This window comes from Rhodococcus sp. SB1D (assembly GCF_048573875.1).
Lineage (GTDB): Bacteria > Actinomycetota > Actinomycetes > Mycobacteriales > Mycobacteriaceae > Rhodococcus_F > Rhodococcus_F qingshengii.
Window position 1 is genome coordinate 115,344 of the sequence record NZ_JBMAIQ010000013.1, and the last position, 109,348, is coordinate 224,691.

General features: G+C 63.0%; 105 protein-coding genes and 2 tRNA genes (1 of these 107 running past the window's edge). 66 read left to right on the forward strand and 41 right to left on the reverse strand.

Annotated elements, in window-relative coordinates:
• The 3 genes from ACN50D_RS25615 to ACN50D_RS25625 form a co-directional block, all read left to right on the forward strand.
• Window positions 1–494: the 3' portion of a DUF501 domain-containing protein gene (locus tag ACN50D_RS25615; RefSeq protein ID WP_003946286.1), read on the forward strand. Its footprint begins 52 nt before the window's first position; the window shows 494 of its 546 coding nt (coding positions 53–546); the start codon falls outside the window, past its left edge; the stop codon is at window positions 492–494.
• Entirely contained in the window at window positions 491–1,456 is a 966-nt protein-coding gene (locus ACN50D_RS25620; protein ID WP_211920648.1) for a Ppx/GppA phosphatase family protein, read from the forward strand. The genes ACN50D_RS25615 and ACN50D_RS25620 overlap by 4 nt, the downstream gene beginning before the upstream one ends.
• Window positions 1,457–1,490: 34 nt before the next feature.
• A tRNA-Leu gene (locus ACN50D_RS25625) sits at window positions 1,491–1,567 on the forward strand.
• Window positions 1,568–1,660: 93 nt separating this feature from the next.
• On the opposite strand, the gene ACN50D_RS25630 is transcribed toward ACN50D_RS25625, so the two are convergent.
• The 3 genes from ACN50D_RS25630 to ACN50D_RS25640 form a co-directional block, all read right to left on the reverse strand.
• Window positions 1,661–2,347: a hypothetical protein gene (locus ACN50D_RS25630; RefSeq protein ID WP_007728826.1), complete on the reverse strand. Its 687-nt coding sequence runs from the start codon at window positions 2,345–2,347 to the stop codon at window positions 1,661–1,663.
• Between the two features lie 962 nt (window positions 2,348–3,309).
• Window positions 3,310–3,504, reverse strand: coding sequence for a hypothetical protein (locus ACN50D_RS25635; RefSeq protein ID WP_007728824.1), 195 nt, complete (start codon window positions 3,502–3,504; stop codon window positions 3,310–3,312).
• Between the two features lie 289 nt (window positions 3,505–3,793).
• A complete protein-coding gene (locus ACN50D_RS25640) occupies window positions 3,794–4,471 on the reverse strand; it encodes a TerD family protein (protein WP_073512633.1) in 678 nt (225 codons plus the stop codon).
• Between the two features lie 296 nt (window positions 4,472–4,767).
• Here ACN50D_RS25640 and ACN50D_RS25645 point away from each other — a divergent pair, with 296 nt between their 5' ends.
• From ACN50D_RS25645 to ACN50D_RS25680, 8 genes are all read left to right on the forward strand, one after another.
• Window positions 4,768–7,071: a putative bifunctional diguanylate cyclase/phosphodiesterase gene (locus tag ACN50D_RS25645; protein ID WP_249342782.1), complete on the forward strand. Its 2,304-nt coding sequence runs from the start codon at window positions 4,768–4,770 to the stop codon at window positions 7,069–7,071.
• A complete protein-coding gene (locus ACN50D_RS25650) occupies window positions 7,064–9,454 on the forward strand; it encodes a putative bifunctional diguanylate cyclase/phosphodiesterase (RefSeq protein ID WP_007728817.1) in 2,391 nt (796 codons plus the stop codon). Before ACN50D_RS25645 ends, ACN50D_RS25650 begins: the two co-directional genes overlap by 8 nt.
• Before the next feature lie 46 nt (window positions 9,455–9,500).
• Entirely contained in the window at window positions 9,501–10,352 is an 852-nt protein-coding gene (locus tag ACN50D_RS25655; RefSeq protein WP_047270312.1) for an SDR family NAD(P)-dependent oxidoreductase, read from the forward strand.
• A gap of 3 nt (window positions 10,353–10,355) precedes the next feature.
• On the forward strand, window positions 10,356–11,261 hold the full coding sequence (locus ACN50D_RS25660) for a TIGR03619 family F420-dependent LLM class oxidoreductase (RefSeq protein ID WP_158170853.1): 906 nt from the start codon (window positions 10,356–10,358) through the stop codon (window positions 11,259–11,261).
• 68 nt (window positions 11,262–11,329) lie between these two features.
• The gene (locus tag ACN50D_RS25665; protein ID WP_042920892.1) at window positions 11,330–12,016 is read left to right on the forward strand and encodes a nitroreductase; all 687 of its coding nucleotides are present in this window, start codon (window positions 11,330–11,332) and stop codon (window positions 12,014–12,016) included.
• Window positions 12,017–12,089: 73 nt separating this feature from the next.
• A complete protein-coding gene (locus tag ACN50D_RS25670) occupies window positions 12,090–13,226 on the forward strand; it encodes a class I SAM-dependent methyltransferase (RefSeq protein ID WP_208690399.1) in 1,137 nt (378 codons plus the stop codon).
• Between the two features lie 194 nt (window positions 13,227–13,420).
• On the forward strand, window positions 13,421–14,269 hold the full coding sequence (locus ACN50D_RS25675) for a Bax inhibitor-1/YccA family membrane protein (protein ID WP_020970268.1): 849 nt from the start codon (window positions 13,421–13,423) through the stop codon (window positions 14,267–14,269).
• 120 nt (window positions 14,270–14,389) lie between these two features.
• Window positions 14,390–15,145 carry an enoyl-CoA hydratase/isomerase family protein gene (locus ACN50D_RS25680; protein ID WP_058037251.1) on the forward strand — a complete coding sequence of 252 codons (756 nt, stop codon included), beginning with the start codon at window positions 14,390–14,392 and terminating at the stop codon, window positions 15,143–15,145.
• A 66-nt stretch (window positions 15,146–15,211) separates the two neighbouring features.
• On the opposite strand, the gene ACN50D_RS25685 is transcribed toward ACN50D_RS25680, so the two are convergent.
• Complete coding sequence (locus ACN50D_RS25685; RefSeq protein WP_019744600.1) at window positions 15,212–16,429, reverse strand: acetyl-CoA C-acetyltransferase; 1,218 nt, start codon at window positions 16,427–16,429, stop codon at window positions 15,212–15,214.
• 122 nt (window positions 16,430–16,551) lie between these two features.
• Window positions 16,552–17,523: an SGNH/GDSL hydrolase family protein gene (locus ACN50D_RS25690; RefSeq protein WP_042448870.1), complete on the reverse strand. Its 972-nt coding sequence runs from the start codon at window positions 17,521–17,523 to the stop codon at window positions 16,552–16,554.
• Window positions 17,524–17,594: 71 nt separating this feature from the next.
• Here ACN50D_RS25690 and ACN50D_RS25695 point away from each other — a divergent pair, with 71 nt between their 5' ends.
• The 3 genes from ACN50D_RS25695 to ilvA all read left to right on the forward strand — a co-directional run bounded on the left by ACN50D_RS25695 (window position 17,595) and on the right by ilvA (window position 21,496).
• Entirely contained in the window at window positions 17,595–18,980 is a 1,386-nt protein-coding gene (locus tag ACN50D_RS25695) for a cystathionine beta-synthase (protein ID WP_003943292.1), read from the forward strand.
• 44 nt (window positions 18,981–19,024) lie between these two features.
• Entirely contained in the window at window positions 19,025–20,197 is a 1,173-nt protein-coding gene (locus ACN50D_RS25700) for a cystathionine gamma-synthase (protein ID WP_007728802.1), read from the forward strand.
• A gap of 135 nt (window positions 20,198–20,332) precedes the next feature.
• A complete protein-coding gene (ilvA, locus tag ACN50D_RS25705) occupies window positions 20,333–21,496 on the forward strand; it encodes a threonine ammonia-lyase (protein WP_228402296.1) in 1,164 nt (387 codons plus the stop codon).
• 6 nt (window positions 21,497–21,502) lie between these two features.
• Here the strand turns inward: ilvA and ACN50D_RS25710 are convergent, their stop codons facing one another.
• Window positions 21,503–22,297: an FAD:protein FMN transferase gene (locus ACN50D_RS25710; RefSeq protein ID WP_003943281.1), complete on the reverse strand. Its 795-nt coding sequence runs from the start codon at window positions 22,295–22,297 to the stop codon at window positions 21,503–21,505.
• Window positions 22,294–22,539: a hypothetical protein gene (locus ACN50D_RS25715; protein WP_153211881.1), complete on the reverse strand. Its 246-nt coding sequence runs from the start codon at window positions 22,537–22,539 to the stop codon at window positions 22,294–22,296. The genes ACN50D_RS25710 and ACN50D_RS25715 overlap by 4 nt, the downstream gene beginning before the upstream one ends.
• Before the next feature lie 205 nt (window positions 22,540–22,744).
• Here ACN50D_RS25715 and ACN50D_RS25720 point away from each other — a divergent pair, with 205 nt between their 5' ends.
• Window positions 22,745–23,845 (forward strand): NlpC/P60 family protein, encoded by a 1,101-nt coding sequence (locus ACN50D_RS25720; protein WP_003943296.1) that lies wholly within the window; start codon window positions 22,745–22,747, stop codon window positions 23,843–23,845.
• Window positions 23,846–23,933: 88 nt separating this feature from the next.
• Here the strand turns inward: ACN50D_RS25720 and greA are convergent, their stop codons facing one another.
• Both greA and ACN50D_RS25730 read right to left on the reverse strand, forming a co-directional pair.
• Window positions 23,934–24,428, reverse strand: coding sequence for a transcription elongation factor GreA (gene greA, locus ACN50D_RS25725; protein ID WP_007726385.1), 495 nt, complete (start codon window positions 24,426–24,428; stop codon window positions 23,934–23,936).
• 227 nt (window positions 24,429–24,655) lie between these two features.
• Window positions 24,656–25,081 carry a DUF4307 domain-containing protein gene (locus ACN50D_RS25730; RefSeq protein ID WP_007726384.1) on the reverse strand — a complete coding sequence of 142 codons (426 nt, stop codon included), beginning with the start codon at window positions 25,079–25,081 and terminating at the stop codon, window positions 24,656–24,658.
• A gap of 303 nt (window positions 25,082–25,384) precedes the next feature.
• Between ACN50D_RS25730 and mca the strand changes: the two genes are divergently transcribed.
• The 3 genes from mca to ACN50D_RS25745 are packed head-to-tail and all read left to right on the forward strand — an operon-like array spanning window position 25,385 to window position 28,621.
• A complete protein-coding gene (gene mca / locus ACN50D_RS25735; protein WP_007726383.1) occupies window positions 25,385–26,263 on the forward strand; it encodes a mycothiol conjugate amidase Mca in 879 nt (292 codons plus the stop codon).
• Window positions 26,260–26,574, forward strand: coding sequence for a hypothetical protein (locus ACN50D_RS25740; protein ID WP_007726381.1), 315 nt, complete (start codon window positions 26,260–26,262; stop codon window positions 26,572–26,574). Before mca ends, ACN50D_RS25740 begins: the two co-directional genes overlap by 4 nt.
• Before the next feature lie 19 nt (window positions 26,575–26,593).
• Entirely contained in the window at window positions 26,594–28,621 is a 2,028-nt protein-coding gene (locus ACN50D_RS25745) for a thioredoxin domain-containing protein (RefSeq protein ID WP_211920646.1), read from the forward strand.
• On the opposite strand, the gene trhA is transcribed toward ACN50D_RS25745, so the two are convergent.
• A complete protein-coding gene (gene trhA / locus ACN50D_RS25750) occupies window positions 28,588–29,256 on the reverse strand; it encodes a PAQR family membrane homeostasis protein TrhA (protein WP_003945269.1) in 669 nt (222 codons plus the stop codon). The two genes, ACN50D_RS25745 and trhA, sit on opposite strands and share 34 nt — an antisense overlap.
• Window positions 29,257–29,428: 172 nt before the next feature.
• Here trhA and ACN50D_RS25755 point away from each other — a divergent pair, with 172 nt between their 5' ends.
• Complete coding sequence (locus ACN50D_RS25755) at window positions 29,429–30,196, forward strand: isoprenyl transferase (RefSeq protein WP_003945211.1); 768 nt, start codon at window positions 29,429–29,431, stop codon at window positions 30,194–30,196.
• 6 nt (window positions 30,197–30,202) lie between these two features.
• On the opposite strand, the gene coaA is transcribed toward ACN50D_RS25755, so the two are convergent.
• Window positions 30,203–31,135, reverse strand: coding sequence for a type I pantothenate kinase (gene coaA / locus ACN50D_RS25760; protein WP_003945270.1), 933 nt, complete (start codon window positions 31,133–31,135; stop codon window positions 30,203–30,205).
• Window positions 31,136–31,307: 172 nt separating this feature from the next.
• Here coaA and ACN50D_RS25765 point away from each other — a divergent pair, with 172 nt between their 5' ends.
• The 5 genes from ACN50D_RS25765 to ACN50D_RS25785 all read left to right on the forward strand — a co-directional run bounded on the left by ACN50D_RS25765 (window position 31,308) and on the right by ACN50D_RS25785 (window position 37,860).
• A complete protein-coding gene (locus ACN50D_RS25765; RefSeq protein ID WP_007726370.1) occupies window positions 31,308–32,504 on the forward strand; it encodes a hypothetical protein in 1,197 nt (398 codons plus the stop codon).
• A gap of 76 nt (window positions 32,505–32,580) precedes the next feature.
• Complete coding sequence (gene glyA, locus ACN50D_RS25770) at window positions 32,581–33,888, forward strand: serine hydroxymethyltransferase (protein WP_211920644.1); 1,308 nt, start codon at window positions 32,581–32,583, stop codon at window positions 33,886–33,888.
• Window positions 33,889–34,040: 152 nt separating this feature from the next.
• Window positions 34,041–35,474: an amidase gene (locus ACN50D_RS25775; protein WP_211920642.1), complete on the forward strand. Its 1,434-nt coding sequence runs from the start codon at window positions 34,041–34,043 to the stop codon at window positions 35,472–35,474.
• A gap of 26 nt (window positions 35,475–35,500) precedes the next feature.
• Entirely contained in the window at window positions 35,501–36,217 is a 717-nt protein-coding gene (locus tag ACN50D_RS25780; protein ID WP_081558179.1) for a helix-turn-helix transcriptional regulator, read from the forward strand.
• A 275-nt stretch (window positions 36,218–36,492) separates the two neighbouring features.
• The gene (locus ACN50D_RS25785) at window positions 36,493–37,860 is read left to right on the forward strand and encodes a PhoH family protein (protein WP_099698614.1); all 1,368 of its coding nucleotides are present in this window, start codon (window positions 36,493–36,495) and stop codon (window positions 37,858–37,860) included.
• Window positions 37,861–37,920: 60 nt separating this feature from the next.
• Here the strand turns inward: ACN50D_RS25785 and ACN50D_RS25790 are convergent, their stop codons facing one another.
• The 5 genes from ACN50D_RS25790 to ACN50D_RS25810 form a co-directional block, all read right to left on the reverse strand.
• A complete protein-coding gene (locus tag ACN50D_RS25790) occupies window positions 37,921–38,325 on the reverse strand; it encodes a carboxymuconolactone decarboxylase family protein (protein ID WP_003945227.1) in 405 nt (134 codons plus the stop codon).
• Between the two features lie 30 nt (window positions 38,326–38,355).
• Complete coding sequence (locus ACN50D_RS25795; protein WP_007726363.1) at window positions 38,356–38,781, reverse strand: limonene-1,2-epoxide hydrolase family protein; 426 nt, start codon at window positions 38,779–38,781, stop codon at window positions 38,356–38,358.
• A gap of 17 nt (window positions 38,782–38,798) precedes the next feature.
• Complete coding sequence (locus ACN50D_RS25800; RefSeq protein ID WP_065455432.1) at window positions 38,799–40,412, reverse strand: serine hydrolase; 1,614 nt, start codon at window positions 40,410–40,412, stop codon at window positions 38,799–38,801.
• A gap of 97 nt (window positions 40,413–40,509) precedes the next feature.
• On the reverse strand, window positions 40,510–42,081 hold the full coding sequence (locus tag ACN50D_RS25805; protein WP_211921057.1) for an MFS transporter: 1,572 nt from the start codon (window positions 42,079–42,081) through the stop codon (window positions 40,510–40,512).
• Between the two features lie 97 nt (window positions 42,082–42,178).
• Window positions 42,179–42,745 carry a TetR/AcrR family transcriptional regulator gene (locus ACN50D_RS25810; protein ID WP_003945239.1) on the reverse strand — a complete coding sequence of 189 codons (567 nt, stop codon included), beginning with the start codon at window positions 42,743–42,745 and terminating at the stop codon, window positions 42,179–42,181.
• Window positions 42,746–43,085: 340 nt separating this feature from the next.
• Between ACN50D_RS25810 and ACN50D_RS25815 the strand changes: the two genes are divergently transcribed.
• A complete protein-coding gene (locus tag ACN50D_RS25815; RefSeq protein WP_211920641.1) occupies window positions 43,086–43,541 on the forward strand; it encodes a nitroreductase family deazaflavin-dependent oxidoreductase in 456 nt (151 codons plus the stop codon).
• Window positions 43,542–43,600: 59 nt separating this feature from the next.
• The gene (locus ACN50D_RS25820) at window positions 43,601–44,320 is read left to right on the forward strand and encodes an NADPH-dependent F420 reductase (protein ID WP_128637866.1); all 720 of its coding nucleotides are present in this window, start codon (window positions 43,601–43,603) and stop codon (window positions 44,318–44,320) included.
• A 49-nt stretch (window positions 44,321–44,369) separates the two neighbouring features.
• Here the strand turns inward: ACN50D_RS25820 and ACN50D_RS25825 are convergent, their stop codons facing one another.
• Window positions 44,370–45,773 (reverse strand): class II fumarate hydratase, encoded by a 1,404-nt coding sequence (locus ACN50D_RS25825; protein ID WP_042920861.1) that lies wholly within the window; start codon window positions 45,771–45,773, stop codon window positions 44,370–44,372.
• A 101-nt stretch (window positions 45,774–45,874) separates the two neighbouring features.
• Window positions 45,875–46,909: a class II fructose-bisphosphatase gene (glpX, locus tag ACN50D_RS25830; protein ID WP_003945202.1), complete on the reverse strand. Its 1,035-nt coding sequence runs from the start codon at window positions 46,907–46,909 to the stop codon at window positions 45,875–45,877.
• A 180-nt stretch (window positions 46,910–47,089) separates the two neighbouring features.
• Here glpX and ACN50D_RS25835 point away from each other — a divergent pair, with 180 nt between their 5' ends.
• Window positions 47,090–47,659, forward strand: a complete 570-nt coding sequence (locus ACN50D_RS25835) for a DUF4245 domain-containing protein (protein WP_003945206.1) — start codon at window positions 47,090–47,092, stop codon at window positions 47,657–47,659.
• Between the two features lie 21 nt (window positions 47,660–47,680).
• On the opposite strand, the gene ACN50D_RS25840 is transcribed toward ACN50D_RS25835, so the two are convergent.
• Genes ACN50D_RS25840 through ACN50D_RS25850 form a run of 3 tightly spaced genes read right to left on the reverse strand, consistent with a single transcriptional unit; the run spans window position 47,681 to window position 49,757 of the window.
• Window positions 47,681–47,899 (reverse strand): exodeoxyribonuclease VII small subunit, encoded by a 219-nt coding sequence (locus tag ACN50D_RS25840; protein ID WP_003945276.1) that lies wholly within the window; start codon window positions 47,897–47,899, stop codon window positions 47,681–47,683.
• The gene (gene xseA, locus ACN50D_RS25845; RefSeq protein ID WP_075833940.1) at window positions 47,896–49,161 is read right to left on the reverse strand and encodes an exodeoxyribonuclease VII large subunit; all 1,266 of its coding nucleotides are present in this window, start codon (window positions 49,159–49,161) and stop codon (window positions 47,896–47,898) included. Before xseA ends, ACN50D_RS25840 begins: the two co-directional genes overlap by 4 nt.
• Entirely contained in the window at window positions 49,158–49,757 is a 600-nt protein-coding gene (locus ACN50D_RS25850; RefSeq protein ID WP_211920639.1) for a lipid droplet-associated protein, read from the reverse strand. The genes xseA and ACN50D_RS25850 overlap by 4 nt, the downstream gene beginning before the upstream one ends.
• Before the next feature lie 153 nt (window positions 49,758–49,910).
• Here ACN50D_RS25850 and ACN50D_RS25855 point away from each other — a divergent pair, with 153 nt between their 5' ends.
• Complete coding sequence (locus ACN50D_RS25855; RefSeq protein WP_003945273.1) at window positions 49,911–50,924, forward strand: 4-hydroxy-3-methylbut-2-enyl diphosphate reductase; 1,014 nt, start codon at window positions 49,911–49,913, stop codon at window positions 50,922–50,924.
• 69 nt (window positions 50,925–50,993) lie between these two features.
• Here the strand turns inward: ACN50D_RS25855 and ACN50D_RS25860 are convergent, their stop codons facing one another.
• Entirely contained in the window at window positions 50,994–51,950 is a 957-nt protein-coding gene (locus ACN50D_RS25860) for a DUF6542 domain-containing protein (protein ID WP_211920637.1), read from the reverse strand.
• 217 nt (window positions 51,951–52,167) lie between these two features.
• Between ACN50D_RS25860 and ACN50D_RS25865 the strand changes: the two genes are divergently transcribed.
• Window positions 52,168–53,343 carry an exonuclease SbcCD subunit D gene (locus tag ACN50D_RS25865; protein WP_211920635.1) on the forward strand — a complete coding sequence of 392 codons (1,176 nt, stop codon included), beginning with the start codon at window positions 52,168–52,170 and terminating at the stop codon, window positions 53,341–53,343.
• The gene (locus ACN50D_RS25870; RefSeq protein WP_211920633.1) at window positions 53,340–56,318 is read left to right on the forward strand and encodes an AAA family ATPase; all 2,979 of its coding nucleotides are present in this window, start codon (window positions 53,340–53,342) and stop codon (window positions 56,316–56,318) included. Before ACN50D_RS25865 ends, ACN50D_RS25870 begins: the two co-directional genes overlap by 4 nt.
• Here the strand turns inward: ACN50D_RS25870 and ACN50D_RS25875 are convergent, their stop codons facing one another.
• Window positions 56,319–57,512 (reverse strand): AI-2E family transporter, encoded by a 1,194-nt coding sequence (locus ACN50D_RS25875; protein WP_003945249.1) that lies wholly within the window; start codon window positions 57,510–57,512, stop codon window positions 56,319–56,321.
• A 152-nt stretch (window positions 57,513–57,664) separates the two neighbouring features.
• Here ACN50D_RS25875 and ACN50D_RS25880 point away from each other — a divergent pair, with 152 nt between their 5' ends.
• The gene (locus tag ACN50D_RS25880; protein WP_003945253.1) at window positions 57,665–58,069 is read left to right on the forward strand and encodes a hypothetical protein; all 405 of its coding nucleotides are present in this window, start codon (window positions 57,665–57,667) and stop codon (window positions 58,067–58,069) included.
• A gap of 6 nt (window positions 58,070–58,075) precedes the next feature.
• Here ACN50D_RS25880 and ACN50D_RS25885 read toward each other — a convergent pair whose 3' ends face one another.
• The 3 genes from ACN50D_RS25885 to ACN50D_RS25895 all read right to left on the reverse strand — a co-directional run bounded on the left by ACN50D_RS25885 (window position 58,076) and on the right by ACN50D_RS25895 (window position 62,260).
• Window positions 58,076–58,285 (reverse strand): YbdD/YjiX family protein, encoded by a 210-nt coding sequence (locus ACN50D_RS25885; protein WP_003945213.1) that lies wholly within the window; start codon window positions 58,283–58,285, stop codon window positions 58,076–58,078.
• 2 nt (window positions 58,286–58,287) lie between these two features.
• On the reverse strand, window positions 58,288–60,570 hold the full coding sequence (locus tag ACN50D_RS25890) for a carbon starvation CstA family protein (RefSeq protein ID WP_007726338.1): 2,283 nt from the start codon (window positions 60,568–60,570) through the stop codon (window positions 58,288–58,290).
• A 112-nt stretch (window positions 60,571–60,682) separates the two neighbouring features.
• Entirely contained in the window at window positions 60,683–62,260 is a 1,578-nt protein-coding gene (locus ACN50D_RS25895) for an FMN-binding glutamate synthase family protein (protein ID WP_118603687.1), read from the reverse strand.
• Window positions 62,261–62,352: 92 nt separating this feature from the next.
• Here ACN50D_RS25895 and ACN50D_RS25900 point away from each other — a divergent pair, with 92 nt between their 5' ends.
• Together ACN50D_RS25900 and ychF are read left to right on the forward strand one after the other, a co-directional pair.
• Window positions 62,353–62,871: a CD225/dispanin family protein gene (locus ACN50D_RS25900; RefSeq protein ID WP_371683539.1), complete on the forward strand. Its 519-nt coding sequence runs from the start codon at window positions 62,353–62,355 to the stop codon at window positions 62,869–62,871.
• 70 nt (window positions 62,872–62,941) lie between these two features.
• The gene (ychF, locus tag ACN50D_RS25905) at window positions 62,942–64,021 is read left to right on the forward strand and encodes a redox-regulated ATPase YchF (protein WP_030536245.1); all 1,080 of its coding nucleotides are present in this window, start codon (window positions 62,942–62,944) and stop codon (window positions 64,019–64,021) included.
• 18 nt (window positions 64,022–64,039) lie between these two features.
• On the opposite strand, the gene ACN50D_RS25910 is transcribed toward ychF, so the two are convergent.
• On the reverse strand, window positions 64,040–65,002 hold the full coding sequence (locus ACN50D_RS25910; protein WP_211920631.1) for a pseudouridine synthase: 963 nt from the start codon (window positions 65,000–65,002) through the stop codon (window positions 64,040–64,042).
• A gap of 188 nt (window positions 65,003–65,190) precedes the next feature.
• On the opposite strand from ACN50D_RS25910, the gene ACN50D_RS25915 reads away from it, so the two are divergent.
• Window positions 65,191–65,266, forward strand: a tRNA-His gene (locus ACN50D_RS25915).
• A 296-nt stretch (window positions 65,267–65,562) separates the two neighbouring features.
• On the opposite strand, the gene ACN50D_RS25920 is transcribed toward ACN50D_RS25915, so the two are convergent.
• Together ACN50D_RS25920 and ACN50D_RS25925 are read right to left on the reverse strand one after the other, a co-directional pair.
• A complete protein-coding gene (locus ACN50D_RS25920) occupies window positions 65,563–66,660 on the reverse strand; it encodes a glycerophosphodiester phosphodiesterase family protein (protein ID WP_172827019.1) in 1,098 nt (365 codons plus the stop codon).
• A 62-nt stretch (window positions 66,661–66,722) separates the two neighbouring features.
• Window positions 66,723–67,565, reverse strand: a complete 843-nt coding sequence (locus tag ACN50D_RS25925) for a PE-PPE domain-containing protein (protein ID WP_039972676.1) — start codon at window positions 67,563–67,565, stop codon at window positions 66,723–66,725.
• Window positions 67,566–67,672: 107 nt separating this feature from the next.
• Between ACN50D_RS25925 and ACN50D_RS25930 the strand changes: the two genes are divergently transcribed.
• From ACN50D_RS25930 to ACN50D_RS25960, 7 genes are all read left to right on the forward strand, one after another.
• Window positions 67,673–68,638: an L-lactate dehydrogenase gene (locus ACN50D_RS25930; protein WP_039972672.1), complete on the forward strand. Its 966-nt coding sequence runs from the start codon at window positions 67,673–67,675 to the stop codon at window positions 68,636–68,638.
• A gap of 40 nt (window positions 68,639–68,678) precedes the next feature.
• Entirely contained in the window at window positions 68,679–69,065 is a 387-nt protein-coding gene (locus ACN50D_RS25935) for a phage holin family protein (RefSeq protein ID WP_003945275.1), read from the forward strand.
• Entirely contained in the window at window positions 69,062–69,427 is a 366-nt protein-coding gene (locus ACN50D_RS25940; protein WP_007726323.1) for a VOC family protein, read from the forward strand. The genes ACN50D_RS25935 and ACN50D_RS25940 overlap by 4 nt, the downstream gene beginning before the upstream one ends.
• Before the next feature lie 75 nt (window positions 69,428–69,502).
• Window positions 69,503–69,979: an SRPBCC family protein gene (locus ACN50D_RS25945; RefSeq protein ID WP_211920629.1), complete on the forward strand. Its 477-nt coding sequence runs from the start codon at window positions 69,503–69,505 to the stop codon at window positions 69,977–69,979.
• 32 nt (window positions 69,980–70,011) lie between these two features.
• A complete protein-coding gene (locus ACN50D_RS25950) occupies window positions 70,012–71,340 on the forward strand; it encodes a WS/DGAT domain-containing protein (protein WP_204855534.1) in 1,329 nt (442 codons plus the stop codon).
• A gap of 20 nt (window positions 71,341–71,360) precedes the next feature.
• Window positions 71,361–71,924 carry a mismatch-specific DNA-glycosylase gene (locus tag ACN50D_RS25955; protein ID WP_211920627.1) on the forward strand — a complete coding sequence of 188 codons (564 nt, stop codon included), beginning with the start codon at window positions 71,361–71,363 and terminating at the stop codon, window positions 71,922–71,924.
• A 52-nt stretch (window positions 71,925–71,976) separates the two neighbouring features.
• On the forward strand, window positions 71,977–72,327 hold the full coding sequence (locus ACN50D_RS25960; RefSeq protein ID WP_003945214.1) for a hypothetical protein: 351 nt from the start codon (window positions 71,977–71,979) through the stop codon (window positions 72,325–72,327).
• Window positions 72,328–72,387: 60 nt separating this feature from the next.
• On the opposite strand, the gene ACN50D_RS25965 is transcribed toward ACN50D_RS25960, so the two are convergent.
• Window positions 72,388–74,085, reverse strand: a complete 1,698-nt coding sequence (locus ACN50D_RS25965) for a fumarate hydratase (protein ID WP_007726313.1) — start codon at window positions 74,083–74,085, stop codon at window positions 72,388–72,390.
• A gap of 114 nt (window positions 74,086–74,199) precedes the next feature.
• A complete protein-coding gene (locus ACN50D_RS25970) occupies window positions 74,200–75,321 on the reverse strand; it encodes a winged helix DNA-binding domain-containing protein (protein ID WP_007726312.1) in 1,122 nt (373 codons plus the stop codon).
• A 271-nt stretch (window positions 75,322–75,592) separates the two neighbouring features.
• Here ACN50D_RS25970 and ACN50D_RS25975 point away from each other — a divergent pair, with 271 nt between their 5' ends.
• The 8 genes from ACN50D_RS25975 (at window position 75,593) to ACN50D_RS26010 (ending at window position 82,923) form a co-directional block, all read left to right on the forward strand.
• The gene (locus ACN50D_RS25975) at window positions 75,593–75,718 is read left to right on the forward strand and encodes a hypothetical protein (protein WP_019744544.1); all 126 of its coding nucleotides are present in this window, start codon (window positions 75,593–75,595) and stop codon (window positions 75,716–75,718) included.
• Window positions 75,719–76,033: 315 nt separating this feature from the next.
• Complete coding sequence (locus ACN50D_RS25980; protein WP_030536238.1) at window positions 76,034–77,038, forward strand: alpha/beta hydrolase; 1,005 nt, start codon at window positions 76,034–76,036, stop codon at window positions 77,036–77,038.
• Window positions 77,035–78,021, forward strand: a complete 987-nt coding sequence (locus tag ACN50D_RS25985) for an alpha/beta hydrolase (protein WP_231915858.1) — start codon at window positions 77,035–77,037, stop codon at window positions 78,019–78,021. The genes ACN50D_RS25980 and ACN50D_RS25985 overlap by 4 nt, the downstream gene beginning before the upstream one ends.
• Window positions 78,022–78,106: 85 nt before the next feature.
• On the forward strand, window positions 78,107–78,586 hold the full coding sequence (locus ACN50D_RS25990) for a VOC family protein (RefSeq protein WP_050656019.1): 480 nt from the start codon (window positions 78,107–78,109) through the stop codon (window positions 78,584–78,586).
• A gap of 109 nt (window positions 78,587–78,695) precedes the next feature.
• A complete protein-coding gene (locus ACN50D_RS25995) occupies window positions 78,696–79,658 on the forward strand; it encodes an ABC transporter substrate-binding protein (RefSeq protein ID WP_249342780.1) in 963 nt (320 codons plus the stop codon).
• Between the two features lie 153 nt (window positions 79,659–79,811).
• Complete coding sequence (locus ACN50D_RS26000; protein ID WP_020908494.1) at window positions 79,812–80,510, forward strand: CPBP family intramembrane glutamic endopeptidase; 699 nt, start codon at window positions 79,812–79,814, stop codon at window positions 80,508–80,510.
• A 69-nt stretch (window positions 80,511–80,579) separates the two neighbouring features.
• Window positions 80,580–81,980, forward strand: a complete 1,401-nt coding sequence (locus ACN50D_RS26005) for an amidohydrolase family protein (RefSeq protein WP_211920623.1) — start codon at window positions 80,580–80,582, stop codon at window positions 81,978–81,980.
• A 1-nt stretch (window position 81,981) separates the two neighbouring features.
• A complete protein-coding gene (locus ACN50D_RS26010; RefSeq protein WP_030536233.1) occupies window positions 81,982–82,923 on the forward strand; it encodes an antibiotic biosynthesis monooxygenase in 942 nt (313 codons plus the stop codon).
• Here the strand turns inward: ACN50D_RS26010 and ACN50D_RS26015 are convergent.
• Window positions 82,911–83,141, reverse strand: a complete 231-nt coding sequence (locus tag ACN50D_RS26015) for a PLDc N-terminal domain-containing protein (RefSeq protein ID WP_030536232.1) — start codon at window positions 83,139–83,141, stop codon at window positions 82,911–82,913. The two genes, ACN50D_RS26010 and ACN50D_RS26015, sit on opposite strands and share 13 nt — an antisense overlap.
• A gap of 888 nt (window positions 83,142–84,029) precedes the next feature.
• Between ACN50D_RS26015 and ACN50D_RS26020 the strand changes: the two genes are divergently transcribed.
• On the forward strand, window positions 84,030–84,812 hold the full coding sequence (locus tag ACN50D_RS26020; protein WP_042920828.1) for a DUF1906 domain-containing protein: 783 nt from the start codon (window positions 84,030–84,032) through the stop codon (window positions 84,810–84,812).
• Here ACN50D_RS26020 and ACN50D_RS26025 read toward each other — a convergent pair.
• Window positions 84,799–85,299, reverse strand: a complete 501-nt coding sequence (locus ACN50D_RS26025; RefSeq protein ID WP_007726289.1) for a nuclear transport factor 2 family protein — start codon at window positions 85,297–85,299, stop codon at window positions 84,799–84,801. The genes ACN50D_RS26020 and ACN50D_RS26025 overlap by 14 nt on opposite strands.
• A gap of 235 nt (window positions 85,300–85,534) precedes the next feature.
• The gene (locus tag ACN50D_RS26030; RefSeq protein ID WP_054188751.1) at window positions 85,535–86,965 is read right to left on the reverse strand and encodes an MFS transporter; all 1,431 of its coding nucleotides are present in this window, start codon (window positions 86,963–86,965) and stop codon (window positions 85,535–85,537) included.
• An 85-nt stretch (window positions 86,966–87,050) separates the two neighbouring features.
• Here ACN50D_RS26030 and ACN50D_RS26035 point away from each other — a divergent pair, with 85 nt between their 5' ends.
• Window positions 87,051–87,509 carry a MarR family winged helix-turn-helix transcriptional regulator gene (locus ACN50D_RS26035; RefSeq protein ID WP_003945257.1) on the forward strand — a complete coding sequence of 153 codons (459 nt, stop codon included), beginning with the start codon at window positions 87,051–87,053 and terminating at the stop codon, window positions 87,507–87,509.
• Here ACN50D_RS26035 and ACN50D_RS26040 read toward each other — a convergent pair.
• From ACN50D_RS26040 to ACN50D_RS26050, 3 genes are all read right to left on the reverse strand, one after another.
• Window positions 87,500–87,898 carry a hypothetical protein gene (locus tag ACN50D_RS26040; protein WP_042448789.1) on the reverse strand — a complete coding sequence of 133 codons (399 nt, stop codon included), beginning with the start codon at window positions 87,896–87,898 and terminating at the stop codon, window positions 87,500–87,502. The two genes, ACN50D_RS26035 and ACN50D_RS26040, sit on opposite strands and share 10 nt — an antisense overlap.
• A gap of 78 nt (window positions 87,899–87,976) precedes the next feature.
• Window positions 87,977–88,720: a hypothetical protein gene (locus tag ACN50D_RS26045; protein ID WP_003945233.1), complete on the reverse strand. Its 744-nt coding sequence runs from the start codon at window positions 88,718–88,720 to the stop codon at window positions 87,977–87,979.
• A 271-nt stretch (window positions 88,721–88,991) separates the two neighbouring features.
• Window positions 88,992–89,294 carry a 4a-hydroxytetrahydrobiopterin dehydratase gene (locus tag ACN50D_RS26050; RefSeq protein WP_003945236.1) on the reverse strand — a complete coding sequence of 101 codons (303 nt, stop codon included), beginning with the start codon at window positions 89,292–89,294 and terminating at the stop codon, window positions 88,992–88,994.
• Between the two features lie 16 nt (window positions 89,295–89,310).
• Here ACN50D_RS26050 and ACN50D_RS26055 point away from each other — a divergent pair, with 16 nt between their 5' ends.
• Window positions 89,311–89,736 (forward strand): (deoxy)nucleoside triphosphate pyrophosphohydrolase, encoded by a 426-nt coding sequence (locus tag ACN50D_RS26055; RefSeq protein WP_007726279.1) that lies wholly within the window; start codon window positions 89,311–89,313, stop codon window positions 89,734–89,736.
• On the opposite strand, the gene ACN50D_RS26060 is transcribed toward ACN50D_RS26055, so the two are convergent.
• Window positions 89,714–89,890: a hypothetical protein gene (locus ACN50D_RS26060; protein ID WP_003945207.1), complete on the reverse strand. Its 177-nt coding sequence runs from the start codon at window positions 89,888–89,890 to the stop codon at window positions 89,714–89,716. The genes ACN50D_RS26055 and ACN50D_RS26060 overlap by 23 nt on opposite strands.
• Before the next feature lie 324 nt (window positions 89,891–90,214).
• Between ACN50D_RS26060 and typA the strand changes: the two genes are divergently transcribed.
• The 6 genes from typA (at window position 90,215) to ACN50D_RS26090 (ending at window position 96,611) form a co-directional block, all read left to right on the forward strand.
• Window positions 90,215–92,122: a translational GTPase TypA gene (gene typA / locus ACN50D_RS26065; RefSeq protein ID WP_007726276.1), complete on the forward strand. Its 1,908-nt coding sequence runs from the start codon at window positions 90,215–90,217 to the stop codon at window positions 92,120–92,122.
• A gap of 151 nt (window positions 92,123–92,273) precedes the next feature.
• Complete coding sequence (locus tag ACN50D_RS26070) at window positions 92,274–94,058, forward strand: ABC transporter family substrate-binding protein (RefSeq protein ID WP_030536226.1); 1,785 nt, start codon at window positions 92,274–92,276, stop codon at window positions 94,056–94,058.
• On the forward strand, window positions 94,055–94,939 hold the full coding sequence (gene mshB, locus ACN50D_RS26075) for an N-acetyl-1-D-myo-inositol-2-amino-2-deoxy-alpha-D-glucopyranoside deacetylase (protein WP_030536225.1): 885 nt from the start codon (window positions 94,055–94,057) through the stop codon (window positions 94,937–94,939). The genes ACN50D_RS26070 and mshB overlap by 4 nt, the downstream gene beginning before the upstream one ends.
• 107 nt (window positions 94,940–95,046) lie before the next feature.
• A complete protein-coding gene (locus tag ACN50D_RS26080) occupies window positions 95,047–95,205 on the forward strand; it encodes a hypothetical protein (protein ID WP_003945210.1) in 159 nt (52 codons plus the stop codon).
• 92 nt (window positions 95,206–95,297) lie between these two features.
• Window positions 95,298–95,714, forward strand: coding sequence for a hypothetical protein (locus tag ACN50D_RS26085; protein WP_030536224.1), 417 nt, complete (start codon window positions 95,298–95,300; stop codon window positions 95,712–95,714).
• A gap of 51 nt (window positions 95,715–95,765) precedes the next feature.
• The gene (locus tag ACN50D_RS26090) at window positions 95,766–96,611 is read left to right on the forward strand and encodes a uroporphyrinogen-III synthase (RefSeq protein WP_211920621.1); all 846 of its coding nucleotides are present in this window, start codon (window positions 95,766–95,768) and stop codon (window positions 96,609–96,611) included.
• On the opposite strand, the gene ACN50D_RS26095 is transcribed toward ACN50D_RS26090, so the two are convergent.
• Together ACN50D_RS26095 and ACN50D_RS26100 are read right to left on the reverse strand one after the other, a co-directional pair.
• On the reverse strand, window positions 96,571–98,142 hold the full coding sequence (locus ACN50D_RS26095) for a PH domain-containing protein (protein WP_081305368.1): 1,572 nt from the start codon (window positions 98,140–98,142) through the stop codon (window positions 96,571–96,573). The two genes, ACN50D_RS26090 and ACN50D_RS26095, sit on opposite strands and share 41 nt — an antisense overlap.
• Window positions 98,139–98,642, reverse strand: a complete 504-nt coding sequence (locus ACN50D_RS26100) for a PH domain-containing protein (protein WP_042926352.1) — start codon at window positions 98,640–98,642, stop codon at window positions 98,139–98,141. The genes ACN50D_RS26095 and ACN50D_RS26100 overlap by 4 nt, the downstream gene beginning before the upstream one ends.
• 82 nt (window positions 98,643–98,724) lie before the next feature.
• On the opposite strand from ACN50D_RS26100, the gene ACN50D_RS26105 reads away from it, so the two are divergent.
• From ACN50D_RS26105 to ACN50D_RS26140, 8 genes are all read left to right on the forward strand, one after another.
• A complete protein-coding gene (locus ACN50D_RS26105) occupies window positions 98,725–98,913 on the forward strand; it encodes a hypothetical protein (RefSeq protein ID WP_003945217.1) in 189 nt (62 codons plus the stop codon).
• Window positions 98,914–99,031: 118 nt separating this feature from the next.
• Window positions 99,032–101,590, forward strand: coding sequence for a bifunctional FO biosynthesis protein CofGH (locus ACN50D_RS26110; protein ID WP_003945208.1), 2,559 nt, complete (start codon window positions 99,032–99,034; stop codon window positions 101,588–101,590).
• A complete protein-coding gene (locus ACN50D_RS26115) occupies window positions 101,590–102,348 on the forward strand; it encodes a hypothetical protein (RefSeq protein ID WP_042926350.1) in 759 nt (252 codons plus the stop codon). Before ACN50D_RS26110 ends, ACN50D_RS26115 begins: the two co-directional genes overlap by 1 nt.
• Window positions 102,349–102,494: 146 nt before the next feature.
• Entirely contained in the window at window positions 102,495–102,818 is a 324-nt protein-coding gene (gene fdxA / locus ACN50D_RS26120) for a ferredoxin (protein ID WP_003945248.1), read from the forward strand.
• Window positions 102,819–102,823: 5 nt separating this feature from the next.
• Window positions 102,824–103,927 (forward strand): succinyldiaminopimelate transaminase, encoded by a 1,104-nt coding sequence (gene dapC / locus ACN50D_RS26125; RefSeq protein ID WP_030536219.1) that lies wholly within the window; start codon window positions 102,824–102,826, stop codon window positions 103,925–103,927.
• 64 nt (window positions 103,928–103,991) lie between these two features.
• Window positions 103,992–104,672 (forward strand): rhomboid family intramembrane serine protease, encoded by a 681-nt coding sequence (locus ACN50D_RS26130; RefSeq protein WP_064113470.1) that lies wholly within the window; start codon window positions 103,992–103,994, stop codon window positions 104,670–104,672.
• 12 nt (window positions 104,673–104,684) lie between these two features.
• Window positions 104,685–106,097: an acyl-CoA synthetase gene (locus tag ACN50D_RS26135; protein WP_007726254.1), complete on the forward strand. Its 1,413-nt coding sequence runs from the start codon at window positions 104,685–104,687 to the stop codon at window positions 106,095–106,097.
• A gap of 212 nt (window positions 106,098–106,309) precedes the next feature.
• Complete coding sequence (locus ACN50D_RS26140; RefSeq protein WP_007726253.1) at window positions 106,310–107,911, forward strand: substrate-binding and VWA domain-containing protein; 1,602 nt, start codon at window positions 106,310–106,312, stop codon at window positions 107,909–107,911.
• Here the strand turns inward: ACN50D_RS26140 and ACN50D_RS26145 are convergent.
• Window positions 107,908–109,128 carry an HNH endonuclease gene (locus ACN50D_RS26145; RefSeq protein ID WP_230691683.1) on the reverse strand — a complete coding sequence of 407 codons (1,221 nt, stop codon included), beginning with the start codon at window positions 109,126–109,128 and terminating at the stop codon, window positions 107,908–107,910. The genes ACN50D_RS26140 and ACN50D_RS26145 overlap by 4 nt on opposite strands.
• Window positions 109,129–109,348 lie beyond the last annotated feature (220 nt).

Here is a 109,348-nt window from a genome sequence, read left to right on the forward strand (position 1 = left end):
CCGTTGCCGCTCAATTGGGCCGTGAGCCACGCGGAGTGATCGAGATCGCGTACCGCAGCCCGGACGGTCAGCCGGGCGTGGTCAAGACCGCCCCCAAACTTCCGGACGGAACACCGTTCCCGACGTTGTACTACCTCACGGACCCGCGACTGACTGCCGAAGCGAGCCGTCAGGAATCCGCCGGCGTCATGCGTGAAATGACCGAACGCCTGACCCAGGATCCGGAACTTGCCGCGGCCTACCGACGGGCATACGAGTCGTACCTTGCCGAGCGGGACGCGATCGAATCTCTGGGAACCGACTTTGCCGGCGGTGGGATGCCGGATCGTGTCAAGTGCCTGCACGTGCTGATGGCACATTCGCTTGCCAAGGGACCCGGCGTCAATCCGCTCGGTGACGAGTCCGTCGCGTTGGCCGGTCACGGAAAGCTGCGCGGCACTGCAATTCCCGCGGACTGGCCTGGCATCGACGATGCCGACAACACCGACCGGTGACTCGCCGTGTCGCCGCAGTCGATTGCGGTACCAACTCCATTCGACTGCTGATCGCGGACGTCGGCGCCGACGGTCGTCTGGTGGATGTCCGGCGCGAGATGCGCGTCGTGCGACTCGGTCAAGGTGTTGATGCGACAGGGACATTCGCGCCCGAGGCCATCGAACGCACCCGGGTCGCGCTGGTCGAGTACGCGTCGATGATCGCCGATGCCGGAGCAACCGCCGTTCGCATGGTCGCCACCTCGGCTACTCGCGACGCTGCGAATCGGGAAGAATTCTTCACGATGACGCGGGACGTGCTCGGCGCGGTGATTCCCGGATCCGGAGCAGAGGTCATCTCCGGCGACGAAGAGGCGCGCCTCTCGTTCAGCGGTGCTGTGGGAGAACTCGATCCGTCGGAGGGCCCCTTCGTGGTGGTCGATCTCGGCGGCGGATCCACCGAAGTTGTCCTCGGCGACACGTCGGGCGTCCAAGCTGCGTACTCCACCGACATCGGCTGTGTGCGCGTCACGGAGCGGTGCTTACCGTCGGATCCGCCTACAGCAGAGCAGGTTTCCGAGGCGACGGCTTTCGCGACCGCGAAACTTGCCGAGGCGTTCGAGGCCGTACCCGTCGAGAAGGCGCACACGTGGGTGGGTGTCGCTGGAACCATGACGACGCTGGCCGCGATCGCGCAGGAACTTCCGGAGTACGACGCCGAGAAGGTGCACCTGTCGAGGATTTCGTTCAATCAACTGTTCGACGTGTGCGAGCGTCTCATTGCTATGCCTCGGGTTGATCGTGCTGCCTTCGGCCCGATGCATCCGGGGCGGGTGGACGTCATCGGCGGCGGAGCGATCATCACCACGGTGCTGGCTCAAGCGTTCGAAGCCAAAGCCGGGATCGCCGAACTGGTTGTCAGCGAACACGACATACTCGACGGCATCGCGATGTCGGTAGCTCAGACCGACCCGATAGTCTGATCCCTGCCGCACCCGACCCGTCGGGTGCGGCAAGGCCCCCATAGCCCAATTGGCAGAGGCAACGGACTTAAAATCCGTCAAGTGTCGGTTCGAGTCCGACTGGGGGCACCACGTAGATCCTCCTGCACATTGAATCGAAAAACCCCGCTCGTCCTCTTCGGGCGGGCGGGGCTTTCCGTGGAGCAGCGACTGACCACCAAGTGGCTACTGAGCCCAGACGGTCGTCCCTGCAGGAGCATTCAGCGTGTTGACGAGATCGATGCCGGCTACGACAGCCGCGCCGCCGCCGCCGAGGATCGTTCCGGCGACACCGCCGATTCCGGCGCCTGTTGCGAGGCCACCCAGGCACAGTGCCGCGGCGACGGGGAGTCCGACGATGGTCAAGCCCAGCGGAGCGCCGACAGCGCAACCGATTCCGGCGCCGACGATGGTGCCGAGCAGGCTGCCGACCTGAGTGCCGAGTCCGAGTTGGCTCTGGAAGTGCGCAATCGCCCGATCATTCTCCTCGGGCGAGGCGACGGGCGTCCATTCCTTTGCCGCAGGCGCACTCTCGGGTCGAGGTGTTGCCTTCGCCGAATCGGTGATCGGTGTCAGCGTGAGGGTCTTACCGTCTTCACTGATCGTGCGATCGAAGGGGAACTGTAGATCCCCGAGGTTGTATGCGAGAGGCAGGGAAACAAGGTCGGCTCCCTTGCTGTCCTGCAAGACGACGGACTTGCCGTCGCCGGATACCTTGAACAGCCCGGCATCGATGGTGGTGACGATCGACTTGTCGACGACCTTCGCTTCGTAATTCACGTCGGTCGACGGATCAGCTGATGCGATCCCTGTTGATGCTCCGACTGCAGCGACCGCTAGAGCAGTCACTGCCGCCTTCTTGAAGAAACCCATAGTTCAACCCCGTGTTCGCCTGCGTGTGCTCGCAGAAACTCGACAACTTCGGACATTGGTAAACCCCCGACAAAGCCTTCGTATTAAAGCAGACCGAAGTGACGGAAGGGATAGTTGCGCTCGGGCCGACCGGAAGCGGCCGGTGCAATCGAATGTGCAGCGTGCAGTATCAAGTTGTCGAACATGTGTGCGAAAATGTGGAGATGCGGTTGACCGAGCAATCCCCGGACTGCTGCCCCAACGGACACCGGCTCACGGCGAACACATGCCTTGTCGGTTGGGAGGTCTGCGGGTGTGCCTCGACGGAGAATGGCGGACACAGGACCCATTACTGCAGGCGATGTGGTGAAACTGTCCGGACGCCGGAGTGTGTCGGCGTGGATCCGCAGAAAAGTCGGTGGAGTTGAAGTGCTGTTACGTTGTGTTTCAAAGAGATTCGCGAGAGCCTCACCCGGCGGATCGGTGCCGGGTGAGGCTTGTGGATCAGGTAGGCGGGGCGACGGGTGCGTCGCTGCTTCCTCCCGAGCTCCCGCTCGACGAGCCGGTGCCGAACAGTAGGCCGAAGAAGCCGGAGATTGCGCCGAAGAAATCGAACATGGGCGAGCCTTTCGCGAGGACGAATGCGGTCACGACAAGTGGCCGACTTGTGGTGGTGTTCAGAGAAGTTCCGTCGACATTGACGGTAAAGGCGTCGGACGAAGGCCGACTGCCGGATGAAATGTACGATTCGTCCCCGTTTGATACAAGTCTTTCCCGAGTAACAGTTACTTGAGGCTTAAATTATCGGGGGTGCCTGCCTGATCTGGGGTGCCTGCCTGATCTGGGGTGCCCTGCCTGCTTGGGTGGGGCAACCAGGCAGGGCAGTGGTTGGCCGTCCCTCTCAATACCGACCTACGGCGAACCATCGGCGTTGAAACTACCCACAGTTCGTGACGTGCGCCACTTACGTACCGGTACCTTCGTTAGCCGAGGTCGGACGTTGCGGCGAAGGCGGTCGTCGACGTCCCCGCGGGGACGTGGTTCATCGAGAAATCGCGGTCCCGATCAGGGTTGACGACGCTTGCCAACAGGAGCATGGCGGCGACAAAGAGAACTCCTGCGGCGAGGTAGGCGATTCTCACGGGCAGGCGCGGGCGTCGATCTGAATTCGTGGACATTCACGTTCTCCATCGGTGCATGTTGGACGAACGCCTAGTTTAACGATCAACTAATGAAAGGGTGTGAACAGTGACGCAAGATACGAAAAGGCCCTCGATCTCGGGGGAAATCGAGGGCCTTTCCGGTCGAACGTCGGCGCCGCCAAGCACATAGCGTCACCGACCCACTATCGGTGTCGAGCGTGACCCCTCATGTCCGACCCCACTTCTCGACACTATCCAGTAACTTGCGACATTGTGGATGATTCGGACATTGTCATTCGGATGGGGGAGATCCCGTCCGCAGCCCCTACTTTCGTCCGGCAGCCCATTTCATTCCCCAGTTGTAGGCCCGATCGAGATCTGACTGACTGCCGTTGATGTACTGAACTTCACGGGTCACCGTCACGCCCTGACCTGAACTCTGGATGAGAGCGATTGCGCACAGTCGCTCCTGGTTGCTGGCGGAGTTGAGTCGCACTTCCACTTCCGGCCCGTTGGTGGGATACAAGGTGACGACGCCGTCCACCGCCGCCCAGTTGGGAGCGCCGTCGTAGATCATCGCGAAGATCAGGATTCGCCGGAAAGCGCTTGGGTCACCAAGATTGACGTGCATGTTCTCGCCGCCGGTGTTCGCACCACTGCGGTCGTCGCCGTCGAGGGAGATGTAGGGCGGAGAAGTCAGTGAACCGAAACTGTTACCCAAGGCCTGAACTACTCCCTTGGACCCGTCGGCAAGTTCGTAGAGGCATCCGAGGTCCAGGTCGACCGCACCAGAGCCTGCGCCGGCGAGCTTGGCGAGAAAACCGGTCTTCTTCGGTGGTGCCCCCTGTGACCAGTTGAGGTTCACGCGCATATTGCCTTGTCGTTCACCCGCCTTCGCGAGGTTGACCGTCGGCGCCGATTTTGTGAGCGTGATCTTGCTCAGGCTGACCGGTGCTTGCGACGGAGTGGACTCGCCGGAACGTCGGGTGTAGTCGATTGCCATCGTGATAGTCCTTGTCTGAACTCGAATGAGTCCGATCGTGTTACCCGTCGAGGAATCTCCACCGACGTGATCGGCGATCTCCGGCCATTGTCCCTCATGTCTGATTTCAACCCATAGGCATCAAACTTGCGGCGCCAACTTGCGGCAGACCAGCAGTTTGCTGATTACTGTGTCTGTGGGCAGACGCGACTCCGAAATAGGGTGGACGCACTGGTTGACACGGCAACGTCCAATTACGGAAGAATTGCTGAGTCGGACGTCCGATTCAATTGCGTCGTGGGAGCGGGAGGTAAGTGATGCCAGTCCTGTCGCTTCTGCAACCCCGCCAGAGAGAAAGACTGACGCCCGCCCAACGTGATGACGTAACTCGTGAGCAGATAGCCGTTACCTTCGGCGTGCTGCCATGGGCCGCTGCCGTCCACCTCGTCGTCACACTCGGGCTGACGTTGTATGTGATTCCCCCGGACGGCGGACCGCTGCCGCGTGTGTGGCCATTGCTGTCCGGCGTGATCGGGTTGGTGGGGATGTGCGTGGGTCTCGCCATTCATTTCAACCTGATCACACCCACGTACCGGATGTCCTACGCGTTTCTCATCGTCGAATTTGCTGTAGTCGGGATCCTGTATTCCTCGCTCGCCCTGGTCCTGTACCCGATCCTGGACGATTCCGGCGATCTGATCCTGATAGCGGTCACCACATCGATCACCGGTGCCGGAGCCGTGGCCACCGCGATGTTGCGAGTGGTGGGGGTCACCTGGGTCCTGTCCAATCTGATAATCCTCGGGGTGGCATTCTGGCTTCAGCCGGGACCCGAGTTCGAACGAATTCTCATTGGAATGATCGCCTATGGCGCGGCTCTGATCGGCGGCACGATAGTGGTCTCGGGCAACCTGGAATCTCGCTATCGAGCTGAATTGAGCGCCGCGTCGGAACGATCGGTCGTGCAGATGCTTCTCGACGACTTCGAAGGCAACGCCGGGGACTTCGTGTGGGAGACGGACCAGAAAGGCAAGTTCAACCGAATCCCGACGCGGCTCGCGGTCGAAGCGGGGCTGGACTCCACCGAGTTGCAGGGAACGGCGTGGCAGGACCTGTTCATGGAGTTGGGCACCCTACGGATCCCCGGCGGGATCGATGCGCTCATGGAGTTGCAGCAGGCCCGCCACACGAAGACCGCATTCGTCGACGTGCTCGTTCCGGTCCGAGTTCACGGTGAAATTCGGTGGTGGCAGATCTCCGGACGCCCGCGCCCCGGCCGTACACCCGACGAGTTCGTCTGGCGAGGAGTCGGTTCCGACGTCACGGAAGTAAAACTGCAGAGTGACGAGATCGTGCGGATGGGTCGTGTGGACGCACTCACCGGTATGCCGAACCGGCACAGCTTCTGGACCGAGCTCGAGCGACTGCTGCGCGAGCCGTACACAAGCGAAAGTGGTCTCGCGTTGGCCATGCTCGACCTCGACAACTTCAAGTCGGTCAACGACACACTGGGACACACCGTTGGCGACGCGGTTCTGCGAGAGGTCGCGGATCGCCTGTCCGAAGCCGGCGGGGTGTCACAGTTGTTCGCACGTCTGGGGGGAGACGAGTTCGCGGTTCTTTTCACCGATGTGGGTGACAGCTCACAAGTTCGTACTCTGCTCGGCCGCTACATCGAAACTCTGCACGAGCCGATCACAGTGGCCGGTACGCGGTTGGAGATCGGATGCAGCATCGGGTACTACCTCCCCGACGAGCTGCCGTCCTCCGCCGACGAGATGATGGGCGCTGCGGACCTGGCCTTGTTCGCGGCAAAGGAATCCGGGCGCGGTGCCGTACGTGAATATCGAGACTCGATGAAGTCCGTGGCCGATCGGCGGGCCCGCCTGATCGAAGATCTGGGAAACACTGTCGCGGAGAAGGACCTCGAACTCGAGCTGTTGCCCAGGATCGACGTGGTTTCCCGCGAGATCGTGGCCGTGGAAGTCCGCGTGATCTGGCACAACGCCCGCCTCGGTGCCGTTACGTCCGCCGAATTCATGAGCGTCGCAGACGACACCGGTTTGGCGTACTCACTGGGGACTACCGTCTTCGAGTTGGCCTGCGAGGCGGCGTCCCGCCTTCCTGATCACCTGCGGGTAGCCGTCGCGGTATCGACGCGTCAGCTCGAATCGGATTCCTTTGTCGTCGCGATAGGGGATTCGCTTCGACGATCAGGTGTCAGTGCACATCAGCTCGAGCTCCAACTCAACGAATCATCGGCGATCACCGACGAGTCCAAGTTTGCGTTGCACGCCATCGCGGACATGGGAATCGCGCTGACCGTGGACGAGTTCGGCGCCGGATTCTCCTCGCTCGCATCACTGTCCGGCCTTCCGTTCACCCGAGTCCGGATAGAGCGCTCCATTTCGGGTGCAGTGCCTGGTGGACGGTCGATCCTCGAAGCTGTCGTGGATCTGGTCGACGCGTTGGGAATGGAGGTCGTCGTCTCGGGAGTCGACGGCGAGGAAGACTTGAAGTCCGTGGCCGCTGCAAGGGTGAGGACTGTTCAGGGATACATCGCCGGCGGAGCCATGTCGGTCGACGCGGTCGCAGCGGCGGTAGCAGGCCGACGTGGGTGACCCGGCAGTACTCCGTAGGCGTCGCGTCGGGACGTCGGTGCGCAAACTCGGTCGCAGCGGCACGGAACAACACCTCTCGGATTACGATCGCCGTCGCCTACTCGATCGACGACTGCGGTTCACCGCGCGCGTACTGCCGTGGTCGTTTCTGACCGCGGCGGTTGCCTTGTCAGCGATCGTGGTGCTTCTGCCGGTGGATGCCGGATGGTTCACCTTCGCCTGGTCGAGCGTCATGCTGTTGTCGAGCGCTGGATTCAGTGTGTATTGGCTCCGGCGCTCGCGTCTCGGCGTCTCCGAGTCCCAGACCACCGAACTGGTGGTACTCACAGTCGAAATCATTGTCTGGGGAGTGCTCCTGGCGTGCTTGGCTCTCGTTCTCTTCCCGATGCTCGATCCTCGTGACGAGTTGGTACTGAGCTCGACCTTGATCGGTGGGATCGCGGTCGGCGTGTTTCCCACCATGATGTTTCGCGGAATCACTGTGGTCTGGATCAGCCTGGTGGGAGTCGGGTTGGCCGGGGCGTTCTGGACGGAACCGGGCACATCGCGTTTCGTGCTGATCGGGGTGCTGGTCGTCTTTGTAGGTTCGCTCTACAGCGGAACTTTGCTGTTGGCCAAACTTTTCGAGAGACGGCTACGCGCCGAACTCATAGCCGAGGACGAACGAGATCTCGTCGAGTTGTTGCTCAACGATCTCGAAGACGGAGCACAGGATTGGCTCTGGGAGACCGATTCGCGCGGTATCGCCAGTACCGTGTCGTATCGATTCGCCGAGCAGGTCGGTTTGCCGGCAGCACAGATTCGGGGCCGCACAATGCACGAGATCCTGATCGGGATCGGCGCGTCCCGAACAGATGTGGGCAGGAAGTCCCTTGATCTCCTCGCCGCGAATTTTCAAGCCGGGACGGCGTTTCGGGACCTCACCATGCAGGTCGTCGTTCGGGGCGATACTCGCTGGTGGTCGATGTCAGGTCACCCGGGCAGTGGCGATGGGGCGACCTACGGGTGGCGCGGTGTCGGATCCGATATCACGCACTCGTATCACCAGCGCCAGAACATCTTGCGATTGGCAGAGATCGATTCGTTGACCGGTCTCAGAAATCGGTACAGCTTCAACGCTCAACTGTCTTCGCGGATTCGGGACGGACACAGGGTGTGGCTGGCAATTCTGGATCTGGACAACTTCAAGTCGATCAACGACCGGTTGGGACACCACATCGGAGACGACGTGCTTCGCGATGTTGCCGGCAGACTGCACAGCGTTCTGCGATCGAACGAGATCTGTGGCCGACTGGGGGGTGACGAGTTCGCCATCGCCTTCGACGACCTAGCCTTCGACGACATCGGGAGTGCAGATGAGGTGGAGAAGAGATTCCAAACGATTCTCGACTCATTCGAACGACCATTTTCACTGGTCGGCAACCAGATTCGCATTCGTGCCAGTCTGGGGTACGGCTCGATGCCCGACGACGCCGACAGCCTCGAAGACCTGGTGATTGTCGCGGACCTCGCGCTTTACCACGCAAAGGAGAGCGGTCGGAACCAGATTCGCGCCTTCGATGCGACTTTGCGGGATCGTGCGACAGGTAGGGCCAGGGCATTGTTGGATCTTCGTCGTGCGTTGATCGACGAAGAGTTCGAGTTGGTTTATCAGCCACAGGTCTCGGCCGCGACGGGAGTTGTCGTCGGGTTCGAGGCTCTGCTGCGGTGGAACCATCCGACTTCAGGTCTCGTCTCGCCGGGAGACTTCATTTCGGTCGCCGAGGAAACCGGCTTGATCGTGCCGATCGGTGCAGGTGTTCTGAGGGCTGCCTGCACGGCGGCGACAACGTGGCCGGAGGACATTCGGGTTGCCGTCAATGTTTCTCAGGTGCAACTGCGTTCGAGTCGATACGTCGACTCGGTACGCCGGACACTGATCGAGGTGAACCTCCACCCCAGCCGACTCGAGATCGAGGTGACCGAATCGTTGGTCATCGACGACGCCGACCGAGATGTGTTGGTACAGCTCTCGGCGCTCGGCATCGCCATTGCGATGGACGACTTCGGCACCGGGTTCTCCTCGGTTGCCAGCTTGGCCCGGCTGCCGCTCGATCGGTTGAAGATCGATCGGGCGTTCGTCGCACCGCTGGACGCGGATCCCTCGAATTCGAGGTTCGCTGTCTTGCGAGCCGTCATCGCGATTGCCAAGTCTCTGGGGCTGGACACCGTCGCCGAGGGCGTGGAGACGGAGAGGCAGCGCGCGATAGTGACCGAGTGCGGATGTGACGTGATCCAGGGGTACCTCGAGGGAATGCCGATACGGGCAGCCGAGATTCCGCACTATTTGAATGGGCGACTCGGCGGTTCGAGCAGGTGGGGTGTCGCGGCTACCACTGAGTGAGAACTTTGCGCCCGTTTTGCCGTTCGATGTGTGACGGTACGCCGAAGTGCTTCACATCGAACTGCAGAAGGGTGTCTTCGTGGTGGTCGGATCGGCGTACTCCCCAGGGCCGATGTTGGTGGGTAAGAAGGCAGTGGTCACAGGCGGTTCCCAGGGAATCGGCGCAGCGATTGTTCGAGCATTTGCATCGCATGGCGCGTCAGTTCTGGTTGTCGACGTGGCTCCTCTTGGCGACGTCGAATTCGACTTGGCTGCAGGTGGTTCGATCAACTATCTCGAGTACGACGTGCGGACGCGGGAAGTCCCCGTCGCGTTGACCGAGTTCGCCCCGGACGTCCTTGTGAACAATGTGGGTCATTTCCTGAACCCGCCGACAGAGTTCACCGGTACGGATCCCGGTTTCTGGTCCGAGGCCGGCAGCATCAATTTCGATCACGTCGTGCGTCTGACCCATGCCCTGCTTCCCGGCTTGATCGACCGCGGTGTGGGTGGATCGATCGTGAACCTGACGACGGTGGAGGCGCATCGAGCGATCCCGGGCCACACGATGTACTCGGCATACAAGGCCGCGCTGACACAGTTCACCAGGAGCCTTGGTGTGGAGATCGGTCGAACCGGAGTGCGCGTCAACGCCATTGCCCCGGATCTGATCGAGTCGGTACAGGTGCCGTATCGCACGATCGTTCCTGCCGACGACTGGGACAAGTGGCCGGGGTGGGCACCGTTGGGCGGACCGGGCCAGCCGGTCGACATTGCCGGCCCCGCACTGTTCCTGGCTTCCGACCTGGCGAGATACATCACCGGAACCGTGATCCACGTCGACGGCGGATCGCACGCTGCCGGAGGCTGGTTCCCCACAGAAGAGGGTGGCTGGACCAACCGGCCCCGAAAGGCTTGACACATGACAACTTTCAGTCTGAACGTTCCCAACTTCGGCACCACTCTCGCGGAGGACTCCTACGCGAAACTCGTGCAGGTCTGTCAGAGCGCGGAAGCTGCGGGCTTCGACCGGGTCCTCGTCACCGATCACGTGGTGATGGGCTCGGACAACTCGGCGTACACGTGGTCGGCGTTCCCCACCGAGCCCGACGCCAACTGGCTCGAGCCGCTGACCGTCCTGGCTTTTGTTGCCGGACAGACGAAGACAATTCGCTTGGGGACCGGAATCGTCATCGCGGCGCTGCGCGGGGGAGCGGTACTGGCCAAGACGGCCGCGACACTCGATCTGCTCTCCGGGGGCCGACTCGACCTGGGCGTCGGAACCGGTTGGCAGGAACGTGAATACGAGGCGGCAGGTATGGACTTCGGTAAAAGGGGACCACTGCTCGACGACGCTCTCGCAGTGTGCCGGGCCCTGTGGAGTTCGGCGCCAGCGAGCATCGACACCCCTCGTCTGAAGTTCGACGACGTGTACTGCGCGCCCCGTCCGGCCGCTGGAATCCCGATCTGGGTGTCCGGTTCGCTCTCCAAGGCCGTTGTACGACGCGTCGCAACCTGGGGTGACGGGTGGATTCCGATCATGGGTGCCGCGGACGAGGACCTACGTGAAGGGATCGACGTCATCGGCAAAGCGATGGCGGATCTCGGACGCGATCCAGCGGAATTGCAGGTCCGTGGGCGACTGACCGTCGTACGCGGGTCCGACGGTTCGATCGACCTCCCGGCGACGATGATCGGCGCCGAGCAGCTGCTCGAATCCGGTGCCACCGATGTGCTGGTTGCGCTGGCGGCAGTAGATCCGGATCCGGATGCGGCGATGGCAGAGTTCGGCGAGCTGGTGGCGGCCTTCGCAAAGGTGACCCGCTGACGATTGCGTCGAGGCGGTAGTTCTATCGTGCGAAGTGTTGTAGTGCAGCCTGATCGAGGAGAGAACACATGACCGAGAGCATCGTCGTGGATACGAGCCTGGAAGCGTTGCTCGACGCCCGGATCAGCTGCCGCGCCTACGAGGACCGTCAGGTGCCACGTGAGGTGATCGAGGAGATCCTTCGGTTGGCGCAGAAGACGCCGTCGTGGTGCAACACGCAACCGTGGCAGGTCGCGATCACCGAAGGGGAGGGCACCGAGCGATTCCGCGCCGGCCTCGGTGAGTACGTGATGGCCAACGCCCAGGAGTCGGACTTCGAGTTCCCGCGCGCGTACCAGGGCATCTACAAGTCGCGTCGGTTCGACTGCGCGATGGCGCTGTATTCGAGCGTCGGAATCGAGCACGGTGACCGCGCCGGATCCGCGGCACAGACGATGAAGAATTTCGAGCTCTTCGGCGCTCCCCACGTCGCGATCATCACCACCGACGAGGCATTGGGCACCTACGGCGCAGTCGACTGCGGGTTGTACGTGAACAGCTTCCTGCTCGCGGCCCAGAGTCTGGGGGTCGCCACCATTCCGCAGGCGGCGCTCGCGGGCAGCTCCAAGTTCATTCACGAGCATTTCGGTATCGACGACACTCGCAAGGTTGTCTGCGCGATCTCGTTCGGATACCCCGACGCCGACCACCCGGTGAACGGATTCCGCACCGAACGCGAAATCGTCGACAACGTCGTGCAGTGGATGTCGAACTGACAGGGATGTCGAACTGATCACCTGCTGGTCGGGGGATTGAGTGTTGCGTAGTTCCACCTGAAAGACTGGTGGCATGTCCGACACACCCGAACTGTTCGATCGTCTGCGCCGATTCCCCGATGTCGAGGCACCCAATCTCTTTGCCGTCGATGCGGCTGATCGTCTGATCCTCGACGAGGCCGCCGACGCTCTTGCCGCGGCACCGGCGGGCACCGACGTCGTGATCGGCGATCATTACGGTGCGCTGACTGCCGGTGTTGCGCTCGTGCACGGAATCGCCGCCGTGCGCGTTCACCAGGATCCGCTCACCGGAGAGCTGGCCCTCGCGAACAATGCGCGCGAACTCGGATTCAGTGACGCCTTCACCTCGCACGGACTGGACGAGGAGTTGCTCAGCGGCGCCCGCGTCGTGCTTATGCAATTGCCGCGTAGCCTCGCCGAACTTGCCGAGATCGCCCAGCTGATCGCGCTTCACGCCGACCCGGCGGTTCGTGTCTTCGCCGGTGGGCGTGACAAGCACATCACCCCGGCGATGAACAAGGTTCTCGGCGAATCGTTTTCCGACGTCAGCGCCTCGCGTGGGCGTCAGAAGTCCCGCGTACTCAAGGCTTCGGAACCGAAGCCCGATGTTGCTATCACGTTCCCGGTGACCGAACGCCTCGACGAATTCGACCTCGACGTCGTTGCTCACGGCGCAGTGTTTGCCGGTGCGAGCCTGGACATCGGCACCCGGTTGCTCCTGGAGAACCTCGGAAAGATTGCGGTCGATCCGCTGAGTGACGTGATCGATCTGGGTTGTGGCAGCGGCATTCTCGCGGCGGCGATTGCGCGGAAGTTCCCGGACGTGCACGTGATCGCAACGGATCAGTCCTCGGCAGCCGTCGCTTCGGCTCTGGCGACCGCGTCCGCAAATGGCGTCGGCGATCGAGTGAGCGGCCTGCGCGACGACGCCGTGAGTTCGTTGCCCAGTGCGAGCGCGGATCTGGTTCTGTTGAACCCGCCGTTCCACGTCGGCGCGGCGGTCCACACCGGCGGAGCACTCAAGATGTTCGAAGCTGCCGGCCGTGTCCTGCGTCCCGGTGGCGAGTTGTGGACTGTTCACAACGCGCATCTGGGGTATCGCGAACCGTTGAAAGCCGCGGTGGGTCCGAGCGAGGCGATGGCGAAGAACGCGAAGTTCATCGTGATGAAGTCGGTCAAACCGTCCTAGTATCGAAAAGGGACGAGTGTCGAAGAGTGTTGATCTTCCGGAAATGCGCCGGGAACTACAACCGAAGCTTCGACGTTGTAAATTACGAGTGCTTTACTTTTAGTCAGGTACACGGACCGTGTCGGAAACTCGGATCCGTCCGGCGAACCCGCGACGCACCCGTCGTAGGCCACCACGATGAAGGGATGATCACGGTGCGCACCACCAGCAACCCGGTGTTCCGCAATCTGCCCAAGCAAGAGGGCAACGGATACGCCTCGTTCGGATCTGCGACGGCGGGCGCCTCGCAGGCAACCCAGCAGTTCGGTCAGCCGCAGTACGCTCCGGCCGAGCCGTACCAGACCGGTCCCACCTCGCGGGCCATGACGATCGACGACGTCGTCACCAAGACGGGCATCACGCTCGGTGTGCTGACGATCTCGGCACTGGTGTCGTACTTCCTGGTCAACAACAACGCCGACCTCGCAGCCCCGCTGGTCATCGGCGGCGGTCTCGTCGGCCTCGTTCTGGTTCTGGTCGCGACGTTCGGTCGCAAAATGGACAACCCGGCAATCGTGTTGGCGTACGCCGCGGCCGAGGGTCTGTTCCTCGGTGCGCTGTCGTTCATGTTCACCTTCCAACTCCAAGGCGCTGACGCGTCGATGCTGATTGCGCAGGCGGTCCTCGGAACCTTCGGCGTGTTCTTCGGCATGTTGGTCGTCTACAAGACCGGTGCGATCCGGGTGACACCTCGTCTGACGCGAATGATCATCGGTGCGTTGATCGGTGTTGTCGTTCTGGCGCTCGGTAACCTCGTCGCGAGCTTCTTCACCGAGGGCGGACTGGGCCTGCGTGACGGTGGAACCGTCGCCATCATCTTCAGCCTCGTCTGCATCGGCATCGCAGCCTTCAGCTTCCTGCTCGACTTCGACGCCGCTGATCAGCTGATCCGCGCACAGGCGCCCGAGAAGGCAGCCTGGGGCGTCGCATTCGGCCTCACCGTCACCTTGGTCTGGCTGTACGTCGAGATCCTGCGTCTGCTGAGCTACTTCAACAACGACTAGTTCTCGAGTCGCTCCGGAACACGAAGAAGGGCCCCGCGAGGGGCCCTTCTTTTGTCGTCTGTGGACGGTTACGGTGCTTGGATAACTAGCAACTGCTTGGTTTGGAAGGAAGGGGAGCGAATGTCGACAAACACCTCTGAACCCATCCTGGTCGCGGATGCCGGAGCAGTGCGAACGCTGACCTTCAATAATCCGAGTCGCCTGAACGCATTTGATGCAGCCGGTTTTCGAGCGTTCACCAAAGCGCTCGACGACGCGGCGTCGGACGAAGCCGTGGCCGTGGTGATCGTCGAGGGCGCAGGCAAGGCATTTTCCAGTGGCGTCGACCTACGCGCACTCGCCGAACCAGGCGCAGACAACGCCGACTTCGGCCACGCATTCGCGCCGCTGATCGTCGCGCTGGTGGAGTTCCCGAAGCCATTGATCGCCGCGGTACACGGCGCTGCCGTCGGCATCGGCCTGACCATGCTGCTTTACTGCGACGTCGTCTACGTTGCCGAGGACGCACGTCTGCGTGCACCGTTCACCTCGCTGGGTACCGCTCCCGAAGCTGCCAGTAGTTGGTTGCTGCCCAAGGTGATCGGAACACAGCGCGCCGCCGAGCTGATCCTGTCGGCGCGGTGGCTCAGCGGCGTCGAAGCGGCCGACTACGGACTGGCGAACGTGGCCGTACCGGCCGAAGAGGTTCACAGCCGTGCTCGGGAGAGCGCCGAGCAGATTGCCGCCAACGTCGGACCGGCAGTCCTTGCCGCCAAACGACTGCTCCGTCACGGATGGGCGGACGAAGCTCGCGCTGCCGTGCAGCGTGAGGACGACGCTGCGCGAGAGTTGATTCGCGAGTTGGGGAGTTTTGCTCGGAAGTTCACGACTACCTGAAACCCGACCACACGAAAGCGGCCGCCCGGCAGAAGCCGGGCGGCCGCTTTCGACGTGCTCAGGGGATCAGCTGAGGCGCTCGATCACCATTGCCATGCCCTGTCCGCCGCCGACACACATGGTCTCGACGCCGAAGGTCTTGTCCTGCTCCTGCAGGTTGTTGATCAGGGTGTTGGTGATACGGGCACCGGTCATACCGAAGGGGTGACCCAGCGCGATCGCGCCACCGGAGATGTTGAGCTTGTCCTCTTCGATGCCCAGTTCGCGAGCGGATCCGAGGACCTGCACTGCGAATGCCTCGTTGATCTCGAACAGGTCGATGTCGGAGATCGACTTGCCGGCGATCTTCAGGGCGTTCTTGACGGCCTGGATCGGGCCGAGGCCCATGATCTCGGGGGACAGGCCCGAGACGCCGGTGGAGACGATGCGAGCGAGCGGGGTCAGGCCGAGTGCCTTTGCCTTGGTGTCGGACATGATCACCAGTGCGGCTGCGCCGTCGTTGAGCGGGCAGGCATTGCCGGCGGTGACGGTGCCGTCGGGGCGGAAGACGGGCTTGAGGCCGCTGATGCCCTCGTAGGTGGTGCCGGCGCGGGGGCCGTCGTCCTTGGAGACGACGGTGCCGTCGGCGAGCGTGACGGGCGTGATCTCACGCTCGAAGAAGCCGCGAGCGATGGCTTCCTCGGCGCGGTTCTGACTGCGAACTGCCCAGCGGTCCTGGTCTTCGCGGGTGATTCCGGTGGCGGAAGCGACGTTCTCCGCGGTCTGGCCCATGCCCAGGTACACGTCGGGGATCAGGCCCTCTTCGCGAGGATCGGTCCAGGCGACTCCACCTTCGGCGAGCTTGGCGCTACGGGCCTGCGCTGCGTCGAAGAGCGGATTCTTGGTGTTGGGGAGGCCGTCGGCGTTGCCGGTGATGAAGCTGGAGACGGACTCGACGCCTGCGGAGATGAAGACGTCGCCCTCGCCTGCGCGGATGGCGTGCAGCGCCATGCGGGTGGTCTGCAGCGAGGAGGAACAGTAACGGTTGACCGTGACACCGGGGAGGAAGTCGTAGCCGAGCTGAACGGCGACGACTCGGGCGATGTTGAAGCCCGACTGGCCGGCGGGCTGGCCGCAACCGAGCATGAGGTCGTCGATCTCGGTGGGGTCGAGCTCGGGGATCTTTGCCAACGCGGCGGCAACCATCTGAGTTGCGAGGTCATCCGGGCGGATGTCCTTGAGCGAACCCTTCATTGCGCGGCCGATGGGCGACCGTACTGCTGAGACGATTACTGCCTCGGGCATGAAAACTCCTTTTGTGTACTGCTCGTGGGGCGGCTTGAAACGCCGTCGAGCAGGGCAAGTTGAATGCAGCTTCGACTTACAATTTACGTTGCCGCTCCCAGATGGTGGTCACGCAGTCTCACTCAGTTGACGTCGGGGCGCTGACCTGCAGGTTTTGTGCGTCTCGCGAAGGCTTTCCACTGGGTTGCCGCCGCCGTCAGTCGGGCCGCGACGGTGCGGGCTTGCGCCGCCTCCGAAACGTGGGGGAGCTCGGGTAGCGGGCCACCCTGCCATTCACCCAGAGCCGACGCGAGAACCGGGACGATCTGCTTCGCCGCGAGTTCGTATCCGGCCGCGGACGGATGGAAACGGTCGGCCGAGAACATCGTGTCGGGCGAGGCCAGGAATTCCTTGGCCAGCAGGTCGGCCAGTGGAACGGGATGACCCCCGGCGTTTCTGGTCGCGGCCGCCTGGGCGAGTGCGAGGCGATGGCCCCATTCGCGCACCACGGAGCGCAGAGGTTGCGGGATCGCCGTGACCACCCCCAGATCCGGGCAGGTGCCGACAACAACGACGGCGCCGCTCTCGCGTAAGCGTCGAACCGCGTCGCCGAGGCGTTTAGCCGACGCGTGAATCGCGTTCTTGGCGGTGACGTCGTTGGCGCCGATCAGGATCACCGCAGCGTCCGGGGGAGGACCGGCGACGAACATGGCGTCGACCTGCCCACTCAACCCGCGGGAGGTGGCGCCCCCGATGGCCTTGGTGCTCAAACGGATTCGCTTCCCGGTTTCACTCGCAAGCAGCTTCGCGACCTGAACACCCGGTACTTCCGAGGCCGTCAGCGCGCCGACGCCGGCCGCAGACGAATCGCCGAAGATCATCAAGTGGAGATCGAAGGGCACGGCCCGCCACCAGAGTTCCGGGTTGTCGGCGCCGGGTGCGTACACCCCGTCCGCCTCGGGTGGCTTGGCGATATTGCGACCGATCACCCCGCGGGCCGCCCCCGCCTGCGACATCAGATAGTTGTAGCCCAACCAGGAGAGCGTGCCTGCACTCGATCCGGCCACCACCGTGGCCACCGACGCTTTCAGTCCGGTTCGACTCACACTTGCCAATCTAGCCGGATTGCACCACCTTCGCCCGACGTCCGCGCGCACCGTTTTCTTTCATCTGGGAACATGGACGAATGCGCATCGCGGAACACGTCGTCGACCTCATCGGCAACACCCCACTCGTCAAGCTCACGTCCGTCACGGGCGAAAACTTCGGCACGGTGGCAGCCAAGGTCGAATACCTCAACCCTGGCGGTAGCTCCAAGGACCGCATCGCCGTCAAGATGATCGACGCAGCCGAGGCTTCGGGTGAACTGAAGCCGGGCGGCACCATCGTCGAGCCGACTTCGGGCAACACCGGAATCGGCTTGGCGCTCGTGGCGCAAAAGCGTGGATACAAGTGCGTTTTCGTCTGCCCAGACAAGGTCAGCGAAGACAAGCGCAACGTCCTGCGCGCCTACGGCGCCGAGGTGGTCGTGTGCCCCACGGCCGTCGCGCCGGACAACCCGAACAGCTACTACAGCGTCTCCGACCGCCTCACCCGTGAGATCCCCGGCGCCTGGAAGCCCAACCAGTACTCCAACCCGGGCGGACCGGAGAGCCACTACGAGACCACCGGCCCCGAGATCTGGGCCGACACCGACGGCAAGATCACGCACTTCGTCGCGGGCGTCGGCACCGGCGGCACCATCACCGGCACCGGCCGCTACCTCAAGGAAGTTTCGGGCGGCAAGGTCAAGGTCATCGGCGCAGACCCCGAGGGCTCCGTCTACTCCGGCGGCACCGGTCGTCCGTATCTGGTCGAAGGCGTCGGCGAAGACTTCTGGCCGTCGGCATACGACCCGTCCATCCCGGACGAGATCATCGCCGTCTCGGATGCCGATTCCTTCGAGATGACGCGTCGCCTCGCCCGCGAGGAGGGACTGCTGGTCGGCGGTTCCTGCGGTATGGCCGTCGTCGCTGCCCTCGAAGTAGCCAAGCGTGAGGGTCCCGACGCCCTGATCGTCGTCCTCCTCCCGGACGGTGGCCGCGGCTACCTGTCCAAGATCTTCAACGATCAGTGGATGGCGTCGTACGGATTCCTGCGCACCCCACTCGACGGCAAGACCAACGTCCCCACCGTCGGCGACGTTCTGCGTGGCAAGTCGGGCGAGCTGCCGGACCTCGTTCACACCCACCCGTCGGAGACCCTGCGCGACGCGATCGAGATCCTGCGCGAGTACGGCGTGTCCCAGATGCCCGTCGTCGGTGCTGAGCCGCCGGTCATGGCAGGCGAGGTCGCCGGAAGTGTGTCCGAGCGAGATCTGCTGAGCGCGGTCTTCGAAGGCCGTGCGCACCTTGCGGATTCCGTCGAGAAGCACATGAGCAAGCCGTTCCCGCTCATCGGTTCCGGCGAGCCGGTCTCGGCTGCCACGAAGGCGCTCGGGGACACCGACGCACTCATGGTCGTCGACGACGGCAAGCCGGTCGGTGTCATCACGCGCCACGATCTCCTGGGTTTCCTGAGTTCGGATTCCTGAGTTCGGATTCCTGCGCCGGCACCGGCGCCATTAGGCTGGGGACCATGAGTGAGCAACGCAGCAAGGCCGACAACATCAGCTGGCAGGGTTTCTCCACGAAAGCGGTGCATGCGGGTTACGAACCCGATCCGCTGACCGGTGCGGTCAACGTGCCGATCTACGCGAGTTCCACCTTCGCCCAGGACGGCGTCGGTGGAATGCGCAGTGGCTTCGAGTACGCGCGAACGGGTAACCCCACCCGTCGCCCACTCGAGGCGAACCTCGCCGCGCTCGAATCCGGAACCTACGGCCGAGCGTTCAGTTCGGGAATGGCGGCCACCGACTGCCTGCTCCGTTCGGTACTTCGACCCGGCGATCACCTGGTCATCCCCGACGACGCGTACGGCGGAACCTTCCGTCTCATCGACAAGGTGTTCACGCAGTGGGGGATCGAGTACACCCCGGCTCCGGTGTCCGACGTCGATGCGGTGCGCGCGGCGATGAAGTCCAACACCAAGCTGGTCTGGGTCGAGACGCCCACGAACCCGCTGCTCAATATCGGTGACATCGAGCTCCTTGCCGAGGTCGCCCACGAGGGCAACGCAAAGATCGTGGTGGACAACACCTTCGCCTCGCCGTACCTGCAGCAGCCGCTGCAGCTCGGTGCCGACATCGCGCTGCACTCCACGACCAAGTACATCGGCGGACACTCCGACGTGGTCGGTGGCGCTCTCGTCTGCAACGACGAAGAACTGGACACCGCGTTTGCCTTCCTGCAGAACGGATCCGGCGGCGTTCCCGGCCCGTTCGACGCGTTCCTGACGTTGCGCGGAATCAAGACACTGGCGCTGCGCATGGAGCGTCACAGTGACAACGCGGAGAAGGTCGTCGAATTGCTCGACGGCCACCCCGCGGTTGCCAGCGTCATCTATCCGGGACTGGCTTCGCATCCGTCGCACAAGGTCGCGGCCAAGCAGATGCGACGCTTCGGCGGCATGATCTCCGTCCGTCTCAAGGGCGGCAAGGCGGCAGCTCTCGACCTGTGCTCGCGCACCGAGATCTTCACGCTGGCAGAATCTCTCGGCGGAGTCGAATCCCTCATCGAATTCCCCGGTGCGATGACCCACGCCTCGACGGCCGGTTCCGCTCTCGAGGTTCCCGACGATCTGGTTCGCCTGTCGGTCGGCATCGAAGACGCCTCCGATCTGGTCGGCGACATCGAGCAAGCGCTGTCCTGATCTTCGCTCTACAGTAATTCGACTTCGAATCTGCAGTGCGCCTTCACACCTCACGAGGGTGTGGAGGCGCACTTTCTGGAGGCATGCGTGAATCTCGAACAGATAAAGGCTGCACAGCAACTGCTCGCCCCGGTCATGCGACGCACCCCGGTCGTGGCCTCGCGAGTGTTGTCCGAAACCACCGGCTTCGCCGTGAGTTTGAAATGTGAAAATCTGCAGCGCACCGGCTCTTTCAAACCGCGCGGTGCGTACAACCGCATTGCCAATCTTTCCGCAGAGGAACGGGCAGCGGGCGTGGTGGCGGCCAGTGCCGGTAACCATGCGCAGGGAGTTGCCTGGTCTGCAACAGAATTGGGAATCAAGTCGACCGTCTTCATGCCGACGGGTGCGCCGCTGCCGAAGTTGGTGGCCACCAAGGCATATGGAGCTCAGGTCCACCTGCACGGTTCGACTGTCGACGAAGCGCTCGTGGCCGCTCGCGAATTCGCGGACCGAACCGGAGCAGTTCTGGTCCACCCGTTCGACCACGAGGACGTCGTGGCGGGGCAGGGGACTGTGGGGCTCGAAATCCTCGAGCAACTGCCTGAGGTCGGCACGATCCTCGTTCCCACCGGCGGCGGCGGTTTGATCGCCGGAGTGGCTGCAGCCGTCAAAGCTGTGCGCCCGCAGGTCCGAATCGTCGGAGTGCAAGCCGAGACCGCGGCTGCCTGGCCGGCGTCGTTGGCAGCCGGGAAGCCGACCGCCTTGGCGTCGATGTCCACGATGGCAGACGGTATCGCCGTTGGCTGCCCGGGCGAGGTTCCGTTCGCCGAAGTTGCCGCCCATGTCGACGCCGTGGTGACGGTCAGCGAGGAAGCGCTGTCCAAAGCGCTCCTGCTGTGCCTCGAACGCGCCAAGCTCATCGTCGAACCGGCCGGCGTCGCGGCCGTCGCGGCCTTGATGACCTGTACTCCGGAGGAGCTGGGACTGACAGGGCCGGTGTGCGCCGTGCTTTCCGGCGGCAACATCGATCCGCTACTTCTCACGCACGTCATCTCGCACGGTCTGCGAGCGGCCGGACGGTTCCTCGGAGTTCACATCACCATCGACGATCGGCCGGGCGCACTGGTCTCGTTGCTCGAAGTGGTTCGAGCGAACGGCGCCAGCGTGGTCGATGTCATCCATTCCCGTACCGGTGGCGAACTTGCACTCGACGAAGTGGAAGTCTTCCTCACCGTCGAGACGCGTGGTCCGGACAACAAGGCGGAACTTCTGACGGCCTTCGACGGCGCCGGTTACGCAGTACGACTGCAGAACTGAGGCGAGTTACTCGTCAGGCCAGCCGCCCAGAACCGTCACGCGGTACTCCTGGTCGACCAGCCTGGCGGGTACGTCGAGTTGATGTAGCCAGTCGATGGCCGAACCGCCCATGCCGACCGCAACCCGACTGAATGCGGCGGCCTGAGCGCAGGAGGATGCAATCACCGACACCGTGCGCCACATCGGCGTCGCCGTCGATTCGCGGTGCAGTGGCTTGACGGTGCTGGCCGTGGCGATCCCGCAGTCGGACGGAAGTGCTACCTGGCAGGTCGGGTCGCCGGGCAGGTCTTGCACCTGAATCTGCCAGCCGTCTTCCGGCGCCGGGCCGGCAACCGCGATGTCCCCGCCGAGGCCGACCAGCACGCCACACCCGAGAAGAGTCGCAGTGGACGCGGCACAGTGGTCCGCTGAACTGGCGCGGGCCGTCGCGGACAGATCGAGAACGACGTCGTCCGGGCTGTACACGCGGTTGTTCTCGACGCGAATCTTCCACCAGGAGTGAGGGTCTGCCGACCCGGCCGTCGGCGTGAGTTTGCCGTCGGTCAGTCGTGCGACAGCCAACGCGTCTTCGAGGAAGTGCGCGAACATCGGGGTCACGGCGACGCCGTCGACGTTGCTCGCGGCGCTGACATAGGTACGAATCTCGGAGTCGGCACGATCTCGATTGGTGGCGGCGTCGGCAGCGGTGAGGTACCCGCGAACCAGGCTGGCCGCGGAGGGAAGGACTTCAGGGTCGGTGACGACGACCCGGGCCTGAACCCCCCACGTGAGCCACTCGGAGGCCGAGCGCGGAGTACTCACGAACCGTTGGAGACGGCGTCCGGGGTTCCGAATCCGGCGACCACGACGGGCCGCTTCGCTACGGGATTCTTGGTGTGAGAAGCCGACGTGTCCGGTGCGAGTGCCGTGGCAGTGGGAGAAGAAACGAGTGAAAGTCCGCCGCTTGCGAGTGCTCCCGCCACAGCCGTGGCTGCGAGGGCGAGGCGAACGGGTCGATACACCGTAGTGCGTCCCCGGGCGGGTCGTGGCCGATCGTCGCTCATGGACTCAGCTTGCACGCCGAACCTGAGAAAAGCCTTGGCGTCTGTAGTCATTTGCGTAACGCCCGCCGAGATAAATGAGACATTGGTTACAGGAGTCGCGAGACTGAGCCGTGTCGAATGCATGTTCGAAAGAGTAGATGTTCGCACCGACAAGTTTCGGGTACGACCACGTACGTGGATTTTCAGAGGTTTATCGGAGGTTCGGATGGCAGTCGGTGTCCTGGCGATCGCTGTGTCGATCGGCACCGCACTGGGCGTGATGAGTGGAACTCTCGGAGCGCCCGCACAAGTCGAGAAGAACGAGTCTTCGAATGCTGCAGTCTCACTTGCAGCCTGGAACGGACCGGCACGAACTCAGGACACACCTGAGGGAATCGTGCCTTCCGTACCCTCCAACTTTCCGGGAGCGACATTGGCGCCCGTGGGAGCGGTGGCAGTGTTCGCGCCGTGGATCAAAAAGGCCGGTGCTCTGTGCTCGGAGATCACGCCCGCGGTGATCGCCTCGCTGTACTCGGTCGAGAACGGATTCAAGTACGGACCCGATACCGACATCTCACCGGAAGGTGGGCGCGGGCCTGGCCGCTTCACCACCGCAGCGTGGACGGCATACGGCAAGGACGGTGACGGCGACGGAAAGATGGACATCCTGGGCGTTGCCGATCCGGTGATGACAACCGGATACCGGTTGTGCGATCTCGTGAAGCAAGCGCAGTCCTGGCAGAAGTCCGGTGAGGTCGAGGGCGATACCGTCGACCTCGCGCTCGCTGCCTACGACGTCGGGCCGGACGCAGTTCGCGAAGCGGGCGGCGTTCCGGCAGACAAGTCGGGCGAGGTTCCTGCGGAGCAGGCGGTCGCCGCTCCGTTCGTCGCCCAGATCAAATCGTTGCAGGACTCGTTCGCCCTGATGCTTGCGCCCTTCGACTACAACAACCTCGCCGCAGCGGTGGGCGGCGTCGTCGAGGCCGGTCTGAAGTTTCTCGGATTGCCGTACGTGTGGGGTGGCGGAAACATCAACGGGCCGTCGATGGGCGGGTTCGACTGCTCGGGGCTGACGTCGTACGCGATCCACGCGGCCACCGGGGTGACTCTGCCCCGGACCTCGGAGACGCAGTGGGGTGTCGGCGTCGAGATCCCGCTGGATCAGGCGCAGCCCGGTGACCTGTTGTTCGGCAACTGGCAGGCAGGCGGCCCCGGCCACGTGGCGATCTACGTCGGCAACGGTCAGATGCTTCACGCACCCACGTTCGGCGACGTGGTGAAGGTCGGCCCGATCTTCGCCGGCATGAAGGCTCGCCGCGTGGTGTGAGTGGGCAGGAAACAGCGAGCGCCGACAGAGCAAGAAACGCCACCCGACCGAGTCGGGTGGCGCTTCTTTTCAGAGCTGGTACAGCCGATCAGCTGTGGTAAGGCTCCGCGCTCAGCAGCGTGACCTTCATGGTGCTGCCGTTGGGCAGGTTGTACTCACGCGTGTCGCCGACCTTGGCTTCGAGTAGCGCGCCGCCCAGCGGTGAGTTCGGCGAGTAGACCTCGAGCTTGGCGTCACGTGCGCCTTCTTCGCGGGTAGCGATCAGGAACGTCTCGGTGTCACTCTCGTCGCCGTCGTAGTAGACCTTGACTACGGATCCGGGCAGTGCGACACCGGACTGAGTGGGGGCCTCGCCGACCTTTGCGCTGTTCAGCAGCTCCTGGAGCTGGCGAATGCGGGCTTCCTGCTGACCCTGCTCTTCGCGGGCAGCGTGGTAGCCGCCGTTCTCCTTCAGGTCGCCCTCTTCGCGACGCTCGTTGATCTCGGCGGCGATGACCGGGCGATTGGCGATGAGCTGGTCGAGTTCGTTCTTGAGCCTGTCATGTGATTCCTGGGTAAGCCAGGTCACCTGGGTCTCGGTCATCTCGATCACTCCCTAGTAGTCGGAGCCGGGGGCTCCCTCGACGATCGCTGCAACAGCAGCGAACAACGACACAGAAGCACCACCAGGGATGCAACCTTGCCGTCAAACCTTGCGTCAATGCAGCAATACACGGTTCCACCCGGAACCGTGTATCGGGCAATTCTATCACGCATGACTACCCGCCCTGTCCGGCGTCAAACGTCCGGCAGGGTGGGTGCGTTCCGAGGTCAGCTCTTGGTCAGGTACTCCGGAACGTCGAAGCTGCAGCCGTAGACGTCGGCCATGCCTGGCGGCTGGGACGTCTTGACCTCGGTGTTGAACTCGAGGGTCTGATGTTCCGACGACGGGACGTAGACCTCACGTCGACCGGTTTCGGAGCCGTCCTTCGAGCGTGCGCGCACGATGCACATCGCTTCACGCGACGAGTCGTCGCGTGTGACGGTGAAACGGATCTTCACCGTGGAGTCGTTGGCGATGTCGAACGAGATGGTCTCGGTCTCGATTTCCTTGACCGCAAATTTTCCGTACGCGTAGTACGCGATTCCGCCGCCTACGACGATGACGAGAGCGGTCAGAGCCCACACCATCCACTTGCGGGGACTGCCCGTGCGAGTTGTGCTCGGGTACCGATCTTGGGGAAGCGGTTTGCTCATCACTCTGCTCTCGAAGACTCGAGTTCGCGTGTCGTGCAGCAACTGACTGTGTCCCGCCGGATTACCGAAGGGGTCACGGCTGCGCCAGGAACTCTCGGGTGGAACTATAGAGGACGTATCCCGTCGCGCCGTCGGTAGGTTTGTCGGCAGTCGGTACGTTTGACGGCAACGGCCCGGAGTAATCCGAGCGGTGCACAGCGTGTGATTCGAAGACTGCCGGTGACGGCTACAGGTGAACTGCCGGTGACGGCTACAGGTGAACTGCCGGCAACGGCTACAGGTGAAGTTGAGGTGAACGAACACGTGAGCGGATTCCGGCTCATGGCCGTCCATGCCCATCCCGACGACGAGTCGAGCAAGGGTGCGGCCACCACCGCCCGTTATGCAGCCGAAGGCCACGAAGTGATGGTCCTGACGCTCACCGGGGGTGAGCGTGGCGACATTCTCAACCCGGCCATGGACGTTCCCGGTGTCCGCGATCGAATCAGCGAAGTTCGCCAGGAGGAGATGGCCGAGGCCGCTCGCATCCTGGGCGTGAAGCAGCGCTGGCTCGGTTTCGTCGATTCCGGGCTTCCCGAGGGCGACCCTCTTCCGCCGCTGCCCGAAGGGTGCTTCGCCCTCGTTCCGCTCGAAGAGTCGACGCGCGCTCTGGTCAAGGTGATTCGCGAGTTCCGTCCCCACGTCGTCACGACGTACGACGAGAACGGCGGATACCCGCACCCGGATCACATCCGGTGCCACGAGGTGACGATGGCAGCCTACGAAGCCGCCGCCGATCCCGAGTACTTCCCCGAGGACGGTCAGCCGTGGGAAATCAAGAAGGTCTACTACTCGCACGGATTCATCCGTAAGCGCCTCGAACTCTTCCAGGAGGAGTACGAGCGTCGCGGAGAGCCGTTCCCGATGGCGGACTGGCTCAAGAAGTGGAAGACCGAACGCGGCGACATGATGGTCCGGGTGACCACTCAGGTCACGTGCGGCGACTACTTTCCCCAGCGTGACGATGCTCTGCGCGCACACGCGACGCAGATCGATCCCAACGGTTCGTTCTTCGCTGTGCCGCTCGACATTCAGCAGAAGATCTGGCCCACCGAGGAATTCGAGCTCGCCAAGACGCGGGTCACCACGTCCATTCCGGAAACCGACCTGTTCGCAGGTCTCGAAGAGGACGCTCAGAAGTGAATGCTCTGTCCGCCGAGGTAGTTCTCGGCACCACACAATTTCTTGCTCAGACCCCGAGTAACCCATCCGGCCCGGAGTTCGGAAAGTCGTCTCCAGTCGGCCTGCTGGTGATTCTTGCGCTGCTCATCGGTGTGATCCTCCTGGTTCGGTCGATGAACCGCCAGCTCAAGAAGCTGCCGGAGACGTTCGAACCGGATCATCCCGAACTCGATCAGCAGGCAGACGAAGGCACCGACCGGGGAGCTATCACTGCTCCGAGCCCGGCGGAACCCAACGTCTCTACCGAGAAGAAGCCCAAGCAAGAATCCTGAGACGAACGAGGTAGCGGCGATGGACCCACGGATGCGGAACAACCTGGGTGGGTCCTCGAGCCCTTACCTGCGTCAGCACGCCGACAATCCGGTCCACTGGCAACAGTGGGGCGAAGAAGCGATGGAGTGGGCGCGCGAGCGCAACGTGCCGATTCTCCTCTCGATCGGATACTCGGCGTGCCACTGGTGCCACGTCATGGCGCACGAGTCGTTCGAGAACGACGAGATCGCGGCCGTCATGAACGCGAACTTCGTCTGTGTGAAGGTGGACCGAGAAGAACGTCCCGACATCGACGCCGTCTACATGAATGCGACGGTTGCGATGACCGGCCAGGGCGGCTGGCCCATGACCTGTTTCCTGACTCCCGACGGTTCACCGTTCTACTGCGGCACGTACTACCCGCCGACGCCTCGCGGCGGAATGCCTTCGTTCACACAGCTTCTCGAAGCGATAGTCGACACCTTCACGAATCGGCGCGACGAGGTCGACAACGCGGCGCAGTCGATCGTCACGGAACTTCAGCGCGCGTCGGGCGGGATTCCGTACGGCGGAGCACCCATCGACGCCGAGCTGCTGAACGCGGCGGGCCGGTCGATCCTCGGCGACGAGGACGTCCCGCGCGGGGGATTCGGTGGGGCACCGAAGTTTCCACCGTCGGCACTACTGGAGGGGCTGCTCCGACAGTACGAGCGAACGGGTTCGGGCGAGATCCTCGGCGGCATCGAGCGCACCGCCGAAGCAATGGCACGTGGCGGGATCTACGACCAGTTGGGTGGCGGTTTCTCGCGGTACTCGGTCGATGCCGAGTGGGTGGTTCCGCACTTCGAGAAGATGCTCTACGACAATGCGCTGCTCCTGCGGTTCTACGCGCACTGGGCGCGGCGCACCGGATCGGACCTCGCCACTCGCGTCACCGAGGAGACCGCAAGGTTCCTGCTCTCCGATCTGCTGACCGAGAACGGTTGCTTCGCTTCGGCTCTCGATGCCGACACCGACGGCGTCGAAGGCCTCACGTACGTATGGACGCCGACGCAGCTGGTCGAGGTACTCGGCGCGGAGGACGGGCAGTGGGCGTCGGAGTTGTTCCGGGTCACCGATACCGGAACCTTCGAAGAGGGTGCGTCGGTACTGCAGTTGCTCCGTGACCCCGACGACTGGTCGCGCTGGCAGACGGTCTCCGACGCTCTACGCGCCGTCCGGGCTCAGCGTCCACAGCCCGGCCGCGACGACAAGGTGGTGACGGCCTGGAACGGGCTGACCGTCACGGCCTTGACGGAAGCCGGACTTGCCCTGGACCGACCCGACTGGATCACCGCGGCGGCCGAGTGCGCAGGCGCTCTTCTCGACCTTCACCTGGTGGACGGTCACTTGCGTCGCGCTTCCCTCGGCGGGGCTGTCGGCGCCCCGACGGGCGTGCTCGAGGATTACGCAATGTTGGCCACCGGCCTCCTGGCTCTATACCAGGCAACGGGATTGGCGCGGTGGCTCGATGCGGCGCAGCAGTTGCTCGACGTCACTGTCGACCACTTCGCTGATCCGGCCGAGCCGGGAAGCTGGTTCGACACGGCCGATTTCGCGGAGTCGCTCGTGACTCGGCCCCGAGACCCGTTGGACGGCGCGACGCCGTCCGGTGCGTCGAGCGTCGCGGAGGCTCTGTTGACCGCAGCGGCGTTGACCGATGCCGAGCGCTCTTCTCGTTACGCCCAGGCCGCGGCGGACGCGCTGGCGAGGGCCACGCTGCCGCTCGAGCGTGCGCCTCGGTCGGCGGGGCACTGGCTCGCGGTGGCGGAAGCGTCGTTGCGTGGTCCGATACAGGTGGCCGTCGTCGGGGAAGGTTCGCTGTTGGCCGATGCCCGCCGGCTTGCCCCGGGTGGTGCAGTGGTTGTCGGCGGAGCGCCGGATTCTTCACCGCTGCTTGCAGATCGACCCCTCGTCGACGGAGGTGAAGCCGCGTACATCTGTCGGGGATTCGTGTGTGATCGGCCGGTGACGACGGTGGTGGAACTGGCGAGTCAGTTGAACACGACGAGCCATACCGCGATGTAGTGGCAGATCGCTGCGACGACCGTCGCGGCGTGGAAGAACTCGTGATGCCCGAACGTCGTGGGCCACGGGTTTGGCCATTTCGTCGCGTACAGAATTGCGCCGACGCTGTAGAAGATTCCGCCGACGAGCAGCAGCACCATCGGCGCCACACCGACCTGGTGCGTCAGTTCACCGACCACGGGAACGATCGCCCAACCGAGGAGCAGGTAGAGCGGGACTCCCACCCATTTCGGGGCGGTGGGCCAGAGCATCTTGAGTGCGACGCCGGCGAGCGCGCCTGCCCACACGATCGCGAGGATGATCTTGCCGGTGTGAGTCGGGAGGCCGAGCATGGCGAACGGTGTGTAGCTGCCGGCGATGAAGAGAAAGATCATCGAATGGTCCGCACGCTTCATCCACGTACGGCCCTTGACCGTCTGCCACTGGATGCGGTGATACGTCGCGCTGATGCCGAAGAGGCCGCAGATCGTGACGCTGTAGATCGCGGTTGCCCAAGCCGCTTTGGCGCCGACCTGAGCGCCGGCTACGGAGACGAGAACGATGCCCGCGACGACGGAGACACCGAGCGCCCACAGATGGATCCAACCGCGCATGCGTGGTTTGACCGGAAGCTCGTCGAGCCCGAATGCCGTCATGTGCAACCCCTCTCGTTCCGTACTGTTGCAAACCGCGTAACCTACGGTACCGTAGGTTACGCATCAGTAGCATAACCCACCTGCGGGTTTTCGACGCGTACAAAAAGCGTGACGGCGCTCGCATGTGGCTGTCACTGCCGGGCGTAGTCTTTGACACCATGGTGATGTCACGGTGAATCTGCGCGGACTGCTGTACAGCATCTACGAGCGACGACTCCTCAGTCATCTCGACGGTCTCGCGCACCCACGGCACGTAGCCGTGATGTGTGACGGAAATCGGCGATGGGCTCGCGAGAACGGCTTCACCGATGTCAGTCACGGGCACCGCATGGGCGCGCTCAAAATTGCCGAATTGCTCGAGTGGTGCGACGCCGCCGGAATCGAGATGGCAACCATCTACCTGCTCTCGACCGAGAACCTGCGCCGCGAGCCGGAAGAGCTCGACACCCTCCTCGAAATCATCACCGACGTCGTCGAAGAGATCTCCGGGCCCGGCAAGAACTGGAGTGTGCAGATCGTCGGTGCTCTCGATCTTCTGCCTCCCGAGCAGTCCAGGCGCTTGCGGGAAGCGGCGGCGGGGACGAGCGGCCGAACCGGGACACATGTCAACGTCGCGATCGGATACGGCGGGCGTCAGGAGATCGCCGACGCCGTCCAATCGCTCCTGCGCGACAAGATCGGTGCGGGCCTGAGCGGAGACGAACTGATCCAGGCCGTCACGGTCGACGGCATCGACGGGCATCTGTACACGTCGGGACAGCCCGATCCGGATCTGGTGATCCGCACCTCCGGCGAGCAGCGGCTCTCCGGATTCCTGTTGTGGCAGAGCGCCTATTCGGAGATCTGGTTCACCGAGGCGTACTGGCCCGAGTTCCGTCGAGTCGACTTTCTTCGAGCCTTGCGCGATTACGCGGCGCGCCACCGCCGGTTCGGCGCCTGAGCCGTCTCAGAGCTTGCGCAGCCGCAGCCGGTTGATCGTGTGATCGGCGTCCTTGCGCAGCACCAGGGTTGCGCGGGGGCGGGTGGGGAGAATGTTCTCCACCAGGTTCGGGTGATTGATCGAGTTCCAGATCTCCTTCGCCGCGATGGTCGCGTCACGGTCGGAGAGGCCGGAGTAGTGGTGAAAGTGAGCGTTCGGATCGGCGAACGACGTGTTGCGTAGCGCGAGGAACCGCTGGATGTACCAGGCTTCGATGTCCTCGATGCGGGCGTCGACGTAGATCGAGAAGTCGAACAGATCGGAGACCATCAGACGCGGGCCGGTCTGCAGGACGTTGAGGCCCTCGATGATGAGGATGTCGGGCTGGCGGATCAGGTGGTACTGGCCCGGGATGATGTCGTACGACGTGTGCGAATAGACCGGTGCCGCTACCTCTTCCGCCCCGGACTTGACTTCGGTGACGAAGCGCAACAGCTTGCGGCGATCGTAGCTTTCGGGAAAACCCTTGCGGTGCATGATGCCCCGACGCTGGAGTTCCCTGGTCGGATAGAGGAATCCGTCCGTGGTGACGAGGTCGACGCGCGGATGGTGATCCCAGCGGGCCAGGAGAGCTTGCAGCACACGAGCAGTCGTGGATTTTCCGACCGCGACCGAACCGGCGACGCCGATGACGAAGGGCACCTGACGGTCGGGATGCTTCTCGCCGAGGAAGGTCGCGGTGGCCGCGAACAGTCGTTGGCGTGCCGCTACCTGTAGGTGGATCAGACGTGCGAGGGGGAGATAAACCTCGGCAACTTCTTCGAGATCGATCTGCTCGCCGAGACCACGCAGGCCGTACAACTCGTCCTCGGTCAACACCAGTGGCGTCGACTTACGCAGTGTCCGCCACTGCTTGCGGTCGAACTCGACGTAGGGACTCGATTCGTTGGTGCGCGCCATCAGCCCAGCTCACCGGCACGTAGTGAACCCGGGGCCCGGCGGACGAAACAGCTATGCGAGCAAGCCAGGCGCGTGTGCGCACGATCCGAGTGCATAGTCGGATTGTGCTCGGTGCCACGTCCGGGACTTTCGCCGGGTGGCATTCCGGAGCGAGCGACTAGGCTCGGTCGTTATGGATCCAGACACACTTGTTCGCCAATACCTGCTGCTCGGACTGGGTTTCGACCGTCTCGAAGACGGGTTCGTCGACGCGTTCACCGGTGACCCGGCGCTGCGTAAGCAGATCGAGAGCGCCCCGAAGCCCGATCCGCGTGAACTTGCCCGCACGGCACGTGAATTGCGGGGCGAGTTGGCCGGAAGTGGTCTGAATGCCGAACGCTCCCACTTTGTCGACGTACACCTTCGCGCCCTGGAATGCTCCGGGCGCAAGTTCGCGGGTGAGGACATCGGCTTCGTGGACGAGGTCGAGGCGTACTTCGACGTCCGAATCGAGAAGGGAAACGAGGACGCCTACAGCGACGCTCACCGGTTGATGGGTGAAGTTCTGCCCGGTCCGGGACCGTTGGCCGAGCGGGTGCAGGCGCATCGCAAGGCCGACGAGATCCCCGCGGCGAAACTGAACGAGTGCGTCGAGGCAATGTCGAGTGCGCTGCGCGATCTGGTCCGCGGCACGTTCGGGCTTCCCGCGTCGGAAACCGTCGAATACGAAGTGGTGGGGGACAAGCCGTGGTCCGGCTTCAACTACTACCTCGGTGACTACCGCTCCAAGGTTGCGATCAATTCGGATCTGCCGCAGTTCATGGCCAACCTGCCGCGGCTGATCGCGCACGAGTCCTACCCCGGCCATCACACCGAGCATTGCCGTAAGGAAGCCGGTCTGGTCGGTTCGGGCCAGCTCGAGCAGACACTGTTCCTGGTCAACACGCCGCAGTGCATCATGGCCGAAGGCCTCGCGGATTTGGCGCTGGAAGCGATTGTCGGCCCGGACTGGGGTTTGTGGGCGCAGGACATCTACGCCGACCTCGGCTTGTCTTTCGACGGGGAAAAGGCGCAACGGCTCTCCGCCGCGTCGGGGCAACTGCTGAGTGTCCGGCAGGATGCGGCGCTGATGTTGCACGACGAGGGGCGCAGCCTCGACGACGTGGCGCTGTTCCTCGAACGGTGGTCGCTGTCGACGCCGGAACGCGCTCGCCAATCGCTCAAGTTCCTGTCTTCGCCGCTGTGGCGGGCATACACCAGCACGTATGTCGAGGGATACCGGCTGCTCGGGGGCTGGCTGGACGAGGTGCCGGTGGGCGCGGAGCGCACCGAACGCTTCCGCAGGCTGCTCGACGAGCCGCTGGTCCCCAGCTCTCTGCGTGCTGCCTAGTGCCGGGTGGAGACGGCGGGAGCGAACTTCGTAGACTGGACGCATTCGTTTCCGCATCCAGCTTGGAGATTCCTCGATGACCGCTGTGCCCGGCTCCGACGTCAACTCTGCATCACTCGCCGAACTCGACCCCGAAGTCGCCGAGGCGATGGCTGGTGAATTGGCTCGTCAGCGCGACACGCTCGAGATGATCGCGTCGGAGAACTTTGTTCCCCGCTCGGTTCTGCAGGCTCAGGGCAGCGTCCTGACCAACAAGTACGCCGAGGGCTACCCGGGACGTCGTTACTACGGCGGTTGCGAGCACGTCGACGTCATCGAGGATCTGGCGCGCAACCGTGCGAAGGAACTCTTCGGTGCAGAGTTCGCGAACGTTCAGCCGCACTCGGGCGCACAGGCCAACGCTGCTGTTCTGATGGCACTGATGAACCCGGGTGAGAAGCTGCTCGGCCTCGACCTTGCACACGGCGGTCACCTCACGCACGGCATGAAGCTCAACTTCTCCGGCAAGTTGTACGACGTCGCGTCCTACGGCGTCAGCAAGGAAGATCACCGCATCGACATGGACGAGGTGCGCTCGATCGCCCTCGCCGAGAAGCCGAAGGTCATCGTTGCCGGTTGGTCCGCATACCCGCGTCAGCAGGACTTCGCGGCGTTCCGTGCGATCGCCGACGAGGTCGGCGCGTACCTGTGGGTGGACATGGCTCACTTCGCCGGACTGGTTGCGGCAGGACTGCACCCGTCGCCCGTCCCGTACGCAGACGTCGTCTCCTCGACCGTCCACAAGACCCTCGGTGGTCCGCGTTCGGGCCTGATCCTGGCGAAGAAAGAGTGGGCCAAGAAGCTCAACTCTGCTGTCTTCCCCGGTCAGCAGGGTGGACCGCTCATGCACGCCATCGCGGCCAAGGCAGTCACCTTCAAGATCGCTGCCGGTGAAGAGTTCAAGGATCGTCAGGCACGCACCCTTTCCGGTGCGCGCATCCTTGCCGAGCGTCTGGGCAACAAGGACGTCGCAGACCAGGGCATCAGCGTCCTGACCGGCGGCACTGACGTCCACCTCGTGCTCGTGGACCTGCGTAACTCGCAGCTCGACGGCCAGCAGGGTGAGGACCTTCTGCACGAAATCGGCATCACGGTCAACCGCAACGCTGTTCCGTTCGATCCCCGCCCGCCGATGACCACCTCCGGTCTGCGTATCGGTACCGCAGCGTTGGCCACTCGCGGATTCGGCGATGCCGAGTTCACCGAGGTCGCCGACATCATCGGTACCGCTCTGGCCGGCAACGCGGATCTGCCGGCGGTGCGTGCGCGCGTCGCCAAGCTCGCTCTCGACCTTCCGCTGTACGACGGTCTCGAGAACTGGGGCCTGCTCAGCAAGAACGTCTAGGAATTCCTTCACCGACGGCCCGGTCCCTTTTTAGGGGCCGGGCCGCTGGTTTTTTGCCAGTCGCGGATTGTGGCATCGGTCACATGACCGATGGTGGCTGAGTTCGGTGCTTCCTAGCCTGAGAGCATCACCCCTCCGGCGAAGGAAACCCCATGACCGAACAGAATCTGCATTGGCTCTCCGCTACCGAGATGGCGGCGTCGGTCGCGTCGAACAGTCTCTCGCCCAACGAGATTGCCGAAGCGATGATCCAGCGCGTCGACGCCGTCAATCCGTCGATCAACGCGATAGTGCAGTTCGATCGCGAGCAGGTGACGCGCGATGCGGCCGAACTCTCACGGCAACAGGAAGCGGGCGAGAAGCTCGGCCCGCTGCACGGCGTTCCGTTCACGATCAAAGATCTGACGGCAGTCGACGGGCTGCCGACCACGTTCGGGATGAAGCCGATGGCCGACAACATCGCGACGGGAAATGCCGTCGTCGTGGACAGGCTGCGAGGCGCCGGCGGACTGTTCCTGGGAAAGACGAACACTCCCGAAAGTGGTTACTACGGTGGCACGGACAACCACCTGTACGGGCCGACGCACAACCCGTGGAAGCTCGGCAACAGCGCGGGCGGGTCCAGTGGCGGTGCGTCGGCTGCCGTGGCTGCAGGCCTCGGGCCACTCGCCGAGGGCAGTGACGGCGCGGGATCGGTGCGTATCCCGTCGGCGCTCTGCGGGGTCGTCGGGTTGAAGCCGACCACCGGCGTCATCCCGCAGACCATCCTGGCCGGGCGCTTCTACAACTGGGCGTATCACGGTCCGATCACCCGGACTGTTGCCGACAACGCGCTGATGCTCGACATCATGGCCGGGCCGGACAATGCGGACCCGCTCTCGATCGAGCGTGCCGAGACCTCGTACGTCGAAGCCTCGAAGGGTGACGTGAAGGGCCTTCGCGTGGCGTGGTCGCCGAATCTCGGTCTCGGCCATGTTGATCCGGAGGTGCTGGCGGTGTGTCTCGACGCGTTGTCGGCATTCGAGGAATTGGGTGCCCGGATCACCGAGGCGACCCCGCAGTGGGGAAATCCGTCGGAGTCGATGTGGAACGGCATCTGGGTTCCCGGTTTCGCTTCCGAATACGACTTGCTCGACTGGGAGAACCAGCGCGGCGAGGTCGACGACAACCTGATCGAGATCATGCACGAGGCCGAGCGGCTCACCGGTGTCGACGTCGGGCGGGCCGACGCATTCCGCGGCGTCATGTGGGACACGTGGACCGCGTTCATGAACGACTACGACGTGTTGGTCTCGCCGACCCTGGCTTCGGCCACGTTCCCGCTCAGTCAGTTCGCGCCGTCGTGGCTCGAAGGTGCGTCGCTGCGTGAGCAGTTGCTCGATTGGCTCTTCACCTACCCGTACAACATGCTCAACAATCCGGCGATCACCGTGCCCGCTGGATTCACCGCCGACGGTCGACCGGTGGGGCTGCAGATCGCCGCACGTCACCGCCAGGACGCAGTGGTCCTGCGGGCTGCCGCGAACTTCGAAGCGGTGCGTCCGTGGGCGGACAAGAAGCCGGCCGATTCACTGGTCGTGGCCTAGCTCACACGATTGGCTAGATTGGTGTGATGACGTCTGTACTGCCTGATCGCGGCGCTGGACCTGACATGTTCGCGCCGCGATCGCCGGCGGCCGGGGCGTACGGCATTCTCGGCCTGTGCGCCGAAGAACTCCGCGCACGTGGACTCGCGTACTCGGCTGCGGCTGTCACGTACCGAGACCCGTCGAGCGGAAGGCATCGGGCTCTGGCGAGTTCCGGATACGACGACAGGGTGCTCGAGTTCCTGCTCGACGACTTCGTCGCCGATCGCAATCTCTTCGGCATCATTCGCGAGGCTTCGGGCGTGCCCGTGTTCTGGCAGGACGTGCCACGATTCGAGCAGGTCGAGATGGTCACCGATGTTCTGCGGCCGTCCGGGTACGCCGAGGGTGCCTCGGTCGCATTGGGGTTCTCCGGCCGTGAGGTGACCGGATTGCTGCACATGAGCTTCGCGGATTCCGGCGTCGTCGATCGCGTACGGGAGGTGGTGGCGGCGTCCAGCGCAGCCTGCTCGCGCGTCGTGGGGGACCAGGTGGCGCTCGATCGTGTCCATCTGAGCCCACGGGAGATTCAAGTACTGCAATTGGTGGCCAGGGGCGCGGGCAATGTCGAGATCGCCGAGGAGTTGTTCGTCAGCCGTCGCACCGTCGCCACCCATCTCGAGAACATCTTCGTCAAGACCGGAACCAATTCGCGGGTTCAGGCAGCGGTGCGCGCCGCCAAGTGGGGTCTGATCGAGTCCTGAGTGACGCCGAATCACACGAGTGGCATTTTGTTACCTGGCGTTCACCAGATGTGCGGCTCGTTCCGTGGCGCGAGTGTCCGATCCGCAGTACCGTCGGCAGTAACGAGTAACCAGAAGTTACTTGTGCGGGAGGTTCTGATCGTGACTGAAACACTCAGTACGAGAGGGCCGGCGCCCGGCCCTTGTTTCAGCTGACACAGCGTCACCTGACACCAGAGCCGTCCGGCCCAGCGAGCTGAGTTTGCGCGGGTGCCGCGCAGACCTAGGAGCCCAACGTGACTGCATCACGCTCCGTCTCTGCCCACTCGGCCCGGGCTGATCAATCAGCCGGGAATCATTCGGGAGATGCACTTCGCACGTACGTCTTGGATACCTCGGTACTACTGTCCGATCCATGGGCTGTCACTCGATTCGCCGAACACCACGTGGTACTGCCACTCGTCGTGATCAGCGAACTCGAAGGCAAGCGGCACCACCACGAACTGGGATGGTTCGCCCGAGAATCGCTCCGCATGCTCGACGATCTCCGGATCGAATACAGCCGCCTCGACCGTCCGGTACCGATCGGCACCGAGAACGGGACACTGCAGGTCGAACTCAATCACACCGACCCTGCGGTCTTACCCGTCGGATTCCGCACGGACAGTAACGATTCGAGGATTCTGGCGTGCGCGCTGAACCTTGCGGCGGAGGGCAAGGACGTAGTCCTCGTCAGTAAGGACATTCCGCTTCGTGTGAAGGCAGGCGCGGTGGGACTACCTGCCGACGAGTACCACGCTCACGACGTCGTGCCATCCGGATGGACGGGCATGACCGAGCTGGACGTCGCCTCGACGGACATCGACGAGCTGTTCAACGAGGGTTACCTGGACCTCGACGAAGCGCGAGATCTGCCGTGTCACACGGGTCTTCGCCTGCTCGGTGGTTCGTCGAGCGCCCTCGGTCGGGTGACTCCCGACAAGCGCATCCAGTTGGTGCGCGGTGAGCGCGAGGCGTTCGGGTTGCATGGCCGCTCCGCCGAGCAGCGCATTGCGCTCGATCTCCTCATGGACGAGAGCATCGGCATCATCTCTCTCGGTGGTAAGGCGGGCACCGGTAAGTCGGCCTTGGCTCTGACAGCAGGTTTGGAAGCCGTTCTCGAGCGCCGCACTCAGCGCAAGGTTGTCGTCTTCCGTCCGTTGTATGCCGTTGGCGGACAAGAACTCGGCTACCTTCCCGGTAGTGAGAGCGAGAAGATGGGCCCGTGGGCTCAGGCCGTTTTCGACACTCTCGACGGGTTGGCCTCGCCAGAGGTTCTCGAAGAGGTTCTCGCCCGCGGAATGCTGGAAGTGTTGCCGCTGACGCACATTCGCGGTCGGTCGCTGCACGATTCGTTCGTGATCGTCGACGAAGCGCAGTCGCTCGAACGAAATGTTCTGCTGACAGTGCTTTCTCGTCTGGGAACCGGCTCGCGAGTGGTCCTCACGCACGACGTCGCGCAGCGTGACAACCTGCGAGTGGGCAGGCACGACGGAGTTGCGGCCGTCATCGAAAAGCTCAAGGGGCACCCGCTTTTTGCGCACATCACACTCACGCGCAGTGAGCGTTCGCCGATCGCCGAGTTGGTGACCGACATGCTCGAGGAGTTCGGCCCCACTTCCTGAGAAGTGATCTCCCCGTGCGGACTTCGGTCTGCACGGGGAGATGCCTGGGTTTGAAGTTGTTCAGTTTTGCAGCGGTCCCAGTTCGTTGTCGAGAACTTCCTGCACGACACGCATCGCCGCCAGCCCCGCCGGAGCGCCGCAATACGCGCTCGCGTGGATCACGGTTTCGACGATCTCGGTGCGCGTCAAGCCGTTTCGCAATGCCCCACGTACGTGGCCTTTGAGTTCGTTCTCGGCGCGCAGCGCGATCAGCATCCCCAGATTGATCAGACTGCGACTGCGGCGATCGAGGCCGGGACGCGTCCATACCGAACCCCAGACGTTGGCCGTCACGAAGTTCTGCAGTTCTTCGCTGTCCGTTCCCCGGGTGCGCTCGAAGGCGGCGTCGACGAAATCGGCCCCCATGACTTCGGTGCGCACAGCCAATCCGGCGTCGAAGGAGTCAGGCGTGGTGTTTTCGGACATGGCAGGTTCGCTCGCTTTCGGCAGGTGATTTCAGGCCGGAGCAAGCCTACTTCGTGTCCCGGTCCCGACGACTGCGCGGCCGACCGCGGTCACCACGCCCCACGCGACGTCTCGCAGACTGAAGTAGTCCCGCCAGACGCAGACCTTGCCGTCGCGCAGTTCGAAAGTTCCGCATACCCAGAACTCGATGCGCAGCGGTCCGACGGTGAGGATGTCGGTGCGTTCGGTGAGCACCGTGGACTCGTCGCCGACGATGTGGTGCATCTCCGCCTCGAATTTCAGTGAAGGCTTGGTGACCAGACGTAGCGCTCGCACGACGGTCTTCTTGCCTCGCAGGGTGGGGAGCGAGACGTTCTGCCAGACGATGTCGTCTGTCATCAATTCGGCTGCGGCGTCCACGTCGAAATCGGTGAGGGCCGCGAACATTGCGTTCACCGTGGCTGTCGAACTACTCATGGGGTGTCCTTGGCTGATTATTCGGCCGGTGTTGCCCGGATGAAGGTACCGAGATGATCGTGATCGAAGTACTCCAAGGTTAGCGAGTTTCCGTCGAAGGTGGCCTTCGAGACCGTCCCGGCCGGTGCGTTCTCGCCGCTGAGCGGGAACGTGAAGGTGTTTCCGTCCCAGTGGGTCAGAGGGTACGTCGCGGCCGCGGGACCCATCGTCAAGGTCAGCGCACCGTTCTGCTGCGTCACGAGCGCGGGACCCCAGTACGGATTGCCGTAGTCGCCGGTCAATTGGTCTGTCGGTGGCGCGGGAGCGGGGGAGGCCGGCGGCGTCTTCCCGGCAAGTTCGCCCTCAGGGTCGGCTTGTGAGGCAAAGGACGCTTCGTACAGCGGGCGCCACTCGCGGGTGATCTTCCCGAACTGCACCAAATCGGCGAATTCGGCGGTCAAGGTCTCTGCGACGCCGGTGGGCGTGCCGTTGGTCAGAACGACTATGCCGACATCAGCGGAGGGAATCGTCACGAAATTGGTCCCGGCACCGAGCAGGAAGGCGCCGGAGTGGCTGGCGGTCACACGGCCTGCCGCGCTGTCGGAAACGTTGAACCCGTAGCCGTAGAAGCCGGAGCGTTCCCCGATTTCCTGCGCATGGCGCGAGACGATTTCCGGGTTGACTGCGGGCACGAGCGCCTCCGTCTGAACGACCTGCTGCCCCTGATACCGACCGCCCGACAGCACCATGTCCAACCACTTGGCCATGTCGTTCACCGAGGAGCTGACTCCACCGGCGGGGGATTGGGCGTCGGCGTCCCGAACCGGCCCTACCTTGTACTTTCCGTCTTCGAGGATGTGGCCGACTGTTCGATTTTCTCGGGCTTGGTAATCGGCGAACCGCGAAGACGTCGATGTCATACCGAGCGGACCGTAGATCGTGTTCTGCGACAGCGTTTCCCAATCGGTGCCCGCCGCGGCTGCAACGGCCTCCGCACCGGCAGTGACGCCGAAGTTCGTGTACTCGTATGTGATTCGGAAGGGATTGAGCGGTAGTTGGCGAAGTTTTTCGAGCACCTGGGCCCGGTTGTAGCCCAGGTCCTCCAGCCCGTCGCCGGCGTGGTCCGGTAACCCCGACCGATGCGTGTAGAGATCGGAGATCGTGAGGTGGTCGGTCACCCACGGATCGGCAAGCGCAAACCCCGGCAGTTTCGAGATCACCGGAGTGTCCCAGTCGACGGTCCCGATTCCGACTTCGTGGGCGACCACCGTGGCCCCGACCGATTTCGACACCGATGCCAGTTGGAACACGGTGTCGGCATCGACGGTGGCGCTCTTACCCGACTCGCGAACCCCGAATCCCTTTGCGTACACAGTCTTACCTCCGTGCACCACGGCCACCGCCATGCCGGGAACACCGGAACTTGCCATGAGGTCGTTCGCGAGGTCGTCGAGCTTCCCGACCGCGTCGTCGATTTGCCCGTCCGGGATCGGCACCCCGGCGTCGAGACCCGGGCTGGCGTCGCTGACGACCGGCCCGGGCGCCGAGGTGGTGTCTGAATCGGACGAGCATCCGGCGAGCAGGGCGACCGTCAGTACTACCGGAACCGCCGCTGCCGACAGTCGCGAGCTGTTTCTACTGGTGATGGACACGAGATTCTCCCTAGCAGGGTTGTCGTCGGTACCACTCGGTCAACCCAGTATCGGGGAACGGCGGGCTGATATTGGGACAAATCGGGAAACCTTGTAGCTACTTCGGGGTCTTGGTTGTCAGACTGCCGAGAATGGAGCCTTCCGTGACCGGCTTCCAAGGGAGCAACAACGCGACCAGCAGAGCGGTGATCAATGCTGCTCCGACTGTGAAGTACGACGCGATGGCGAAACCTTCCAGGCATGCGGTCTTCATCGTGTAGATCAGACTGTCCTTCTGCTGCTCGAAGAGCGGACTGATGTCGCGGGAGCGGATCTCGATGACGCTGAGCACGGACTCACGAGCGAAGCCTTTCTCCTGCGCCGACATCACGGCGTCGGGAATGGCGTCGACGATCGGAGCCACCTTGGACGTGTAGTACGAGGCGACGATCGAACCGATGACGGCGACGCCCAGGGTCCCGCCGAGCTCACGCGTCGTGTCGTTGACTGCCGAACCTGCGCCCGCTTCGTCGAGGGGCACCGAGGACATGATGGAGTCGGTCGCCGGTCCCTGGACAATTGCGAGGCCCAGACCCATGAGGACCATCGAGATCACGACGGGTCCGAGGTAGGGCGTCTCGACGGTCGTCCGACCCGCCAGGAACATCCCGCCGCTGAGTACCAGGAGGCCGAACACCATCACTGCAGTCGTGCCGAGTTTCTGTGCCGCCAAGGTGGCGACTGGGGCGCCCACGGCGACAGCTGCAGCGAAAGGCAAAGAGTGGATGCCGAATTCGAGCGGCGAGTACTCCCGAACGCCCTGGAAGTACTGCGTGATCAGGAACAAGAATCCGAACATGCTGAAGTAGCTGACAGCAATAGCCAAGGCGGGGAAAGAAAACCGCCGGATTCGGAAGAGATTCATGTTCAGGATCGGCGCGTCGGTGCGCAGTTCCCACGCTACGAATGCGGCCAACAACACTGTCGCAGAGAGGTATCCCGTGATGCTGAATGTCGAGACCCATCCGCGATGTGGTGCGTCGATGATGGTCCACACCAGAATGACGATGCCCAGTAGCGACAAGATTGTTCCGACGAAATCGAATCGGCCGACGTGGTGCGCCTTCGATTCCGGAACAACCAGCAGCACACCCACGATGACCAACAATGCTGCCGGAACGTTCATCCAGAACACCGAGTGCCAGGAGAAGTGCTCGAGAAGCCAGCCGCCCGCAGTCGGGCCGATGGCAATCGCGAAGCCGGCCATTGCGGTCCAGGCCGCGATGGCGATGGCTCGTTCTCTGGCGTCGGTGAAGATGTTGGTGATCATGGCCAACGTAGCCGGAAAGACAGCTGCGGCAAAGACACCCATGGCGGCTCGCGCCATGATCACCTGTTCGAGGTTGGAAGCCAAGGCGCCGACAAGCGACATCGCACCGACGCCGATCAAGCCGATGATCATCACTCGGCGGCGTCCGAAGCGGTCACCCAGGTGGCCGAAAGTGAGTAGGAACCCGGCGAAGGTCAACGTGTACGCGTCGACGATCCATTGCAGGTCGCTGACGCTGGCGAACAAGTCGACGCTCATCGTCGGCAATGCGACGTTGACCACTGTGTTGTCCAGCACGACAAGGAGTTCGGCGAGGCAGATGAAGATCAGCGCAGTGAATCGACGGGACTTGGTCATCATGGGCGCCGAGGGCGCCGGTGCAAGTGTGTGAGACATGTTTGTACGCCATCTCTGCTCCTGCGCGGACGGCAGCAGCGGTTGGAAGAAAGAGGGTTGGTCAGCTCGGGGCCGAGACCAGAGCCTTGAGGTGAGCGCCGATGCGATCGAGAGGCGCCGTGGTGTGCTGAGCTTTTGCCATCAGCGTCGCGCCTTCGATTGACGCGATCACGACGGTTGCCCACTGTGCTGCAGTCTCGGACGGCTGTCCCTGCTGCCAGAAGAACGATGTGAGAAGCGATTCCCACGAGGTGAAGGATTCGCCCGCAGCAGTTAATGCCGCCGGCGTCGACGCGCCCTCCACTGCCGCGGCTGCGACCGGACAGGAGGAGGTGAAATCGCTCTCTACCAAGCTGTTTCGAAATATCGTGACAACCGCGTCGATGATCTCCGGTGGGGAAGACTGAGCGATCATCGAACTGATGGCGGCACTGACGCCCCGGCCGAAGTAGGCAACTGCTTCGCCGGCCAGCTGTCCTTTGCCCTCGGGAAAGTAGTGGTACACCGACCCGCGGGGAGCTCCCGAGCGTTCGACGATCTCGGTGAGCGAGGTCGTCGCGATCCCGTGTTCCCGGAAGGCATTGATGGCGCCGACCAGCATCAGAGTGCGGGAATCGGAGTCGGCCATCCCGCCATCGTATGCAATCGCAGTGCTGTTCGAATCATCTGGTGCCGCTGATTCTCTTGGTGCTCCCCACTTGCGACGCGCTGCGGCGATCGGACAACGCGCCTGCGGGCCGGTCATGGCAACGAGGCGTCTCGAGGTGTGTTCATCACTGCCTCCCAGTATGTCGATCGGTATAGGAACGAATCTGAGACTAGATGTAACCGACAGACACAGTCAAGTGTTGTGTGCAGGTGGTGGGTATTGATGGAGATTCTTAGTGGCAAAACTGCCCGAACAGTGGTTATATCGTGCGGTATAGAGCTGTTGCTTCGAGCACCAGCTTCGGAGGAGAGGAAACGGCATGCCGGTACCGACGTCAGTTGCACGAAAACGAAGAATCGAAGTCGCAGTCGGGAAGTATTTCGCCAATCCGCTGGTCACCGGATTGAATCGGATCGGTTTGATGCCGTCGTTGATGAGCGAGATCGAGACGGTTGGACGCCGAACCGGTCTGACCCGCCGAGTGCCCGTTGCGATCACCTACGACGGTGACGAGGCGTGGGTCATTGCGCAGCATGGCACCGGCACGGGGTGGGGTGCCAATATCTCTGCGACGCCGAAGGTTCGGATCCGTCGCCGCGGCGAGTGGGTGGACGGACAGGCCCAGATCATGCCGGACGACGACGTGCCGGCGCGGGTGAAGACATTTGCGTCGGGGAAGATCAGATCGGCGCTGACGGCCTCTGCCTTTCGCGGATTGCAGACCGACCCGGTCAGTGTTCGCATCAAACTCGCACTCGATTCGTCAACCGATTGAATCAACGGGAGTTGAAATGGCCGGTGCGGAATGACCCGGTGCGTTCTCGTCGTTGACGAATGCAGCGGTGGCGCGATCGCCACCGCACACGACGAAGGAGCAGGGTCATGCGCATCGGAATCATCGGAGCCGGTCAGATCGGTGGCACGCTCACACGTAGGCTCGCTGCGCTCGGTCACGACGTGCGCGTCTCGAACTCGCGGACACCGGACACGCTTGCAGAACTGGAAGCCGAGACGGGTGCGAAGGCAGTCCGCAGCACCGAGGCCGCCGAGGGTGCCGAGCTGGTCATCGTGAGCATTCCGCAGAAGAACGTGGTTGATCTACCGGCGGGGATTCTCAGCGGTGCGGTCGCCGGTGCCCCGGTCATCGAGACCAACAACTACTACCCGCAACAGCGTGACGGTCTGATCGCCGCCATCGAGGACGGACAGACCGAAAGCGGATGGGTGCAGGAACACCTGGGTGTACCGGTGTTCAAGGCGTTCAACGGAATCTGGTGGAAGCATCTCCTCGAGAAGGGGCTTCCCGAAGGTGCAGAGGGGCGCATTGCGCTACCCATCGCCGGCGACGACGACGCGAACAAGCAGGTCGTCTTCGATCTGATCAATCAGTTGGGCTTCGATCCCGTCGATGCGGGAACGATCGACGATTCCTGGCGTCAGCAGCCGGGAACTCCCGTGTACGGCAAGGACTTCGATCGAGAAGCGACGTTGAAGGCATTGGCCGAGGCGAGCCCCGATCGCACCGACGAGTGGCGGGCAACCGCTGCGGTGTGAGTGCAAGGGTGGCGGTTTCCGAAGTGGAAACCGCCACTCTGTTGTTTGTTCAGTCCTTGACCTTCGCCATCGCCAGAACGTCGAGACGCTTGTCGAGTTCTTCCTCGCTCAGCTTGTCCGGGACGAGTCCGCGCTCGATGACGACCTGACGGATCGTCTTCTTCTCTTTGAGCGCCTGCTTCGCGACGGCTGCGGCTTCCTCGTAACCGATTGCCGAGTTGAGGGGCGTCACGATCGACGGCGAAGATTCGGCGAGTGTCTTGAGGTGCTCCTCGTGCGCGACCAGTCCGCTGACGCACTTGTCGGCGAACAGTCGAGAGACGTTGGCCAGCAAGGTGAACGACTCCAGCAGGTTGCGGGCCATGACCGGGATGTAGACGTTGAGTTCGAAAGCTCCGGCGGCGCCACCCCACGCGATGGCGGCGTCGTTTCCGATCACCTGAGCCGCAACCTGAGTGGTTGCCTCGGGCAGGACCGGGTTCACCTTTCCGGGCATGATCGAGCTTCCCGGCTGCAGATCGGGGAGTGCGATCTCGCCGAGTCCGGTCAGCGGACCCGATCCCATCCACCGAATGTCGTTGGCAATCTTCGTCAGTGAGACGGCGATGGTCCGCAGCGCGCCCGATGCCTCGACCAGTCCGTCACGCGCGGCCTGCGCTTCGAAGCTGTTCTTCGCCGGAGTCAGCGCGTCGACACCGGTCGACTTGACCAGTTCGGCAACAACTTTGGGGCCGAATCCATCCGGAGCATTGAGACCGGTGCCGACTGCTGTTCCGCCGATCGGCAGCTCGCCGAGGCGGGGGAGTGTTGCGTTGACGCGCTCGATGCCGGCCTCGATCTGACGTGCGTAGCCGCCGAACTCCTGACCGAGCGTGACCGGCACAGCGTCCATCAGATGGGTGCGTCCGGATTTGACGACGGTCTTCCACTCGGTCGCCTTCGTGGCAAGCGCAGCATGCAGATGTTCCAGTGCCGGAACAAGATCGGTGACCGCTGCTTCGGTAGCTGCGACATGCGTGGCGGTGGGGAAGGTGTCGTTGGAGGACTGCGACATGTTGACGTGATCATTGGGATGTACGTCCACACCGGCGGCCTTCGCGATGGATGCGATGACCTCGTTGGCGTTCATGTTCGAACTGGTTCCCGAGCCGGTCTGGAAGACGTCGATGGGGAACTGATCGTCGTGCTTGCCTTCGGCGATCTCGTTCGCGGCGGCGATGATTGCGTCGGCCTTGCCCGCGTCGAGGAGTCCGAGGTCCTTGTTGACCTGCGCACACGCTGCTTTCAGCAGGCCCATTGCGCGGATCTGGGTGCGCTCGAGCGGGCGCCCGCTGATCGGGAAGTTCTCGACTGCACGCTGGGTCTGTGCTCGCCACAGTGCGTCGATGGGCACCCGAACTTCGCCCATGGTGTCGTGTTCGATTCGGAACTGTTGATCGTTGCTCTCCGTCATGGCTCCACATTGCCACTTTTCGAGAGCGGGTAGGGGACTACGTCCCCCGTGAGCGGTTGAGGAGTGCAGGGACTCCCTAACCACTCACGGGGCGGAGCCCATCAGAACGTCGGGGGAACCGCGCCCTCTTCGCCGTCGAAGTCGACGGAGCTGTACTCGCGCAGCTTCTCGAGACGGTGGTACGCGTCGATCATGCGAACGGTGCCGGACTTGCTACGCATCACGATGGACTGCGTGCTGGCGCCGCCGCCGTAGTAGCGGACGCCGCGCAGGAGGTCACCGTCGGTGACGCCGGTGGCGCAGAAGAAGACGTTCTCGCCCGAGACGAGATCTTCGGTGGACAGGATCCGATCGAGATCGTGACCGGCGTCGATGGCCTTCTGACGCTCTTCGTCGTCGGTGGGGGCCAGCTTGCCCTGCAACGATCCACCCATGCAGCGCATGGCTGCTGCGGCGATGATGCCCTCTGGCGTTCCGCCGATGCCCACGAGCATGTCGGTGCCGGACTCCGGACGCGCTGCGGCGATCGCGCCGGCAACGTCACCGTCGGAGATCAGACGGATACGAGCGCCGGTGTCGCGAACGTCCTGGATCAGCTGGTTGTGACGCGGGCGGTCCAGGATGCAGATCGTGATGTCGGAGACCGACGCCTTCTTGACCTTGGCCACGCGCTTGATGTTCTCGGCGATCGGTGCGCTGATGTCGATGACATCTGCGGCATCCGGCCCGACAGCGATCTTCTCCATGTAGAACACGGCCGACGGATCGAACATCGCGCCGCGCTCGGCAACAGCCAGAACAGAGATCGCGTTGGGCATGCCCTTGGACATCAAGGTGGTGCCGTCGACCGGGTCGACGGCGAAGTCACAGTCGGGGCCGTCGCCGTTTCCGACCTCTTCGCCGTTGAACAGCATCGGCGCTTCGTCCTTCTCGCCTTCACCGATGACGACGATGCCGCGCATCGAGACTGAGGAGACGAGCTGACGCATGGCGTCGACGGCTGCTCCGTCGCCGCCTTCCTTGTCGCCGCGGCCTACCCAGCGGCCGGCAGCCATAGCACCGGCTTCGGTGACTCGGACCAATTCGAGTGCGAGGTTACGGTCCGGGGTCTCACGATGAGTGCTGCTGGCCGTCATGTGCGGTGCCTCCTGGCGCGGTCGCGGTCGACGGGGTGTGTCGACGCAGTGGTTTCTTCAGGCGTCATTGTCCCAGATGGGAGCGGCTACGTGCGCTGTCGGGTCGCCGCAGAGACGTTTTGTCTCGCTCGAGGGGGACCGGGAATCGTATCTACTGCGGAGTACCTGGATACTGGGGGTGTGGCATCGAAGAAACCCCGCATTCTCGAAGACAACAAAGACATGGTCTGGTCTCTCGTACCGTTGGTGCTGTTCTGCATCATCATTGCGGGCATCGCCAGCCAGTGCACGTTCAGTCCTGGCGGCCCGACACAGGGGCCTATCCCGAGCGTCGACGTGGACGCAGCTCTGAACTACGACGCGAAGGAACTCGGATTTCCCATCCGTAATCCCGGTGTTCCGGACGGGTGGACTCCGAACTCCGGCAGTCGCAAGATCATCTCCGGCGACGGCGGCGGAGATTCGAGCACTGTGGGATTCATCACGACCAGTGGTCGCTACATCCAGCTGACACAGAGCAACGCCGAGGAATTCCCGTTGGTGTCACATGTTGCCGGTGGACAGCGATTCGCGACCGGAGTCGAGACCGTCGGTGCCGATACGTGGAACGTCTTCGGCGGCGAAGGTGTCGAGTCGATCTGGGTCACCGACGTCGGGGATGTTCGCCTGTTGCTCACGGGCGCGGCGACGCCGGAAGAGTTCCGGATTCTTGCCGAGAAGGTCGGCGCAGCGCAGCCGATCACGCCCTAGGATTTGCGGTCGAAGCGGACGCTACTCGTCCGCTTCGGCCAGAGCCTTTTCGACGCGGGCCCTCGCGCCGGCCAAGTGCTCTTCACAGCGCTTGGCCAACGCTTCGCCTCGCTCCCACAGTGAGAGTGACGCGTCGAGGTCCAGACCCCCCTGTTCGAGAATCTTCACGACGCTCACCAGTTCGTCCCGGGCTGCTTCGTAGCCGAGTTCGTTGATGTCGGTGTCGGTGGCGTTGCTCATTTTTCTCTTCCCATCACTGCGGCGCGAACGGCGCCGTCTGCAAGTCGAACTCGAATCTGGGTACCGGGTGGCGCGTCCTCGACCGAGCGCAGAACCTCCGGATCGCCATCGGCGACAACACGTTGCACGACTGCGTACCCGCGGGCCAGCGTCGCGGCGGGGCCCAGCGTGGTGAGTCGGGCGCGCAGATGCTCGATCGTTCGGGACTCGGTGTCGATCAACCGAGTCACATCGCGTCGCCCGTCGGCTTGGAGCCTTTCGACCTCCTCGGCGCGACGGTCCACCGCGAGCAGCGGCGATGCCATGACCGGTCGAGTGCGCAACTGTTCGATCAGATGAGACTCACGCTTGACCCAGCTGCGCAGTGCCGCAGCGCTGCGGTCACGCAGATCCGCAACCAGGGCAGCTTCCGCAACCGCGTCGGGTACGACGCGCTTGGCCGCGTCCGTGGGTGTGGCTGCGCGCAGGTCGGCGACGTGGTCACTGAGCGGGCTGTCCGGCTCGTGTCCGATGGCACTGACGATCGGCGTCGTGCAGGCCACGATGGCGCGGCACAGCGCTTCGTCGGAGAACGGCAGGAGATCCTCGACGCTACCGCCGCCGCGAGCGAGGATGATGACGTCGACTACCGGGTTGGCGTCGAGTTCCTTCAGCGCTTCGATGATCTGGGGAACAGCAGTCGGGCCCTGAACCGCGGTGTTACGCACCGCGATGGCAACTGCTGGCCAACGACGATGGGCGACTGAGACGACATCCTTCTCGGCCGCACTGGCTCGGCCCGTGATCAGGCCGATCGTGCCGGGCAGAAACGGAAGCGGCCGTTTGAGCCGCGGATCGAACAAGCCCTCGGCGGCGAGCAAGGCGCGCAGTCTCTCGATGCGGGCAAGCAGCTCACCGATACCCACGGCGCGAATCTCGGTAACACGCAACGACACCGTTCCGCGTCCGGTGTAGAACGAGAGCTTGCCGAACATCACGACACGCGAGCCCTCGGTCAACGGCACCGGGGAGTTGTGCAACAACTGCGGTGAGCACGTGATCGACAGCGACATGTCTGCCGACGGATCACGCAGGACGAGAAAGGCCGTTCGGGTGCCGGGGCGTGCATTGATCTGGGTGATCTGACCTTCGACCCAGATACTGCCGAGCCGATCGATCCAGCCGGCGACCTTGGCGGAAACCGTGCGGACCGGCCACGGCTGCTCAGCGCTACTGGCGCCGGACGATCGCTGCGATGAAGCGGGGGGCGTTGCGGAAGTCACTTTGCCTTGGCTGTGGTGATGCGGTTAGTGAGCATGGTCTGGAACGGTGCGCGAGCGAGCGTCGCATTCTCGTAGTCCAGGACTGCGGTCAGCTCGTCGATGCTGAGCGTCCGGATGCGCGCACGGAGCTGTGCGAGTGTGAGGTTGGGGTAGTCGAGTTCGGTGACGATCTCGGGCTCTTCGGCAGGTCCGTCCGGCGTAGCTGCCGTGGATTCGGACTCGGCGACGGGTGCGGGTTCCTCGATGGGGGCAGTCGGCTCGAGCGAGTAGAGCGCGAAGCGACCGGCGTTGGTCGGGGTGTCAGCGGTGGTCGATCCGGTGGAAGGCGTCGGGTCAGCAGGCGCATCGACGTCTTCGTCGAAGACCGCCCACTCGGGCTGTTCGTCCTCGGAAGACCAGTTGATCAGTGCAAATGCCTGATCGCCCTTGATGGCCAGCGAGGTGATCGACTGCTGCACGCGCATGCTTGTCTGCAGCATCTGGCTCACGGCGGTCATCGGCAGGGCGACGGCGGTGGTGGGCAACTTCTTTGCCTCTTCCATCGCGGTGACGGCGAGTCCCGCGGCAACGCGCGCCACGAACGGTGGTCGGATCATTCCCACAGCTTGCCGCAAAGCTCCGACAATCGGTAGCCGACTTGCCTGTGACGGCTGTACTCGTTTACTTCGGAACCTTCGATCGGAGCCCGAAACCGAGGTGTTCACGTTTGCCGGAGTGTCTCACGTTCGAGGTGCCAGTAGGCTGGTCACATGTCTTCGGCTGTTCCTCTCAATCTCGGTATCGCGCACTCGGCTGATTCGCCGTCCACCCGCAAGGGCAGCGCCAAGCGCGTGCTCCTCGCCGAGCCTCGCGGCTACTGCGCCGGCGTCGACCGCGCGGTCGAGACCGTCGAGAAGGCCCTCGAGAAGCACGGCGCACCCATCTACGTGCGTAAGGAGATCGTCCACAATCGCCACGTCGTCGAGACGCTCGAAGATCAGGGCGTGATCTTCGTCGACGAAACCGACGAGGTTCCCGAGGGATCGTTGCTCGTGTTCTCGGCGCACGGTGTGTCGCCGGCCGTCCACGACTCGGCTGCCGAGCGGAACCTGCGCACGATCGACGCGACGTGCCCCCTGGTCACGAAGGTGCACCAGGAAGCGAAGCGATTCGCCCGCGACGATTACGACATTCTGCTCATCGGCCACGAAGGCCACGAGGAGGTCGAGGGCACCGCAGGTGAGGCTCCCGATCACGTCACCATCGTCGACGGCCCGGATTCGGTCGACGCGGTCACGGTTCGTGACGAGTCGAAGGTCATCTGGCTTTCCCAGACCACGCTGAGCGTCGACGAGACGATGCAGACCGTCGCGCGCCTGCGTGAGCGCTTCCCCAATCTGCAGGACCCGCCGTCCGACGACATCTGCTACGCCACGCAGAACCGTCAGGTCGCGGTCAAGGCGATGGCTCCCGAGTGCGATCTCGTGATCGTGGTGGGTTCGCGGAACTCGTCCAACTCGGTTCGCCTGGTCGAGGTCGCGCTCGGGGCGGGCGCTGCCGCGTCGTACCTGGTCGACTACGCCCGTGAGGTCGATCTCGCGTGGCTCGAGGGTGTCCAGACAGTCGGCATCACGTCAGGCGCATCGGTACCCGAGGTGCTCGTGCGCGGCGTGATCGAACTTCTTGCCGAGCACGGATACAACGACGTTCAACCCGTCACCACTGCCAACGAGACTCTGGTGTTCGCCCTTCCCCGTGAATTGCGAGCAGCGCGCACGTCCTGAAACAAGAAAATGCGGGGCACCTTCCATCTGGAAGGTGCCCCGCATTTTTGTGCTACCGGGCGCGTCTGTTCAGGGCTCTTCGCGATCGCGGTACCGAACTCGCGGCGGCGGATACGCGGGAAGATCGACTCCGGGTGGGCGGCGGCGAGGGGGCAGCGGCGGCGATACGTCGTCACCCGAAGCGAAGAAGGGCTCCATCCGCTCCTCACGTCTGGGCGACGGAGTGGGCTCGGGCGCCCGGCGGCGACCGTACGACGGGTAGTCGTCGTCTGCCACGGGCCGACTGTCGGGCTGGGGGCGACGCGTAGGCGGTTGGTGCGTGCGATCGACCCTGGGTGGCTGAGGGCTTCTCCGAGGCGGCAGCGGACGCTCGTCCTGGATCGGCTCGCGCCTGGGGGTGCTTCGGTAGGCGGGCTGCTCGTCCACCTCGGGGGCGCGGCGACGCGGGGGCCCGGGGACGGGCGCGTCCGAGACTCTGCGTCGACGCCCGGTCTCGGGTGCGGGTTGTTCTCGCGTGGCAGCTGCAGAGGAGTCACGAGTGGTGGCCGTCGAGCGGCGGGAGCGGGTCGAGCGCGCGGGCCCGGTGGGGCGCTGATTGAGCAGGAAGTACCGGAAGCCACCGATGATCAGCACGACCACGGTTGCGGCCAACATGATCGGAAAGCGGTTGACCAACGGGTACGCGATGTTGATCGCGATATCGCGCAGCGCGGTGCTGTTGTCCTTGCCGATGAGCGTGTGCCCGATCGGCACCGCAGCGAAGAGCAGCAACGGCGGTTGGGCCATCGCGGTGAAGAGGGCCTTGTTCGAAGCGGCAACCACAGCGAAGAGACAGCCCAGGAAGTAGAACGTCGAGAACACCGCGGTGAGCTCTCCGCCGCCTCCGGTGGCATCGATCAGTACGCCGACGGCGGTCACACCGGCAGCAAGCAGGATCACTCCCCACCAGGGCAGGCCGGGGACGGTCACGATGAGCGATCGCTTGTCCAGCGGTACCCCGGAGCGAGCACGTTGGGTTGCAGACACATAACGACATTAGCGGTTCTTGCGTTGTCGGCCGTGTTTGTGCGGGTCGTGGCTGGCGCATTTATCGACGCGATGGCGCGATGGTTTCGGGTTCTTCGCCAAACGAACCGGACGGATTGTGTGCAGGGTCACCGGACGCTCGTGGGTTGGGGCACACCGACGAAGCCGTCAGCGTGGGAGATCGGCGGTGTCGGTGGGCTGCTCTACCGTCGGATTCATGAAGATTCTGCACACCTCCGATTGGCATATAGGTCGCACCTTTCACGGCGTCGATCTGTTGGCCGATCAGGCGAGTGTGCTCGGTTCCATCGCAGATTCCGTCCGCGAACACGGAGTCGACGTCGTGGTCGTGCCGGGCGACATCTACGACCGCTCGATTCCCAGTTCCGACGCGGTCGCCGTGTGCAATCGAGGCTTCGAGGCAATCCGGGCGGCGGGGGCGGTCATCGTCGCGACGTCCGGCAATCACGATTCCGCGGTGCGGCTCGGAGCCGGGGCATCCTTTTCCGCTGCCGGCGGCTTGCACTTGATCACCCGAGTCGGCCAGATCGGTACTCCGGTGATGCTGAGCGATCAGTTCGGGCCCGTCGCCTTTTACGGGATTCCGTATCTCGAGCCGGAGATCACGCGCGTCGAGTTGGACGTGCCCCGGGCTCGTACTCATTCCGACATCCTCGGAGCGGCCATGTCGCGTGTTCGGCGAGATCTCGCCGAACGAACGGCTGCCGACCCCGCGACTCGATCGGTATTGCTCGCCCATGCCTTCGTCGTGGGCGGTGAGGCCTCTGAATCGGAACGCTCCATCTCGGTCGGCGGAGTGGAGACCGTCGCAGTGGGCGAGTTCGACGGCGTCGACTATGTCGCCCTCGGACACCTGCATTCTCCGCAGATGCTCTCGGAGAGTGTGCGGTACTCAGGTTCACCGTTGCCGTATTCGTTCGGTGAACGCAGCCACCGCAAGGCTGCGCTTTTGATCGAACTCGACGCAGCCGGTCTGTCGTCGGTGCAGCGCCTCGATCTTCCGGTGATTCGAGGGCTGAGCCAGGTGACGGGAACTCTCGAGGAACTTCTCACCGAGTCGAAGTACGCCGATTCCGAGCAGTGCTACGTCTCCGCTTTGCTCACCGACCCGGTTCGTCCCGTCGATGCCATGAGGCAGCTCCAGGCACGTTTCCCCTTTGCCGTTCACCTCGAATGGCAAAGGCCGGAAGGACAATCGGATCTCAAGTATCGCGACGCGGTACGGGGTCGAACCGACATGGAGATCGCCCGTGGCTTTGTCTCGGCCGTGCGTAGTGACCCGTCCGAGCGGGAGGTCACGTTGATGGCCGAAGCGCTCAGCGCTGCCGCGCGCGCCGAGGAGTCCACGGTAGAACTGAGTGAAACCGCGTGAGGCTGCACAAACTCGAAGTCAGCTCTTTCGGGCCCTTCGCCGACACGGTCGAAGTCGACTTCGACCGTTTGGGTGCAGACGGGCTGTTCCTTCTGCACGGTGACACCGGGGCAGGCAAGACCACGATCCTCGACGCGGTTGCGTTTGCCCTGTACGGGCGGGTGCCGGGTGCGCGCAACGAGGGCAAACGGCTACTGTCCGATCACGCGCCCGCCGGTTCGGTGCCGCGCGTGGAACTCGAAGCGACCATCAGTGGTCGCAGAATCAAACTTGTTCGCAGTCCAGAGTATTCGCGCCCGAAGAAGCGTGGCACCGGTTCGATCACAGAGAACGCAAAGGCCACACTGACGTGGTTGGACGGCCGCGGCGAAAACCTTTCGCGCATCCCTGACATCGGTGACGAGATCAACCGCCTCATGGGCATGAGCGCTGATCAGTTCTTCCAGGTGGTGCTCTTGCCGCAGGGTGAGTTCGCCAAATTCCTGCGTGCCGAGAGCGACGAGCGAGGCAAACTGCTCGAGCGTCTGTTCGACACCAAGCGTTTTGTCTCCGTCGAGGCATGGTTCGACGCCAAGCGAAAGGCAAGTGCGACCGCGCTCGCGGCCAGGGAGCAATCCGTGCGGCTGCTGCTCGCGAAGGTCGAGACAGCTGCGGGACTCGAGGTAGGCGCCGAGGCACACCCACTGGAATGGTCGCGCAAACTCCTCGCCGAGGCTCAGGACACCCGCGATACAAGTCTTGCGGAGCTGGTGACCGCGAAAGATGCAGCAGCCGAGGCTAATCGGGTTCTATCGGCGGCGCAGCGAACCGCAGATCTGGTCGCTCGCCGTAATCGTGCGACCGCTGAACTCGCAGCATTCAATACGGGCGCCGCCCAAAGAGCTGTGATCGGCGCTGAACTCGAGACCGCCAAGCGCGCACTGCCGGTGGCCGCTGTCGCCGGCGATGTGGACGCTGCCGGCTTGCACCTCGCTGCCGCACTCGAATCGATGACCGCAGCGATGTCGACCTACTCCGCAACGGGCGGTCCGGAGATTTTTGTGCCGGAGGTGTGGCCACCCACCGACGACGAGCGTCAACGCGTCGTAGCTCGGATCCGGACCTGGCGTGACGAGATCGTTCGCCTGGACGCAATGGCGGAGGATGCTCGCAGAGCCGATGCGGCAGAAGCCGAGATCGAGAAACTCGGAGTTCGGCGAGACGCTCTGTCCGAGCGCATCGATGCCATCGCGGTTGAACGCACTCAACTGCCAGAAATGGTGCGCTCGGCCGGCCAACGACTGGAGGATGCGCAACGCGCGCACGCGGCTCTGCCCGGCCTCGAAGCTGCACTGGCCAAAGCATCGGATGCTGCGGCAGCGGCTCATGAATTCGTCTCTCTGCGTGCGCAAGCCGAGAAGATTCGTGTGCAGGTGTTGGATGCGCGCGACGCCCATCAGAGTGCTCGCGGGCGCTGGCTCGACCTCGTGCAGAAGCGTATCGAGGGCATGGCTGCGGAGTTGGCGAGTTCACTCGCGCCCGGTGACCCATGCCAGGTGTGTGGTTCGCGTGAACACCCTGCGCCGGCGCAGTCTGATGTCGTCACGGTCACCGAGCCCGATCTGGAAGCCGCGTCCGCAGCCGAGCGTGCGGCCGAGAAAGCCCTGAGCAAGGTAGTCGACCACCAGGTAGCCGTCGACCGTGACATCGACCGGGTGATCGCCCGCGGCGGGGACGGCGACGTCGCAGAACTCGACAGGCTCCGCGCCGCGGATCGGAACGCCGTTGACGAGGCGACCCACTCTGCCGGTCAGGTTGGAGGGTTGGCCGACAAGCTCGGGCATCTCAACGAGCGTGACGGCGAGCTGCAACAGGAATCCGCTTCTCTGACGGCCGAATTGGCGGCACTGACCGAGCGTACGACGACTCTGTCGGCCACGGTCGAGCAGATTCGAGCGGCGATCGTCGCTGCGGTGGGAGAAGATTCGACCATCGCTGCTCGGCGCTCGTGGTTCGAAAGGATTGCCTCCGCTGCCTCGGCGGCGTCTGAGATGCGTGACGACGCCGTTCGTGCGCAGGCGCGATCGGCGGAACTGTCGACCAAACTGGCCGCTGCGGCGGCCGCTGCTGGATTCGATTCGGTCGAGGCTGCGATCGAAGGGGTGAGATCGCCGGCCCGAATCGCGGCGATCGAAACGGAACTCGCCAAAGCACGCGACCTCGAGGTGGCCGCTCGGACGGTCCTCGACGACCCCGAGGTCGTTGCGGTGAGCGAAGTCGAGACAGTCGACGTCGACGGTCCTCGCGAGCGTGCTCTTCGGTGCGCCGAGGTGGTGAACTCGGCTGTTGCAGCTGCTTCCCTGGCCGAGAACCGTGTGTCGGATCTCGAACGGTTCAGCGGACAACTCGAGAAGGCATACGAAGCGGTTGCACCTGAGCGTGAACTGCACGACGAACTCGCGGCGCTTGCCGACGTGATCGCCGGCAAAGGTCAGAACAGTCGCAAGATGTCGCTGCGAGCGTATGTGCTCGCGTCGCGGTTGGAAGAGATCGCCGTGTCGGCATCGGTTCGGCTGCAGCGGATGTCCGGGGGCAGATACGAGTTCGTGCACAGTGACGAGGCAGGTTCTCGGGGTCGCCGCGGCGGTCTGGGACTCGACATCCGGGACGACTTCACGGGTGTGGTTCGCTCGGCGAAGACGCTCTCGGGCGGTGAATCATTCTTGGCGTCATTGTCTTTGGCCCTCGGACTTGCCGATGTGGTTGCGGCGGAGTCCGGCGGAATCGTTCTCGACACGATGTTCATCGACGAAGGATTCGGCACTCTCGACGCCGACACCCTCGACTCGGTGATGGCTGTGTTGGACGAGCTTCGCGACGGTGGACGAGTGGTGGGCATCGTCAGTCACGTGGACGAGATGAGGCAGCGAATCCCGAGTCGCCTGCACGTCATTCGCGGACGTGCAGGCTCCTCGGTGAAGGTGATCGCGGGCTGATCAGGCCTTTTTGTTCTCTACCTCTGACTCGGCGTCGTCGTCTTGATCCTCGAGGATGTCCGACGCATCGCCGGCGGGCATCGGCTCGTTGTCGCTTGCGCGTTCGTCGATCTGCTCGCCGATGTACCGGATGACAACTGCTGCCACAGCGGCGACGGGCACTGCGAGGAACGCGCCGACGATGCCGTACAGCGAGCTACCGGCGGCCACGGCAAGCAGCACGATGACGGCGTGGAGTTTCATCGACTTGCTCTGCAGCACAGGCTGAAGGACGTTTCCTTCGATCTGCTGAACGGCCAGGATGATGATCAACACGATGATGGCGGTGGTGAGACCGTTGGCCACCAGCGCAACCAACACGGCCAGGGCGCCGGCGACAAAGGCACCGACGATCGGGATGAAGCCACCGATGAACGTGAGAATTGCCAGCACCGGTGCCAGCGGGACCCCGAGTATCAGCAGTCCGGCGCCGATGAAGACCGCGTCGATCAGACTCACCAGTGCTTGTGTCCTGATGAATCCGCCGAGCGTGTCCCACATGCGGGTGAGGACCTCTTCGAGATGCCGACCGGCACGGCCGCCGCCGACAGCGTGGAGCCAGGGGATGAACCTCGGTCCGTCCTTGATGAAGAAGAAAGCGAGAATCAGGACCAAACCGAGCGTGACCAACAACGAGCTCGCTGTGCTCACGCCGCTGAAAACGCCTGAAGCGATGGCGGTTCCACTTTCCTGCACCTTGGTGATGACGGCATGGACGGCGTTGTCGATCTGGTCGTCCTTCAGGTTCAGCGGCGGACCCTGGAGCCAGTCCTGAACCTGGTTGATGCCCTCGGTGGTCTTGTTCGCGAGCTCGGGGGCCTGGCTGACCACTGACGGAACGATGCCGGCGATCACACCGGCCAGGATTCCGATCGAGAGCACCAGGGTGATGCCGGCTGCCGCGGCCGGTGGCATACCGCGCTTGATCATGCCGCGGGTCGGCGGCCACATGACTGTCGCAACAACGATAGCCAGAGCCACCGGCAGGATGATGACCCAGAGCTTTTCGATCAGCCAGCCGAAAATCCAGGCGCCCAGCGAAATCGACGCCAACACCAACGACCATTTTGCGAGCCACATACCCCCTTGCCCGATGATCTCGCCGCGGTCGCGCTTGCGCACCCCTGCGGACGTCCCCTTGTCTTGCTCGCTCACTGATCGTCCTTTCCGTCGGCGCAGGGATCTCCTCGCCGATGTGCGAATCCGGTGATCTAGCTGAGCTGATCGTAACGACTGCATGCGATAACTCGTGTGTTGCGCTGCAATACTGTGTTTTGAAGCATGCTGATCGGACTAACATTTCCGTCATGAGAATCGCAGCAGCAGTCGGGGCAGCAGCAATCGTCGTTCTCGGGCTCACCGCGTGTAGCACCGAGGATCAGGACAACGCGCAGAACAAGATCAGCGAGGCAGTCACGAGCGGGCAACAGGCGCTCGAGACGGCGAAACAGTCAGCGGGCAACGCCATCGATCAGGGCAAGACGGCGCTGTTCGTCGCCACGTTCCGTGGGGCTTACGCACCGTTGGCGGAGAACCGCGACGACGCAGACATCGAGGAGATCTTGACGACCACGTGTACCGAGGTCGCCAACGGCACGGACGAGGCGGAGGTCAAGACCAAGATCACCGACCTGGCCGAGAACAACGGCAACAAGCCCACCGACGAGCAGGCCGGCCACATTTACGAACTCGCGAAGGCCACCTGCCCCTGACCGGATTCAGCAGCAGCGGGCGCCTGGGTTGGCGTCGGCTGCTGCGTGACGGCGGCGCCAGAACTCTCGTTCGCTGATCACCGGTGAGTCGGCGTGGTGGCGTCGGGTGTGCTCGACGTAGCGCTGATAGTCGAGATCACCCATCACCGAGCGAACCCACCACAGCGTTCCGCGGAACGCTGTGGTGAGTTTTGCCGTCATGGTCGCCGTCGTCATGGTCAGTGCCCACCTCCGTGTGCGGCGCCGGGCGCCCGGACTTTCCCGGCTTTGATCAGCTCGTCCCATTCTTTCTGGATTTCCTTCTCCGCGGGCGTCGGAATGAAGCTGGCGGGTCCGAAGATTTTCGACGGTTCTTCCGGGGACTCGGTGGTCGGCAGCCCGCCCGCTCGGATTGCCTTGGCACATACGATGATCCCGGCGATGACCACGACGATCACCAGTGACGCGAAGATGATCGACAACGTGCCCTGGATGAAGGTGTTGCGAATGACGGCATCGATAGCCTCCGGAGTCTTCGCGGAACCGTGCGCCGTCTCGCCGGCAGCCTTCGCGTCCTTGAACACGTTGTGCTGAGCCCAGTACCCGATCGCGGGGTTGTCGGAGAAGATCTTCTGGTACGACGCGGTCATGGTTACGACCAGGTCCCACACCAGCGGCACGCCGGGAATCCAGGCCCATTTGAACAGGCCCTTCTTCATGACGATCGTCATGACCACCGTCAGTGCGATCGCGGCGAGTAGCTGGTTGGCGATGCCGAAGAGCGGGAAGAGTGTGTTGATTCCGCCCAGCGGATCGGTGACACCCATGAGCAGAATCGCGCCCCAGGCAGCGACGACGATCAGCGAGCACAGCCACGCGCCGATGCGCCACGACGGGTCCTTGAACTTCTTCGCCGGACCGCCGAAGTTGCCGAGCGAGTCGGAGAGCATGAATCGAGCGACGCGGGTGCCGGCATCGATCGTGGTGAGGATGAAGAGCGCCTCGAACATGATCGCGAAGTGGTACCAGAACGATTTCAGCGAGTCGCCGCCGAAGACGTCGCTGAGCACTTCGGACATTCCGAACGCGAGCGTCGGGGCGCCGCCGGTTCGCGAGATGATCGATTCTTCGCCGACGGCCTCGGCTGCCTGAGTCAGCACGTCCGGTGTGATGGGGGCAGTGCCGAGGGGCAGATTGTTGACGTATTCGGCTGCGGTTTCCGGTGTTCCACCGGTCAGTGCCGCGGGAGCGTTGAGTGCGAAGTACAGGTGCTGATCGAGGATGCAGGCGGTGACCAGAGCCATGATCGCGACAAACGATTCGGTCAGCATGCCGCCGTACCCGATCATCTTGGTCTGGCTTTCCTTCTCGAGCAGCTTTGGCGTCGTACCGGACGCGATCAGTGCGTGGAAGCCCGAGAGTGCGCCACAGGCAATGGTGATGAACAGGAACGGGAACAGTGAACCGGCAAAGGCCGGGCCTTCGCCGTTGGAGGCGAATGGCGTCACTGCCGGCATGTTCAGAGCGGGTCGTGCGACCAGAATTCCGATGGCCAGCAGCGCGATGGTGCCGACCTTCATGAACGTCGACAGGTAGTCGCGCGGTGCCAGGAGCAGCCAGACTGGCAGCACCGATGCGGCGAATCCGTACGCGATCATCAGCCACGCGATGGTGACCTTCGAGAGTGTGAACCAGTCTGCGCCCCAACCGGTATCGGCAACCCATCCGCCGGAGACGATGGCAAGGAGAAGCAGGACGACGCCGATCAGGGAGACCTCGGAAACCTTGCCCGGCCGCAGATACCGCAGGTACACGCCCATGAACAGCGCGATGGGGATGGTCATCGCGATCGAGAACACTCCCCACGGGGACTCGGCGAGCGCATTGACGACCACAAGTCCGAGCACCGCGATGAGGATGATCATGATGACGAACACGCCGATCAGTGCGGCGACGCCGCCGACGAGGCCGAGTTCTTCGCGGGCCATCTGACCGAGGCTGCGCCCGCGGCGCTTCGACGAGATCCACAGCACCATGAAGTCCTGCACCGCCCCGGCGAACACGACGCCGACGATGATCCAGATCGTTCCCGGAAGATATCCCATCTGCGCGGCCAACACGGGTCCGACCAGGGGACCGGCACCGGCGATTGCCGCGAAGTGGTGACCGAACAGCACCCGACGGTCGGTCGGCATGTAGTCGGCGCCGTTCTCCATGATTTCGGCGGGAGTTGCGACGTCGTCGCGAGGCTTGACGATTTTGCGTTCGATCAACCGCGCATAGAAGCGGTAGGCGATCAGATAGGTACAGATTGCGGCCAACACGAACCAGACGGCACTGATGTGTTCACCGCGGACGATCGCAATCATGTACCAGGCGCCCGCGCCGACCAGTCCGAGAACAAGGAAGACGACGCGCGCAGTCGTGGAGATGGGTGTTTTGTCGATGACGCCGACAGGTGGCAGGTCAGGATCGGTTTTCAGGTACTCGACATTTGGTTCCGGCGCAGTCGTCAAGCTCATCGTCGAACTCCGTCCACTAGTGCACGTGTGGCCGCCGTCACAGCGGGCCATCTGTCACTGTAGGACCAGAAGGGTGAATCCGCGCGATCTGAAACGCGGGAGTCGACCGACGTCAGAATCGGTGAGCGTCGGCGTCGATCCAATCGGTGAGCCAGCCCTGCGGCGGGGAGTCGAGCAGTTCGCCCGGCATCAGCCAGTCGAACAGGTCGGCATAGGTGCGAGTGGTGAGACCGTCGACGCGGCGGTTGAGCATTCCCGGTTGCAGTTGGTCGAAGGAATCGATGCCCATCGACGCGATCATCTGTTGTGCGCTGGCGACGGTTGCCTTCTGGAATCGGTAGACGCGCTCGCTCTTGTCGGGGATGTCGAGTGCGCGGGTGCGTGCCGGATCCTGAGTGGCAACGCCGACCGGGCAGCGGTTGGTGTGGCACATCTGGGCCTGAATACAGCCCACTGCGAACATCATTGCGCGGGCCGCCATCGTGAAGTCTGCGCCCTGGATGATGCGTTTGACGATGTCGGAACCGCTCGCCACCTTTCCGGAAGCGCCGACTTTCACGAGAGGGCGCAAACCAGTTCCCACCAGAGCGTTGTGCACCAGCATCAGGCCCTCGGTCAACGGCATGCCCATGTGGTCCTCGAACTCCACCGGACCTGCGCCGGTGCCGCCTTCGGAACCGTCCACGATGATGAAGTCGGGCGTGATACCGCGTTCGATCATCGCCTTGCAGATTCCGAGGAATTCACGACGCGAGCCGACACACAGTTTCATCCCGACCGGCTTGCCTCCCGACAGTTTTCGCAGGGTCGCGATGAAATCGACCAGTTCGACCGGGGTGCTGAACGCGGTGTGCGCGGGTGGCGAAATCACGGTCTGGCCGACGGGTACCCCGCGGGTTTCGGCGATTTCGGGGGAGACCTTGACTCCGGGAAGCACGCCACCCAACCCGGGTTTCGCACCTTGCGAGAGCTTGATCGAAATGGCCTTCACCTGATCGAGTCCGGCACGCTCGGCAAAACGGTCAGGATCGAATCGGCCGTCCTCGGTTCGGCATCCGAAGTATCCCGAGGCGATTTCCCAGATCAGATCGCCGCCGTGTTTGCGGTGATACGGACTGATCGCGCCTTCGCCGGTGTCGTGGGCGAAGCCGCCTTTGGCGGCGCCGGCGTTGAGGGCTTCGATTGCGTTGGCGGACAACGACCCGAAGCTCATCGCGGAGACGTTCAGGAGAGCGATGTCGTACGGCTTCGTGCAATCGCGTCCGCCGAGGCGAACTCGGGGAACGGTGTCGGGGGCGGTCCGTGCGCGAATCGAATGCGTCATGAACTCGTAGCCGATCGCATTGACGTCGCGCTCGGTCCCGAAGGGCTCTTCCGCCAGTGTTCCCTTTGCCCGCTCGTAAACCAGATCTCGCGTTTCGCGATCGAATGGCATTCCATCGGTGGATGATTCGACGAAGTACTGCTGGATCTCCGGTCGAATCTTCTCGAGGAGGAATCGCGCGTGCCCCAGGACCGGATAGTTACGGAGGATGCTGTGGGACTTCTGAGTGAGGTCGTAGGTGCCCATGGCCGCCAGCGCGAGTGTGACGACAGCGATCACCCACCATCCGGGCGAGGCGACAATTGCGAGCGCGGCGGTGCCGAGACCCACTATCCATATCAAGAGCACGATCAGCATCCGAGTCACCTCGAGAGCGTAGGCGCTCACTGTGACACGGCAGCGGTAAGTCTCCACTAGGTTCTGCGATAGAGAACCGAATCCGACTCTTTGGGGGAATGATGACCGAACCGCAATATCCGACCGACCCGCAGGATCCGAAGGAGCAACAGTATCCGAAGGAGCAGCAGTATCCGGCAGGCCAGCAGTATTCAGCCGGTCAGCAATATTCAGCAGGCCAGGAATATCCGACGGGCCAGCAGTACCCGACCGACCCGCAGTACTCAGCCGGACAGCAGTATCCGACCGGTCAGCAGTACAGCGCAGCCCAGCAGTACAGCGCTGCTCCCACGTACGCGGCGCCTCAGTACGGTCCGCCGAAGTCCAACGCGGGATGGGCCGTCGCGTCGATCATCTTCTTCTGGCCTATCGCGTTCGCCGCGTTCAACCATCTCCACGACATCTACCCGAAGTGGGCGATGGGCGATCACCAGGGCGCGCAGTACGCATCCGAGCGGGTGAAGAAACTCGGGCAGATCTCGCTCCTCATAGCCGTGATCTGCTGGGTGCTGTTCATCGCGTTCTACGTCATCTTCCTGGTTGCGATCGTGTCGTCCGTCGATTCGTATACCTACAACTGATCACCTGCCGCGACGTGACGGTGGGGCGAGTACCCGTCACGTCGCCGCGAGGCCGTAGAATCCACAGACCGTGAGCCTTACCCTCGGAATCGTCGGACTGCCCAACGTCGGCAAGTCCACCCTTTTCAATGCACTGACCAACAACGACGTGTTGGCAGCGAACTACCCGTTCGCGACCATCGAACCCAACGTCGGTCTGGTCGAGCTGCCCGATCCGCGGCTGCAGAAGCTCGCCGAGATCTTCGGCTCCGAGCGCATCCTCCCCGCGACCGTGTCGTTCGTCGACATTGCCGGCATCGTCAAGGGAGCGTCCGAGGGCGCAGGTCTGGGCAACAAGTTCCTGGCCAACATTCGTGAAGCGGACGCCATCTGCCAGGTAGTTCGCGTCTTCGCCGACGACGACGTCATCCACGTCGACGGCAAGGTCGACCCGGCCTCGGACATCGAGGTCATCGAGACCGAGCTCGTGATCGCCGACATGCAGACCTTGGAGAAGGCTCTCCCGCGTCTGGACAAGGAAGCTCGCAAGAACAAGGAGCTCAAGCCGGCCCACGACGAGGCGCTCAAGGCTCAGGCCTTCCTCAACGAGGGCACGACGCTCTTCAGCGTCAAGGACAAGCTCGATTTCTCGTTGCTGCGTGAGCTGAGCCTGCTCACCACCAAGCCCTTCCTGTACGTCTTCAACGCCGACGAGTCGGTGCTCACCGACGAAGCGAAGGTCGCGGAACTGCGCGCTTCCGTCGCCCCGGCCGACGCCGTGTTCCTCGACGCGAAGGTCGAGCAGGAACTGCTCGAGCTGGACGAGGAAGACCGCCAGGAAATGCTCGACTCGATCGGTCAGACAGAGCCGGGCCTGCATGCCCTCGCGCGCACCGGCTTCCACACTCTCGGGCTGCAGACCTACCTGACGGCTGGTCCGAAGGAAGCTCGCGCCTGGACGATCCACAAGGGTGACACCGCGCCCCAGGCTGCCGGCGTCATTCACACCGACTTCGAGCGCGGCTTCATCAAGGCTGAAATCGTGTCCTTCGACGACCTCGTCGAGGCCGGTTCCATGGCCGCGGCCAAGGCTGCCGGCAAGGTCCGCATGGAGGGCAAGGAATACGTCATGGCCGACGGCGATGTGGTGGAGTTCCGCTTCAACGTCTAAATCCGCGGCTTCTGGTCGTCACCCCACGGGCATCTCGCTGAGCGTCCGACGTGTCACAAACCGCCGCGCTCTCCCAGTCAACGGGTCGGTGAATTCGAGTTCCCTCGCGAGCAATTGGAGTGGGAGGGAATGATCGTCCGGCGCGTCGGGAAGCAGGTCGGGGTATCGCCGGTCGCCCAGGATCCCGGCGCCGAGAGCTGCCAGATGCACCCGCAACTGGTGCATCCGTCCGGAGCGCGGACGTAGAACCGTGTGCAGCACAGCACGTCCGGAGGCGCTCACGCCCGTCCCTCGTGCCTCGATCATGGTCTCGGAGTTGGGTTCACGGCTGTCGTCGACGACGACTCGCAACTCGCCGCGTCGAGCTTCGATGTGGTTGCGGTAAACGAGAGGGACGTCGAGCGCTGGTGAATCCTGGCCCCGCCGGGTGGGTCGCGCCGACACCGCCTCGTAGACCTTCGTGACCTGACGCTTCTCGAACAGTGACTGATACGCGCCGCGCGTCGCGGGGCGGGCCGAGAACATCACCACGCCTGCGGTGCCGCGGTCGAGTCTATGGATCGGAGTCAGATCTGGGTTGTCGAGGCGGACGCGCAGTCGGACTAGTGCCGACTCGCGCAGGTAGCGCCCGCTGGGGGTGGTCGGGAGAAAATGTGGCTTGTCGATGACGACGAGATCGTCGTCGATGTGCAGGATCTCTTCGTGGAACGGCACCGGGTCCTCCGCCGGCAACTCGCGGTAGTACCAGACGAACCGGTGCGCACTGAGTTCTGTGCTCCGGCAGAGCGACTGGCCGTCGATACCCACGAACTCGCCGTCGTCGAACCGCCGATACAGGTTCTCGGCGTCCAGATGGTCGAACTTGGCCACGACGTACTCGGCGATCGTCGCCCACGGCCCAGAGAGCGGGATGCGTAGGCGCGTCGGGCCAACCCCGTTCTTGACGGGCAGCGGTGGGGACATGGACACGCAGGTCATCATCCCATCGACTACTGGTCAGCGGTGATTCGGTGTGGCCTCGACGGGGACGTCCCCGCGGGGACGCGGAAACCGAACTCACAGCGGTGGTCGGTGTAGATCGTCTACTCGAAAATCAGTAGCGCGCACGAGATGCGGGCCCGTATGGTTCGGCAGAGAAAGATCGCAGTCGAAAAGCACTGCGGGCCATACCTTCTGTAGCTCAATTGGTGAGAGCACCCGACTGTGACTCGGGCGACGGCGGATCGTAACCGCCCAGAGGGACCAGCTCAGATACGGTTGAGGTCGGGCCTCTAGGCGCAGAGGCCGGCGGCCCTTTGCCTGCACAGTTGTCGAACGAGCCTGAGCCGGTATTCCCTGAATCGCCGGACAGCATTCCAGTCGCCGGCCATTTCCGCGTCGGCAAGTAGGTATTCGCAGTTGTCCAGTTGATCCTTCAAAGACATCATCAGAATTCACCTCCGATCACCCGAGCAAGTACCTGTCCAGGATGCGGCCGACGGGACCCCGGGGACATCGGCCGTAGTACCTGTTCAGGTACCTGCTTCGGTGCGCGGTGGAGGCTACTTCTTGACCGCAGGTGCAGGTAGTGGCATGCCTCGCTCGGCCAGAACGGCTCGGAGACGATCGGGGTAGTCGGTGATGATCCCGTCGACACCGAGGTCGATCAGGGCGTGCATGGTGGCGGGATCATCGACGGTCCACGGGATGACCTTCATGCCACGCGCATGTGCGCTCGCGATCATGTCGGCTGTCGGATAGAGGGTGAAACCGGGATCCCCGACCTTTCCGCCCTGCGGAGTTCCTTGGACGGGGGAGTAGGCGGAGGCACCAAAGGTTGCTACCGCCGCGATGCCGTCGCCACCGAAATCATCGATGTCCAGACCGCCGAGCCACGGTGACGCTCCGTCCTTGCCTACCTGGAGAAAGTCGCCGTTTGTGAGCGCAACGACGGGGACACTCGGCGCGAGTTGACGGGTGAGCATGAGCGAGCCCCAGTCGAAGCTCTGAATGGTGACGCTGTCCAACAATCCGGCTGCCCGGATCGTATCGAGGACTACAGAGACGAACTGCTCACGCGGGGCGGTCTCGTGAGGCGCTCCCGCTTCCACCTTGGTCTCGATGTTGAGCTTGATTCCGGGTGCGTTGTACGACTTCACCAGGGCAAGCACTTCTTCGAGCGTCTGCATTTTCGCTCCCGGAACATTCTGCTGTTCAGGGTATCCGGCAAGGGGGAGAGTGCCGCAGTCCATGGTCTTGATCTGCTGCAGGCTCAGCGTGTTGACGAATTTGCCGACGTACGGGAACTCCGGGTCACCCGCAGTTGCGGGCTCGGTGTCGAGGCATTTCTTGTTCGAGATCTTACGATCGTGCGTGACGACAGCGATCCCGTCCTCGGTGATCTGGGTATCGAGTTCCAGTGTGCTGACGCCCATTTCGAGGGCATTCGCGAACGCGGCCAGGCTGCTTTCCGTGTACAGGCCGAGCCCGCCGCGGTGGGCTTGGACGTCGAACGTCGAAACCGGCTGGGGTGCTGAACTACCGAACGAACCGGACCAGTCGAGACTGCCGGTTGGCGATGCGCCGGCCGGGGCCGCCAGGGCGGTGAGGGGGAGTGCGACGGTCACGGCGGCACACGACAATATTCTGCTCAGTTGCATGAAAGGAACGTAGAGGCGTCGAATGGCTCCCCGGGGTTCGTTAGGTAAACTAACGGTAAAGGTCAGGCCGCGTGAATGCGCTGCCCGACGCCGCTCGCGTGGACCTTCATCCACGACGCCAGAAGCTCACACCCGGTCAGTCCGCTCTCGTCGAGAGGTTCGATCGCGTAGCTGATGTGTCTACCGCCGCGAGGGTTCTTGAGCTGAAATCGGTTCAGGTTCAACTTCGTCGGCAGGTAACCAAGTACTTCGAGGAACGCGGTGCGAATACGTCGTAGATCGGTACGCCACTGTTTCGGACTGAAACGAGTCTTCTGCGCATTTTGGAAAGCATTGCTACGAAGTAGTTCCCAAACCTTTCCTGCCCACACGCGTGCCTGCGAGAAGGACATCCAGCGCGTCAAGTCTGCGATGTCGCGAATGTAGCTGTCGTCGCTGGCATTACAGATCATGTCCTGCGGGTGCCCGATCCACTTGACCGGAATCCACGGCTGGATCTCGGGTCCGTCGCCGGCAACTCCGTGTCCCTCACAACCTTCGATCACGCCTGCCGGTTGTTGAGGATCGGAGATCAGTCCGACTCCGATGACGTTGGCGCGGTTCAGCGTCGGAAGAGCCGAGCGGATCACGGTGCATCCCTGTGAGTATCCGATCAGCATGACCGGGCCGTCTGTCTGTGCGATTTCGGCGGTGAGGGCCTTCACACCCATCGCGGTGCTGTGCCGAAAGCTCAGGCCACCGTCGGCGACCGGACCGTACGATGCGGGATAAGCGACCCAGCGAGAATCGAATCGACTGTCGAGTTCGTCGGTGACGGCACTGAGGAGTCCGCGCACACGGGCGCCGTGGTCGCCGACGTGGGATTCGCCGGTGCCGCCAACTGCAAGAACGGTTACCTCAGCCATGTCAGCGATCATCCACGTCGATTCTGAGAGGTCTGCATCCAAACCCTGAGAAGAGACTGGCAATCCGTTGTACTGCGAAATCGTTATCGAGCGAGCACCATTTACCCATGACGACGCCGAATCGTTCATCCAGACGAAAAGTGTCCGTTGTCGGTGCGGGAAGCGTCGGCACCGCAATTGCGTATGCGTGCCTGATACGCGGATCGGCCGACGCGCTCGCCCTCTACGACACCAACAGCGCAAAGGTCCGGGCCGAAGTTCTCGATCTCAACCACGGCACCCAGTTCACACCGCCGTGCACTGTCGACGGAGGCGATGACATCTCGGTCACCGCGGGATCCGACTTGGTCGTCGTCACCGCGGGCGCCAAACAGCATCCCGGTCAGTCGCGGCTCGAACTTGCCGCGGTGAACGTCAAGATCGCGCAGACACTGACCGAACAACTGTTGGCGGTGTCACCGGACGCGGTCCTTCTCTTCGTCACCAACCCGGTCGACGTGGCGACCTACGCAGCGATCCAGGCCGCGGGACCGTCGTACCGCGGCCGAATTTTCGGATCTGGGACCGTGCTGGACACGGCCCGATTGCGATTCCTGCTGGCTACCGAACTCGGAGTCGCGGTGGAGAACGTTCATGCCTTCATCGTGGGCGAGCACGGGGATTCCGAGATTCCGCTCTGGTCGAGCGCAACCATCGGCGGAGTGCCGGCAACCTCGTTCGTGGGACCGTCGGGTGGCGTCCTCGGCCCCGACCTACGCGCGAAAGTAGCGAAGTCTGTAGTCGAGAGTGCTTACGAGATCATCGAGGGTAAGGGCGCGACCAACCTCGCCATCGGATTGTCGAGCGCATTCATCGCGGAAGTCGTGTTGCGGGACGAACAACGGGTTCTGCCGGTATCGACTTTGCAGAGCGGCGTCCACGGACTCGAGCACGTTTGCCTGTCCCTTCCCACGATGGTTGGTCGCGCTGGTGCCGGCCGAGTCCTCGAAGTACCGCTATCGGAAAAGGAGGCTTCGGGGCTCCGATCTTCTGCCCGGACATTGCGAGAGGTGCAGGAATCTCTGGGATTGTGAATATCTGTTCTCCTCGATATCCGACATATAGGATCAACAAATGATCAGCTTCCTGATTCGCGCCGCGATCTTCCTGGGTTCTGCCGCTGTCGGGCTTCTTGTTGCGTCGTTGATTCTTTCGGGCTTCTCGGCGCCCACATCCGGATTCATCGTTGCGGTCGTGATCTTTGCGATTGCGCAGTCGGTCCTGGCGCCGTTCATCGCCACGGTGGCAAAGCGCCATGCACCGGCATTTCTCGGCGGAATCGGATTGGTGTCGACATTTGTCGCGCTGTTGGTGGCGTCGCTCTTCTCCAATCTGTCGATCTCCGGTGTCTCGACGTGGATTCTGGGAACCGTCGTCGTGTGGCTGGTAACCGCCGTTGCGACGCTGGTTCTTCCGTTGTTGTTCGTGCGTAAGAAAGTTCAGGAGAAGAAGGCACAGTGACGCGCCCGAACATCGGTATGGACTACGCAGTCCTGGACTGCCCGGATCCGGCTGCATTGGCCAACTTCTACGTCCAGGTCCTCGAGTGGAAAAGTGTTCGCGACGAGGATGATTGGCACGTGATCGAAGGACCCGGCGGGGAGCGGCTCGCGTTTCAGCTCGCTCCGGATTTTGTTCCGGTGGACTGGCCGACCTCCGGTGTCGGGATCCATCTGGATCTGTTCGTGGATTCTCTCGACCCCGCCGAGGCTTGGGTGACGAACCTTGGAGCGCAGCGGGTGACCGACATTCCGGAGCATCAGACTTTCCGCGTGTACCGCGACCCGGTCGGTCACTATTTCTGCCTGTGCCTGCGGGACTGAGTGTCGACTCGCTCCGATCTCGTCGACCGTGGATAATTCCGAACACTTGTCACGCCCGAGAATTGGAGATCGACGATGGCTTCGCAGAATTCCAACGAATTCCTGGTAGAACGTACGAAGATCGTCAAGGCAGAAGCACCGGTCGTCTTCGCGTTGATCAACGATTTCCATCAGTGGACTCAGTGGTCGCCGTGGGAAGGTCTCGACCCGGCGATGCAGCGGACGTACGCGGGGCCTGACGCGGGCGTCGGGGCTTCGTACGCCTGGGCGGGAAACAAGAAGGCGGGCTCCGGTTCGATGGTGATCACCGAATCCGTCCCGAATGAACGAGTAGTTTTGGACCTGGCCTTCCTCAAGCCGTTCAAGGCGCAGAACGTCACCACGTTTCTCATCTCTCCGAATGCCGGTGAAGTTCAGGTGACGTGGAAGATGACCGGAAAGAAGAATCTGTTCTTCAAGATCTTCGGTTTCATCTTCAGCATGGACAAGCTTGTCGGAAAGGATTTCGAGAAGGGCCTGTCCCAGCTGAAAGCTGCTGCAGAAAAGAGCTGACGAGCCGGTGGTACCGTCTCCCGGTGTTACGGATGACGCCCACCGACGCCCAAACCTTCTGGATTTCGGAGAAGATCCCCAACGATCAGCTGCTGCTTTACTGCTTCGACGGGCAGAGCCAGTCCATGGACGAGCTACGACGCTCGGTGGTGGAAAGAGCGTCGCTCATCCCGGATCTCAATGTTCGGATACGCGAATCACCGTGGCACCTCGACTATCCGCTCTGGGAGCCTATGCCGGTCGATGCCTCGTTGGTGAGAGTGCATGAGCTGCCCGAAAACTCGTGGCTCTCGTGCATTCACGGCATCGAGAAGCTACTCGAAAACCACGTCGACCCACGCGAGTCCCCGTGGACGCTGCACCTGTTTCACGGCGTCACCGGCGTGCCGCGCTGCAGTGGCCCGGCGCTGATCGCAGTTCTGCAGGTCGCTCATTCTCTGGCGGACGGCAAACGCGCGTCGGCGATTGCTCGCCAGCTGTTCTCGCCGCAACCGCCCGCGAAGCAGAAGACGGACGTGCGGCGTAGCGGATCAGCCGAGATTTTGGGCCGCGCCGCCCTGCGCCTTCCGGGTCAACTTGTTTCGCTGTTCCGCGACGGCCGGGCGGGGCACCGAGCGCAGTTACAGCTGCAGGCGGACACCGAATCGGGAGTTGTTGCGCCGCAGGCGGCGAGCCGTCCCAAGGTGCGCTCGAACATCCCTCCCGGACCGCACCGACTGGTGCGCATGGTCGTGCGGGACAGCGCAGATTTCCGTGGCGACGGCGTATCCGTCACAGTCGGAGCGATGACAGCCATCTCGGTAGCGATGGCGAACTACCTCACCGAGCGAGACGGCTCGGTACCGCCCGAATTGGGAGCTGAGGTGACCATCGCCAAGGCAGGTACACCCACGGCGCGCAATCACTTCCGCAATGCAGGTGTCGGACTGTTCCCGGAAGTCGATGATCTTCGTGAGCGAGCCCAACTGATCAAGGAGTCGATGGACGAGCGTCGCGCACGTGCGTCCCATCCATCCAGCGCAGCGTCGGATCTCGCGCTGAACGCGGTTCCCGGCCCGCTGGTCCGTTGGGGCGTGCAGCAATACGATTTCACGGCAGTACCCGACGAGGTCACTGGAAACACCGTGGTGTCGAGTGTCGCGCGCGGTGACGCGGATCTGGTGCTCGGAGGCGGCGTCGTTCGGTTCACAGCGGGCTTCCCGAGTTTGTCGCCGGTCATGTCGTTGACCCACGGCGTACACGGGATCGGGGACACTGTGACGATCAGCATCACCAGCAGTCCGGCCTCGATCCCGGACATCGATGTGTACGAGCAGATGATGCATGACGCGATCGACGAGGTGCGCGAAGCACTGTCGTGACGGCCTGATGTACTGGCAGCATGGGATTCACGCGTGCCGAACTGGAATCGTTCCGAGACGCCGAGATCGACGATCTGATCGGGCCGAATTGTCGTCTGTTGTTCGTCGGTATCAATCCGGGACTGTGGACGGCGGCGACCGGCGCGCATTTCGCCAGACCGGGTAATCGGTTCTATCCGGCACTGCTGCGGGCAGGCATAATCGAGCATGCGATCGATCCTTCCGCGGGTATGTCGGACGCTGACACACAGCATCTGATCGATCGGGGAGTGGGCATCACCAATTTGGCGGTGCGGGCAACTGCGCGCGCCGATGAATTGACGTCGGAGGAACTCGCAACTGGCGGAGTTCGGGTCCGAAACATCGTGCGCGCAACCAATCCAGTAGTCGTTGCCTTCGCCGGGATCACCGCCTATCGAACAGCTTTCGGTGACAAGAAGGCGAAGGCCGGGCGTCAGGACCGTGATTTCGAGGGGGCAAAACTGTGGATCGTGCCCAATCCCAGTGGTCTCAACGCACACGAGACGGTGGACACCTTGGCAGCGAAATATCGTTCCGCCGCATCCGAAGCCGGAATTCTCTGAGAGAAGTCGCAGTTCCGTTCGGCCAGAACAAGGTACAAGTTAAAGTGCTTGTATGTCTGTTCTATACAACGTCTTTGTAGTGATTCACCTACTCGGCATGGCTGCCCTGGTCGGTAGCTACTTCACCGTCCTCAAGGCTCCTTCGATCACCGAGGTCATGGTGTGGGGTGCCAGGATGCAGTTCGTGTCCGGCCTGATCATCGTCGGGTTGGGCGAAGGCGCCCTGGACAAGAACTACATTCACGCGAAGATCGCTGTGAAGCTGGTGCTTTCGCTGGTCATCGTGGCGCTTGCCGAGATCACCCGGGCGAAGCAGAAGAAGGGCCAGCCCAATCCGAATCTGGTACACGTCGTCGGCGGGTTGTCGATCGTGACCGTATTCGTGGCCGCGCTCTGGACCTGACAAAGACACAAAAGAGCCCCGGCGATCGAAACTCGCCGGGGCTCTTTGCTGTTGACGTGTCTACAGACCCGGGCGCTTGCCGATCGTCAGGGTCACTTCACCGGTGTGCGCAAAGAAGTCGTTGCCCTTGTCGTCGACGACGATGAAGGCGGGGAAGTCCTCGACGTCGATCTTCCAGACGGCTTCCATTCCCAGTTCGGCGTACTCGAGGATGTCGACCTTCTTGATGCAGTCGAGCGCCAGGCGAGCGGCCGGTCCACCGATCGACCCGAGGTAGAAACCGCCGTGCGAGTTGCAGGCGTCGGTGACCTGCTTGGAGCGGTTTCCCTTGGCCAGCATGATCATCGAGCCACCGGCGGCCTGGAACTGCTCGACGTACGAGTCCATACGGCCGGCCGTGGTCGGGCCGAACGAACCGGACGCCATGCCGTCGGGCGTCTTGGCGGGGCCGGCGTAGTACACCGGGTGATCCTTGAGGTACTGCGGCATCTCTTCGCCTGCGTCGAGGCGTTCCTTGATCTTGGCGTGCGCGATGTCGCGTGCCACGACGAGCGGACCGGTCAAGGAGAGACGAGTCTTCACCGGGTGCTTGGAGAGCTCGGCGAGGATCTCCGACATCGGCTTGGTCAGATCGATCTTGACCGCAGCGCCCTTGCCGGTACCCGAAATGCCATCCGTCTCTTCGTCGAGCTGAGCGTCCGTGACCTCGGGCAGGAAACGGCCCGGGTTGAATTCGAGCTGTTCCAGGAACACGCCCTCCGGGGTGATCTTGGCCTTCGCCTGTCGATCTGCCGAGCAGGACACCGCAATGGCGACGGGCAACGAAGCGCCGTGGCGGGGGAGTCGGACGACGCGGACGTCGTGGCAGAAGTACTTGCCGCCGAACTGTGCTCCGATACCGATCTTCTGCGTCAGCTCGAAAACCTTCTTCTCGAGCTCGTGATCGCGGAAGCCGCGACCCGTGATGGCGCCTTCGGTGGGCAATTCGTCGAGATAGTGCGCCGACGCGTACTTCGCCGTCTTCATCGCGAACTCGGCCGAAGTACCGCCGACGACGATTGCAAGGTGGTAGGGCGGGCAGGCTGCGGTGCCGAGTGAGCGGATCTTCGCCTCGAGGAACTGCATCATCGAGTCGGGATTGAGGATCGCTTTGGTTTCCTGGTACAGGTAGGACTTGTTGGCGCTTCCGCCGCCCTTGGCCATGAAGAGGAACTTGTACGAGTTCTCATGTCCGGCAGCAGTATCGGCGTACAGCTCGATCTGCGCGGGCAAGTTGTTGCCGGTGTTCTTCTCGTCCCACATCGTGATGGGGGCGTTCTGCGAGTAGCGCAGGTTCAGACGCGTGTAGGCGTCGTAGACACCGCGGGCAATGGACTTCTCGTCGTCGCCGGGGGTGAGCACATGCTGTCCACGCTTGCCCATGACGATGGCGGTTCCGGTGTCCTGGCACATCGGCAGAACGCCGGCAGCGGCGATATTGGCGTTCTTGAGCAGATCGAGCGCGACGAACTTGTCGTTGTTCGACGCTTCGGGATCGTCGAGGATGCTCGCGAGCTGCGTCAGGTGATCCGTGCGCAGGTAATGAGAGATGTCGTGCAGCGCCGTTTCGGTCAGCAAGCGCATCGCTTCTGGCTCGACCTGCAGGAAGGTGCGGCCGTCCGGTCCCTCGACTGTCGACACCCCTTCGGTGGTGAGCAATCGGTACTCGGTGGTGTCATCACCGATCGGCAACAGGTCCTCATAGAGGAAGTCGGCCATCATCTCTCCTGAACAAGGGTGCGTGCGAAGGTCGCATTCAGGTTATCGTTGGGGGTTTCCTTCTCCGAATCGGGGCGGGTGTGAGCTGGAATTATCCGGATGCCACTGGCTCGATCAAGATACTTCGACCAGTTCGGAGAGCTCGACGCCGCGAAATTCGGCAAGTATTTCGGCCTGCTCGGCCACTGCTGCGCGGGCCGATCGTGACCACGTTCCCCACGGGGTGATCGCGACCTTCAGCGTCTTTCCGGATGCTCGTGGTCGCCACAATCCGGTGATCGTGCCACCGACTACCACCGTGCCCGGTCGCCCGAGGGTCGGCCACACCGTCTTCTGGGCGGTCGGATCGGGAACCAGGGTCTCCCGATCCTTGAGCTGTACATACGGATCGAAAGGCCCGAGCAAGCGCGTATTTGAATCGGTGGGGGAGCCGAACAAGTCTTCGCGGTCCTGTTCGAGAATCCACCGCTTCTCGCCGTTCACCTCGATCTCCTCGGCATCGATTGGCCAGTGGGCTTTGACGTCCCTGACCGGAGCATCGAGAAACGACGCGACGTGAGCAGGTGTCGCGGGGCCGTAGAACCGCAGATAACCCCGGATCACGTCGAAGCGGGAATCTGCGTCTGCGCCCGTGGCGCTGAATGGGCGTCGGCGCCAACCCGGAATGCGTTCGAGCACTGGGGGAGATGTGTCCGGCTGTAGCTCGAGGCCTGCCTGGAGTGCCGCGAGCCGGAACGGCATCTCGTACAGATGAGTGGCGTTGCACGGGCGGCAGAATCTCAGATAGGGCTCGGTCACTCGGTTGGTCAACTGCGCGGACATCTCGCCCTTGACGGTTGGTTTCGAGACGATGTCCCGCATCGCAGCAGCAACTGTTTGCAGGGCAGTCAGCGTCGGGATGCCGGCGGCCTTCAGGGGCCGATTCGCGTCGTAAATGCGCTTGGCTGCATCGGCTTCGCTGAACGGCGACGTGGCGGCGGCGACGGCAGGCAGGTCGCCCCGACGGTAATAGTGGGGGGCTCCGCGCAACGTCCAGGCAAGAGCGAGCTCAGTGGCGTCGACGCGGACGCCGCGGATCCGCAGGGCCCAGGCGGCTCCGTCAGGTCCGGTGTTCTGAATCCCGAGATCGAGAATGCTGCAATCGCTGTGATCGGCGTCACCGACAACCGCTCGGTCGAGTTGATGGCGGTGCCACCGGAAATTAGCTACCTGCGTGAGTGAGGTTGCGCTAGACATGATTTCAGTTTACTGGTGGGTAACCGCAGGATTTGGGGCGGTTGATCAATGCGGCGACAGAATTGGTCAAATTCGACCGATTGGCCGGAATTTTTTCAGTAGCAGACCTTATTAGTCGAAATAATGACCCCATTGTCGGAATCCTTTGCCAACTGGTCGTTCGTATGATTACTGTTACCCACGTCACGGATACATTACAGATGTGACGCAGCTGTCACAGCACTGTCGGGTGCTTTTGGCAGCTGACCTCTGACCTCTCAAGGAGATTCACATGGGTTCAATGGAAGGAATTCTCGGCGCTGTTGTTCAGGGCCTGGGATCACTGTTCAGCGCTGACGGTCTGCTCAAGACCTTCATGGGATCGGTAGAGACCATCTCCAAGGACCCCACCCCCTAATTCAGCGCGACATTGCCACGCCCGCTCCGGGTGTAGTTACTTCAATTTCGACAAACTGCAGGAGGAAACTCATGGGATCTCTCGGTGAAGCCATCGGAAGCGTCAACAACCTCGGTCAGCGTCTCGTCGACGCACTGACCACGCTCAGCGGCGGCACGGTTACGCCCAAGTAAGCGTCGTCTGACGAGAAAGGCTCACGCACTCGGTGCGTGAGCCTTTCCGTGTCGACCGGATCGAGTATTTCCGATCACGTCGGGTTTGCCTGTTTCAGGCGGTACCGTTCGAAAGGTTCCGCTGCCGAAGAGAGTGACCCGGATGATCGAGACTCGTGCGTTACGAACGGTTTTCCGTGTCTTCGTGGCGTTGGCCACGGCAGTGTGTGGGCTCCAGCTCCTCACCGCACCGGGTCACGCTCAGTCGGCGGACAGCAGGCTGGTCGACATCTCGGTGTACTCACAGTCGATGGGGCGCGACATTCCGTTGCAGGTCTTGCGGCCGGCTGATACTTCGACGCCTGCTCCGACGCTCTACCTACTCAACGGAGTAGACGGAGGAAAAGACGACGCGACGTGGTCGGTGCGGACCGACGCACCGAAGTTCTTCGCGGACAAGCACGTCAACGTGGTCACGCCTCTCGGTGGAGCATTCAGCTATTACACCGATTGGGAGCGGCCGGACCCCGGCCTCGCGAAATCCGGCAACAACAACGGGGTCAACATGTGGACCACGTTCCTGACGGAAGAACTACCGCCAGTCATTGATTCGATGTTCGCGACGACCGGCGAGAACGCACTGGCAGGCCTGTCGATGGCAGGCACGTCGGTACTGGATCTGGCTATGGCGGCGCCCGCGCTGTACAACAGTGTCGGGTCCTTCAGCGGGTGCGCGATGACGAGTCCGGGCATCGGGCAGAACTTCGTGAAACTCGTGGTTGCCGTGGGTGGGGGTGACGCGGAAAACATGTGGGGTCCGTACGATGGTCCGGGTTGGCCGGCTCACGATCCGGTTGTCAACGCGGACAAGCTACCTCGAGTCCCTATGTACATCACAACAGCAACCGGAATTCCGGGTCCGTACGACACACTTGCCGATCCGCGGATCGACAACGACGTCACAGATTTGGCGTTGCAACTTGTTCTCGGTGGCGGAATCGAGGCGGCAACTCACTACTGCACCACCCAGCTTGCGGACAGGACGAACGCATTGGGTATGAACAACATTCGCTACAACTTCAAGCCGGCAGGAACGCATTCATGGGGATACTGGGAAGACGACTTACACGACTCGTGGCCGATGATCGCCGCGTCGCTCGGCGTGTGAGGCCCCATCGAGCAAGCCTTCGAAGCGTCGTTCTCGTCGGCGCGCTCGCCTTGATTTCACTACTTGCGTTGCCCTCGACCGCGCTCGCCGACGAGACCCCGAAGATAACGAGTGTCACCGAACTGTCTTCGCGCTTGGTTCTTCTCGACGTCGCGAGTCCCGCCATGGGGCGCACCATGCAGGTGAAAGTGCTGCTTCCTGCCGACCGCTCGGAACCGCGCGGGACGCTGTATCTCCTGGACGGCAATTCCGGGCAGATCGAAGAGAACAACTGGCTGGCTCCGGCTAACGGCGATATCGTCCCGTTCTTTGCCGACAAAAACGTGAACGTCGTACTCCCCATCGGTGGAACCGGCACCATGTACACCGATTGGCAGGAAGACCACCCGAAATTCGGTCGTCTGAAGTGGGAGACGTTCCTGGCGAAAGAGCTTCCCCCACTGATCGACACGAGGTTCGCCACCAACGGGCACAACGCAATCGGCGGGATTTCGATGGGCGCAGAAGCCGCGCTGATTCTGGCCCAGCGCTCAGCCGGGTTGTACGACGCGGTCGCCGGCTACAGCGGCTGCTACACAACTGTCGGGGGATTCGGCAAGGCGTTGACCGATCTTGTGGTGATCAACGGAAATGCCCGTTCGGAGCAGATGTGGGGTCCGGCCGGCAGTGAGGCTTGGCAAGAGCACGACATCTTCGCCAATGCCGACAAGCTGCGCGGCACCAAGGTGTATCTCGCCTCGGGATCGGGACTACCAGGTCCGCACGAAACTCTCGATACTCCTGCCCTGGGCCGGGTATTGGTCGTTGGCGGGGTCATGGAACTGGGATCGAACCTGTGCACCGACCAGATCACTCAGGTGTTGCGTGATCGCGGAGTCGATGTCACCCGCAGCGCTCAGCCGGTGGGGACGCACGGTTGGCCGTACTGGCGCGACGAACTCGTTCGTTCCTGGCCGATGCTCGAATCTGCGTTGTCCGCTTGAGCAGTTCCTGGCGATGAGTTTTCGTTTCGGGTCGGGTCTATAACCCTGTACACCTGTTTCGTAACCTCTCCGACAAGGACAGAACATGCCTTCCATCACTCCCTGTTTGTGGTTCGACAACCAAGCAGAAGAAGCAGCCAACTTCTACATCTCGGTGTTCGGTTCCGGGCAGATACTCGGAATCGAAAGGTACGTCGAGGGATCGCCCTCCGGAATGCCGGCAGGCTCGGTGATGACCGTCAGCTTCGAACTCGGCGGTCAGCGATTCACCGGATTGAACGGCGGGCCGATGTTCACGTTCTCGGAAGCAGTGTCTTTCGAAATTCCGTGCGTCGATCAGGCTGAGGTCGATCACTACTGGTCCAGGCTGACCGAGGATGGGGAAGAGGGCCCGTGCGGATGGGCCAAGGACAAGTTCGGATTGTCCTGGCAGGTAGTCCCGAATCGCCTTCTCGAACTGATGAAGGATCCGGATCGGGCCAAGGCGCAACGCGCCACGGACGCGATGATGAAGATGAAGAAGATCGACATCGCGGAGCTCGAACGGGCCGCAGACGCGTCCTGAACACGATCTGGCCGATGGGCGATAGCCTTCGTTAGCTGATGCTAGCCTTCCCTAATTCTCGCTGAGCGTTGGAGGAGTGCTGGTAACCATGCGAATCAAAGTCTCTCGAATGAAGATTGCAGTCACCGCCTTGGCGGCCTCGCTCGCCGTCGCCGGACTTGCCGGCTGCAGCAGCGACAGCGCTGACGCACCCGCGGAGGCGGGAGCAACCGTCTCGACCATGTTCGGTGACGTCGAGGTCCCGGCCAACCCGGAGCGCGTCGTCGCGCTCGGTTGGTCGGACGCCGAGACGGCACTCGCTCTGGGCACTCAACCAGTGGGCGTCGCGGACTGGATGGCGTTCGGTGGCAAGGGCGTCGGACCCTGGATTGCGGACGAGTTCACCACGGACCCGAAGATCCTCGGAACGATGGACTTGAGCGTCGAAGACGTCATCGCGCTCGAACCGGACCTCATTCTGTGGACGCGAAGCGACAACACGCAGGCCACCTACGACAAGCTCAGTGCCATCGCGCCGACGGTCGGGCCGCCTCCAGGTCTCGCCACGGCCTACGGGACGACGGTCGAGCAGCAGACCGAACTCGTCGCGAAGGCTCTCGGCAAGGAAGCAGAAGGAAAGGCGCTACTGTCCGGCCTCAACGCCAAGTTCGACGCTGCAATTGCCGCCAATCCGAGCTTTGCGGGTAAGACAGCGGCCGTCGGCGCCTACAGTTCCGACGGCTACGGCGCCTACGTACCCGGCGACGCACGCGCAGACTTCATGACCCGCCTCGGCTTCACGATCCCGACGGCGATCACCGAAAAAGCCACCGGAAACTTCTACATCCCGGTCGCCAACGAGAACCTGAACCTGTTCGACGCGGATCTCACGGTGCTGTTTCCGATCTTCCTCGACAGCAGTGCGTTTGCGAACGATCCGCTACTGCGCGCAATCCCGTCGGCTCAGGAGGGACATCTGTTGATCCTCGATGACCCGGCACTCGTCAATGCGTTCTCGAGTGGCTCGGTACCGGGGTTGACCTACGCAATCGACAACGCCGTTCCGAAGTTTGCGAGCACGCTCGGCGCCTGATCAGAGCTGTTTCGGGACCTGCCCGTCACTGTGAGCGTGTTCGCAAACAGTGGCGGGCAGTTCTCGTGCGCCGGTACACTGGACAAAGTGAACTTTCAGCTAACGAGCGGCGGCCCAGTGGAGATCGAAGCGACCGCTCCTCGTTTTCCGCGGATGCATGCATACGTGGATATCGCTGTTGTGATCGTGGTGCTGGTGGGAACCAATCTGATCGCGCATTTCACCACCGCCTGGGCAAGCATCGCGACGGTACCCATCTCTGCTCTCGTCCTGTTGGCGCTCACCAAGCGCCGGGGAATGGGTTGGGCGGAATTGGGGCTGTCCCCTCGTGACCTGCGGCGAGGTTCGAAGTACGCGCTTGCTGCCGTCGGCCTGGTCCTGACCGTTGTCGCCGTCGGCGCTCTGCTTCCGCTCACACGTCCTTTCTTCATGGCGGATCGCTACGCCACTATTTCCGGCGCGATCATCGCGTCGATGATCGTGATCCCGCTGCAGACCGTCATTCCCGAAGAGTTGGCTTTCCGTGGCGTCCTGCACGGCACGTTGAACCGGGTCAGTGGATTCCGCGGCGTCGCCGCTGCCGGTTCTCTGATGTTCGGACTGTGGCACATCGCGTCGTCGATGGGTTTGACCAGCGGTAACGAAGGGCTGTCCGGCTTTCTCGGTACCGGAGTCGTCGGCCAGGTCGCCGGCATCCTCGGAGCTGTTCTCGCCACCGCTGCGGCCGGTCTCGTGTTCACCTGGCTTCGTCATCGCAGCGGCAGCCTGATTGCGCCGATTGCTCTGCATTGGTCGTTGAATGGTGCAGGTGCACTGGCTGCGGCTCTTGTTTGGCATGCAACTCTTGCTTGATCCCAATATCTGACAAAAAGGACAGCATTCGCCGCGCGGAGCCGGGTAGTTTTGTGCTTTGCTCAGTAAGTGACGCACCTTCATCGAGGCCATGTCTTCCACATCTCCGGTCGTCCGACGGTAGAGGATGCGGCGCAGTCGCTCGTCTCGATCCCCGACGGCGTCTTGGCGATCGACGATGCCGGAACGATCGTCTACTGCGGAGAATTCGGATCACTCCCGAGCGGTCTCGAAGGCGCTGAAACCCACGACCACCGACCGGGTTTCCTGCTGCCCGGATTCGTCGATGCACACATTCATTTCCCGCAGACCTACGCCGGCGACGCCTACGGCGGCGGCCAACTCCTCGAGTGGCTCGACCTGTGCGTCTTTCCCTCCGAATCGAGATTCGCTGATCCGGAATTCGCCCAGCACGCTGCCGAGGCCTTCTGCGCTCGCCGAATCGCCACGGGAACCACGGCCGCGATGGTGTTCGGATCGGCCTTCCCGCACGCGCAGGACGCCCTGTTCTCGGAAACTCTGGAACGCGGCCTTCGAGTGGTCAGCGGACGCGGGATTCAGACCACCGGCCCGGCCTCCGCCGCTGCACTGATCACCTCGGAAGAGGACGCGATCAGACTCACCCGCGAGGAGATCGACAAGTGGCACGCGGCCGACACCGGCGACGTGAACACTGCGCTCGTTCACGTCGCAGTGGTTCCCCGCTTCTCTCTCGCGGTGACAACACGGACGCTGAAGGACTTGGGGGAGTTGTACGACTCCGTCCGTGACCGGGGCGTCTACTTCCACAGTCATCTCAACGAGAACAATCGGCCCGGAACCGGCGAGGTGGCAACCACACTCGCCGAGTACGAGGTCGAGACCTATCTCGACACGTACGACGGCAAGTTCCTCCCCGGCTCACAGGTCGGCGGAAAGAGCTTCCTGGGTCCACGCGCGATACTCGCGCACTCGGTGCACTGCCAGGACTCCGAACTCGCACGAATGGCCGAGACCGGAACCTCGATCGCACATTGCCCTACTTCCCAGCAGTTTCTCGGCTCCGGCACCATGCCGTGGAAACGAACCGTTGCGTCAGGGGTCAACATCGCGATCGGATCGGACTTCGGTGGCGGCGACGAGTGCCTGCTCACCCGAGTCCTCGGCGACGCCTTCAAGGTTCACATCTCCGAAGCCGGCGACGACGGAGTGTCGATGCACCCTGCCGAACTGCTGTTCACCGGAACACTCGCCGGTGCTCGCGCGCTGGACATGGAGAACCGGATCGGCAACTTCGACGAGGGCAAAGAGGCCGACTTCCTGGTGATCGATCCGTCCGGGTGGCCGCCGCTCGCCGGGCTCGTCAACTACGGAACGCGTTCGGATGATCCGATACTCGCCCGCGACCAGACGCTCTTCGGGCTCCTGATGGCGATGCGCGAGCCCGCGATTGCGCACGTGTACGTGCAAGGGCGCCGGATATCGGGCTGACGTGTCCGCAACTGCCATCACCGGGTACCACCGAACGAGTTCGGGATTCCGGGCGTGGGTCGAGCGTGCGGCTGAGACCGCCGGTCGATTCGACGGCTACCTGAGCTGTGGCATCAGTGATCAACCGGAACCGGTGTCGCACGGCGTGTCCGTCACTTTCGACAGTGCCGACGATCTTCATCGTTGGCTGGAGTCGACTGATCGCCGCGATCTCGAAAGATCAGCTGCTGCAACGGGAATTCTTGCGCAGACGAGTGATCTCGTTCTGATCGACGGCGTGCTGCCGCCGCCCGGTATCGGTGTGTACGACCACGCCGTCGTCGTGGGTAAGGAGAACGAGTTTCTGCGAACGCAACGACACCTCATCGATCTCAGTTCGCGATTCTCCGGCTACGAGTCGGTGATGTTGTTGCGGTCGGTCACCGACTCCACCCAGTGGAAGTCCGTCCTTCGGTTTCGGACAGAGCAGCAGTTGGCGGTGTGGATGGCGTCGCCCGAGAGGGCCGCAGCACTACCGAAACTGCGGGCCGAGTTGGCCGAGGACTTCACCGAGACCACGCGGTCGACACCGTTCGGCACCATTCTGCGCACGGAGAACGGGCAGACTCGCGCGACGCCGAATTGGAAGACGGCGATGATCATCCTGCTCGTCCTCTATCCGACGGTGATGACGCTGTCGAGGTTTCTCGGGCCGCTGCTCGACGGGATCGGAGCGCCGCCGTGGCTGTCGATGTGGTTGAGCCAGATAGTCAGCGTCGGCGCCATGACGTGGTTCCTGATGCCGACGGTCACCAGGTGGTTCCGCCACTGGCTCGACCCGGTCGACGGCGCCGTTCCCCGCACCAACTGGCGCGGTGGCGCAGCGGTAATTGCGGTGTACGCAGTGACTCTGACGCTCTTTGCGTCGGTGAAGTGGCTGCAGTTCTGGGACTACTTCGACTGAATCCGGCCTCGGCGGAAGTAGGTGAGTGGCCCGAAGAAGTTGACGAAGATGATCGCCGCCCACTTCTTCTTGCTGCCGTTGACCGTATTGGCAGGGCGTCGCGCCAGGTCTGTCCACGCGGCGATCGCCAACAGGGACTGAATCGTTGCGAGCACGGCGACGACGCGGCGTTGCGCGGGTGACAGCTCACTCCAGGACTTCTTCTTTATGAGGTTCATGAACTCCACTGTGCCCTCGAACGTCCAATCGGTGTCGAGATCCGGTTGTTATCGGTGCCGGGAGTTCCTCAAATCAGTGTGAATAGCGTCACCATGATGACCGATAGGGACGGTCCCGCCGGCCGTCGGGCCGGTCGTTTTCGGCGTAAAGATCTCGCTAACTCGAACTGTGGCTGAATGTTTGCGCCCGCACTAAGCTCGCGTGGCTACATTGCCGCGGGGGATTTGGCCAATCTGCTGGTACGCCCTCTATCGGGAGCAACACCCATCCTGTTAAGTAAGGCTTGCCAATCTTGTGGTCGGCCTACAGGTTTGATGCTGCTCGGTAGCTGCTATCGGGAATGATGTTCGGAATACGTCAACAAATCGTCCTTAGGTGACAGTTTGATCACTGCCGGTGGGTGTTACCTGTGTGTATGTCCGCGCCCCGAAGGGGTCGAAATGTAACGTCCCGGACACATTTGGTGTCGCGGAAGTAACGGAAGACCTCTACTCTTATCGCCAGCAGCCACTCACGTGGCGGCAATCCTCTGGACCGTATCTTCGACAGGAGCACATCGCATGAGCAGCGCAGAATTCTCGGATGCCTTCACCTTCCTCAACGACTTCTTCAGCAACGCGTCTGATCTCTTCAGCGCTCTGAGCTTCTTCACCTCGCTCAGCTGATAGCTTCCGGCCGCTAGGCCGACTCAGTGGCCCCCGAAGACGATGTCTTCGGGGGCCACTGTTGTCTGTCTGACTATCTGTCTAGCCTCCAATTTGGTGACAATGTGAGCATTGTTGGCCAAGTGCATGGCGGGGTTGATGTGACTGTGGTGGAATGCGAGCGAAAGAAGATAGCTTGCCTGCCCGCCACTTCGAGCGGGACACGCCGATGATCGGAGCTTTGTGCACGTCTCGCGAAGAAACCTCTTCAAGTACGCAGCGGCTGGATCGGCGGCTGCCGGACTCGCTGCATTGAGCGGTACGACGTCGGTGGCCAATGCCGGTTCGCTCGGGACCCTGCTCGATTACGCCGCCGGTGTGCCGTCCGCTCAGGCAATCAAGGCCGCCGGGTATGCGGGCGCCATTCGATACGTCTCGGACAGGCGCCCGGGCGCCGATTGGATGGTCGGCAAGCCCGTACTGGCGCGGGAAACCGACGCGTTGACCGCGGCCGGACTTCAAGTCGTTTCTTGCTATCAATTCGGCAAGGGCGGAACGGCGGACTGGCGCGGGGCCCGCGAAGCGGGCAAGCGTCATGCTGCCCGTGGCCTCGAACTACATGCGGCGGCTGGTGGGCCGTCCGGTCGCCCGATCTACGCGTCGATCGACGACAACCCGACCAGTACCGAAATCACTACGCTGATCGCGCCGTACCTCGAGGGGTGGGCCTCGGTTGTCGGCAACGGAGCGCTCGGCGTCTACGGAAACACTCGCGTGATCGACGCAATGATCAGTGCCGGCGTCGGAACCTGGTTCTGGCAGCACAACTGGGGCTCGCCCGCAGGGTATGTGCACCCGCGGGCAAACCTGCATCAGTTCGAGATCGACAAGCGCAAGGTCGACGGCGTCGGCGTGGATCTGAACTCGATCCTCACTCGGGACTACGGGCAGTGGTCGTTGGCCGGTGCGGTCGGTCCGGCCCAGCCGGTCGGATCCTCGTTGCCGACAGGATCTATCGCACCATAGCGCCGAATTTGGCGAGCCAGGCCTTGGCGTCGTCGGGGAGGGTGCCCGCCGCTTCCGCGGCGAGGCACCATGCTTTTGCCATCGACAGGAAGTTCATCGGGTTGTAGGCGTCTTCTTCGCGAGACCACAGTCCGTTGCCGGCGTAGTGCAGGATCGTGATGTTGGCGGCTCCGTGCTTGGATCCGTCACCCGGATCCTCCATCGGGTTGTCGATCTCGCACACGATCCATCCGCGCTGCTCGTCGACCACGAACCAGTTGGCCGGGAATTCGGTCATGCGGTGCCCCGGGAACTCCGTCATCGTGCGAGTAACCCACTTGCGTACGGCCTCTCGGCCATTGAGGGTGCCGAAAGCGTGTTCCACGTAGACGACGTCCTCGGTGAACATGTCCGCGAAGGCGTTCCAATCGCCGGAACGAGTGCACTCGACAACGGTGTTCTGGTAACCCGCGAAGGCGTCTTCGAGTTCGGTGCGTGTCCAGGTCATGAAAGGCTCCTCGGGTAGTCGTCGCCTCAAATTAGAACACGTTGCAGAATTGATTGTCGGCGATTCGATGGAGAAGAGTTCTGCGGTACCGTCGTTGTCGGGTCGGGGACCCGTTATGTGAGAGGGCACCACGTGGATATCATCATCAATTTCATCTACACACTTCTGTCGAAGTTGCAGACGGGCAGCATCGAAGGCTCTTCGGAGAAGTGAGTCCTCCGCCGGGTTGATTCCCTTACGAGACTTTCTGTTTGGGAATCAACCCGGCGAACACCATCGTCACGACGGCGGCGGCGATGGAGATCAGGAACGTGGCACGAAACGCCTCGAACGAGGGGATCACTGCGGTGCCGACGGTGATGGTCATTCCGGCCAGGACGACGCTCACGATCGCGGCAGACGTCGACGTGCCGATCGATCGCATCAGTGAGTTCAGTCCGTTCGCGGCTGCAGATTCCGTGATGGGGACTGCGCCCATGATCAAGGCCGGCATGGCCGAGTACGAGAGCCCGACGCCCGCTCCGATGAACATTCCGGCCACGGCGACCTGCCAGACGCTCGACACCGTGAAATATGCGAAGGCGTAACCCAATCCGATGACGAGGGCGCCGAGCATCAACGTGATTCGCGGGCCGCGCCAAGCCGAAATTCGAGCGGAGACGGGCGAGAGCGCCATCATGACGAGTCCGCCGGGGGCCAGTGCGAGCCCCGCTGCAACCATGGACAGTCCGAGTCCGTAACCGGTGGACGTCGGTGCCATGAGCAGTTGGGGGAGCGTCAGGGAATTGCCGTACATGGCAAAACCGACGGCGATCGACGCGAAGTTGGTGAAGAGAACTTGCGGCCGGGCCGATACGCGGAGGTCCACCAGCGGTGCGTTGCGTCGAAGTTCCCACCATCCCCACACCAGGAAGCTGAGCGCGGAAACCGCAAGGAGCCCCAGGGTTTTCGCGTCGCCCCATCCCCAGGTTCCGCCCTTGGTGATGGGGAGTAACAGGGTGATCAGACCAACGGTGAGGCCGAGCGCACCGACGAAGTCGAAACGTCCCGGGCGTCGTACGGTCGATTCGGGAATGACGAACGCAACCAGTGCGATGCAGATCAGCCCGAACGCTGCCGATGTGACGAAGAGGAAGTGCCAGTTGGCATTCTGGGCGATCACCGCGGCGATCGGCAGTCCGATCGCACCGCCGACGCCGAGGGTGGCGCTCATGACCGCCATCGCGCCGGCCACTTTCTTCGGTGGAAGAACGTCACGAATGATGGCTATGCCCAATGGAATTGCCCCGACCGATGCTCCTTGAAGTGCACGGCCGACAACGAGCACGATCAGTGAAGGTGCGATCGCGCAGATGGCCGAGCCCAGAACGACCATCGCGAGACTGACCAGCAGCATTCGTTTCTTGCCGAACATGTCGCCGAGGCGCCCGCTGATCGGCGTGATCACCGCGGCGGCGAGGAGTGTTGCGGTGACCGCCCACGAGGTGTCGGCGGGAGTGGAGTTCAACAGGTGCGGCAATTGCGGAATGATGGGGACTACCAGCGTCTGCATCAAGGCGACGACGATTCCGCACAGTCCTAGAACGGTGAGCACTGGACCCGAGGATGCGTAGTTCGTGTCGGGGATTTTCTCGTCGACATTGGACGACCCTGCGTGAACGGACATGCGGCTCCCGCCATGGCGTGTTCTGATTGGTGCGTTCGCCCCAGTGTGCACGCTACACATCGTGTGTAGTCTGCACAATATGAGGATGGACCGGGACCCTGATCTGGTGAATATCGAGTACGAGTTGACTCTGCTCTCGCGTTACCACGCGCTCGCACAACGGGCCGAACTTCATCTGGACCGGTCGGCGTATCTACTGCTCGGTCGACTGGAATTGCAACATCCCATGAGCCTCAAGGAACTCTCCTGCGCTTTCTCGCTCGACATCTCCACCATCAACCGGCAGATCGGCGCGCTGAGGCGTCAGGGCTTGGTGGAGCGAGTGGAGGATCCGGACGGAGGGCTCGCGCGAAAGGTCCGGCCGACGGCGCAGGGGCTGTCGAAACTTCGTGCTGATCGCGAACATTCGACAGCCGGTGTCGAAAAGGTCCTCCGCGAGTGGACGCCGGAGCAGCGTCTCGCGCTCGGTGACCTACTGCGGCAATTCAATACCTCGGTCGAAGCGCTGGAAGGCCGCGAATGGCCGCGACCGAATCAGGTCTGAGAGTGCGAGACGGATCGTAGTGAGCGGTCCGGATCGCTCGAATCCGATTCCGGCGCAATGACAACAAGTTTCGGGTGCTCTTCGGGGGCTGCATGATTTCCACGCCAGGAGAGCAGTGACCAACGTGAGAGACCGGACAGCGCGGACCCGAGACTGGCGAACGAGCCCGAACTCAGGACCGACGCCGTAGACCCGATGCTTCCGATCGAAAGAAAAGAGCCGACGCTACCGATCGACAGGATCGAGTACGCCGATCCGATCGAGAGAATGGACCCCTCGGATCGGATGGACAGTATCGATCGCGTCGACTTGTGTGACCGTATCGACTGGTCTGGGCCGGATTTCTTCTCTGGACGACCGTGCGTGATGTCCACTCGTAGATGTCCCATCTATCGGGTCTATCACGGTGATCGGAGATGCAAAAGGGACCCACCGAAATTCGGTGGGTCCCTTTCACAAGACTTCGATCAAGCTACCGCGAACATGCCCACGGTCGGAAGGAAGCTGCAGGTGATGCGATCTGCGCCTTCCGGCTGGGTGGTCAGCGAACCGCTGATCACCGAGAGAACGCGTCCGGGGCCGGTATCGGCGATAGCCGACAGAGTGGCTGGGCCGTCCGGGTTGATGCGTGCGGCGTTGGTCAAGTTCTGGGTGGCGCTGCGCTGGTTGTCGATGTTGACCCAGGTGACGGTCATCGGCACCGGCTGGTCGTCGACGGCGGGAGCCGTACCGAGAGCGGTGAAGACGAATCCGGCCTGACCGGCAGCGGGACCGGGAGGAGGCAGGTGAGCCGGGCCGGGAACGGCAAGTGCAGTTCCGACCGAATCGGCGGTGGCCGAGATGCAGCCCTTGCCAAGCGTCGGGTAGAGGAACTGCGCGATGACGGGGGCGTTCTCGTCCGGGATCGCCGGTCCGCCGCCGCCGCTGCCGTCGAGGAAGGTGATGACCTTCTCGAGGGTGGCCTTGATCTCGGGCGGAATGCCGGGGGAGTTCAGGATCGCGCGAGCCTGGTCGAGCAACGCTTGCTGCGGTCCGCCTGCAACATCGGCCGGACCTGCGGCGGCGCCGATGATGGCGGGCGCAAACGATGCGAGGAACTCGATCGGCACACTTTCGGGTGCGGGCGGTGCTGCCGGATCGGCCATTGCCTGTGCCGGCAATGCCAGTCCTGCTACTGCGGCAATAGCGACGGCGGTGAACGCTTTTCGCATACCTCGGGTTCGAAGCACTGTTTCCCCATCCTTAGTCATACCGCGCGGGCGCCTAGGCGAGCTCCGCGTTTGACGGCTCGAGGGGTCACTCTATGTACAGAGCCCCCGGGTTGTACAGCTGTTCAGTTGCTGAGCAGCTACGCACCGGGGGGAGTCTATGGCATGACCGGCCTCGATCGTGATTTACGGCGACCATACCTGTGACTGAAGTGATCTATGTGAAAGTTGATGCAACTGTTACGTCAGATTGCGAGGTTTGTTCACTCGAAGATCAGTCGAAACGGACCGAATCGTCGACGAGTACGTCAATTCGACGGGCAAGGTCGAAGTCCAGTTCCGTGAGACCGCCCGCCGAGTGTGTCGAAAGCGTGTACGTGACCTTTCGCCAGCGAACGTCGATGTCGGGATGATGATCCGCGGCCTCGGCGACTGCCGCGATGCGTTGAAGAAGCGCGATGGCGTCCGGGAATGTCGCGGAGTCGACCGTGCGAGTGATCGACCCTGGCGACAGTTGCCAGGCGGGCAGTTCGTCGAGAGCGTTTTGGATCGCGGAGTCGGACAACAAAGTGGCCATACTCCATCATGGTGCGATGAGTGATGCACCTGCAAGGGATCGGGAAGTTGTCGCCGGTGCGATCTTCCGCGAGGGAAGGCTGCTCCTCGCGCAGCGGACGAGTCCGCCGGCTTTGGCCGGTCGTTGGGAGCTGCCGGGCGGGAAGGTCGAAGAATTCGAATCGCCACAGAACGCGTTGGCGCGGGAGCTGCTCGAGGAACTGGCGGTCGAGGTGAGATGCGGCGCCAGAATCGGTGTCGACGTGCCACTGTCGCCGGGGTTGGTCCTGCGGGCCTACCGGGCGGAGTTGGTGTCGGGAGAACCGGTCGCGCTCGACCATGCTCAATTGACATGGGTCGACGCCGAAGAACTGTTGTCGATGGATCTGGTGGACAACGATCGAGCCTGGATCCCCGAGTTACTCGCGGAATTGAGCGCGCTTACGCCGCACGAGCCTTCTTGAGACCCGCTTTCAGTTCCTTCTTGGATGCGCCCTCGTTCTCGAGCTTCTTCATCCGCATGATGACGACGGGACACTTGATGCACCGCGTCTTCTTGCGGCAGCACTTCTTCTTCGGCTTGAGCTGCGAGACCTTGCTTGCCTTGACTTTTCCCATGTGACGCTGCGGCTTTCCTGTTTCACTACGGCGGAGAGCCCGCTCTTGGAACGAGGTTAGCGTACCCTTAAATGACCTGTTTCTCCAGGTCGTAATCCTACGCGCATCGGCGTGGTGCAGATCACTATTCGCTGGTGGGGGCGGTGATAGAGGCCGCACAATGCAGGAGTATCAGCCCGGAGCGAGTAGTATTTACTAGGCCGCGGTGCCTTCTCAGGCGATTCGTGCCCTGATTCGGATCACACACTCGTGCAGCGGCCACCAGAAGAGCCGTGCGACTTGACTTTCGCGTGGCCGAATCAACTCAGCCAGGAGAGCCATCGCGTGACCATCACCAGCTTCCGTAACGTTGCCATCGTCGCACACGTCGACCACGGCAAGACCACCCTCGTCGACGCCATGCTTCGTCAGTCCGGCGCGTTCGAGGAGCGCGCCGAGCTGGTCGATCGCGTTATGGACTCCGGCGACCTCGAACGCGAGAAGGGCATCACCATTCTCGCGAAGAACACCGCAGTACATAAGGTCAACGAAGACGGTTCCATCACCGTCATCAACGTCATCGACACCCCCGGCCACGCCGACTTCGGTGGCGAGGTCGAGCGCGGCCTGTCCATGGTCGACGGCGTCGTCCTGCTCGTCGATGCTTCCGAGGGACCCCTGCCGCAGACGCGTTTCGTGCTGCGCAAGGCACTCGCCGCTTCGCTGCCCGTCATCCTGGTCGTCAACAAGACGGACCGCCCCGACGCCCGCATCGAAGAGGTTGTCACCGAGGCTCAGGACCTGCTCCTCGACCTCGCATCGGACCTGTCCGACGAGGCCGCCGAAGCCGCTGAGCTCGCACTCGAACTTCCCGTCCTCTACGCGTCCGGTCGCGAAGGCAAGGCATCGACCGTGCAGCCCGAGAACGGCAAGGCTCCCGACGCCGAGGACCTCACCGCACTCTTCCAGGTGCTGATGGAGTACGTCCCCGCGCCGAAGGGCTCGGTCGACGCACCGCTGCAGGCTCACGTCACCAACCTCGACGCATCCGCATTCCTCGGTCGCCTCGCACTCGTTCGCATCCACAACGGCGAGCTGCGCAAGGGCCAGACCGTGTCCTGGTGCCGCGAGGTCGACGGCGAGCCCGTCGTCACGAAGACCAAGATCACCGAACTCCTCACGACCATCGGTGTCGAGCGCGTTCCCGGTGAGGTCGCCGTCGCCGGTGACATCTGCGCCGTCGCAGGATTCCCGGACATCATGATCGGCGACACCCTCGCCGATCTGGAGAACCCGGTCGCACTGCCCCGCATCACCGTCGACCAGCCGGCAATCTCGGTCACTATCGGCACCAACACGTCACCGCTCGTCGGTCGCGTCAAGGGTCACAAGCTGACTGCACGCATGGTCAAGTCCCGCCTGGACCAGGAGCTCGTCGGTAACGTCTCGCTCAAGGTCCTCGACATCGGTCGCCCCGATGCGTGGGAGGTCCAGGGTCGTGGAGAGCTCGCGCTCGCCATCCTCGTCGAACAGATGCGTCGTGAGGGCTTCGAACTCACCGTCGGTAAGCCGCAGGTTGTCACGCAGCTCGTCGACGGCAAGGTTCACGAGCCTTTCGAAGAGCTGACCATCGACAGCCCCGAGGAGTACCTCGGCGCCATCACGCAGCTCCTGGCCAACCGCAAGGGCAAGATGGTCCAGATGTCGAACCACGGCGCAGGCTGGGTTCGCATGGAGTTCATCGTTCCTTCGCGTGGCCTCATCGGCTTCCGCACGGACTTCCTCACGGAAACCCGCGGAACCGGTATCGCCAACGCCGTGTTCGACGGATACGGCCCGTGGGCCGGCGAGATCCGTGCGCGCCACACCGGCTCGCTCGTCTCGGACCGCTCCGGCACGGTGACGCCGTTCGCCATGATCCAGTTGGCCGACCGTGGAACCTTCTTCGTCGAGCCCGGCGCAGACACCTACGAGGGACACGTCGTCGGTATCAACCCGCGTCAGGAAGACCTCGACATCAACGTCACTCGCGAGAAGAAGCTGACCAACATGCGTCAGTCGTCCGCAGACGTGATGGAGACCCTCGCAAAGCCGATCAAGCTCGAACTCGAAGCAGCGATGGAGTTCTGCTCCAGCGACGAGTGCGTCGAGGTCACCCCGGAGGACGTCCGCGTCCGCAAGGTGCACCTCAACGCAACCGAGCGCGCTCGCGAGCGTTCACGTAGCAAGGCACGCGACAAGGCTGCTCTGTAGTCTTTCGTCGGTTACAACCTGACAGGCGGATGTGCCTTTCAGCCGAGTTTTCGGCGGAAAGGTACATTCGCCTTCATGGTTTCCAGGCGAAAGATCTGCCAGGGAATCGAGTGCAAAGGGGCGACGCGGCCCCGTACGGAAGGAATTGTCTGTGGCCTCAGGACGTCGCTACCTGGCGTTGGCAGTGGCAGTGACGGCGTTGTCACTGACTGCATGTACAGCCGATCCGCCGCCTCCGGTCGAGAGCACCGAAACCGTCAAGCCCACACCGACTCCGGTCGTTCCGGCGATGAAGCAGGTCACTGTGGCAATCGACGAGGTGGGAGGCGGATTCAACCCGCACCTGCTCGCGGATCAGTCGCCGGTCAACTCCGCAGTCGGCAACCTCGTACTGCCCAGTGCGTTTCGCCCGATCAATTCGCCCACACAACCTGGCGCGACGGAGTGGGCGATCGACGATTCTTTCCTCGTTTCCGCTGAAGTGACGTCGGAGGCCCCGTTCACGATTCGCTACCAACTGCGCAACGAAGCCCAATGGTCGGACGGCGCTCCCATTGCGGCAGAAGACTTTCGCTACCTGTGGCAGCAGATGATCTCGGTTCCCGGTGTGGTCAATCCCGCGGGCTATCAGATGATCGACGACGTGAACTCGTCCGGCGGCGGCAAAACGGTCAACGTCGTGATGCGTGCGCCGTATCCGGCATGGCGAGAGTTGTTCACCGATATTCTTCCGTCCCACCTGATCAAGGACACTCCCGGCGGTTTCAGCACCGGCCTGAGTGAGGGGATTCCGGTGTCGGGAGCCCACTTTCACGTGCGCTCGGTCGACCGCGGCCGGGACGAAATCGTGCTCGAACGCAACGACCGATTCTGGGGCAAGCCTTCAGACCCGGATCAGATAGTTCTGCGACGCGGAGGAACGGCTGCGCAGTTGGCGGATGCGCTGCGTACCGACGATGCCCAAGTGGCGCAGGTTCATTCGGGTAGTGCCACGGATATTCAGCTGTCTGCAATCCCGGGTGTCAGGACGGCGTTCTCCTACGTTCCGCGCACTCTCGACATCAACGTGAACGGGCGAAGCAAGAACTTCGCGGATGTTCGGGTGCGTAAAGGTGTTCTGGGACTGCTCGATCCGGACCTGCTCGCCGTGGTGGCGGCAGGGAGTGAATCGGCGTCGGCCCCGGTGAAAGCTCAGATCCTCGCTCCGTCGGATCCGGGATATGCGCCCACCGCGCCGCCGAAACCGACCAGGGAGCAGGCGCTGGGCGAGCTGACTGCAGCCGGCTACCTGACGGCACCGCCCACCGGAATCGTCACGGGCACTGGAACGGTCGGATCGATCGTCCGTGACGGCGCCCAGTTGACACTGCTGATCGGCGCTCCCGAAAACGACGACATCGCGATCGCCGTGGCAAACACCGCTGCCGACGAATTGCGTGACGTGGGAATCCTGGCGACCGTCGAATCGGTGGCGCCGGAGGAACTCTACGGCGAGGACCTGACGACAGGACGCGTCGACATGATCGTCGGTTGGAGCCGGGCAGGCGCCGACACGGCCACTTCGCTGGCCTCGCGGTTCAGTTGCCCGAGCGCACCTTCCACTCCGGCAACAAGTTCGGCAGTGCCCGCACCGACGCCGTCGCAGACACCGGAGCCCATCCGAACGACAAGCGTCGAAGCTCCGAGCAACCTGTCCGGGCTGTGTGATCCGGCGTTGCAAGGTCGGATCGACGAAGCGCTCAGTGGCATCGGGGATCTGGGGTCGTTGATCGCCGATGCGGAACCCAAGCTGTGGGATCTTGCGGCGGTTTTGCCGATCGTGCAGAGCCGAGCGCTGGTCGCGGTCGGGACCGGAGTCGAGGGCGTGGTCCTCGACGGGCCGGTGCAGGTGGGGATATTCGGAAACGCTACGGACTGGGTGAGGGTGGAAAAGTGACCGCGTCGGCGAAGCGACTTCTGTTGGTGCACGCACATCCGGACGACGAAACGATCACCACCGGTGGCACCATCGCGCGATACGCGTCCGAAGGCGTCGAGGTCACAGTCCTCACCTGCACGTTGGGGGAGGAAGGCGAAGTGATCGGTGATGCGTGGGCCGGGCTCGTGGCTTCCGAGGCCGATCAACTCGGTGGCTACCGGATCGCGGAACTGAGCGCTGCTTTGTCGGCTTTGGGCAGTGCCGCTCCTCGCTTCCTCGCCGATGCCGGTCGGTATCGCGACTCCGGAATGATCGGCACACCTTCGGCCGCCAATCCCCGTGCTTTTGTCAATGCTCGACTCGACGAAGCAGTCGGCGCGGTGGTCGCCGTCATTCGTGAGATTCGGCCGCACGTCGTGATCACGTACGACCCCAACGGCGGCTACGGGCACCCGGACCACATCCAGGCGCACGCGATCACGACAGCGGCCGTCGAAGCTGCAGGAACGACCGCGTATCCCGAGACCGGCGAGCCGTGGTCGACTCCGAAGTTCTACTGGACCGTGACCGAGCGCAGCGGACTCGAACGCGGCATCGCGGCGATTTCCGAGTTCCCGGAGAACTGGCGTCTGCCCGAGCCCGGGGAATTGCCGAGCGTCGAGGACACAGACGTGACGACGGCAATCGACGTTCGAGGCGTCATCGATGCGAAGGCGAGGGCATTGAGCGCCCACGCCACTCAGGTGACGGTAGCCCCGAGCCGAGCCGAGTTCGCATTGTCGAACAACGTGGTCCAACCGATCCTGACGGTCGAGCATTTCGTATTGGCCGCCGGCGCGCTCGGTCCGGTGGGTGAGGACGGCCGCGAGCGCGATCTGTTCGGCGGGCTGCACAGCTGACCTGGGCGTCGGCTCACAGGCATTGCGATCGACGCCGTAGTGGTGTGTGATGCGTGTCACCGGATGGGTGGTCCTTTCGGTAACAGCAAAGCCTGGGGGCTGAAGAAATGTACAACTGGGACCTGCAAAACCAGATCGTCGCCTTCGTCGATTCGTTGCGTCCGATGGCTGGTTATTACCACGACTTGTATTACGGGTCGCTCTACGCATTCGCAGATCAGCAGAGTCATTTGCTGACTCTGCTCGGGTTCCCGCCGGTTCCCTGATCAGCTTCGTGCTTTTCGGGCGCGAGCCGGGGTGCTTGTCGGGAGGGACCCCGCGCTCGCGCGATGACGACCGATAGACCACTATCAAAACCATGACGACCGTCGAGAACAACACGGACGCCTCGACAGGAACGTCGCTGTCGTGGCTCGACCCTGTCATCCTCGGCGTCCTGATTTTCGACGGATTCTTGTGCGCGGTGTTGTCCGTCCTGTTCTTGCCGACTCATCTCGGTACGACGGCATTTCCCATCAGCATTCTCGTAGCCGCGACCGCGAACCTCGTATTGGTGATCGCCGCCCGCACGGTTACGACGCCGGGTAGGGCCGCATTGCCGCTCGCCGGTTGGATCGTCGGGTTCTTGGTGTGCATGGTGGGCGGCCCCGGCGGCGACGTACTCGTGCTTTCGTCCCCTCTGACCTTCCTGCTGCTGGTCGGTGCGATCGCTCCGGCCGCCGTTTTCCTCTTCAAAGTGGCGATCAACAGACTTGCCACCCTCAGCTCGCAATAGTTCTCGGCGCGCGCGTAGGAAACTGACCCGTGCATAAGGGACACTCAGCCTGTGGCTGAACATGATTTGGCGGGTGCGACTATCGCCTTGACCGCAGAACGGCGTGTCGAAGAATTTGCGACGCTCCTCGAACGTCGAGGCGCGGAGATCGTGCGGACACCGGTGATCCATGTGCTGCCGTTGGTGGACGATCGAGACCTGAGGACTCAGACGTCCGCTTTGATTGCCGATCCTCCGGAATTGGTCGTGATCAGTACCGGGATCGGCTTCAGGGGTTGGCTCGACGCCGTCGCCTCGTGGGGTTTGACCGAGGAGTTCCTCGGGGCTCTCGCCCACACGCGCATCATCGCCCGCGGCCCCAAGGCGACGGGTGCCATCCGAGGCGCCGGACTGCGCGAGGAATGGTCGCCTTCGGGTGAGTCGTCCGAGGAAGTTCTGGCACATCTCGGAAGCGAGGGAGCGGCAGGCTTGCGCATCGCAGTCCAGTTGCACGGCACCATCACCGAATGGGAGCCGTTGACGGACCTGAGCGCCTCCCTCGCCGACATCGGCGCGGTTGTCACTCCGGTATCGGTCTATCGGTGGATCCGGCCGCCGGATCAGTCGCCGGTCCGCGCGTTGGTCGCTGCAGTTCGTTCCGGTGCGATCGACGCGCTGACCTTCACCAGTGCCCCCGCGGTCTCCTCGATGCTCAGCACGGCAAAAGAAATGGGCGAGCTGGAGCGGTTCGTCGCAGCGATGCGCGGACCGGTACCGACCTACTGCGTCGGACCGGTGACGGCCGCCCCGCTGGAACTCCTCGGTGTTCCGACCATCCAGCCGGAGCGATCGCGTCTCGGTTCGCTGGCGCGGCTCATCATCGACGACCTGCCCACACGTCGCCACCGCCCGGAGTGACGGCTTCGATCAATGCCCACGCGTTCTCGGCGGGGAGATCGATCACCTCGTAGCTTCCGGTGCCGGCGGGCGTCGCGGCGACGACGGTTGCCACTCCCGCGCGTCGTTGGAAGAACGTCTCGCGCACCGTCCATCCGATGACACCTTCGGATTCGAGACTGTGACGCTGGCGATCGAGCGAGCCGTTTCGGGTGATCAACCATCCGGGTAGTACTGCGTGGCCGAGGCCGTTGTATCGGTCGAAGGCGAGGGCGGTGCCACCGATGGCGAGTACGGCGACCCCGAACCACGCGTAGATCGGTACATCGAGTCCAGAAGCCGCGCACGCCACACAGACCAGGAACGCCACCGCGGCGAGGAACAGTGCTCGGGTGTACCGGCGACGCCGCGCGGCCGGGCCGTGCGGGATCAGCGGGGCGGACGCCTGGCGTGAGTCACCGATCACGGTGGCCATCACTCGCTCGGCTTCCCTGCGCGGTCCCTGCGGGAGCAGTAGCGAAGATTCCTTCTTCTCGGCGCTGACCCCGGTCATGATGGCGTCGAGCCGCGCGCCGCGGGCCAATCGCAGCAGGAGCGGTTCCTTGAGCGTCGTGCCGCGGAGGCGGGCGCGGTCGAGTGTGGTTTGCCGAGTCTTCAACAGGCCGTGACTGACATGCAGGATGCGGCCGTTGTCGGTGAGTTTCATGTTGCCGAACGCGATCAGGTACTGGACGCAGGCGAGTGCACTCGACAGCACCAGCAGCACGACGAGTGCGATGACGACCATCAGTGCGATGCCGAGGCTCTCGAGTGAGTCGAAGCTGTCGCTCACTGCCGAGGATTTCGCGACGGCAGTGCCGATGCCGTATTGGAACGAGATGCCGATGATGGCTGCGATGATGGCGATTCCGGTGAACGAAAAGGGGGCGTAGCGAACCCAACTCGGTTCCCAGTGACCGATTTCGGTGTCGACCGGTTCGGTGATGCTTTCGACCGGCGTGCCCGGGGTTTCCAGTCGCCGTGCTTGCTGGGCGCCGGCCAACAGTGCGGCGCGTAGGTCCGGAACCAGGGCGGTCGACAGGGCGTTGAGCTCGAACTTGTTCGAATCGTGGCCGCTCCCGGCGCGCTGGCCGGTACCGATGCGCACGATCGACAGTCCGAGCAACCGGTGCATGACCCCGGCCTCGACGTCGACGGATCGGATGCGGCTACGCGGGACGGAGAGCAGCTTTTTCTGGAAGACCCCGGTGCGCAGTTGAACGTGGACGGGTCCGATTCGGTACGTGGTGGTGAAATACCGCAACAAACCGAAGATGACGAGCAGAGTGACGACGCCGAGTCCCCACCAGTGGTTTCCGGATTGGCTGCCGAGAACTACGGAGACGAGTAGGACCGGGAGCAGTTTGACGACTTCGTTGACGGGGTGGACCAGAAGCATGCGTCGGTCGAGGCGGAGCCAGGGCTGTTCCTCTTCCGCGGCCTCGGCAGCTGCCGTTTCCGCCTCTACCGGGATCTCGATCGCGGTCGGGTCGCCCAACTGTTTCTCGTTCACGTCGCGTCTCCCACGTTGGTACCCGCGATCTCCGTCAGTTGAGCCACCGTGCGGTCGGCGACTTCCTGGTCGAGTGCGGAGATCTTCACGGCCCCGGCCGACGACGCTGTCGTGACCGTGACGGTTGCCAGACCCAACATGCGGTCGATCGGTCCGCGCTCGGTGTCCACGGTCTGCACGCGCGAGATCGGTGCGATGCGTCGCTCCTGGGTGAACCAGCCGGTGCGGGTGTATACCGCGGTGTCACTGATCTCCCATCGGTGGACCCGATACCGCCACGCCGGGACCATCAGAATGTAGGTGGCAGCGAAGAGTACGGTGACTGCGAATACGGTGCCGACCACCCAGGACGGGATTCCGGGCACCAAGACGGCACAGACGATTTCGGCGACGATGACGGGTACCCAGAACAGTGAGGCAGTGATTGCCCACAGCCTCGGGGCTTTGGTGCTGGGTCGCCATAACGGGTCGGCCATGGTCAGCGGTTGCGGCGCAGTCATGGGCACTACTTTGGTCGAGTGAGGGGCGATCTGTCGACATCGGCCCTATCGTGGAGTGTGGCGACCGCGAAGGGAGCACGTGATGACCGAACAAGATGCGACATTCGACCCGGAGGCTCCGGAATCAGATGCGCTCGAACAATCGACACCCGTAGATCCGAACGCCCCTGAAGAACCCGATCTGACCGACATTCCGCTCGACGCGCCAGTGGCTGACGTCGTGGATCAACGAGTCGAGGTTGCGGTCGACGACGACTACCGGCCGTCGTGATCGAGGCGGTGTCGGGGCGGTGAGGCCTCCTACTTCTGGCACCGGGTGGCACTAGTCGTCCCACATGGCGCATGATCGCTAGGTGAACCGAACTGGTGATGACTCCGGCAAACCCACCATGCTTCCGATGCCAGGTATTTCCGCGTCCGCCTCGTCCAGTCCGTCGCCCGGCCCGTCAGCGTCGGCGATGCGGCGAGTTCTCCGTCGTGCACGCGACGGAGCGACCCTGAACGTCGACGAGGCGGCAACGCTGCTGCAGGCACGGGGAACCGATCTGACCGATCTGTGTTCTTCGGCGGCCAAGGTTCGCGATGCCGGTCTGCTGGCAGCGGGTCGGCCGAACACCGTGACGTATTCGCGGAAAGTTTTCATTCCGCTGACCCGTCTGTGCCAGGACAAGTGCCACTACTGCACATTCGTCACGGTGCCAGGGAAGCTGCGTGCCGCTGGGCACGGCATGTTCCTGGAACCGGACGAGGTTTTGGACATTGCCAGGGCAGGCGCCGAATTGGGCTGCAAGGAAGCGTTGTTCACGCTGGGGGATCGCCCCGAGGCTCGCTGGCCGGAAGCCAAGCAATGGCTGGACGAACGCGGCTACGACTCCACCCTCGACTACGTGCGAGCGATGTCGATCCGGGTACTCGAGGAGACAGGCCTGCTCCCACACCTCAATCCCGGTGTGATGAGCTGGCAGGAACTCTCGCGGCTCAAGCCCGTTGCGCCGTCGATGGGCATGATGCTCGAGACGACCGCTACCCGGCTGTTCACCGACAAGGGTGAGTGCCACTACGGCAGCCCGGACAAGGACCCGGCGGTTCGGCTACGCACCCTGACCGACGCAGGCCGACTGAACATCCCCTTCACCACGGGAATTCTTGTGGGCATCGGGGAGAACTTCCTCGAACGTGCCGAGTCGATCATGGCGATACGCAAGTCGCAGAAGGCGTTCGGCCACATCCAGGAAGTGATCATTCAGAACTTCCTGGCCAAGCCCGATACCGCGATGCGCAATACGCCTGATGCTGGACTCGACGAGTTTCTCGCGGCCATCGCCGTCGCACGCCTGCTGCTCGGGCCGACGATGCGGATCCAGAGTCCGCCGAATCTCGTCTCGAACAGCGAGTGCCTCGCGCTGCTCGGCGCAGGCGTGGACGACTGGGGCGGGGTATCACCGTTGACCCCCGATCACGTCAACCCCGAGCGTCCCTGGCCGAATCTCGAGACCTTGGCCGAGATCAGCGCCGAGGGCGGCTTCACGCTGACCGAACGCACTGCGGCTCAGCCGGCATATGTCCTGGCCGGGGCTCCGTGGATCGATCCGCGTATTGCGGGTCACGTGCAGGCGCTGGCGGATCCCAAGACCGGTCTCGCCTTGCCCGACACCAAGCCGGTGGGTCGGCCGTGGCAGGAACCGGACGAGTCGTGGGAATCGAGCGGACGCGTCGATCTCAATACCGAGATCGACACGGACGGGCGCAACACCGAGACCCGCAGTGACCTGGGCAGTGCGTTCGGCGACTGGGAGACCGTGCGCGAACAGGTTCTCGAGCTCAGTGCTCCGATTCGCGTCGACACCGATCTGCTGGCTGCGCTCCGCAGTGCCGAACGCGACCCGGCCGGATGTTCCGACGACGAGTACCTGGCCCTCGCCACGGCGGAGGGCCCGGGCCTGGAAGCCGTTGTGGCACTGGCGGATGCGCTGCGCAAGGATGCCGTCGGCGAGGACGTCACCTACGTGGTGAACCGGAACATCAACTTCACCAACATCTGCTACACGGGCTGCCGATTCTGTGCGTTCGCGCAGCGCAAGGGTGACGCCGACGCGTTCACGCTGTCGGCAGAGCAGGTCGCCGACCGTGCGTGGGAAGCGCACGTCGCCGGCGCAACCGAGGTGTGCATGCAGGGCGGTATCGATCCGGAACTTCCCGTCACCGGTTACGCCGACCTGGTCCGGGCCGTCAAGAAGCGCGTGCCGTCGATGCACGTCCACGCGTTCTCTCCGATGGAGATCGTGAACGGTGCATCGCGCAGTGGTGAGAGCATCAGGGATTGGCTGACGGCCCTTCGTGAGGCGGGCCTGGACACCATTCCCGGTACGGCAGCGGAGATCCTCGACGACGAGGTGCGCTGGATCCTCACCAAGGGCAAACTGCCGACGGCGGAATGGATCGAAGTGGTCACCACGGCCCACGAGGTGGGGCTGCGGTCGAGTTCGACGATGATGTACGGGCATGTCGATCAGCCGCACCATTGGGTCGGGCACCTGAACGTTCTTCGCGGAATCCAGGACCGTACAGGCGGATTCACGGAGTTCGTGCTGCTGCCGTTCGTTCACCAGAGCGCGCCCCTGTACCTGGCGGGCGCTTCACGGCCAGGGCCGACCAATCGGGACAACCGCGCTGCGCACGCGTTGGCACGCATCATGCTGCACGGCCGCATACCCAATATCCAGACCAGCTGGGTCAAACTTGGCATCACCGGAACGCAGATGATGCTCAACGGCGGCGCCAACGACCTCGGCGGAACGCTGATGGAAGAGACGATCTCGCGGATGGCCGGCTCCGAACACGGTTCCGAGAAGACCGTCGCAGAACTGCGCGCCATCGCCGAGGGAATCGGACGTCCGGCACGCGAACGAACCACCACACATGCACGACGCGAAGGAGCGATTGCCTGATGGCTGACGTACTGGGGGACCGCAAGGTCGTCGAGGTTCTCGATCGAGCGGTGTGGGGGATCAACCCGGTTCTCGACCTCGCCTACAGCGATCCGCTCGGTATCAAACGTCGGACGTTCGAGCCGACCGATCCCGAGCGAAACGCTGCTGCGATGGTGTTGGACGCGGCCGCTTGGGTCCTCGACGTCGTCAAGTTCCCCGGGACGGCGGCGTGGTCGGTGATGACCGACGAGCAGCGCTCGAAGTGGTGGACGACCCGGTTGGGTGCACTCAACACCGTCGCCGTCGCGTTTCCCGGCATCTTCGGCGTCCTCCTCAATCGGTTGCCGATCCAGGACCTGCTGGCCTTCGCGAATCAGGCCGTTGTGCTCGTTGCGGTTGCCCGTGAACACGGAGTGACCGAACGGGATCAGCAGGTGGACCTCCTGGCGTCGGTGCTGTGCCGGCGTGAGACGAAGTCTCGAGAGCTTCTCACCGGAGAAGACTTCGCCGAGAAATCAGCCGGCGGCGCCGACGAGACCTGGCGCCCGTTCGCGCTCATCGGAATGTTGTGGCGCACGTCCAAGACTTTTCGTGCCATCACGGACGAGTTGCACAAGCGGCCGTCGCGGACAAAACCGTACGAGATCATCGGCAAGATTCCGGTGGTCGGCGTCGTGGCGGATTACCTCGGTGAGCGGGGCGCACTGGTACGCGCGGCCGCTCTGGGGGAGAAGTGGATCGCGATTCGGTCGAGGAACTTCACCGCAGTAGGCTGAAATGTGTTACCCCCGCCTGCTCAGAGTCGGTCGGCAGGGGGATAATAGGCTGTTCCCGCGGTACGTGAGAGTCGTATCGGATTTTCGGCCCCTTGCAACTGCGTGTTGCGGCGGCGATGCACGACAGGAAGGCAGGGAGATCGGCAGTGACCTACACGATTGCTGAACCGTGTGTAGATGTGATGGACAAGGCGTGCATCGAAGAATGCCCTGTCGACTGCATCTACGAGGGTGGACGCATGCTTTACATCCACCCCGACGAGTGTGTCGACTGCGGCGCGTGTGAGCCTGTCTGTCCCGTCGAAGCCATCTTCTACGAAGACGACGTCCCGGACCAGTGGAACGCGTACATCAGCACCAACGTCGATTTCTTCGACGATCTCGGCTCACCGGGTGGAGCGGCCAAGCTCGGCAAGGTCGACTACGACACGCCGTTCATCAAGGCGCTGCCTCCCATGGGTGAGGAATAGAGATCTTGTCTCGTACTCCGGTGGCCGCTGGGCTTCCTGATTTTCCGTGGGATTCGCTCGCCGATGTCACGGCGAAGGCGCACTCTCATCCCGACGGCATCGTGAACCTGTCCGTGGGGACGCCGGTGGATCCGGTGGACCCGGTGATTCAGGAGGCTCTGGCCTCTGTTGCCGAGGTGCCCGGATACCCGACGACTCATGGCACGCTCGCGCTTCGCGAGGCCGTGGCGGAGTCACTGGATCGCCGCTACAACATTCCCGACGTCGATCCGGCAGCGGTGCTGCCGGCCATCGGTACCAAGGAAATGATCGCGTGGCTGCCGAAATTGCTCGGTCTCGGAGCCGGCGATCTGGTGGTCATTCCGGAGTTGGCGTACCCGACGTACGAGGTCGCAGCGAAACTGGCAGGTGCTCGTGTCCTGCGCGCCGACGGCTTGAACAAGCTCGGTCCCGAGTCGGCGGCGATGATCTTCGTGAACTCGCCCTCGAATCCCACCGGCAAGGTGCTCGGCCTCGAGCACTTGCAGAAGGTCGTGGCCTGGGCGCGCGAGCGCGGCGCCATCGTCGTCTCCGACGAGTGCTACCTCGGATTGACGTGGGAAGCCGATGCGCTCTCCATTCTCGATCCTCGTGTCAACGACGGTGATCTGACCGGTTTGCTTGCGGTCCACTCACTTTCGAAGACGTCCAATCTCGCGAGCTATCGCGCCGGGTTCGTCACCGGTGATCCGGCTCTCGTGTCGGAACTGCTCGAGGTGCGCAAGCATGCGGGCATGATCCTGCCGCTACCGATCCAGGCGGCGATGACCGCAGCCTTGGGCGACGACCAACACGAGAACATCCAGCGCGAGCGGTACCGCGAGCGTCGTAGTGTGTTGATCGAAGCTGTTCGAGGCGCCGGATTCACCGTCGACAATTCCGAGGCAGGTCTGTACCTCTGGGCGACGCGCGGCGAGGAATGTCGAGCGACGGTCAGTTGGTTCGCCGATCGTGGGATCCTCGTTGCCCCCGGTGAGTTCTACGGACCGAGCGGGAGAAAGCACGTTCGGATCGCTCTCACCGCTACAGACGAACGAATCGCCGCGGCAGCAAAGCGCCTCTCCGCCTGAACCGTGTGCTTTCGCGGGTGTCAGGTTCCCTGATGTCGGTATCGGTCCGATGTAAGGTCGCGCTGTGACCACCTCAGGGACCGGCGGCTTGGACGCGGTACTGATTGTCGCCGTCGTTGTTGCCTCGATCGCGCTGATGCTCGCGTGGCTGAAGGATCGTCGAATACTCGGAGACCTACCTCTTTCGGCCGTTGTGCTTTGGCTCGTGGTGGCAGTGCCGTCAATTTTGCAGGCGCTGATGCCGGGACTGTTGGACATGTTTCGCCGTGATCCCACGTTGATCCGCGACGGTCAGTGGTGGCGGATCCTGACGTCGGTGTTCGTCCAGGACGGCGGCCTTGCCGGGACGGTTGCCAACCTTCTCACGTTGGCAGTGGTGGCGCCGCCTGCTTTTCGGCTCTGGGGCGCCGCACGCGGTTGGGCACTCTTCCTGCTCGGTCAACTGTTGTTCGGTTTGCTCACCACCGCAGTCTTCCCGTCGACCGGCGCAGGCAACTCCGGTGCCACGCTTGCTCTGGCAGCGGCGGCCGCGGGCATCGGCGTTCTGGTGCGCCCGCGAATGCCTGAGATTGTTCTGACGGTCGTGATTGTCGTCGGCGGCGCAACATTGGTGACGGTCGACGACGCACACGGATTCGCGGTGCTTTCCGGGGCGCTCTTGGGGGCTGCGCTGGTGACGCTGTTCCCTCCGCACTCGATGGACGCGCGTCGGGCAGGAGAAAGTTTGCGACCATCCGCGCTGTGAGATGCTGTCGTGGTGCTGCTGAGATCCTTGAACCCCCTTGCTGTTGCCCGCGGTGACGACCTCGACGACGCCGTGACGATCGGTGACACGGTTCTCTCGCGGAGTGCCATTCTCGGTGCCGCGACCTCGGTCGCGGAGCGAGTGGCGCAGGCCGATCGGGTTGCCGTATTGGCAACTCCCACAGCAAAAACGATTCTCGCCGTCGTCGGGGCGTTGATTGCCGGCGTCACCGTTGTGCCGGTCCCGCCGGACTCGGGGAAGGCTGAGCGAGAGCACATTCTGCGTGACTCCGGTGCCCAGGCGTGGCTCGGCGAAACGGACGACCACTGCGAAGGTCTGCCCGTGGTTCCCGTCCGATTGCACGCTCGCTCGTGGCACAGCTATCCCGAACCGGCACCGCAGTCCACAGCATTCGTCCTGTACACGTCCGGAACTACCGGCCCACCGAAGGGCGTTCTGCTCAGTCGCTCGGCTATCGCAGCCGGGCTCGACGCGCTCGCCGAGGCCTGGGACTGGACGTGGCGAGACACCCTCGTACACGGGCTTCCGCTCTTCCACGTGCACGGACTGATTCTCGGAATCCTCGGCCCCCTCCGGATCGGCAGCCGGGTGATCCACACCGTCAAGCCGACGCCGGAAAACTACGCAAGGGCCAAAGGCTCCCTCTACTTCGGTGTCCCCACCGTCTGGTCGCGTATCGCCGAAGACGAAGAAGCTGCCCGCGCGTTGTCCGGTGCCCGACTTCTGGTCTCCGGTAGTGCGCCGCTTCCCGTGCCTGTCTTCGAAAAGCTGCGGGAGCGAACAGGATTGACGCCCATCGAGCGTTACGGCATGAGTGAGACGATGCTGACCCTGAGCACGCGTTTCGACGGCGAGCGACGCCCGGGGTGGGTCGGCGTGCCGCTGCGCGGAGTCGAGACTCGTCTTCGTGACGAGAAGGGCAACGATGTGCCGCACGACGGCGAGAGTATCGGCGGCCTACAGGTACGTGGGCCGATGCTTTTCGACGGCTACTTGAACCGTCCGGACGCAACCGCCGAGTCCTGGACGGAGGACGGCTACTTCAAGACCGGTGACGTCGCCGTCATCGACGAGGGTGGGTTCCACCGAATCGTCGGCCGCGAATCCATCGACTTGATCAAATCCGGTGGATTCAGAGTCGGCGCCGGCGAGATCGAGACCGCCATCCTCGGGCACCCTTCGGTGTCCGAAGTTGCGGTGATCGGTGTCCCCGACGCCGATCTGGGGCAACGGATCATCGCCGTCGTAGTCCGTAAGCCCGGGACTCCCGAGGTCACCGAAGCCGAATTGGTCGAGTTGGTGGGGGCGGAGTTGTCGGCGCACAAGCGTCCCCGTGAGGTTCGATTTGCCGAGACTCTGCCACGTAACGCGATGGGCAAGGTTCAGAAGCGTGAGCTGCTCTAGCAGGTCAGTTTGCTGAAAAGTCGCTGCGACGCTTGAAGGTTCGTGAATTCGGCCGGCCTGTCCCGAAATGTGGGCTCGCCGGTTCTCCGACGATTCAGCGCTAGTTGGAATTTCTGTGTTCTTGGCTACACTACCGCCCGGTAGGGACAGTTCCAGTCGCGCGCATACCGTCGGTATGCCTGAGTGCGAGTGGCCTCGGAAGGGCAGATTTCATGGCGGGCGGACGGCATTCGAGTCCTGACAGCGGGCGGTCGATCGGGTTCTACGCAGTGGGTGGGTTGGTTGCCGTCGCGGTAGTCGCCACCGGGGTGGTGGTCTTCAAGGCAACACAGTCCGATTCCTGCGAGAGCGTCGACGAGTACTCGCTGGCAGCGGATCCTGCGATCGCGCCGGCAGTCACGGAGATCCTCGCAGAATCGTCGCCGGAGCAGACAGGCTGTTCACGGATCACGGTCACCTCTGCGCTGCCCGGGGACGTTGCGGGAACTTTGGGTAAGGGCGTGGACGCTCCGGACATGTGGATACCGGATTCGACAGCGTGGGTGGGCAAAGCTGCATTGACGGCCAAAGGGCCGGTCGCTGCCGCCGGCGGTTCGATCGCCACCTCGCCTGTCGTACTTGCCTCCGGCGGTGGCGAACAGTTTGCCAGTTGGCTCACGGCGCTACAGGTTCCCGATCTGGCGTTGGGCAATCCGTTGTTCACAGGGGTTGCGTCGGCGCCCATTCTCGGAGCTCTCGCGGAAACCGGGGCCACCTCCGAATCCGTTCGAGCGGCACTCGTACCCCATGCGCAAGCGGAGAGTGTTCGTACCGAAGATCAGCCGGTAGGACAGAAGATGCTCACCGAATTGGTCAGCTCCGGAAAGGTCGGTGTTTCGACCGAGCAACAGGTCGTCGAGTTCACGAAGGCCGAGTCGAAGATTTCCGCGACAGTACCGGCGACGGGAACCATGATCATGGATTACCCCCTGGTGGTCAGTGCTTCGGCACCGGACCGGCACTACGCCGCAGCCAAGAAGAGTGACGCCATCGCCGAGCTGTTGCACAGTGAATCTGCTCAGGAAGTGCTGACGCGCAGCGGGTTCCGTACTTCCGGCGGTGGAGCCGTCGAAGGTGGAGTCGGTGACGTCACGGCACTGACCGTGTCCGAACAGTCGGTGGCCGATCAGACACTGGGCGCTTGGGCTCTGATGGCCAAGCCGATCCGGACACTCGTTGCGATCGACGTGTCTGCGTCGATGGACTACCCGGCGGCAGGCGGCAAGACGCGCATGCAGTTGACCACTGCTGCTGCTCTGGCCGGCAATCAGGTCTTCCCAGACAGCGTCGCTGCCGGTCTCTGGGCGTTTTCCCAAGGTATGAACGGAACCCAGGACTTCCAGGAATTGGTGCCGATCAGGCGCTACGACACGATCGTCGACGGTGTGACTCAACGAAAGTTGATGGCAGATCAGGCGAACCGGCTCACCGAACTCAAACGTGGCGCCACAGGTTTGTACGACACGACGCTGGCCGCATTCCGTAAGGTTCAGGAATCGTACGATCCGCGAGCAGTCAACAGCGTCATCATCTTGACCGACGGCGCAAACGAAGATCCTGACAGCATCAGCCGTGAACAGTTGCTCGATGTACTTGCACGCGAGCAGGATCCGGCGCGTCCGGTCATCATCGTCACCATCGGCATCACCGATGACGCAGACGCGGCGGCGCTCGCCGATATCTCCCGCGTGACGGGCGGTTCGACGTACATCGCTCGTGACCCCTCGGAGATTTCCGAGGTGTTCGTGAACGCATTGGCTCACCGAGGAACTTAGGCCGCATCCGGACTGGTCCAGGGTGCCGGAAGTGGCGGAGCCTCAGACGAATACCGGTGCCCGGTAGGTGTCGTTGTGGTGAAGGTGTGCCGGTTACCTGGTACAGGTTCGGCAGTCCAGTCCGAGCCCTGTTTCGCGTAATTGCATGCCGCACACAACCCGGCACCGTTGGCTGCGCTGGTGAGGCCACCCCTCGAGTGATCGCGAATGTGGTCGCGGTGGCGAACCGGCGCGTCGCACCACGGAGTACGGCAGCTTCGATCACGGAGTTCGATCAATCGCGCCAACCCCTTCGGGAAGGTTCTCGCCGTGGATTCCATTGCGGTCAGTGCGCCCGTATCGGGGCGTGCGTAGAGCTTTCGGAGCGTTGCCACCGTTTCGGAGTCTTCGCTGGCCTTGGTGATCCATTCGCGTGCAATAGCGGCTGGTACAGGTCCGTACCCGTGGACGTACGCCGGGTCGGAATTTTCGCCCAACAATGACTGGTCGGAGACAACCAGATTCACGGTGACGGGTGTCGGTGTGGCGCGGCCGATTCCGGTAACTCGCTCGACCAGGAGATCAGCCATGATTTGCGCTCGGGTGCGCTTGTCCCCGCCGGCAAGTACGGAATCTGCGTCGCGCCTGAGCGTGGCGTGCACGGCGATACCTTCGGCCACGGGAAGAAATACATTGAGCCAGCACATCGTGTCGGGCGCAGGCCGTGACGTCACTCGTCTGTCTCCCACGGCTTTGCGTGCTCGTCTGGCAACACTGTCGGAGTCTATTTCGGCAGTGCGTGCGCGGATTCTTTGTGTCAGTTGGTGGTTGCCGCATCCGTCCAAGATTGCAGCGTCGCAGCAGAACTCGCGATCCAATGTAGCGCGATCCTGGGCGGTGAGACATGAAGTCTCGCGCATGAGGATCGTCGCTTGATGCTCACTGATGGAGCCGTCGACGAGTAGTCGAAGTGTGTGAGGCATCTCGTCGTTCAGTGCGCGGGCCAGGTTCAGATGCTGAGTTCCGAACCAAGCCGACTCTCGCCGTGCGAGGGCAATCTGCGCGTTGATTCCACGGCCTTGGTATGCGCGCGGCACTCCCCGTTCGCCGCGGTCGTTGCGGGTGAACGCGTCGAGATCGGCAGCCAGCAATGCCTGGGCACCAGCGCAACTGGCCTTCAACTCTTCCAAAGCGCGCAGAAGATCCACGCGTGCTGCGTTGTCGATGGATCGATCCATGCTGACGAGTGATGCTCGGAATTGTCCGATGGTCTCTTCGGATATCGCCTGTTTGGATATGGCCTGTTCAGATACTTGCGTCGTCACTTTTACCCCCCGGTAGTGTCGAACATACATTCGATACTAGCCTCGACAGCGAACGGACGCAACGCCTTTCTCCGTTGGCGTCTGAAAGTTCCGACAGTTCGGTTTTCATGGTTGACTGGTCCTCATGATCGAG

Bases quoted from the DNA above. Each gene is read 5' to 3' on its own strand.
- ACN50D_RS25630 (WP_007728826.1), bottom strand. From the start codon at position 2,347: ATGGGTTTCTTCAAGAAGGCGGCAGTGACTGCTCTAGCGGTCGCTGCA.
- ACN50D_RS25635 (WP_007728824.1), bottom strand. From the start codon at position 3,504: ATGTCCACGAATTCAGATCGACGCCCGCGCCTGCCCGTGAGAATCGCC.
- ACN50D_RS25640 (WP_073512633.1), bottom strand. From the start codon at position 4,471: ATGGCAATCGACTACACCCGACGTTCCGGCGAGTCCACTCCGTCGCAA.
- ACN50D_RS25645 (WP_249342782.1), top strand. From the start codon at position 4,768: ATGCCAGTCCTGTCGCTTCTGCAACCCCGCCAGAGAGAAAGACTGACG.
- ACN50D_RS25660 (WP_158170853.1), top strand. From the start codon at position 10,356: ATGACAACTTTCAGTCTGAACGTTCCCAACTTCGGCACCACTCTCGCG.
- ACN50D_RS25665 (WP_042920892.1), top strand. From the start codon at position 11,330: ATGACCGAGAGCATCGTCGTGGATACGAGCCTGGAAGCGTTGCTCGAC.
- ACN50D_RS25670 (WP_208690399.1), top strand. From the start codon at position 12,090: ATGTCCGACACACCCGAACTGTTCGATCGTCTGCGCCGATTCCCCGAT.
- ACN50D_RS25680 (WP_058037251.1), top strand. From the start codon at position 14,390: ATGTCGACAAACACCTCTGAACCCATCCTGGTCGCGGATGCCGGAGCA.
- ACN50D_RS25685 (WP_019744600.1), bottom strand. From the start codon at position 16,429: ATGCCCGAGGCAGTAATCGTCTCAGCAGTACGGTCGCCCATCGGCCGC.
- ACN50D_RS25695 (WP_003943292.1), top strand. From the start codon at position 17,595: ATGCGCATCGCGGAACACGTCGTCGACCTCATCGGCAACACCCCACTC.
- ACN50D_RS25700 (WP_007728802.1), top strand. From the start codon at position 19,025: ATGAGTGAGCAACGCAGCAAGGCCGACAACATCAGCTGGCAGGGTTTC.
- ilvA (WP_228402296.1), top strand. From the start codon at position 20,333: ATGCGACGCACCCCGGTCGTGGCCTCGCGAGTGTTGTCCGAAACCACC.
- ACN50D_RS25715 (WP_153211881.1), bottom strand. From the start codon at position 22,539: ATGAGCGACGATCGGCCACGACCCGCCCGGGGACGCACTACGGTGTAT.
- ACN50D_RS25720 (WP_003943296.1), top strand. From the start codon at position 22,745: ATGGCAGTCGGTGTCCTGGCGATCGCTGTGTCGATCGGCACCGCACTG.
- greA (WP_007726385.1), bottom strand. From the start codon at position 24,428: ATGACCGAGACCCAGGTGACCTGGCTTACCCAGGAATCACATGACAGG.
- ACN50D_RS25730 (WP_007726384.1), bottom strand. From the start codon at position 25,081: ATGAGCAAACCGCTTCCCCAAGATCGGTACCCGAGCACAACTCGCACG.
- ACN50D_RS25745 (WP_211920646.1), top strand. From the start codon at position 26,594: ATGGACCCACGGATGCGGAACAACCTGGGTGGGTCCTCGAGCCCTTAC.
- trhA (WP_003945269.1), bottom strand. From the start codon at position 29,256: ATGACGGCATTCGGGCTCGACGAGCTTCCGGTCAAACCACGCATGCGC.
- coaA (WP_003945270.1), bottom strand. From the start codon at position 31,135: ATGGCGCGCACCAACGAATCGAGTCCCTACGTCGAGTTCGACCGCAAG.
- ACN50D_RS25765 (WP_007726370.1), top strand. From the start codon at position 31,308: ATGGATCCAGACACACTTGTTCGCCAATACCTGCTGCTCGGACTGGGT.
- glyA (WP_211920644.1), top strand. From the start codon at position 32,581: ATGACCGCTGTGCCCGGCTCCGACGTCAACTCTGCATCACTCGCCGAA.
- ACN50D_RS25775 (WP_211920642.1), top strand. From the start codon at position 34,041: ATGACCGAACAGAATCTGCATTGGCTCTCCGCTACCGAGATGGCGGCG.
- ACN50D_RS25780 (WP_081558179.1), top strand. From the start codon at position 35,501: ATGACGTCTGTACTGCCTGATCGCGGCGCTGGACCTGACATGTTCGCG.
- ACN50D_RS25790 (WP_003945227.1), bottom strand. From the start codon at position 38,325: ATGTCCGAAAACACCACGCCTGACTCCTTCGACGCCGGATTGGCTGTG.
- ACN50D_RS25795 (WP_007726363.1), bottom strand. From the start codon at position 38,781: ATGAGTAGTTCGACAGCCACGGTGAACGCAATGTTCGCGGCCCTCACC.
- ACN50D_RS25805 (WP_211921057.1), bottom strand. From the start codon at position 42,081: ATGATGACCAAGTCCCGTCGATTCACTGCGCTGATCTTCATCTGCCTC.
- ACN50D_RS25810 (WP_003945239.1), bottom strand. From the start codon at position 42,745: ATGGCCGACTCCGATTCCCGCACTCTGATGCTGGTCGGCGCCATCAAT.
- ACN50D_RS25815 (WP_211920641.1), top strand. From the start codon at position 43,086: ATGCCGGTACCGACGTCAGTTGCACGAAAACGAAGAATCGAAGTCGCA.
- ACN50D_RS25820 (WP_128637866.1), top strand. From the start codon at position 43,601: ATGCAGCGGTGGCGCGATCGCCACCGCACACGACGAAGGAGCAGGGTC.
- ACN50D_RS25825 (WP_042920861.1), bottom strand. From the start codon at position 45,773: ATGACGGAGAGCAACGATCAACAGTTCCGAATCGAACACGACACCATG.
- glpX (WP_003945202.1), bottom strand. From the start codon at position 46,909: ATGACGGCCAGCAGCACTCATCGTGAGACCCCGGACCGTAACCTCGCA.
- ACN50D_RS25840 (WP_003945276.1), bottom strand. From the start codon at position 47,899: ATGAGCAACGCCACCGACACCGACATCAACGAACTCGGCTACGAAGCA.
- ACN50D_RS25850 (WP_211920639.1), bottom strand. From the start codon at position 49,757: ATGATCCGACCACCGTTCGTGGCGCGCGTTGCCGCGGGACTCGCCGTC.
- ACN50D_RS25855 (WP_003945273.1), top strand. From the start codon at position 49,911: ATGTCTTCGGCTGTTCCTCTCAATCTCGGTATCGCGCACTCGGCTGAT.
- ACN50D_RS25865 (WP_211920635.1), top strand. From the start codon at position 52,168: ATGAAGATTCTGCACACCTCCGATTGGCATATAGGTCGCACCTTTCAC.
- ACN50D_RS25880 (WP_003945253.1), top strand. From the start codon at position 57,665: ATGAGAATCGCAGCAGCAGTCGGGGCAGCAGCAATCGTCGTTCTCGGG.
- ACN50D_RS25885 (WP_003945213.1), bottom strand. From the start codon at position 58,285: ATGACGACGGCGACCATGACGGCAAAACTCACCACAGCGTTCCGCGGA.
- ACN50D_RS25890 (WP_007726338.1), bottom strand. From the start codon at position 60,570: ATGAGCTTGACGACTGCGCCGGAACCAAATGTCGAGTACCTGAAAACC.
- ACN50D_RS25900 (WP_371683539.1), top strand. From the start codon at position 62,353: ATGACCGAACCGCAATATCCGACCGACCCGCAGGATCCGAAGGAGCAA.
- ACN50D_RS25910 (WP_211920631.1), bottom strand. From the start codon at position 65,002: ATGATGACCTGCGTGTCCATGTCCCCACCGCTGCCCGTCAAGAACGGG.
- ACN50D_RS25920 (WP_172827019.1), bottom strand. From the start codon at position 66,660: ATGCAACTGAGCAGAATATTGTCGTGTGCCGCCGTGACCGTCGCACTC.
- ACN50D_RS25925 (WP_039972676.1), bottom strand. From the start codon at position 67,565: ATGGCTGAGGTAACCGTTCTTGCAGTTGGCGGCACCGGCGAATCCCAC.
- ACN50D_RS25930 (WP_039972672.1), top strand. From the start codon at position 67,673: ATGACGACGCCGAATCGTTCATCCAGACGAAAAGTGTCCGTTGTCGGT.
- ACN50D_RS25935 (WP_003945275.1), top strand. From the start codon at position 68,679: ATGATCAGCTTCCTGATTCGCGCCGCGATCTTCCTGGGTTCTGCCGCT.
- ACN50D_RS25945 (WP_211920629.1), top strand. From the start codon at position 69,503: ATGGCTTCGCAGAATTCCAACGAATTCCTGGTAGAACGTACGAAGATC.
- ACN50D_RS25950 (WP_204855534.1), top strand. From the start codon at position 70,012: ATGACGCCCACCGACGCCCAAACCTTCTGGATTTCGGAGAAGATCCCC.
- ACN50D_RS25955 (WP_211920627.1), top strand. From the start codon at position 71,361: ATGGGATTCACGCGTGCCGAACTGGAATCGTTCCGAGACGCCGAGATC.
- ACN50D_RS25960 (WP_003945214.1), top strand. From the start codon at position 71,977: ATGTCTGTTCTATACAACGTCTTTGTAGTGATTCACCTACTCGGCATG.
- ACN50D_RS25965 (WP_007726313.1), bottom strand. From the start codon at position 74,085: ATGGCCGACTTCCTCTATGAGGACCTGTTGCCGATCGGTGATGACACC.
- ACN50D_RS25970 (WP_007726312.1), bottom strand. From the start codon at position 75,321: ATGTCTAGCGCAACCTCACTCACGCAGGTAGCTAATTTCCGGTGGCAC.
- ACN50D_RS25975 (WP_019744544.1), top strand. From the start codon at position 75,593: ATGGGTTCAATGGAAGGAATTCTCGGCGCTGTTGTTCAGGGCCTGGGA.
- ACN50D_RS25980 (WP_030536238.1), top strand. From the start codon at position 76,034: ATGATCGAGACTCGTGCGTTACGAACGGTTTTCCGTGTCTTCGTGGCG.
- ACN50D_RS25990 (WP_050656019.1), top strand. From the start codon at position 78,107: ATGCCTTCCATCACTCCCTGTTTGTGGTTCGACAACCAAGCAGAAGAA.
- ACN50D_RS25995 (WP_249342780.1), top strand. From the start codon at position 78,696: ATGAAGATTGCAGTCACCGCCTTGGCGGCCTCGCTCGCCGTCGCCGGA.
- ACN50D_RS26000 (WP_020908494.1), top strand. From the start codon at position 79,812: ATGCATGCATACGTGGATATCGCTGTTGTGATCGTGGTGCTGGTGGGA.
- ACN50D_RS26015 (WP_030536232.1), bottom strand. From the start codon at position 83,141: ATGAACCTCATAAAGAAGAAGTCCTGGAGTGAGCTGTCACCCGCGCAA.
- ACN50D_RS26025 (WP_007726289.1), bottom strand. From the start codon at position 85,299: ATGACCTGGACACGCACCGAACTCGAAGACGCCTTCGCGGGTTACCAG.
- ACN50D_RS26030 (WP_054188751.1), bottom strand. From the start codon at position 86,965: ATGTCCGTTCACGCAGGGTCGTCCAATGTCGACGAGAAAATCCCCGAC.
- ACN50D_RS26035 (WP_003945257.1), top strand. From the start codon at position 87,051: ATGGACCGGGACCCTGATCTGGTGAATATCGAGTACGAGTTGACTCTG.
- ACN50D_RS26040 (WP_042448789.1), bottom strand. From the start codon at position 87,898: ATGGGACATCTACGAGTGGACATCACGCACGGTCGTCCAGAGAAGAAA.
- ACN50D_RS26045 (WP_003945233.1), bottom strand. From the start codon at position 88,720: ATGCGAAAAGCGTTCACCGCCGTCGCTATTGCCGCAGTAGCAGGACTG.
- ACN50D_RS26050 (WP_003945236.1), bottom strand. From the start codon at position 89,294: ATGGCCACTTTGTTGTCCGACTCCGCGATCCAAAACGCTCTCGACGAA.
- ACN50D_RS26055 (WP_007726279.1), top strand. From the start codon at position 89,311: ATGAGTGATGCACCTGCAAGGGATCGGGAAGTTGTCGCCGGTGCGATC.
- ACN50D_RS26060 (WP_003945207.1), bottom strand. From the start codon at position 89,890: ATGGGAAAAGTCAAGGCAAGCAAGGTCTCGCAGCTCAAGCCGAAGAAG.
- ACN50D_RS26080 (WP_003945210.1), top strand. From the start codon at position 95,047: ATGTACAACTGGGACCTGCAAAACCAGATCGTCGCCTTCGTCGATTCG.
- ACN50D_RS26085 (WP_030536224.1), top strand. From the start codon at position 95,298: ATGACGACCGTCGAGAACAACACGGACGCCTCGACAGGAACGTCGCTG.
- ACN50D_RS26100 (WP_042926352.1), bottom strand. From the start codon at position 98,642: ATGACTGCGCCGCAACCGCTGACCATGGCCGACCCGTTATGGCGACCC.
- ACN50D_RS26105 (WP_003945217.1), top strand. From the start codon at position 98,725: ATGACCGAACAAGATGCGACATTCGACCCGGAGGCTCCGGAATCAGAT.
- ACN50D_RS26110 (WP_003945208.1), top strand. From the start codon at position 99,032: ATGCTTCCGATGCCAGGTATTTCCGCGTCCGCCTCGTCCAGTCCGTCG.
- ACN50D_RS26115 (WP_042926350.1), top strand. From the start codon at position 101,590: ATGGCTGACGTACTGGGGGACCGCAAGGTCGTCGAGGTTCTCGATCGA.
- ACN50D_RS26140 (WP_007726253.1), top strand. From the start codon at position 106,310: ATGGCGGGCGGACGGCATTCGAGTCCTGACAGCGGGCGGTCGATCGGG.
- ACN50D_RS26145 (WP_230691683.1), bottom strand. From the start codon at position 109,128: ATGGATCGATCCATCGACAACGCAGCACGCGTGGATCTTCTGCGCGCT.